The following is a 115343-nucleotide window of genomic DNA, read 5'->3' on the forward strand; positions in this document are numbered from 1 at the left end:
TTCGGTATGATCATCGCATTGATCACGGCGCTGGCGAGAATGTCCAAATCCCGCATTTTAAGAGCGGTTTTCGGCATTTATGTCTCAGCGATCCGCGGAACGCCGCTGCTCGTTCAGCTGTTTATCATTTTTTACTTGTTTCCTGCGTTTCAAATCACGATTGACCCGTTTCCGAGCGCAATCATTGCCTTTTCATTAAATGTCGGCGCTTATGCATCGGAAATCATCAGGGCTTCCATCCTTTCTGTTCCGAAAGGACAGTGGGAAGCGGCTTATTCGATTGGAATGACTCAAAAAACGGCGCTTACCAGGGTCATCCTGCCGCAAGCTGTACGCGTGTCGATTCCGCCATTATCCAATACATTCATCAGCTTGGTTAAAGACACATCGCTTGCGTCACAGATTCTTGTTGCTGAATTATTCCGGAAAGCCCAGGAAATCGGGGCCAGCAACCTTGACCAAATTTTAATCATTTATATGGAAGCCGCATTTATCTATTGGATCATCTGCTTTGTTCTCGCGCTTGTTCAGCAGCAGATTGAACGGCGTTTGGACCGGTATGTGGCCAAGTAAGGAGGGAAATAGACAATGCTTGCGATCAAAGGGCTGAATAAATCCTTCGGCGAAAATGAAATCTTAAAAAAAATCGATCTGAACATCGAAAAAGGAAAAGTGATCGCCATTTTAGGGCCTTCCGGTTCCGGCAAGACGACGCTGCTTCGCTGCCTGAACGCTTTGGAAACTCCAAACCGCGGCATTCTTTCTTTTGACGATTTCACCATCGACTTTTCCAAGAAAAATAAACCGGCTGACCTCCTCCGCCTGCGGAGAAAGTCGGGAATGGTATTCCAGGCCTATCACCTGTTCCCGCACCGCACCGTGCTCGAAAATGTGATGGAAGGGCCTGTAAAAGTGCAAAAGCGCAATAAAGCAGAGGTCAAAAAGGAAGCCGTTCAGCTGCTGCAAAAGGTCGGCCTTGAAGACAAAATGGACCTCTATCCATTCCAGCTTTCCGGGGGACAGCAGCAGCGCGTCGGCATCGCCCGCGCCCTGGCCATCAAGCCTGAACTGATGCTTTTTGACGAGCCTACATCGGCGCTTGACCCCGAGCTGGTCGGTGAAGTGCTGAAAGTCATGAAAGACCTTGCAAATGAGGGCTGGACAATGGTTGTCGTCACCCACGAAATCAAATTCGCGCAGGATGTCGCAGATGAAGTCGTCTTTATCGACGGCGGCGTTATCGTCGAACAGGGTCCGCCTGAACAAATTTTCTCAGCCCCTAAGGAAGAACGAACAAAACAGTTTTTAAACCGAATTTTGAATCCTGTATAGACAAAACAGCCTGATCTCTCCGGATCAGGCTGTTCTGTTTATTCAGCGGCTAATTTAAACTTGGATGCCGCTTGATTCAATTCTTCCGACAAAGCGGAAAGCTGCTGAATGGCCGATGCGATTTCCTGCATGCCGGCGCTTTGCTGCTCCGCTGCTGCAGCGACTTCTTCAGAACCTGCCGCCTGCTCTTCTGTAACGGAGGAAATCTGTTCCATCGCGGACGAAATGGTTTGATACGATTTTTCGACTTTTAACAATGACTGCAGCAATTGATCAGTGCGTTCGGCAAATTGAGAGATCCCTTTAAAAATACCTGAAAAATTCTCGTATGTGCCATTAATTAAAATCTGCCCTTTGTCAACCGCTTCATTTCCTTCCTGAATGCGTTCCATGACGAGCCGGCTGCTCTCCTGCGTGCCCGTCACAAGCTGGGAAACGGATAAAGCGGCATCTGCCGAGCGTTCAGAAAGCTTTCTGACTTCTCCCGCAACAACCGCAAAACCCTGGCCTTCTTCACCGACGCGGGCAGCTTCAATGGAAGCATTGAGCGCGAGCAAATTCGTCTGTTCGGCAATAGAAGAAATCATTCCGATGACTTTTTCAATTTCTTCGGTATGGTTTTGCATCTCTGCTGCCGCTTGTTTGGACTCTTCCATCACGTTTTTAATCGTCTGGGTCTGCCGCAATGTTTCTTCGACAAGCTCCTGGCCTGTCTTGGAATCCTTGCTGACGCCTTCGGCAACGTTCTTCATCTCGTTTACTTCTTCTGTGACATGTGAAAGCTGGTGATCGATTTCGGCAGCCGATGTATGGCAATCTGAAACGGAAGAGACAACTTCGTTGATTCCCTCGCTCATGCTGTTCATCGATTCAGCCACCTGAATTGCACTTTCGCTCGATTCAGCCGATACATTTTTCAGCTGGAGGCTCGTCTTGGATACCTCTTCAGAGGAAGCTGAAATATGTCCGATCAACTGTTGTAAATTTTCGCTCATCCGCTTGAACGATTCGGCAAGCTTTCCTGCTTCATCACGGCTCTTGACAGAAATGTCGGCCGATAGATCGCCGTCGGCAATTTTTTCTGAAGCCTTCATCAGCTGCCTGATCGGCTTCGCGATATAAGAACCGAGAAAATAGGCCATGACCATGCCGAGCAGCAAGACAAATGCTGCGATCGCAACTGTATACCATTTCGCTTTTGCAGCTGTCGCCGGAATCACGGAAGCATCAAGGTCGATCCCCAAAATACCGACCTTTTCGCCGGAGCCGTTCTCAAGCGGCAGAAAAATCGACTGGTGGATGCCGTATTCGTCCTCATACACATCGCTTACCGTCTCTTTGTTTGTCGTCAAAGCTTCTTTCATTTCGGGAGAAAAGCTGTAATCCGTGCCGAAATCATCGGACGTATCCGACAGCACGAGAATCCGCTCCTTCCCGCCCTCATTGGAAAGGATATAGATATTCTCAAGTTTGTTTTTCTTTTTCAAGCTGTCCACAGCCATTTTTGTCTGCTTGTAAAGCGGACTGTCTGCGGAATCGATCTCAAGCGGATTCCCGTCCAGACGTTTGATTTGGTTTTCAGCAAGATGAATATCGGTATAAAGGCGGTTTTGGAACTGCTGTTTCAGCTGCTCTGACAAGTCTTTGCTGATAAAAGTAAACACAGCTGAAAATGATGCGATCGTGATCAAAAGCACTAAGGCGACGCCAATCATAATTTTGACTGAAATGTGTTCTGTTAGCTTTTTCTTCAACGTTTTCATCGTCTATATCCCCTTTAATTTGTCATGAGAGATCCATGCTCCCGGCAGACTTCCTCAATATTTTCTTTTAAATAATCGATAATTCCCGGGACATGTTCAGGCATGGTATACGGAGAAATGACGAAAAATTTGCTGACGCACAGCGGTATCTCAGTTCCTTCACAGGACTTCACAAGCAAGTGTTTTTTCGTATCGCCAAAAAACATCTTGTCCCTTTTTGTTCCGAGCTTTTCAAATAATTTTTCAGTGAGTGCATTGTTTCTTTCCAGCTCTTGAATGGTGCATGCTCCCGAAACTTCGTCTTCAAATCTCGGCGCACCTTCAGGATAAATGCGGAACAGCGTAGACATGCCGCAGTTGTCCGGGTTCACAATATCGGCCTCCGGAATCTGCTGAGACAGCTGTTCCCTAAAATGCAGGTTGACTTCAAGAAATTGGGCGAGCAGCTTTTGATAGCCTTCATAGCCAAATGCCATCAGCGCACTGTACATACTGATCGAACTGGCCATGCGCGAACATTCCAGCGTGTAGCCCGTATGGTAGTCCCCATAGCCGCGGTGGCCGACATACGGCGTCTCATCAGGATCCAGATCGATCCGTTTTAAGTCATTGCGATCCTTCACAAGAAACAGGCTTGTCACATAAGGCGTCTGCCCGAGCTTCTGAAAATCAAAGCAAAGCGAATCGGCTGCATGCAGATGCCTCATTTTTTCCTGAATCGGTTTGATCATGCTGAGGACACCGGGACTAAAGGATAAAGCGTTCTCATTCAGATCGTACTCATTAAAAAAGGCAAAAAATCCTCCCAGGGCGGAATCGGCGTGGATATGCGGAACCGGCAGACCGAAGCTCTTCGCCGTTTCTTCAGCCGCACGGCGGACAGCGCTCACATCATCGATGCCGATCGCATCTGTCGTTCCTGTCGTAGCCACGATATAAACGGGAATGCCCCCGGCTTCGCAGACTTGTCTAAGCTTCGCTCGCAAATCTTCCGTATCCATGGAATGGTCGAGATTTGTTTTGACTTTAATTAAATGATCGCTGCCAAGTCCTGCGGCTTCCATCGACTTATACAAGCTGTAATGAGCCGCTTCAGAACAAAACGCATAGAAATTGCCGGGAACTCCTTCCTTCAGCGCTGAAGGCGCCATTTTGGCAATCGCGATTCTGAGGCCGCTGTATACCGCCCCTTGTCCTCCCCACGTTGTATATCCTCCGCTTGTTTCGGCATCATACCCCGCAAGCTTAGACATCATCGCCGTAACTTTCACTTCCGCCTCCGCTCCGGCTGGACCGTACACATCCCACAGGTTGTTGCCATTGACCATAAACGCCGTAAGCATGCCTAATATCCCCGGGATGCTGGCCATCGGCAGAATGTTCGTGAAAAAGTATTTGGTGTGATACGGATGGCCGTGCAACAGCTTCAACAGCTCTTCGTTAACCTCTTTCATCGGCGAACCTTCATGCGGAATCCGACTCTCTGCAACCAGCTTTTCATAAAAGAAGCCCTCACGGTTCTTCTCGCCGCCAAGGTTGACCTGATCCGGGTTTTTCAGCTCATCCACTCCCTCGATCAGCTGCTCGATCAATGATAGGAATTCGTGTCTTTTTGCTTCATTTCCGTCTTCGCTCGGAAACCATTTCTGTACATCCGGTGTATTGCGTTGCTGCATGATTTTCTCTCCTGCCTTGTCTTTTATATTTCAGAAAAAGATTTCACTTGCCATATCGGTATAATCTTCCTATATTTTTAGGCTTTCGCTCAAAAAGTTCATGAAATTGTTTTATCTTTTACATTTTCTTTTAAATAAAAAAACTTCTTAACAATAGATTAAGAAGTTTTCGAATCATTTGAGCGCTATTTCCGTACAAATAGAATGATAAATTTATATTGGAAAGGATTTCTTTAAAATGAAACACGAAAAAGAGAAAAAGACTTTCAGCATGAGAATGGTGCTCAATGTGTTCGGTCTATTCGCCTTTATCGGCATGACAGTCGGCGCATATACCCAGGCTTATTACTTGGATGAACACCTCGAAATCCGCCGCCTTGTATACATGACGGCAAGAGAGTGGAAAGAATTTTTATTATTTGTGTCCGGGACGGCCGTTATCTATTTCGTTTTGGCAAATGTTCTTTCATTCAAGAAAAAACGCTGAAGAAAAGATTAGTGCTTTCGTCTTCTCCATTCCTTCGTTTCCTCTTTAAAGGCAAGATACAGACAGACGATTAATGCAATGATCAAAGCGATCCAAATGGGCATCGCCAGAAAAGGTGCATAGTTCAATATAAACAACAGCGCCAGACAGGCTAAAAAGGCAAGACAGATCAGCCTAACTAAAAAAATCAACGCCATTCCCCCCTTTTTTCATAAAATCTGCTGTTTTTTCGCTGCAAACTGCTGAACCGCAATGAAAGCAAAGAGCCAGCATACAAGAACAGCCCAAGCGCTCGGTTCGCCCATCGGCTCTGTCAAATAGGGCTGGCCGATGATGCTTCCGTCGACATAAATAAAATGGTGAACCATTAGAGACTGATAAGCAGTCAATGGCAAAAAAGGCAGACTCATCATTTGTTCCGCATACGGGATCGCCAAGCTGATCAGCACACCTGCCAGCCGGCTTTTCGTCAAAAGCGTGACAGTCATTCCCAGAACACTGTAAAATGTCAATCCGATCATTAAAAACAAAATCAATACCGGATAGGAGACATCTGCTTTCACTTCGAGAGAAGCGACTAAGTCTGAATGTGCCGTGGCGAACTTCCAAGCCAGCCAACCGCCTGCCAGCCCAAGCAATAAAGCTGCAGTAACCATAACAAGAACCAGACTTAACAGTGCGCATAGTTTTCCAGAAACCGCTTTTCTCCATCCGATGTGAGCAGCTTTCATTTTCACGGTCCCCTGATGATATTCGCTTCCGATGAGGTGAGATCCGATAATGATAAAAACAATCGGCCCAATATTCGCGAGGATTAATAAAAACAGATTAGGAGTAACACTTGGATGAAGTCCTATGTACATACTACGCGCTATATCATCGTTTTTTTCAATCTCCAATCCGCCGTTTTCCAGTTCTTCCTCTGCCCCATTCTTTATCACTTCATCAACGACGGATTGCTGAATCTTTTCCTGTCTGTGTTCCTCGCCTTCAGCACTTTGATATAAAGTGAGAAGCCCCCAGATAAAGCAACACATTAATAACGCAATACAAATCCTCACAAGGACGCTGTTTTTCAATTGATTAGTCTCAATTTTGAACAGATTCATATGCTAATCCTCGCCTTTCTGGCCGAAATCTACCTGCATAAATATCTGTCATCATTTTTCCCATTGACGCTTTTTCAATCGATAGCTCTTGAAAATTCAGGGTGCTTCTCCTCACCTGATCAATCACGGCACGGGCCTCTTCACTTGATTCGCAAACGATACGGTATATTCCAGAAGAATTATGTTCAGCTTCTGGAAACTGCACAGCTATTTCCCGATGGTCGTCAGTTACAATTCGAACATGTACGGGAAATGCTTGAACAAGTTTTACAATAGAACCGGAGAAGATAAGTTTTCCATTCTGCAAAATCGCTATATTGTCAGCGAGATTTTCCATTGCGTCATAATTTTGGCCCGTAATCAAAATTGCACATCCTCTGTCAGCCATCTGTTTTAAAGCGGTTTGAACCAGCTGCCATGATGGTGGGTCGAGGCCGATTGACGGCTCATCAAGAAACAAATATTTAGGTTTACGCAATAACGCGGCGGCAACAGCTAAACGGTGTCTTTGACCTAGTGACAGAGCTTTTGCTTTATGTTTTAAAAGCCCCTTATCCAAGTTGAGCATTGCGCAAACCTCCTGACTCCACTTTGGGTCAAGGCTGTGTATACCTGATAAAAACTTTAGATTGTCAAAACCACTTTCATGAGGATAAACAGGAGGTTCATCAAACACGCAGCCGATCTTCTCCCGGATTTTCCCGACGCTTAGCCCGTCGAACAGCGTATTTCCTGCCTTCGGACTGATCAAGCCAAGAGCAACCTTTATCAAAGTTGTCTTTCCGGCCCCATTCTCGCCTGCCAAGAACGTGATGGAGGAGGGATCGGCATTGAAACTGACCCCCCTTAGCACATCCTTGGTACGATATTGATGTTGAATGTTTTTAAAGTTTATCCCTATTGTACCCATCGGTATGTCACCTTTCATATATAGCTTTAATTTGTATACCAACTGCCATTTGATTTAAATGAAACCTTTATTCTTGAGCTATAATTAGATCCAACAGGCCCCATGGTGTTGGAACTCCCCAAGTGTATCTTACTTGTAAGTTAGAACGTCCTGTTGCACCTTTTCCTGTATTGTACCAGTCCCAGCTTTTAGAACTTCCTGATTTAAAATTCGGAGGAAGTGTCCACCAATCATTACTTAAAGCTCTGGGACTCTTATATAACTTTCCGCTTCCGTAAGTGAAAGTTGTATCAGAGTAATGTCTGGCAACTACAATATTTAAAAGACTTTGTAGCTCCTATTAACTGACACGGTTTTGATATATTTTTTCGCTTGTGTTGTTACTTCGCCATCTTGTATGTCAATTGGCTGCGTATATGAATACACTGTTTCATCAATGAATTTATTCTCATCCAAAACCCCGTTATCGCTATGTGGTTCTTGAGCATGTATTTTTGTTCCTCCAGCAAAAACAAACAATAAACTCAGAACAGCACAAATATAAAGTTTCTTCATGTTTACTCTCCTTTTTAGAATGATCCTAAATCCAGTAGAGTCCATATACCTTTTAAGCAACTATTCCTATAAAGATCACCCCCTAGTAAATATTATACATTAATTTTATAAATTGGAAATATTTTTATAGTCAATTGTTATTTTAATAAAGTTTGGTATAAATATCACATAAAATAAAACATTTTTTGGATATCAACCAAGTGAAGAATATGATACAATGACAATCGATTGTTTTTTTGAAAAGAGGGGAATCCATTGAAGCGGGAACTTGTTTTGCGCTGGCTTTTTTATTTTGTCGGATTGATTGTTTTGTCTTTCGGGGTTTCTCTTACGATTGAAGGGAAAGTGCTCGGCATCGGTCCTTGGGATGCGTTTCACTACGGGCTGTATATGCTTTTGGGCCTTACGGTCGGCCAATGGGCTATTATTGTCGGGGCTGTCATCGTAGGTTTAACGTCTTTATTTACAAAAGCATGGCCGAAAATCGGCGCTGTGCTTAATATGCTGTTAATCGGTATTTTTATAGATTTCTTTACGTATATTCTTCCAGACCCGGAAACGTATATTTCAAGCACTGTCGTATTCGTGATCGGCGTCATTTTTATCGGTTACGGAGTCGGCATTTATGTGTCGGCCGATCTCGGTGCGGGTCCGCGTGACTCTTTGATGCTTTTGATTTCCGAGAAAACGGGCTGGAACGTTCAGTGGGTCCGAAACGGAATGGAGCTGACGATTTTATTGATCGGCTGGCTGCTCGGCGGGCCGATCGGCATCGGCACTGTCTTAACCGCCATTTTAACAGGCCTGATTTTGCGGTTTTCTTTGCCGCAGTCCAAACAGCTTTTAAAAGCAGCAATGACAGGAAGGCGCATCAGAGCTGCCAAGCCTGTACATATGTCGCTGAAAAAAAACGGATGAGCCTTTCATCCGTTTTTCTCATTCAAATTATTTTTTCTTTACTACCGGTATCCAAATCTCGGTGATATGGTCTTGCGCCATAATATCCCCGTCTTTCGGATAGGATTCAAATTGCGGAGCGCTTGCCAGTTCATAGCCTGTCGCCGGAAACCATTCTGAGAAGATCCTTTCCCATGTGGCTTGAACAGTCGGATTGACGGGACCGACGGCTTCAAATACGGCCCATGTTGCGGTAGGAATCGGTTTTTCGACACAGCCGGCAGGCGTGTCAGCCGTTGTTTTTTCGACCCCGATGACATAATTGAACGTATCGGCTTGATCGTTAAAATCCATGCAGACCCCAAGGAAGCCGAGTTGGCCGATATGCGGCTTTAAAGAATCGGTGAAGCCGTTGTGATTTAATTCGTTCCAAAAAGCCGGAATATCTTTTTTGTTTTGACCATCCCTCACCGTAACCTCCAATACTTTGCCGATCACCTGAAACGATTCTTTTTCAACAACCTTGTAATTCATATCCTCCACTCCTTTTATTTGAATATGAAAGGAAAGACGCGGAAATGCCCTGAGCGTCCGGCCTTTTTCACGGGCCTGTGAAGGGCTGATGCCGTGAAGGCGGCTGAAGGCCTCCTGAAAATGCTTCCGGTGTGTTGTAGCCGTACTTAAAAGCAGCATCAATCACTTTTATTTGTGAAGCAGCCAGCTCCTGCCCGGCGACTGTCAGCCTTCTTTTCCGAATATAATCGGCAAGTGTGACACCCGTCAGCATGTAGAACATCCGCTGATAATGAAATTTCGAACAATATGCGATTTTGGCGATTTCTTCGTGTTTCAGCGGCTGATCCAAGTGCTTTTCTATATAATCGATGCTTTCAGCCAAACGATTCAGAATGTCCATTGCTTCCGCTCCTCTCGTTTACAACGATACTTCATGCCAATCAGACATTCCTGTCATTCCGTGCGTTGTTGTGACAGGAGCCGAACAGCCATTTGACAGCTTCCGGAAAACGCTTCGCAAACCTCTCAAGCCGATGTGAGCCTCCTTCATCAATGACAAATTTCAGTTCTTTTTCGGAGGCGGCGCTTTCGGTTAACAGGCTGAAGGCTTCCTTCGTCCTCGATATCATCTCCTTCTGCAGATTATCCCTGTCTGCCCCTTCCGTGCTTCCGACATCCATATAAATGCGCAGATGCTCATTTTCAAAGCGGTTATTCTTCATAAACTCGGTCATTCCTTCAAACCAGAAAGACCCTGACAAAGATCCGATTTTCCCAAAAGTCTCAGATGCTAAATATGCCGTGTAAACCGAGATCAATCCGCCGAACGACTTTCCGATGATTCCTGTATGTTCACGGCTTGGATTTGTTCGGTAGCGCCGGTCGATATGAGGCTTGAGCCGATTTGCCAAAAAAGCGGCATATTCGTTGCCCTTCCCGCCGTACTTCCGTTTATTCGGCAGCAAATGCGGCTTGGGAAAAGGGGTGTATTCGCTTTCCCTGTCTTTTGGAGCCACTCCGACCAGCAGCAATTCCGGCACTTCCTGATTCAAAAACAGCTTTTCGATTGAGCGCAAACTGCCGCTGTATGCCGGATCAAACAAATCTCCCAGGTCTTGTACGTATAGGACGGGATAACGGTTTTCACCGCTCCCGTATGAAGGAGGAAGGTAGATCAAAAGCTCCCTTCCTGAGTATGTATCTTTGATCAATGTTCCGTCTATCATGTTCATCCTCCATTCTGTACGAGTATCATGCCTATCTTTCCTGCTGCCCGTTTGCTAAAATGAAAGCAGAAAAAATATCATGTGAAGAGGTTGCATTTGATGAAGATTTACGCCGTTTATATGGATCAGCTGCCGGAAGCCGGTCAATTTAACCGAATGATGGCCATGGTATCTGAAGAAAAGCGAAAAAAAGTGGGCAGATACAGATATCCCGAAGATGCCAGCCGGACGCTGATCGGGGAAGTGCTGGCGAGGCATATCATCAGCGAAACGTTTCATTTGCCGAATGATCAGATCCGTTTTACGGAAGGAAAGTACGGCAAACCGGCTGCTGAAGGCCTGAACGACTTTCATTTCAACATTTCCCACTCCGGAAAATGGATCGTGTGCGGAGCTGGCACGCAGCCGATCGGAGTGGATGTCGAAAAAATCAAGCCGATCAATTTCGACATTGCCAAGCGGTTTTTTTCACCTTCTGAGCACCATGATCTCATGGAAAAGGACGACTCAGAGCGCTTGTCGTATTTCTATCATTTGTGGACGATGAAAGAAAGCTTTATCAAACAGGCGGGAAAAGGCCTGTCTCTGCCGCTTGATTCCTTCTCCGTCAAGCTGAACGAACAGGGGCGCGCTTCGGTGGAAACTCCTCCGGGCTATCCGCCTTGTTATATACAGACCTATGAAATTGACCCCGGCTATAAAATGGCGGTGTGTTCCGCCGCGCCTGAATTTCCCGGCCGCATTGTGATGAAAAGCTGTGCTGAACTGACAATGCTTTAAAAAGTCCCGCCCTAAAAATAAGCGGTCTCCACCGCTTGCCGCAATCGCTCGATGCCGCGGCGGATGTCTTCTTCCTTCACATTGGACGTATTGATTTTTAAAAGATTTCTTTTTGGAAAAGCCGGCATATAATGAGCGTTTACCGGTTCGAGCAGGACGTCCCGTTTTTGTAAGCTTTTAATCAGACGGGAAACCGGGATCGTTCGGTCCAATTCGATATGGGTGTGGATAGCCGGATGTGCGGGAGGATGAAATTCAAACACATCTCCTAGAGACGCGGCACATTCTTTTAGCAGATCATGCAGAAGGCATGATCTTTTTTGATAGGAAGAACGAATCTTTTGCTTATGCTTTTCAAACATCCCGCTCTTCAAATAGATCTCCAAAGCGGCCTGAGAAAGCATGGAACTGTCAATGTCGAGCAGCTGTTTGTACCGGTTGAACACATTTGTCAGAGAAGCGGGGAGCACGGCGGCTCCGACCCGCAGACCCGGAAAAATAATCTTTGAGAAACTTTTCAAATAAATCACGTGTGAAGAAACGTCATAATAATGTAACGGATCCGCCTTTTTATGATTCTCCAAATCTCCTAAAAAATCATCCTCGGCGATATAGACGTCATATTTCTCCGCCAGCTTGACGATGGCCATTTTTTCCTGTTCCGTATAGGAGGTCCCGAGCGGATTGTGGAATCTCGGCATCGTATAAAAGAATTTGATGTCTTCGGTTTGAAAGATGCGCTCCAGCTCGTCCATATCGATGCCTTCAGCGGTTCTCTCGATGCCGATCGCGGGGATGCCGTGAACCTCAAGGTATTGAATCAGTAAATGATAGCTCGGCTGTTCGATCAGAATTTTCCGCTTTCCGTTAGGAAAAGGCATTGAAGCGAGCAAAGCGAGGGCTTGCTGGACGCCTGATGTAATAAAAATGTGTTCCTCTTTTGCAAACACCTGGCCGTTGGCAAGCTCTTTTTGTATGGCCTCGATTAATGACGGAAGACCTTTCGGCGTCCCATAGATAAACAGATCGTTTTTGTATGTGTCAATGGCTTTATTGATGCAATGCTGAAAATCGATGTATGGAAAAACATCCGGATCAGGAGCAGATGCTGCGAAATCGATCACAGTCTTTCCGGGGTTTGACCGCTGATTCGTTTTTTTCACGACGTAATAGCCGCTTTTCGGCACTGAATAGATGAGGTGCCGTCTTTCCAGCTCGTTAAACGCCCTGATGACCGTGCTTTTGCTTACATTGAAGCGTACAGACAGCGCGCGGATGGAAGGCAGCCTGTCCCCTTCCTGAAAGGATTTGTCTTCGATCATAACCTCCAATTGATTCATCAATGCGACATATTTGTGCATGTTCGTCTCCTTCGCCAATCTGTAACGGTACAGATTCCGTTTTTTTGTATTGTATCAGATTTCGCTTCCGTATAAGATGACAGAAGCCGGTAAAATATCTGTATTGCATGCATACTCAACGGAGATGATCGACTTTGAACAAAACTGCTTATGCGGCAGCTTTGCTCTATGCTTTTATCATTGGGCTTTCCTTTTTCTTTGTCAAATTAGCTCTCACTGCAGCGAGTCCGGTCGACATTCTGGCCCATCGCTTTACGGTCGCTTTTTTGGCTGCGCTCTTTCCCCTTCTGCTCGGATGGGTGAAGATCGCCATCAGCATAAAAGACGCACTGAAGGTGCTGCCTTTAGCTTTATTTTATCCTGTCATGTTTTTTGCTTTTCAAGTTTTCGGGCTCGTCTACACGTCTTCGTCTGAAGCCGGCATCATTCAAGCGGCGATCCCGATCTTTACGATGATATTCGCCGCTTATTTTTTAAATGAGCGGTTTACGAAGCGGCAATTCTTTTTCACCGTCTTGTCAGCGGCGGGGGTGGCCTGCATCTTTATGATGAAAAGTGCAGGCACCGGAAGTTCCGATTTGAGAGGGGCGGCGCTGATTTTGCTTTCGGCGCTTTCATCGGCGGGCTACAGTGTGCTCGCCAGAAAGATGACACGCACCTTCAGCTCGCTTGAATTAACATATGTGACAACGGGTGCGGGATTTCTTTTTTTCAACGGCATCGCCGGGATCAGTCACATGTCAGACGGCACGCTGAGCGGATTTTTTGCCCCCTTCACTGATCCGGTGTTTGTTCTTTCGGTTTTGTATTTGGGTGTGTTGTCATCGTTTGCGACATCATTTTTATCAAATTATGCTCTGTCAAAAATAGAAGCTGCGAAAATCAGCATGTTTAATCATCTGGCGACACTGGTGACGATTTTAGCGGGGATCATATGGCTGGGAGAATCACTCGAATGGTTTCACTTCGCAGGAACGGGGATGATCATTGCCGGAATGATCGGAGCGACGATGGTTCAGCCGGAAAATCAGCTGAAAAAAAGCTAAAAAAACGGAAAATCGGCTGTTTCAACACACCGATTTTCCGTTTTTCTTTAAATTGCCGGACCAGCCTCCCTGCGGCTGGCCGCGGCAATCGTTTTAATCTTGGCGGCTACTTGTTCCGTTTCTGATAAAAGATACATATGTCCGCCTTTGAAATAGTGGAAATCGATCGTACGCGCCCACTTTTTCCAGCCAAGCGCATCCTTCATGCATTTCTCATCACGATCTCCGTTCAGGATATGAACAGGCGATCTGAGCGGCGTATGATCCGTATGGCAGAACGTCTCAAGCGCTCTGTAGTCCGCTCTGAATGACGGCAGGAAAAAGCTCATGATTTCCCTGTGCTCTGCCAGTTCCTGAGGTATTCCGCCAAGCTGGCTGAGATGGTCGAGAAATGCGTCATCATTTTTGTGAGACACCTTTTGCCGCTGAATATGAGGCGGCTGAATCGCTGAAATCACCGCGGCTGCCGGAAAGATCCCTTCCTGTTCAAGCTTTTGCGCCAACCTGTAAACAACCATGCCGCCCATGCTGTGGCCGAACAGCACGAATTGGGAGGAAAGCCTCGGCTTGAGCGCCGCTATATACAGATCGACGAGTTCTTCCAAATTGTCGACAAGCGCCATTCGATTTGTTCCGTGTCCAGGCGGTTCGATCGCCAGCATATCAAAATCTGCTTTTAAATGTTCATAAAGCGGCCTGAATGATGCCGAGTATCCCCCGGCAAACGGGAAACAGATCAACTGCATGCCGCTTGCCGGCGCTCCAAACTGCTTAATGATCTCGTCCATGCATCATGCACCTCCGATTACAGCGGCACGTTCGCCCAAAATCTGTCTGATCAGATCTGCATTAGTTTTGACAAAGCCGTCCGCAAGCATTTCATCATGTCTTCCAACTCCTTGATATTCATCATAAGAAGACTCCGTTCCTTCTTTCCACGACGAAAGCCATGCCGGGAGCGGTTTCGCCTGCTCTGATTTGATCAAGATAATCTCGGAGCTGACCGTTCCTTGATGAACAAGATTGACAAAGTAAGAATAATAGGCTGTCATCTTTTTAGCGATGCCATCGGCAACCGCCTTGATTTTCATATATTCATTGTCCTTGTTGGCTTCCATCAGGGCAGCTGTATCGGTTTCAATTGACCGCCCTTCTAAATCGCTGACATCATTCTTCATATATGAGTCGATCATCAGCAGCTTTTCGACTTTCCGCCCGTTCTTTTCGAGCGCTTGCGCCACTTCAAAGGCAAGTCCGCAGCCGGCTGAATAGCCGATCAATGTCAGCGGTCCTTCAGGCTGAAGGCCGGAGATAGCTTCGGCATAGCGCACGGCTCGGTTATCGCTTTCTATAAAGTCAAACGCATGAATCTTGTACTCCGGCATTTGTGCGGCCAGTTTGCTGTACATGATGCCATATCCGAGGACGGGCGGGAAGGCGAACAAATGGCGGGTGCTTTCCTGATTGAAGACGGTTTTTTTCACGTCATCCGCATGTCCGCCTTGGTCGATATAAGCCGCGAGACCCTCGATTGTAGGCATTTCAAACAACACATTCACCGGAACATCGATGGCGAGGTCTTTCAGCATCCGGGAGGTGACGGCCATGGCTTTCAATGAATGTCCGCCGATTTCAAAAAAGTTCTCGTCTATTCCGATCTGCTGTCTGCCGAGAACCTCAGACCAAATCACCGCAAGCTTTTCTTCCGTAGCATTCCGAGGTGCACGATGCCCTGTTGAATTCGGCCGGCCATCGGCTTCAGGAAGAAGGCGGCGGTTGACTTTTCCGTTTGCGGTGAGCGGCAGCTCTTCAAGCGTGATATATGCAGCCGGCACCATGTAAGCCGGAAGCTTCCGAGCCAATTGGCGGCGAACCTCCTCGTTCGAAATCTCAGCTCCCTGCACGGGGACGACATAAGCGGTGAGCGCCGCATCCCCGTTCCCGCCTTTCATGGCAGTTACCACCGCTTCCTTTACGCCTTGACAGCGCAGCAGCTCCTCTTCGATTTCACCGAGCTCAATCCGGTGTCCGCGGATTTTCACTTGGTCATCGATCCGCCCGATGAAGTCGATATTGCCGTCCGGCAGCCAGCGGGCCAGATCCCCCGTCCTGTACATCGTTTCACCGCTGTTAAACGGATGCGGCGCGAATTTTTCCGCAGTCAGTTCCGGCCTGTTCAAATAGCCGCGCGATACCCCTGTACCGCTCAGACACAATTCACCCACCGCTCCAATCGGCTGAAGCCGGTTATTTTCCGTCAGAATGTATGCATTCGTTTCGTTTATCGGCTTGCCGATCGGAATGGATACCGCGCTGTCCTCCATGCGGTTGACCGGATAGAACGTCGCGAAGACGGTCGTTTCCGTCGGCCCGTATACATGGATGATTCTGTCCGGCCCCATGGCAGCAAATGCTTTCTTGACATGGCTGACAGATGAGCGCTCTCCGCCGAACAGGACTTTGCGAATCCCTTTCATCCACTCTGTTCCGGCATCGACCAGCAGGTTGAACAGCGCCGTTGTCACAAACATGACCGTGATGTTTTCCTTCTGAATCGTTTCTGTCAGCTTGCCGATATGGAGAATCGTCGCCTGATCAGCCACCACCAGCTTTGCTCCGTTTAACAGCGCGCCGTACACATCAAATGTGAAGCCGTCAAACGCATAGTTTGAAAGGGACAGCAAGGTGTCTTTCTCGGAAAGGCTGATGTAGTTTGTTTCTTTTACAACCCTTGTAATATTGGCATGTGTCGTCAGGTTGCCTTTCGGTTTTCCCGTTGTGCCTGACGTATACATGATATAAGCAAGGTCGTCCGGCTTGGCTGCGATTTCAAGGTTCCGCCCGCTTTCTGCAGACACCGCCGGATCGTCGATCAAGATCGTATTCTTATGAAAAGAAAGCGACGCCGCCTGCCCGGCAAGCTCTTCTTGTGTCAGCATGCAAACAGCCCCGCTGTCTTCCAGCATGTACTGAATCCGCGCTTCAGGATATTCCGGGTCAATCGGCAGATAGGCGCCCCCTGCTTTTAAGACGGCGAGTAGTGCGATGACCATTTCCGGCGAACGGCGGAACAAAAGAGCGACGGGTTCGCCGCGGCCGACGTTCTTTTTGCGCAAAAGATGCGCGACTTTGTTCGCCTGTTCGTTCAATTCCCGATATGTCAGCGTCCGCCCGGCCGCTGATACCGCGGGCTGTTCCGGGAGCGCTTCAGCATATTGCTCAAACCATTGCGGAATCGTCAGCCCGGTTGGCTTCTGTTGGACTTGACCGTTAAATTCATGGAGAAGGCGCTCTTTTTCCTTCGTGGAAACGACACAAATGTCGGCAAGCGGCTGCTCCGGATTTCTAATGATCTCGCGAATGGCTGTCAAAAGCTGTTCTTTTAACTGCAAGATGAAAGATGGTTCAAAGATATTCCGATTGTATGCAAGTTTCAGCAGCATTTCTTCACCCGGTGAGGCGAGCAAATTCAGATCATAATTCGATTTTTCAAAAACGCTGATATCGTCCATTGTGAAGCCGAGATTTTTTTCTTCCTGCTGTTTGTTGGCTTCTTGCAGCGGGTAATTTTCAAAAACGATAATGTGGTCGATTAAGTTCGGCGCTGCTATATGACTTTGAATATCATAGAGCGGCACATATTGATGCGGCTCAGCTTCGAGCGCCTGCTTCTGCAAATCGGCGACCAGTTTCGTAAATGTCGTTTGCGCGCCAAAGGTCACGCGTTTCGGGACGACATTGATAAACAAACCGACCATATGCTCGACACCTTGAATGTCAGCGGGGCGGCCTGACACAACTGTACCGAAGATCAGATCGCGGGATCGCTGATAGCGGCTGAGCAGCACCGACCACACCGCCTGAAGAGCCGTGCTCAACGTGGTATGATGCGCCTTTGCAAGCTGTGTGAACGCTTCTGTATCTTCTTTTGGAAGGGTAAACAGCAGTTCTTCCGGCTGATTGCCGGCTTGCTCCGGTTTTTTCCGTTGTTCGCTGAACGTCGTCTGCCCTTCGAATCCGGCTAAATGATGTTCCCAGTAGGCCAGCGATTTTTGTTTGTCCTGACTTTCGAGCCATTTAATATATTCTTTGTAAGGTTTGACGGGCCCGAGGCTGTATGGCTTATTTTCGCGGAGCGCTTGGTACACTTCGAACAGTTCCTGTACGACAATGCCGAAGCACCATCCGTCAAGAAGAATATGGTGATAGCTCCACACCCATTCGTAACGATCCTGTCCCTTCTTAAAAACCGCGGTTCTCATCGGAATGTCTTTTGAGAGGTTAAACCCTTTTTCTTTATCTTTTCGTTTATAATCTTCAATTCTCTCGTTTTGTTCTGCTTCAGAAAGTCCTGATAGATCAATTTCTTCTGCCTGAAATGACCTTTCCTTTAAAACGACTTGAACCGGACGTTTCATTTTTTCATGAACGAAAACGGTTCGGAATATATCATACCTGCCGATGATGACATTCATGCTTTTTTCCAATACATTTTTTTGAAAAGAGCCTTTCACCTGCATGCTGATTTGTTCAATATAAAATCCTTGTCCCGGATGCAGCAGCGTATGAAACAGCATCCCTTCCTGCATCGGCGACAAATAATATATGTCCTGGACATGTTCTCTTTTAAATTGGCTCAAGATCGTTCCCCCTTTCATAGGCTCGCCCGCTTGGCAAGCGGGCAAGTCCTCAGTGGTTAATTCAAGTTTTCTTCAAGTACATCAAACAGATCGCCCATTTCTTCCATCTCAAGATTGCCGGCAGAAAAGTCACTCGGTGTAAATTCGCGCTCTTCTTTAGCTGTACAATGGTCGATCAATGCCGTTAGGAATGCTTTGAATCTGTCCATGAGCTCCTGTATGGTCTGCCTGTCATATTCCTCTGTATTGAATGAACATGACAAGATGAGTTTTTCCTTGCTGATGATGCCGCTGAAGCTCAGCGCATAGAGTGCTTCAGAGCTTTCAGAGACCTGTCTTCCCATATCATAAGGAGAAGGCCCGAAGAAGTCGGTCTGCACCTCCCTGTCGATCTGCCCCAGGTAGTTAAAGCTGATGTCAGGCTTGATCGAGAAATCGGCACCGACTTTTTTCCGGTCTGTTAAGTAGCGAAGGATGCCGTAGCCGATTCCTTTATCAGGAATGCGCCGAAGGGTTTCTTTGACGTTTTTAATGGTCTCAGGCAATCCTGCCGCTGCTTCGCTTTTTAAAATAACCGGATATTGTGCGGTAAACCACCCCGCCGTTCTCGAAATATTGATCCCTGGAATGATTTCCTCCCTGCCGTGTCCTTCCATATTGATGCAAATATTGGAGTCGTTCGTCCATTCCCTGATTGTCAGGCTGAGGGCGGAAAGCAGGATGTCGTTGATATCCGTTCCATACGGCTCATGCACTTTCGTCAGCAGCAGACGCGTCTCCGCTTCGTTTAATTCAAACTTAACGGCAGAGGTGTTTTCTGCTTTTCTTTCTGCGGCAGCGCGATCTTTCGGCAGCTCACAAATGCGCTCTTGTTCAAGTCTGCGCCAATAATCGGCTGTTTTAAGAAAGCGTTCGGTTTGCGCATAAGCCTCAAGCTTTTCAGCCCAGTCTTTAAACGAATTGGTTTTGTCAGGGAAGACAATGTCATGCTGCTGTGCGGCTTGCGAATAGCCTGATGCAAAGTCTTCCAGCAGAATCCGCCATGACACGCCGTCGATCACCAAATGGTGAATGACGATCAGCAAATGGTCGCCTTCCGCAGTCTGATACTGTTCAGCCTTTACAAGCGGCCCGTTTTCGAGATCAAGGCTTGCCTGGAGACGGTTTGCCTGGGCGGCGATTTCCGTTTCAATGTCGGTGACATATCGAAGATCAACCACTCGAAAGGCGAACGAACCTGCACCCGGCCCGCGGTTATATTGAATGAGACGGCCGGTACTCTTTTGATACACCATGCGCAGGGCATCATGATGCTCTGTCAATGCCGCCAATGTCTGTTCGACAAGCCCCGGGTCAAACCCTGAAGGGGCGTGAAGCATAACCGATTGGTTCCAGTGATGCTCGTTCGTAAATCGGCGCTCAAAGAACCAGCGCTGGATCGGCGTCAGTGTGACTTCTCCTTCGACAGGGTCTTGATCGATCGGCTGATTGTCAGCCGCTTGAACATAAGCACTGAGCTCTCCGATCGTCGGATGCTGAAACAAGTCCTTCATTTCCAGCTTCCACCCGTGCTGCTGAAGCCGGCTTGCCATCTGAATTCCTTTGATCGAGTCCCCGCCGAGCGCGAAGAAATTGTCGCTGATTCCGATTCGGTCTATACCGAGAACCTCCTGCCAAATGTCGGCCAACAGCTGTTCCGTTTCCGTGCGCGGTGCTTTGTATTCGGCAGTCTGCGTTTCGACATCAGGCTGAGGCAGCGCCCTTCGGTCGACTTTTCCGTTCGCCGTAACCGGAAGCTCATCAAGCTGCACCCAGAATGACGGTACCATATAGTCCGGGAGCGTCTGCGCCAGCTTGCGGGCGAGGCTTTCCGGATCAAGCTGTTCGTCCGAAACGACATAGCCGCACAGCGCTTTGTTGCCGTAGGCATCTTCGATGTCGGTGACGACTGCTTCCTGAACTTCAGAAAGCCGCGAAAGCTGGACTTCGATTTCAGAAAGCTCGATCCGGAAGCCGCGGATTTTCACCTGCTGGTCGATCCGGCCGATGTACTCAAGCCGCCCGTCTTTCAGCCATTTGACCGCATCCCCCGTCCGGTACATGCGCTCGCCCGGCACAAACGGGTCTTCCGTAAAACGCTTCGCCGTTTCCTCCGGCTTGTTCAAATAGCCGCGCGCAAGCCCGCGGCCGGCGATACACAGCTCGCCCGCGACGCCGACAGGCTGAACTTCGATGTTTTGTCCAAGCACATACGCCCGGGTATTGGCGATCGGCTTTCCGATCGAAAGCATCCCTTCATCAGGATCGATCGCCGTGCTCGTCGCAACGACCGTGTTTTCCGTCGGCCCGTAGTTGTTGACAAGTGTGTAATTCCGTTTTTCGATCCGTTTCAGCTTGTCTCCGCCCGTGAGCAGCACGCGCAGCGACTTGTTGTCTAACTCCATGAACTGTTCGCAAAGCTGTGTCGGCAGGAACGTGATCGTAATCCCGTTCTCTTCGAAGTATTGATTCAAGCGCGTAATGTCCATCCGGATCGATTCATCGATGATGTGAAGCTCCGCTCCAGCGATCCAGTACGGGAACATCTCCCAGACGGAAGCATCAAAGCCAAAGCCGGCATATTTCGCGCTTTTATCCTGTTCGGTGACCGAGAATGCATCATTATGCCAATAGCACAAGTTCACGAGCGACTGATGTTCGACCATGACGCCTTTCGGCTGGCCTGTCGTGCCCGATGTGTAGATCAAGTATGCCAGGTTGTTTGGCTGTGTACCTGCCTGCGGGTTCACTTCATCATCTTTTGTGATTTCTTCGCTCAGTATCGAATCGAGAAGAAGCGTTTCACCGCTGAATTCTCCAGGTACGGCTAAGTTTGTTTGCGTCAAAAGCAGCTCTGCACCGCTGTCTCTCAGCACGTATCCGATCCGCTCGGCCGGATAGCCGGGATCGATCGGCACATAGGCCGCTCCCGCTTTCAAAATCGCGAGCACGCCGGCGGCCATTTCAAGCGAAGGCCTGACCATGATCCCGATCCGCTGTTCAGAACCAGCCCCTTTTTCGATCAGCAGGCGGGCCAGGCGGTTCGCCCGCGCGTTCAGCTCTTTGTACGTCCACTCCACGCCGTTGTACACGGCTGCCCCACGGTCAGGCGTGCGGAGGACTTGTGCTTCGAACAGCCCATGGACCGTTTTGTCCTGCGGCACGTCAAGCACTGTGTCATTCCATTCGTACACGATCCGCCGTTTTTCCGCTTCATCCAGAAGCGAAAGCTCTGAAATGCGGGCATCCGGGTTTTCGGCAACCGCTTCGAGCAGGTTAAGCAAATATCCGCCCCAGCGTTCAATCGTTTGTTTCTGAAACAAGTCTGTTGCATATTCGAACTGAAGACCGATTTCATGCTCTTTTTCAAAAGCCCCCAGGGTCAGGTCGAACTTGGCAGCGGCATGTGAAATCTCATACGGCTTGATTGTCAGACCGTCTAAATCGAGCGTCTCTTTATCAGGATCTTCCGTTGTCAGCATGACATTGAACAGCGGATTTCGGCTCATATCGCGCGGCAAATCAAGCTTGGCGATCAGCTCTTCAAACGGATAGTCCTGATGGTCGAGGGCTGTGAGGCTGTTGTTTTTCACCTCTTCCAAAAACTCGCTGAATGATGCTTGATCAGGTACATGGTTTTTCAGCGCCAACGAATTGACGAACATCCCCGGCATGTCTTTCAGATCAGCATTCGTTCTGCCCGCTGCCGCTGAGCCGACAACAATATCCTTTTGGCCGGCAAGGCGGCTTAAAAACAGGTTAAAAACGGCGAGCATTACAATATTCAGCGTCGTGTTCGTTTCCGCCGTCAAACGGCGGATTTTAAGGGCGGTGTCTTTTGATACTTTAAAGTGAACCCGGTCCCCGGCAAAGCTTTGGACAGGAGGACGCGGAAAGTCGAGCGGAAGGCTGAGTTCCGGAACGCTTTCCTTAAACTGACGGAGCCAGAAGTCTTCCTGTTTCCGAATGTTTTCTTGCTGGTCAGGTTCTTGCTGCCACACCGCATAATCTTTATAGTGCAGCTTCGGCTCAGGGAGCGAAGCGCCTTTATAAAGGTGTGCGATTTCTTTGACGAAAAGGCTTCTGGAAACGCCGTCCGCAATAATATGATGCGTATCAATCAAAAGCAGATGGCGCGCAGAGCTGATGGAGAGCAGCTCGGCTCTGATCAGCGGAGCCATACTGAGATCAAACGGTCTGATAAAGCGGTTGATTTCCGCTTCTGCGTCCTCTTCATGAATATTAATAACCTTTAAGTCAATGTCCGCTTTTTCATGCACAATTTGAACGGTACGGCCATCGATTTCAACAAATGCGGTCCGCAATGATTCATGGCGGTTCACCAAGTCGGCAAATGCCCGTCTTAAACGATCCGTATCAAGCTCGCCTTCCATCATGAGCACAGACGGCATATTGTAGCCCGTTCCGTTCTTTTCAAAATGATGGAGGGCATACATCCGTTGTTGAGCGGATGAAACCGGATACCAGTCGCGTTTTTCGGCAGGCTGAATCCCGCTTTGTTCTGACTGTCCTTCAGATGCTTCGATACTGCGGGCGAGCAAGCCGGCTGTCGGACAATCGAACAACGTTTTTAACGGTACTTTTTTTCCGAGCCTGGATTGGATTTCCGCTGTCAGCATCATTCCTTTTAATGAATGTCCGCCGAGATCGAAGAAATTGTCGTCAAGTCCGACCGGCCGAACGTCAAGCACCTCTTCCCAAATGCCGCAGAGGGCTTTTTCAAATTCGGTTGACGGCGCTCTATACGAATCGCTTCGCCCGTTTAGACCTTGCGGCTCCGGCAGCGCGCTGCGGTCCACTTTTCCGTTTGCCGAAAGCGGCATTTCATCCACGGTTACGAAGTATGAAGGGATCATGTACGACGGCAGCCGCTCGGAAAGACGCTCTCTCAGTTCGGAAACCGGCAGCTGTCGTTTCGCTTGAATATAAGCGCACAGCTCGTCTAACCCCGAGTCAGTCGTAAAGGAAAGGACGACCGCTCTCTCTATATCATCAAGCCCGATAAAGGCTTCTTCGATTTCTTTCAATTCGATTCTGTAGCCGCGGATTTTCACCTGATCATCCGTCCGCCCCAAAAATTCAATCTCACCATCCGGAAGACGGCGGACGAGATCCCCCGTCCGGTACATGAATGTGCCCGGTGTGTAAGGATTTTCGATAAACTTCGCAGCCGTGAGTTCCCGGTTGTTCACATATCCTCTTGCAAGCCCGCTTCCCGTTATATACAGCTCGCCTGCCGCTCCGGCAGGCACAAGACGGCGGGAAGCGTCCAATACCAGTGCTCCGGCACCCGAAATCGGCCGTCCAATCGTCGGGCGCTGGGCGAATTGCCGGATCATGCCCGGTCCGACCGTTTTAGCGATCGCACCGATCGTCGTTTCCGTGGGACCGTAATGATTGATGAATCTGGTGTCCGGAAAGCGGGAATGGAACCGCTCCACATCTTTCGAATTAATTTTTTCTCCCCCGAGTACGATCAGTCTCAATGACTGAAGCCCCTTTGCCAAAGCGAAGCTTTGCGGCTGAACGACCGTATGGAAAAGCGACGGCGTCAGCTTGATATATGTGATCCCTTGTTCACCGATATAATGAGTAAATGCCTCCGGTTCTGTATACGTTTCTTTCGGGACGATATGCAGCTCTCCCCCGGCGAGCAGCACCGGGAAAAGGCTCGTGTATCCGAGATCGAACGCATAGGAAGACAAAAGCATCGTTTTATCCGAAGCTGACAGGCGCGCCTCACTGATAAACCAGGAAACATAGTTTGCCAGATTGCGGTGTTCGAGCTGAACGCCTTTCGGCCGGCCGGTCGTTCCGGATGTGTAGATGATGTACGCCAGACTCGATCCGTCTATGATTGGTTGCGGCCGTTGATTACTTGCCATCAGCGTGTCTTTTCTGACATCTATCAATCTCCCGGTATACCAATCAGCGAGATCCGCTTGATGGGAAGGTTCTGTTAAGAGCCAGCGGGCTCCGCTGTCTTCCAGCATATATTGCACCCTGCTCGTCGGCATTTCCGGATCAATCGGCAAAAAAGCGCCTCCTGATTTCATCACGCCGAGAATCGCTGCGGCGACCTCTGCAGAACGATCCAGCATAATGCCGACAACATCGTCTTTTCCGATGCCTTCACTGCGCAGCACATTTGCGATCTGATTTGCTTTTTCATCGAGCACGCGGTATGTGAGAATTGTTTCCCCGCAGACAACGGCCGGCCGATCAGGCATTTCGGCCGCCTTTTCTTCAAACCGTACATGAAACGGCCGCTCCTCAAGGCTTTCTGCCCGGCTGTGCCTCCCTTCTTCCAGCAGAAGTGCGCGCTCTTTGACTGAAAGCAGTTCGATGTCCCGAAGCTTAATTCCGGGATTTTCGCAGATTTTTTTAATCACATTTAAGAAGTGGCCGCTCCAGCGCCTGATCGTTTCTTCTTTAAATAAGGATACGGCATAGTCAAAGCTCAAACCGATTTCGCCATCATGCTCCACGGCCTCAAGCGACAGATCGAACTTTGCTGTGCGATGGCGCACCGAGTAAGACGAAATCTGCAAATCTCCGAGTTTCAGCGTCGGGACTTCCATGTTCTGCATGTTGAAAAAGACGCTGAACAGCGGATTTCGGCTTGTATCCCGCGGCAATGGCAGTTTTTCAATCAGTTCTTCAAGCGGATAGTCCTGCTTGGCAAAGCCTTGAAGACTTGTCTCTTTGACTTCCTGCAAAAACTGCTTAAACGTTTTTTCCCCCTCGGGACGATTGCGGAGCGCCAGCGTATTGACAAACATGCCCGGAATGTTGTGCAGATCCGGATGGGTTCTGCCTGCCACAGGCGATCCGATGATCAAATCATCCTGTGACGCATACTTGGAAAGCAAGATATTAAATGCAGCCAACAGGAACATATAAAGTGTCGCATCAGCTTCAGAAAGCAGCTTTTGAATGTCTGCCGTCAGTTTTTGATCGATTCCGAAGACGACACGGTCGCCTTCAAAGCTGCGTTTTGACGGCCGCGGAAAATCGTAGGGCAGATCGAGAACAGGCAGATCGCCTTTGAAAATGTCGAGCCAATACTGTTCCTGTTCCTTCAATTTTTCCTGATGCTCCGGCCCGTTTTGCCACACAGCGAAATCTTTATAGTGGAGCTTAGGAAGAGGCGCCTCTTCTCCGTGGTAGAAGCTGGCCAGGTCGCGAATCAATATGCCGGTGGAGCTTCCGTCCGTAATAATGTGGTGCATATCGATCATCAGCAGGTGGCGCTTTTCTTCAAGCTTTACGAGCTCCGCTCGGACGAGCGGCGCCTTATCCAGCTGAAACGGCCGGATAAATTCTCTGATCGCCGCTTCGGCTTCCGCTTCTTCAGCCACTGATTCCGTCAGGCGAAAAACTGCGTCTTGATGGATGGTTTGAACGATTTCTCCATCGATTAATTCGAACGATGTGCGCAATGTTTCATGGCGGTCGATCAAGGCCCGAAACGCGGCTTCCAGACGCTCCTTATCCAATTCGCCTTCCAAAAGCAGAACCGCCGGCACATTGTAGCTCGTGCTTGCTTCTTCTAGCTGATTGAGGATATACATCCGCCGTTGGGCCGACGACACCGGATAATTCGGACGGGACGGCGCCGGCGCAATCGGAGCGGTTTTCTCTTTCGTTTCCCCTTGAAGAAATTCGGCGAGCCCTCTGATCGTCGGTCTTTCAAACAATACTTTAATCGGCACCTCTTTTTGGAGCTGCTCTTGTATTTTGGCTGTCAGCATCATCGCCTTCAGCGAGTGTCCGCCGATGGAAAAGAAGTTGTCATCGACTCCCGGCTGCTTGATGCCGAGTATCTCTTCCCAGATTGCCGCCAGAATTTCCTCCGTTTCATTTTTCGGTGCTTCGAATCTACCAGTCTCTTCAGCGATAGGAACCGGAAGCTGACGTTTGTCAACCTTTCCGTTGGCTGTCAGCGGCATGCTGTCGAGTTCGATCAAATGAGCCGGAATCATATACTCCGGAAGCGACCGGGACAGCTCTGTCCGCAGCTGTGCGGCCGGCCTCGCGCCAACTGCAGTGTAATAGGCGCAAATCTCGTTTTCTCCGGCATTGTTTTCCCGAATGACAGCGGCAGCTTCTGAAACACCCTCAAGGCGGGCTAAAGCCGCTTCAACCTCGCCTAATTCGATCCGGAAGCCGCGAACCTTCACTTGATGATCGATCCGCCCGAGAAATTCGATATTCCCGTCGGGAAGCCATTTTGCCAAGTCGCCCGTGCGGTACATCCGCTTCCCTTCGGCAAAAGGATCGCCGACAAACTTTTCATCTGTCAGCTCAGGCTGGTTCAAGTAGCCGCGGGCCACCCCGTCTCCGCCGACACACAGCTCGCCGGGCACGCCGATCGGCTGAAGCGCGCCGTATTCATCAACGATATAGGCGGTTGAATTTCCGATCGGCTTTCCAATCGGGATCGTTCTCTCATATGCTTGATCGATGAGAAAACAGGTCGAAAATGTTGTATTTTCAGTAGGCCCGTATCCGTTCCAAAGCGAGAGTTCCGGCGATTCGCGTTTGACTCTGTTGACGATTCCAGGAACAAGGGCATCTCCGCCGATAATCAGATCATTCAAGGTTGCAAACATTCCCGGATCCTGCTGAGCAAGCTGATTGAAAAGAGGCGAAGTCAGCCACATTGTTGTGATGCCGGTTTCCTTCAGGAACATTTTGAACCGCTTTCCATCAAGGAGCGTCTCTTTCGGGACGGGATAAAGGGTTCCTCCATTTAGCAGCGCGCCGAATACTTCAAATGTACTGGCATCAAAGCTGACGGCCCCCGTCTGTGCCATCTTCACGCCGCTCTTCAGCGGGATGTAGCCCGCATTTTTGACAAGACGGACGATATTGCGGTGTTCGACCATAACGCCCTTCGGCTTGCCCGTCGATCCGGATGTATAAATGTAATAGGCAAGATCTCCGGGTTTGTTGACATGTTCAAGGTTGGCAGTATCTTCTTTTTCTGCATCCACCGCATTTGCAGCGAGCACCTCATACCCTTCCAGTGAAATCTGCGTACTGTCTTTTGTAAGGACGATCTTTGCCCCGCTGTCTTCGAGCAAAAAGCAAATCCGCTCTTCAGGATATCCGGGATCGATCGGTACGTACACGCCGCCTGCCTTCAGTACCGCCAGCATACTGACGGCTGCTTCAAGCGACCGCTCCATCATAATGGCCGCGGCATTTCCCTGCATCAAGCCTCTTGCTTTCAGCCTTCTCGCGAGCTGATTGGCTTTCTCATTCAGCCTGCGGTAAGTCAGGCTTCTTCCGTCAGCGGCAACAGCCGTTTTGTCAGGAGACGCTTCAACCTGTTCTTCAAACAGCTCCGGAATCGTCTTTTCTCTTGGATAACCGGTTTTCGTTTGATTAAAAGCGAGCAGCGTTTGTTGCTCCTGTTTTGATAACATATCGGCGCTGCCTGCTTTTGATTCGGGATTTGCAATCGCCTCTTCTGCAAGTCTCGTTAAATGCCCTGCGGCCTGCTCAATGAAAGCCGCGTCAAAAGCTTCGCCGTTGTATTTCAATTTGATCGTCCACTCCGCTCCCGGATAAACGATCAAATTAAAGTCGTAATTCGTTTGTTCAAAAGCTCCGGCAGCCTTGATAGAAAAGCCGAGCCGCTCATGGATCGTTCCGCTTTCCAGCTCTTTATCAAGCGGATAGTTCTCAAACGCGACAAGGTGGCTGATCAAGCGGCCGTCCAATGCCGATTGCTTCTGAATCTCATAGAGCGGGAGATAGTCGTACCGCTCCGCGTCAATTGCATGCTGCTGTGCTTGTTTAAACAGCTCGGCAAACGATGCGTTTTGATCGACCCTTAAACGGACGGGGATCGTGTTGATGAACAGCCCTGCCATATGTTCGATTCCGTCAATTTCCGACGGGCGCCCGGACACAACCGTGCCGAACACCACATCTTCGGATCTGTTATATTTAGCAAGCACTGTTCCCCAAATCGCCTGAAAAAGATTGGGAGCTGTGACATGATAGCGGTTTGCCGCCTTTTGAAGAGCATCCACCATGTCTTTGTCCCAAACAAACGTGAACTCCTCGTTCCGGTACGATCCTGAATCCGGCTGCGTTTTTCCGCCGGGAATGACGCTCGGGCTTTCTAAACCCGAAAGGCGGTGTTCCCAGTAGGATGCCGCTTCATCCTTATCCTGCCGGCCGAGCCATTTAATATAGTCCGCATACGGTTTTCCCTGATCAAGCGGAACCGTCCGGTTTGCTCGAAACGCTTCATAGTTTTGAAAAAGGCGTTTCATCAATATCCCCATGCTCCAGCCGTCCATCACGATATGATGGTTGCTCCAGACGAGATGGTATTTTTTCCGGTCAAGCCGAAAGACCGCCGTTTTAAACAGCATGTCTTTCGCCAAATTAAACCCGGCCGCCTGTACCTCTTGTTTATACCGGTCAATGCGGGTTTTTTGCCTTTCCTCATCCAAGTCCGCAAGATCCTCAAATTCCACTATTGCCTGCCGTTCAGCCAGGACAACCTGGCGCGGTTTTTGCAATTGCTGATAAACAAAAACCGTTCTGAGAATATCGTATGAACGCACGAGCTGATTCACGCTTTTTTCAAAGATCCCCAAATCAAATTCCCCGTCTATGAAAAGCTCCAGCTGTGTGAAGTAAGAGGAAGATTCCGGATCAAGCATTGCGTGGTACAGCATTCCTTCCTGCATCGGTGTCAAAGGATACACCTTTTGAATCTTTTGTTTCCCCATAAGGCACCTCGTTTTTTTGTTAGAAAATTTCCATCAGTTTATCTAATTCTTCAAGCGTTAGTTCGTCATCTCCAAGATCGCTCGGGGTCAGTTCGCCTCCATCCCGCTCTAAGCAATGATCGATCAATTGCAGCAAATAAGTTTTAAAGCTTGCGGCGACAGCGGCGACGGTGCTTTCTTTGTATTCGAGTGAATGATAGGCAATTGACATTGTCAAAATGCCGTTTTCGATATAGCCGACGATGTCTAGCGCATTCGGCTTTTCCGTTTCCGGGCTGAGCGGATCGCCGGACGGCAAAGTTGATCTCGTGAACAGACCCGAATCCGCCATCTCTGTAAACTGGCCCAAATAGTTGAAGCTGATATCACGCTTGATCGGCTGCGCCTCTTTGCCTTCTTCGGTCAAATAACGATAAATGCCATAGCCGATTCCTTTATTCGGGATGTGGCGCAATTCTTCTTTGATCTGTTTAATTTGATAGCCGATATCTTCGGAATGGCGCATTTGAATCAGCGCCGGGAACTGGCTTGTAAACCAGCCGACCGTCCGGGAAATATTCAAGCCTTCTATGATGTCCTCCCGGCCGTGTCCCTCCAAGCTGATGATAAAGTCTTCCTGCCCGGTCCACTCTTTCAGCGCCAAGCCTAACGCCGTAAGTAAAATGTCGTTCATTTCCGTGTTGTATGCTTCATGAACTTTTGTCATCAACTGTTCCGTTTCTTCTTTTGAGAGAGAAAACTCAGCCGTTTTCGTATGGCACATCCGTTTGTCCTCTGCTTCATCATCTTTAGGAAGCGGTGCCGTCTCCGCCTGCTCGACTTCCTGCCAATAGCCGATTTCTTTTGCGAAAGCTTTTGACCCTGCGTATTCTTTCAGGCGAGCCGCATATTCAGCAAAAGAGTGCGTCTTTTCTTGAAGAATGATCGGCTCCCCTTTTTCAGCCTGAGCGTACCCGGCGGCGAAATCCTCAAGGAGGATTCTCCATGAGATTCCGTCCACAACGAGATGATGAATGACGATGAGAAGATGATCGCCTTGATCCGTTTTAAAGATCGCCGCTTTCAAAAGCGGGCCTTCGGTTAAATCGATATTGCTTTGAATCCGGTTTGATGCCTTCAACACGGCAGCTTCAAGCTCAGCGCCCGATTCATTGAAGCGGATGACTTCAGGGCTAACCGCTGTTTCTTCCAGCCCTCTGTTGTACTGAACAATCCCGTCTCCATTTCGCTGATAAACCATGCGAAGTGCATCATGGTGTTCGATCAGCTTGCTTAAAGCCTTGCCTGCCGCTTCCGGGTCGAACCCTGTTAAAGCATGAAGCATGACCGACTGATTCCAGTGATGCTCGTTCGTAAATCGGCGCTCAAAGAACCAGCGCTGGATCGGCGTCAGTGTGACTTCTCCTTCGACAGGGTCTTGATCGATCGGCTGATTGTCAGCCGCTTGAACATAAGCACTGAGCTCTCCGATCGTCGGATGCTGAAACAAGTCCTTCATTTCCAGCTTCCACCCGTGCTGCTGAAGCCGGCTTGCCATCTGAATTCCTTTGATCGAGTCCCCGCCGAGCGCGAAGAAATTGTCGCTGATTCCGATTCGGTCTATACCGAGAACCTCCTGCCAAATGTCCGCCAACAGCTGTTCCGTTTCCGTGCGCGGTGCTTTGTATTCGGCTGTCTGCGCTTCGACATCAGGCTGAGGCAGCGCCCTTCGGTCGACTTTTCCGTTCGCCGTAACCGGAAGCTCATCAAGCTGCACCCAGAATGCCGGTACCATATAGTCCGGGAGCGTCTGCGCCAGCTTGCGGGCGAGGCTTTCCGGATCAAGCTGTTCATTCGCAACGACATAGCCGCACAGCGCTTTGTTGCCGTAGGCGTCTTCGATGTCGGTGACGACTGCTTCCTGCACTTCAGAAAGTCGCGTGAGCTGGACTTCGATTTCAGAAAGCTCGATCCGGAAGCCGCGGATTTTCACCTGCTGGTCGATCCGGCCGATGTACTCAAGCTGCCCGTCTTTCAGCCATTTGACCGCATCCCCCGTCCGGTACATGCGCTCGCCCGGCACAAACGGGTCTTCCGTAAAACGCTTCGCCGTTTCCTCCGGCTTGTTCAAATAGCCGCGCGCAAGCCCGCGGCCGGCGATACACAGCTCGCCCGCGACGCCGACAGGCTGAACTTCGTTGTTTTGTCCAAGCACATACGCCCGGGTATTGGCGATCGGCTTTCCGATCGAAAGCATCCCTTCATCAGGATCGATCGCCGTGCTCGTCGCAACGACCGTGTTTTCCGTCGGCCCGTAGTTGTTGACAAGTGTGTAATTCCGTTTTTCGATCCGTTTCAGCTTGTCTCCGCCCGTGAGCAGCACGCGCAGCGACTTGTTGTCTAACTCCATGAACTGTTCGCAAAGCTGTGTCGGCAGGAACGTGATCGTAATCCCGTTCTCTTCGAAGTATTGATTCAAGCGCGTAATATCCATCCGGATCGATTCATCGATGATGTGAAGCTCCGCTCCAGCGATCCAGTACGGGAACATTTCCCAGACGGAAGCATCAAAACCGAAGCCGGCATATTTCGCGCTTTTATCCTGTTCGGTGACCGAGAATGCATCATTATGCCAATAGCACAAGTTCACGAGCGACTGATGTTCGACCATGACGCCTTTCGGCTGGCCTGTCGTGCCCGATGTGTAGATCAAGTATGCCAGGTTGTTTGGCTGTGTACCTGCCTGCGGGTTCACTTCATCATCTTTTGTGATTTCTTCGCTCAGTATCGAATCGAGAAGAAGCGTTTCACCGCTGAATTCTCCAGGTACGGCTAAGTTTGTTTGCGTCAAAAGCAGCTCTGCACCGCTGTCTCTCAGCACGTATCCGATCCGCTCGGCCGGATAGCCGGGATCGATCGGCACATAGGCCGCTCCCGCTTTCAAAATCGCGAGCACGCCGGCGGCCATTTCAAGCGAAGGCCTGACCATGATCCCGATCCGCTGTTCAGGACCAGCCCCTTTTTCGATCAGCAGGCGGGCCAGGCGGTTCGCCCGCGCGTTCAGCTCTTTGTACGTCCACTCCACGCCGTTGTACACGGCTGCCCCACGGTCAGGCGTGCGGAGGACTTGTGCTTCGAACAGCCCATGGACCGTTTTGTCCTGCGGCACGTCAAGCACTGTGTCATTCCATTCGTACACGATCCGCCGTTTTTCCGCTTCATCCAGAAGCGAAAGCTCTGAAAGGCAGACATCCGGGTTTTTCGCAACCGCTTCAAGCAGGTTGACCCAGTACTCGCTCCAGCGCTCGATCGATTCACGCTTAAAGAGAGCTGTATTGTATTCCATTTCAAAAACGAGAAGTTCGTCTTCTTCCGCCGCTGTCAGCGTCAGATCAAACTTCGCGGTCTGATGGTCAAAATCATACGGCTCAAGTGTGACCCCTTCCATTGACAAGTCTTTCAAATCGGCATTTTTCATTGAAAAGACGGCATCAAATAACGGGTTTCGGCTCATGTCGCGCTGGATGTTCAGCTTTTCGATGAGTTCTTCAAACGGGTAATCTTGATGCTCAAATGCGCCGAGCGTCGTTTCTTTCACTTCCTCAAGGAATGCAGAAAACAGCTTGTCTCCTTCAGGACGCGTTCTTATCGCAAGCGTATTGACAAACATGCCGATGATACGGTTCAAGTCGGCATGCGGCCGCCCGGCAGCCGGAGAGCCGACAATAACCTCGCTCTGTCCGCTCAGTTTTGATAATAACGCGCTGTATGAGGCAGCGAGCACCATGTATAAAGTGCTTTCCGTTTCCTTGGCCAGTTTTCTCAGCTGCTGGACAAGCTCCGGTTTCAGCGCAAAGCTGAGACGGCTTCCTTCAAACGTTTGAATAGAAGGACGCGGGTAGTCTGCCGGAAGCGTCAAAACAGGCAGTTCGCCGTCCAGCTCTTTGAGCCAGTATTCCTCCTGCATTTTGTGCCGTTCTGTCAGCAGATGCTGCTGCCATACAGAATAGTCTTTATACTGAATCCTCAGCGGTTCAAGCGCCTCTCCCGCATAAAGCCTTGTCATCTCATCGATCAGCACGCTGACGGAAGCGCCGTCTGAAATGATATGATGCATATCCACAAGCAAAAGATGTTTTTCTTCCGTGACACGTATGATGCTCATTCTAAATAACGGGGCCTTTGTTAAATCAAACGGCCTGATAAATTCTTTAATCAGCTTTTCCGCTTCTTGTTTATCTGCATCGGTGACATCAATGGTCAATTCCGCTGCTTCCCAAATCCGCTGAACAGGTTCGCCGTCCTTGATTTCAAACGTCGTGCGGAATGCTTCATGGCGCTTGATCAGCATTTGCGCGGCAGACTCGAGGCGCTTCAAATCAAGCTTCCCTTCAAGCTGGAGAACGGCCGGCATGTTATAGCTTTTCTCAGCGCCTTCGATCTGCTGAAGGACGTACAACCGTTTTTGCGCCGAAGATACGGGGTACGTTTCCTGATCCGGCGCCGCTTCAATATAAACGGCTGATTTTTTCTCAGCTTTTGCCGCCGCCTGTGCCAGGCTTTCGATTGTCGGTGCCTGGAACAAGTCTTTCAGTTGCAGGTCAACATTCATCTCTTGCTGGATGCGGGCGATGAGCGTCATTCCGAGTAAAGAGTGTCCGCCGAGTTCAAAGAAATTGTCATGCACACCGATTTTCGGTACATTGAGCACTTCCTGCCAAAGATCGGCAAGCTGCGCTTCTGTGCTGCTCCTTGGCGCCGTATATTCCTTTTGCGCCGCCTGCGCGATATCCGGTTCAGGCAGCGCCCTTCTGTCAACCTTTCCATTGCCTGTGAGCGGAAGCTCATCAAGCTGCATAAACACGGACGGGATCATGTAGCCCGGCAGACCTTCTGCCGCATGTCGGCGAAGCTCTTCACTTGAAAGCTCCTGATCGGCTGTAAAGTATGCACAGATCATTTGATCTCCCGCCCCGCTGTCAACAGCAAGAACAGCGGCTTCCTGAACCATGGCATGTGTGAGGAGATGGTGCTCGATTTCGCCCAGTTCGATTCTCTGTCCGCGAATTTTGACCTGATGATCAATCCGGCCGATAAATTCGAGGCATCCGTCGGCAAGCCATCTCGCCATATCACCCGTCCGGTAAATCTTCTCGCCGGTTTTGAACGGATGCGCCGTAAACTTTTCAGCCGTCAGTTCCGGGCGGTTAAAATAGCCGCGGACAAGGCCGTCTCCGCTGACGCATAATTCTCCCGCAACCCCTGCCGGCTGGACATTGCCGAATGAATCAAGAATCAGAACCTCCGTATTGCTGACAGGCTTTCCGATCGGTATAGCCTGCGCATCGTCCGGCACTTCGTTAACTGGATGATAGGTTGTAAAGATCGTGCTCTCAGACGGGCCGTACATATGAAGCAGCCGCCCTTTGCCAACTGTCTTCAAAGCTTTTCTGACATGATCGACAGATGCACGTTCGCCGCCGAACAGAACCCTGCGAAGTCCCTTCAAACTGTCCGGCCGCATGTCTGTCAGCAGATTGAATAATGCAGTTGTGATCATTAAGACGGTAACCTTTTCTTTTTCGAGTACATGTGCGAGCCGGATCATATCAAGAATCGTGTCTTTTGGGGCTATCACCAGCTTGGCGCCGTTCAGCAATGAACCGAACACATCAAACATAAAGGCGTCAAACACATAATTTGAAATGGAAAGAACGGTATCGGATTCCATCACTTCCAAGTAATTCGCGTTTTTTACCGTACGCAAAATATTCCGGTGAGAGACCATATTGCCCTTCGGCGTCCCTGTCGTTCCAGATGTGTACGTTAGATTTGCCATTGCTTCCGGAGAAATCGGAAGGCGCAAATCAGATGTATCTCCCATATAAAGATGTTCATCCTCCACAAATAGGATGTCGCCGCCAAATTCAGCCGCCACAGCGAGCGGCTTCATCGCCTTTTGCGTTAAAAGAACCGCCGCTCCGCTGTCCTTGAAGAAATGTTGCACACGCTTTTCCGGATGATCGGGATCAATCGGCACATAAGCCCCGCCGGCTTTCAGCACAGCGAGAATGCCGATGACCATTTCAGCTGACCTGGCGGTAAGAATCGCTGCCGTCGTGCCGCCCTGCACACCTCTTTCGCGGAGGCGCCTCGCCAATTGGTTCGCTTTCCGATTGAGCTCATCGTATGACCATACTTTGTCTTCAAATTGCAAGGCAGGATGCCCGCCTCTTTCTGCCGCCTGTTCCTCGAATAGCTGAACGATCGTTTTCTCCCGCGGATAATCGCTTGTCGCGGGGTTGAACGCGACGAGCTGACGATTTATTTCCTCTTCTGTCAAAAGGCTGTACTCGCCAATCTTGCGCAGCGGATCAGCCGTCATGTCCTCCAGAAGGTTCAAGTATGCTTTCAGCATCCTTTCAGCCGTATCTTTTTTAAACAGCTTCGTACTGTAATCCAAATCAAGAATCAATTCTCCCTGCTCTTCTTTTGCCTGCAGCGTCAGGTCGAATTTTGCAATATTGAAATTCGTTTCATAAATCGAGAGGTGCAAATCACCGAGCAGCGGAATGTCTTCCCATGCATTTTGCAAAATGAACATCGTGTCAAAGACGGGATGACGGCTTAAATCGCGAGATGCACCAAACTTTTCCGCAAGCCGCTCAAACGGATAATCCTGATGCTCAAAAGCATCGATTACCGTTTTCTTAACATCATGGAGGAAATCTGCGAACGTTCTGCCCGGGTCCACTTTTGAACGGATCGCCAGCGTATTAACAAACATGCCGATGATTCCTTCCAGATCGGAATGTCTTCGGCCGGCCGCCGGCGTCCCGACGATCACATCTTCCTGCCCGGAGTACTTTGCAAGAAACATGTTGTACGCGGACAACATGACCATGTACAATGTCGCGCCGTTTTGCTCTGCCAGCACGGCTAATTTTTCTTTCATGTCTTTTGGCAGGACTGCGGATACCCTGTCTCCTTCAAAGCTTTGAACAGGCGGCCTCGGCTCATCCGTCATCAGCTGGAGTACGGGAAGCTCGCTGGCAAACACGCTTTGCCAATAGGCCTCTTCTTTTTGAAAACCTTCTTGTGCCTGCGTCCTTTGCCAGAAAGCATAATCTTTGTAATGCAAATGCGGCTCCGGCAGTTCCTCCCCTTTATACAGCACGGCCAGCTCATTCAATATGATCGAAATCGACACGCCGTCAGATACGAGGTGATGCATATCGAACAACAGCAGATGTCTGCTGTCTGCAAGACGGACGAGGCCTGCTCTCATCAGCGGAGCTTTGGCAAGATCAAAGCGGCGGACAAAAGATTTCGCCATTTGTTCGATCGGCTTGTCCTCTGCCTCGACTTTCTCAATCCTAAACTGAACCGTTTGATGAATGATCTGCCTCGGCTCGCCATCGACAACTGTAAACGAAGTGCGCAGCGCCTCATGCCTATCAATCAGTTTTTGAAAAGCAGCTTCAAGACGCTGAAGATCGAGGGTGCCCTCAAGCATCGCCGCGGCCGGCATATTGTAGCCGACTCCGGCATCCTCCAGCTGGCTGACGATATAGATTCGCTGCTGCGCCAATGAGAGAGGATAATCGTCACTTTCCGGCGCCGGTTCAATAACCGTGAATCCGTCTTTCTCCGCTTCAGAAACAAAGTCGCTCAGCGCCGCTACTGTCGGCTTTTCAAATAGGACTTGCAGCGGAACCTCGACACCGAAAGCTTTTTGAATTTTTGCCAACATGACCATCGCTTTGAGAGAATGGCCGCCCAGGTCAAAAAACTGGTCGTTGATTCCGACTTGTTCAGCTCCAAGCACTTCCTGCCATATACCTACCATTTTTTCTTCATATTCATTTCTCGGCGCCTCATACTCTGTAGCCCCGCTGACAGAGACTTCATGACGAAGCAGCGCTTTCCGGTCGACTTTGCCGCTTGCTGTCAGCGGTATTTCATCAAGCTCGACAAAGCATGAAGGGACCATATAGTCGGGCAGATGCTTGGATAAGTGCTCCCTCACCACCTGAAGGTGAAACTTTCCGCCTTGTTTCGGCACGATATAAGCGCAAACCTCAAGGCTGCCGCCGGTTTCATGCCGCGCGAGGACAACTGCCTTTTCGACAGCAGGGGCTTCTTGCAGCACCGACTCTATCTCGCCAAGCTCGATCCGGTAGCCGCGGATTTTCACTTGATCGTCTTTTCGGCCGATAAAATCAACCGTACCGTCAGGAAGCCAACGTGCAGCATCCCCTGTTCGATACATGAGACCTCCGGGGACAAACGGGTCTTCCAAGAACTTGTCTCTGGTCATGTCAGGCAAGTTCAAATAGCCTCGCCCGACTCCGTCTCCTGCAATATACAATTCCCCTTCGACGCCATCAGGTAGGAGTGCACCGTTTTCATCCAAAATATAAAAACGGTTGTTTCCTATCGGTCGGCCGATCGGTACATAGGCCGTATCGTATTGAAGATCCGTGCGGTTTGTCATCGTAAAAGAAGAGGCATCTACACAAGTTTCCGTCGGTCCGTAAACATTCGTAACAGCAGGCACGGATTCAGCTGTTTCTGCAAATAACTGAAGCAGTCTTTCCGTTGCGACCCTTGATAAAGCCTCTCCTCCAACAAGCATATGCCTCAGCTTGACGCCTGAAAGATCATCAGCCGCAGACAAAAGCTGCAAATGAGCCGGCGTACAGTCTGTCACATCGATTTGATGCCGGCGGTAATAAGCCGATAAAGCGCGTCCGTCGGAAACCGTCTTTTTCGGCACGATGTACAACGTTTGGCCGAGCAATAGAGACGTAAAAATCTGCTGAACGGAAGCATCAAAATGAAACGGAGCCAGAAGTGCAAGTTTCAAATCATCCTGATCGTATGTACCAACAGCCTGCTGAAGCCCTCTTACAAGGTGGTGAACCTGCTTGTGTTCAATCATGACGCCTTTTGGACGGCCTGTTGTTCCGGAAGTATAAATGATATATGCAAGGTGCCCGGCGCCTGCCTCTGAAGACGGATGGCCGTTTTCCCACGATTCAGAAAGCGCTTCGCTGAACCTTACAGTTTCGGGCGTTTCAAAAGTCAGCCCGCTGTCTGTGATAACCGCTTTGGCCTTAGAATCCTCCAGCATAAAACGGATTCTTTCTTCCGGAAAACCGGGATCGATCGGTACATAAGCTCCGCCGGCTTTCAAAACGCCCAGCATCGCCGTGATGACCCGCTCTGACCGCTCCATCACTATCGCAGCCGGAGCGTCAGGCCCGATGCCTCTTCTCCGAAGCGCATTTGCCAAACGATTTGATTGTTCATTCAGCTCGCGGTACGAAAGTTTTTGTCCTTCATATACAACCGCGGTTTTTTCAGGACGCTCGGCTGCTATTTGTTCAAATAAACCGTGCAGGGTCATGTTCTTGTCATATGCAATGGTTTGGCTTGATGCACGCTTTAACAGCTGCTCTTTTTCAAAAGCGGGAACAATCTCCAGTTCAGCGATTGTTTTTTGCGGAGACAGCAGGGCATCTTTAAGCAGCGTCATCAGCCGTTCATATAAAATGGCCATTTCTTCACAGGTAAAAAGCTCCTCCCTGTAATCAAAATCAATCGCAAGCGTACCGGTGTCCCATCTCTCTTTCACGTGAATGGAAATATCGTTTACTTCATTGCCGCTGAAAATCGGCTCAGTAAGAAATGACACCGTTTCTTTTTGCTGCCATTGCATAACCTGGTATTCCAGTGAGATGGCGAACAATTTGCTGACATGCGGCTGTCTTTCCCGCAAATCATTAATCAGCAGATTGTACGGATACTTTTGATGCCGAATGATTTTCAGCTGGTCTTTCATTCTTTCCTGCACAAATGCACTAAAGTCTTGGTGTACATCAATGGAGGCTTTCATCGGAATCGTCGACACGAACATTCCGAGCATCTGTTTTTCTTTTGCATTTGTCCGGTTACCCATAAATGTTCCAAGAACGACGTCTTTTTGTCCGGTTACCCGGTGCATATAAATGTGCAGAATGGATAGGAACAGTGAGAGTACACTTATGTTATGTTCATTACAATACGTTTGAATTTTTTTATACAGGGCAGGGGAAATCTCTTTTGAAAAGCGAGCTGCATCCAATTGGATCTGATACGTATCGCTCGCTTTTAACGATACGGGCTCCGGAATCACTTCATATTGTGCGTTCCAATATGCTTTATCCTTCTGGAACCGCTTCGAATTTTCATACTCCAATTCACTCTGAATGTGTTCCGTAAATGATGACTGTACAGGTTCGAGGTCGGTTTCCCCTTTGGCAAGCTTCAAATAAATGTCTGTGATCCGGTTGCCCAGGATCGTCATGGAAATACCATCGGAAATGATATGATGAACTTTTGCAAAAAACCAGCTTTCTTCTTCACTGATGCGAACAACGGCAAATTTAAACAGCGGACTTTCATACAAAGGCAGAGGTCTGCGCGCCTCAGCTTGTCCCCATTTAAGAACGCCGTCTGCTCCTCCGCTTTCTGAAGCGTCAAAATATTCAATCTGGAAAGGTTCGTCTTCCGCTATATACTGCTTCGGCTCATCCTCTCCTTCAAACATCAGCCTGAATCGCATGGTTTCATTCGTACGAACAAACTGGCGAATGGCTTCAGTCAATAACCCGGAATCGATTCCGAATGCAGATTTTAATTTTCCAAAGCCGCTCAAATTTGAAACACTTGTGCCGGGATAGAACTTTTCCGTGTACCAAATTCGCCTTTGAGCATGTGTCAGCGGGTAAAATGTGTTTCCCATTCTTTATTCCTCCTTTATCTCTTGTTATGTATGACGATGCGAACAGCCAATCCGCAATGCAATGTTGCGGTTTTGCGATGAGCGAAAAACGCTGTCACAGATTTGTCGTTTCCAATAAAACATTATATTGGAAATAAAAAGAAAAGAGCCCACCCGAATAAAAACGGGCGAACTCCCTGTTTATTCGGCAACCTGTCAACCGTAGCACCGTCAGCACCTTAGGCCATGGCTTTGCGTCCCTGCGTTTCCGCAGGTTTGCCTTTATCTGCTTTTCTTGATATAAATTCATTTTCTGCTCACAGTTCACTTTAAATGAAAATTTTGTTTTTTTCACCGAAAAATAGGTGAAAAGTTTCATGCGGGATGCCGAATGTTATCCATGAATGTTAATGCGCGATCCCGAAATCGACAAAAAAATATGCGGGAAAACGAAAAAAATCGTTTAAACCCGCAAAATATTCCAAATCTTAGATGAAGAGTATATTAAAATATTAAAAAAACAGCATGAATTTCATAAATAACTCATGAAAGTCCGTTAAAGCTTCAGCGTTTCCTTTTACAATATTCATTCAATTAAAACGTTTCTTTTACCCGGCTTTTTAAACTGACGGGAAAAGACAAACCGGCTTGCAAAAACATTGAAGCAGAACGGTAAATTTGCTGAACTGTCTCATTCTAAACGGTATCTTGAAATACTTCCGATGTTCCATACAAATAAGCAGGCTGAGTTTCGCCAGCTACATGGATTTTGAGAGCCCGATCGTCCGCTCGATGATGATCAGCGCAATCACTGAAACTGTGATAAAAATAACCGAAATCGCATTAACGCTCGGATCAAACGTCTGGTCAATATAGCTGAACGTACGAACCGGTACAGGCGTGACAGCCGGTGAAGAAACAAACAGACTGATTGAGATTTCTCCGAATGACGTTACTGCGGCAAAAACAGCTCCCGCAATGATTCCCGGTTTAATGAGCGGCAAGGTGACATGAAAAAAGGTATGCCAGGGACCTGCACCGAGATTCATGGATGCCAGCTCAAGCTTCGGATCCACGTTTGCCATGCTGACTCCGACCGTCCGAACAACATACGGAAGGCTGATCAGCATATGACCGGCGGCCAGCCCGGCAAACGTGCCGTTCATCCCAATCATTGTCAATAAATAGAGAAAGGACACGCCTAATGCGATTTGGGGAATCATCAACGGCGATAAAATAAAAGCCTGAATCGCCTGTTTTCCAGGAAAGTTGAGCCGCGCCAATGCATAGGCTGCAACAGTTCCAAGGATCACCGCAAGAGGCGTTACAACGAGGAGCAGCATACAGCTGACCCAAATCGATTCCATCCAGCCGGTGCTGCTGAAAACTCCGGCAAACCAGCGCAGCGAGACGCCTGATGGCGGGAACTTCGGATATTCGTCCGGGCTGAAAGCCGACAGTATGATCACAAAGACAGGCAGCGCCAAAAAAAGGTATACCAATAAACCCGCAGTCCAAACACACGCATCAATCCATTTTCCCCCAGACAGACGGCGGAATCGTCTACCCATTTATTCTCGCCTCCCAACGCTTTTGGAAAAAGCCAAGGATTCCGATGACCACGCTGACAACGGCTAATAAAGTAATCGCCATGGCGGCTGCAAGAGGAAGATGAAAGACTTGCATGACCTGCTGATAGATTGACAACGGCAGCAATGGCTGCATCCTTCCCCCGACGAGAAGAGGCGTAATATAGCTTCCTGCAGAAAGCGAAAACACGATCATTGCTCCTGTCAGCAATCCTGGAACCGTCATCGGCAAGGTCACGAAAAAAAATGTCCGCAGCCTCCCCGCTCCAAGGCTCATCGAAGCAAATTTAAGATCGGGTTTCACTTCGCTTAAAGAACCTGCGAGCGGCAGCACAGCAAACGGCAACATAACCTGGACATATGCAATGATGACGGCGTTCATATTCCATAAAAGTGGCAGGGGCTTTTCAATCACCTTCATGCTGATAAGCACCTCATTGACGATCCCGTTTTGCGAAAGCAGCACAATCCAGGAAAACGTCCGAATGACTACACTGGTCAATAAAGGAGATACAAGCAAAATGTAAAACAAAGCCCGCAGCCTGCCGGTTTGCGCCTTAACGAGTAAATATGCCGCCGGATACGCCATCACAAGGCATAGAACAGTGGTCTTCAACGCCGTCCAAAGCGTTATACCGATTGTTTTCAAATAAATGTCTGAAGAAAACACTTCGATATATTGAGAAAAACTATACGTATCGAGCGTATTCATCATAGCGTCCACGTCTCTGAAACTTAAAAACAGCAGCAGAACAAGCGGCAAAACAAGAAAAACGCCGAGAAATAAAAGGACAGGAACAAGCAAAAACCAATAAAATCGTTTTTGTTCAACAGCACCCATCTGCATCCTCCTTTACATCCAGCGGAACAAAATCTTCCGGCTCCAAAGAAAGATACACTTGATCTCCCGCCTTCGGCAATCTTGGAAATTGAGGATCGGGCGCCTGAATGATCCATTCACCTTTGAAAACAGCTGCTTTCAGCCTGAGAGCATGCCCGGCATAACTGACTTCCGTTAACGTTGCAGGCATTTCAATCAGCCTGTTCTTCTGCTTCTCGAAGGAAACTGAGATTCTCTCAGGCCGCACCATAAACAATACAGAGGATTTTTTTAAGAGATTCTGGTTGATTTCAAAAGTCAGCGGAACGCCTTCATACACTTCGAAATCGATCGCTTCGTAGCCGTAACCGCCCGCTGAAGGCTGTACCTCCGACTTACGCGCTTTCAGCAAATTGACCTGTCCGATAAATTCGGCGACAAATTGATTGGCAGGCGTGCGGTACACGTCCAACGGTGTGCCAAGCTGCTGAAGCCTGCCGCGTCCAAGGATTCCAATTCTGTCTGATAAGCTTAAAGCCTCCTCCTGATCGTGCGTCACTAAAATCGTTGTAATGCCGACGCGCTTTTGGATACTGCGCAGCTCCGTCTGCATTTCCTTTCGAAGTTTCGCATCCAGGTTGCTCAGCGGCTCGTCAAGCAAAAGCACAGACGGCTGAACGGCCAATGCCCGGGCAATCGCCACCCGCTGCTGCTGGCCCCCGCTCAGCTGACGGGGCATGCGTTTAGCAAACGCTTCAAGCCTGACAAGAGCGAGGCATTCCATCACCCGTTCTTCAATCTTACGGCGGGGCCATTTTTGAATTTTCAATCCGTATGCCACATTGTCAAATACGCTGAGATGCGGAAATAAAGCATAATCCTGAAAAACCATTCCGATATGTCGGTCGTATGGCGGCAAATTAGTTACATCTCGTCCCCCTATATATACAAAACCTGACGTCGGTTCAAGGAACCCGGCAATAATATTAAGGAGCGTTGACTTTCCGCAGCCGCTCGGACCGAGGAGAGAGAAAAACTCCCCTTCTTTGACTTCAAGCTGTACGTCTTCCAATGCGATGGTGTTTTCGAAATGCCGGCTGACATGCTGAATCTGAATTGTACTCATGTTTGTCACCTATTTTCCGCCAAGTACTTGATTCCAGCGATTTGTCCAATCGCCTAGATCTTTTGCAGCAACTTCATAGTCAACCCATTTTAAATTCCTGTAATAGTCCTCCCCTACTTTGATCTTTCCTTTTAATTTATCGCTGTATTTCACTTTTTTATTGGCCATGCCGTAAAACGTTCTATCGGCAAAATCTCCTTGCACTTCTGGACTGAGCAGATGATTCAACAGCTTGTATGCGTTATCCTGATTAGGACTTCCCTTCACTAAAGCCCAGCTTGCAACTGCTGCGACTGCACCTTCCTCAGGGTACGCAAATCCCAGGTCAAGACCGGCATCCTGCAAAGAAAAAGCGCGTCCGTCCCAAAACGGAACAACCCATGCATCCCCGCGTTCCAGAAGCGTTTGTATCGAGCCCGGATTATCTGGATAGGCCGTTAAGTTGTTCTTTAAATCCGCCAAACTGTTGAACGCTTTATCCACGTCTTTCCCATTTGACTCCAGGCCGCCCTGGGCATTGATTAATCCTACAAAAAACTGAAGTCCCGCCGAATAAGCCGGCGATGATATGGCCACATGACCTTTATAGCTGCTGTTCCAAAGATCCGTCCAGCGCTTAGGCTCCTGTGGTACAAGATCCTTTCGGTAGACAATTCCGAGCTGTCCCATACTGAAACCGGCCGCATACTGCTTTCCATCATCGGTGAAGCGTTTCTGAACTGAATGGTACAGATCGCGGACATTCGGAACCTTTTCCTGATCAATCGGCGCCAGCAATCCCGCCGACTGTGCCCTGTGAATCGTATCCGGCTGCAGGATTAAGAGATCATACGGAGCATTTCTGCCATTCGATGCTTTGAGCTTTGTGAACCACTCAGAGTCTGTCCCTGCGACGACTTTGACCTTCAGCCCTGTTTCTTTTTCAAAAGATTCAAGGCTCGGCTTGATATGTTTTTCCCAATCGCCCCCATAGACTCCGATAACGACTGTATCTGATTGTTTGCTTTCCTGACTTCCGTTTCCGCCGCAGCTCGAAAGGAGGATCACCGATACAAGAGACAGAATAAATAAAGCAGAAATTTTACTTTTCATTGTCATCTCACCATTCCCGTGTTATTTTTGCCAGCCAGTTTTTCCACAGCGGCCGCAACGTCGCCTTTACTGATCGGACCTTTATATTCTTTTAAAAAATAACGGTGGACTAAATGTTTAACATGTGATCGTTGATGAGCCGGAAGCTGTCGCAGAAGCCGGGCCAATGTGCTGCTGGCTTCCTCTGTCCAGCGCCGTTCGTATTCTTCTCTGGCGATTCCGAAATCCCATTGTTTCCGATGTTCGCCTGCCTTCTTTTTTCTGATTTCAGCTGTTTCTTCCAGATCAATAATGAAGGAGCCTGCACCGTTTTCTTTTACAGCCGCGCCGTATTGGCGATAGGCCGCTTCCGGGCTCAGCAAGCCCGCTTCAACTTCTCTCAAAATCGATTCAGCTTCCCGGCTGAAGGGATTTCCCCAGCCTCCGCCGCCAGGTGAATGAATGCTGATAACATCCCCTTTGTTGAGCTTTAGAACGTCGATCTTCGAAATCGTTTTCTCCTGAGGCTGATCCGGATAAAGGCGCACTCGCCCGAGCGCTCCTGCCGTTCCCCCGGCGAGCCCCCACGGATGAAAACGCATCCTCTCCATCCCCCTTGCGGTCACAATGGATTCTGATACCGCCGCTTCAAACTCCAGCCCGATTGCATGGCCGCCCCTGTGAAAACCGGCTCCGGCGGTATTTTTGATCAGCTCATAGCGGCGAACATGGATGTCAATATGCTGTTCAAGGCTTTCAATCGGCGTATTTTTCAAAAATCCGGAGGCATGGTCAATTCCGTCTGCTCCGTCCATGTCATGCTGGCCGCCTCCTCCGCCTCCCATCGGTTCGACCACCGACATCTTCCGGCCGCCCGTTGATTCGTCGGGAACCGACAGTACGACAATCGCTGACTGACCGGCGCCTGCTGCAGGCACAGCTTTCGGAAGCGCCTTGGCCAAAGCGCCCAGTACAGCATTATAAAGTCTCATCGTAATCGAATGACGAATGCCGACCGCCGCTGGATATTCCGGATGAACGAGCGTACCCTTTGGAGCGATAACTTTGATCGGCCTTGTCAGTCCCCCGTTAATCGGAATATACGGGTCTTCACTTATGATATAGTTGATCAGGCCCTGGTATAGAAATGAATGTTTGCTTCCATTAGTGACAAGGTTAAATGCGGTTTTCACCTGAGGATCACAGTCTGAAAAGTCCAATGTGATTTCCCCTCCCGAGACATTTGCCGTAACAGCCAAGCGGATCGGAACGTCAGAAATCATATCGTCATCAAGATAATCTGAAAAACTGTATGTGCCTTCCGGAATCCTGCTCATAACCCGGCCGGCTCTCATCGCTGATTGTTCGAGCAAATCATCCATTCCTTGTTGGACCGCTTCTTTTCCAAACTTTCCGACCATCTCTGTCAATCGATTCTCCGCCGTATTGACCGCGGCCACCATCGCATGAATATCCCCTTCATTTAAATCGGGAACCCTGCTGTTTGCCCGCAAAACATTCAATATATCGCGATTTTCTCTTCCCGCTTTGTAAATCCTTACCGGCGGTATCCTCAGGCCTTCCTGATGGATGTCTGTCGCTGTCGGCGAAATGCTTGCCGGGACAAGACCGCCGACATCGCTGCAATGGACAAAACACCATGCATAACTGATGACCTCGCCCTCCATGAAAATCGGCTTCACCACATGAATATCAGGCAAGTGGGTCGCCAGTCCGTCCGTTGTATAGGGATCGTTTGTGAGGATAATGTCTCCCGGTTCAAATGGGCCGCTTTCTTCGATGACCCGTTTTAATGACAGCCCTAAAAAAATCGTGACGCCGACCGTTTTCGGATAAACGAAAAATTCCCCTTCCGGCGTTGCAAGCGCAGTAGCGAAATCAGCTGATTCTTTTACAAATGTGGTAAAGGACGTCCGTTCAATAACGTGCCCCATTCCCGCGGCTATCGCGTTAAAGTAGCTTCTCATCATTTCAAGCCGAGCAGGATCTGTGCGCATGGTCAGCTCTCCTTCCGTTCAATGATCAAATTTCCGGCATGATCGGTTTTCCCGCTCCAATTTGGCAAAATCAGCGTCGTTGTATCGTCCTGCTCCACAATGGCCGGCCCATTTATTCTCTGTCCGCACTTTAAATCTGAACGACGGTATACGGAGGCTTGATATGTACCGCCTTTCATGATGATCTTTCTTTGGCTGACCGGTTCAGCTTCGGGCAGATTACTTTGACATCCTTTTCCGCCTGGCGGCTTCGGTGTCTTGCCTATGATGCGGACACGCATATTCATCAATTCAATGCTTGCTTTCTCATCGCTGTGTCCATATTGCTTCCCATGTAAGAGATGAAAGGAGTCTGCAATTTCACTCGTACTTTCGCCTTCCAGGCATTCCGGTGAAACAGGGAGCTCAATTTCGTACGCCTGACCTTTATAACGGGCATCAAGCAAGTAAAGAAGAGAGGTTTCCGTCATCATGTCCGCCTGTTGTTTCCGCAGCCATGTTTCCGCTTGCTCTTGCAGCCTCACAAACTCCGCTTTTAACTCAGCCGTTTTTATTTGCTCAAGCAGCACCTGTCTTGAACATACAGCATCGTAGATAAAATCAGCCGTCAGTGCGCCCAAAGCGGATAGAGTTCCCGGATGCGGCGGGATCAGCACATTTTTCGCCTGAATTTCCTCAGCCAAAAAATTAGCAGTAACCGGGCCTGCGCCTCCAAAAGCCATAAGGCTGAATTCACGCGGGTCAAACCCGTGTTGCTCCATGACATTGCTTAGTTCCGTGTACATATTGGCAAGCGCAACCTGAATCATCTTATCCGCGGCCTGCTCCACATCTGTGCCTAAATACTCGGCAACTGGGAGGAACGCTTTTTCGGATCTTTCCCGGTACAGTTTCATATTTCCTGATGCAAACCGGTTTGGATTTAAATAATGACATATGAGAAACGCATCTGTAAGTGCGGCCTGTGTTCCTTTTCCGTAACAGGCCGGCCCCGGATCAGAGCCAACTGACTCCGGTCCTACTTTCAAGAGACCGCCTCTGTCAATCCATGCCACCGATCCTCCGCCGGCACCGATCGAATACATCGCTACAGACGGAATCGTAATCGGAAATCCCGAGATTTGATTTGACTGGGTAAAGGTCGGCTCTCCTTCTTCAACAATCGAAATATCCGCGCTAGTTCCTCCGACATCAAATGTGATGATATTCACCTCGCCTGCGGATTCCGCCGTTCTGATGGCTCCGATGACCCCTGCTGCCGGTCCGGAAAAAAGCGTTTTGACAGGTGCCTCAGCAGCCGATTCAATGTCCATCAATCCTCCGTTAGACTGGGTGATAAACGGCTGCGCCGAAATTCCTTCCAGAGCAAGCCTCTCTTTCAGCGTTCCAAAATAGTGATGGACATTCGGTTTAATATATAGATTCGCGACGGACATAACCGTTCGTTCGTATTCCCTCATTTGCGGCCAGAGCTCCGCAGACGTTGCCACCTCAAGCTCAGGTGCTATTTGTCTGATCCGTTCTGCAGCCTGGCGTTCATGGAGCGGATTCCGATAGCTGTGCAAAAAAGAAACAACGATTCCTTTTAAGCCTTTTTTTAAAACTTGTCCAACCGCCTCATCGATCTCTTCCATATGAAGCGGCAGTTTTTCAGAACCGTCATAAAGCATTCTTTCTTGAATGGGAAACACGTTTTTCCGGGGAATGAGAGGCTCCGGCATTCTCGATCTAAAATCGTAGGGTATCGGAAGCCGGAGGCGCTGGAGCGAAAGAATATCACGGAAACCTTCGGTTACGAATAAAGCAATATCAGCCCCTTTGCGTTGTAATAATGTGTTCAAACCGATTGTCATGCCGTGTACAAAGTGATGAATTTCTGAAGGCTGAACACCCCGGGTTTTCAAGAGAGCCAAGCCGTTGATGATCCCTTGGGCCGGATCTTCGGGAACGGTCGGCGTTTTAACTGCGGTCATGCTTCCATCTGCTGGATTTAACAATGTAAGATCGGTAAAAGTTCCTCCAATATCAATTCCAAGCCGGTAACCTTCTTCATTCAATCCCGATCTCCCCTTTTAAAAATATCCTTTTTTTAAAATATTTTACTATCATACTAATCAAGCATGAGAAAGTAGTCAATTATGTTTAATTACAATATTCCAAGTCTTTATTATTTAATATTTTATTTTAAGATACCATAAAATCACATTTTTAATTGTGTTGTTCACAGTATTTCATATTTTTGGTGTTCCGCTTTTCTTCGGTCCGACGACACAATCCTGCCATAAAGAGGACTAATTAACTACTAAAATAAAGGTCATCTATTACGACCAAAAGCCCAAAGGGCTTGCGAATTTGATCACAAAGATTCATTTTCATGGATATTCAGGATTTATTGCCCAATTCCCTATGACAAAGTGGTACACTCTGTACTAAATAAGTCGCAGGAAGGGCAGATTTCCAATGAAAGTCTACGAAGCGGAAACCCTAATATCAGCTATGAAGCAAAGATCTGATGAATATAAAAACTTGAGAGAACAGCTCGTCAGCTTAAAAAAAGCGTTAAACAGCGTCGCTGAACTTGATGAGTTCCAAGGAAAAGGCGCCGATGCCATTAAAGCATTTTACAGAGACCAATCAGGGGTCGTAGACGGCTGGCTGGATTTAGCCGATATGCAGATTCAGTTTCTGAATGGTGTATCTGCGGCTGCCGAAAATGCCGGGCTTTCAGAGGACACATTCGTTGATGTTCAATTTCTTGAACAGGAGCTTGCAAATGTCCACATTCACTCTCAAAACATGGTCTCCGCACAGCAACAAGAGCTGTCGAATATTTTAGGACAGATTGATGATTTAATATCGTTACAGCCGTTCTCATCTGATGAAATCAAACAGCAGCTCGATGCTGCAAACCAAAACAGAAAAGACACGATTAAAGCTGTCGAGGATCTTGACGGGCTGCTCAAAAGAGAATACTCGGCGTCTGAGCAAATTGAGCAAATGATCCAGACTGACTATTCCGCCTTAATCGACGCAACAGGAAAAGGGAAAAATGCGTCTCCGCTAAACTACAATTCACATATCTATCAAAACAGTGAAGTCTATAAACTGAAACATCGTATGCATCAAGAGGCCAGAAGCTACATCGCAAATAAACAAAAACAGTATGAAACAGGAAAAGCCGAAAAACCAGATGGACATTAGGCTTTCAGATCGTCCAAAACTCCGTTATCACAAACGGGGTTTTCTTTTTCATCTTGTCAAAACGCCCCCGTTTTAACCGATATTGTATATACAGGTGAAGCAAAAGGGGGAAAAGCAGTGAGGAAAAAACGATTTAAGCTGAAACTGGGGACAAAAATCAATCTTCTCGTGTTGGCCGTTATTTTGATCTTTTCGTCAGCACTCGGGATTTTCATTATCAATCAGCTTTCAAAAGAGTTAGAACAGATGGCGACAGAAAAAGCCAAAAGCGATTTGAAATTGAGCTACCGTTATTTGAATGAGTCTCTAGAAGGGGATTGGGAAGTCAAAGAAGACAGACTTTACAAAGGTTCGACCCTTATCAACGGCAATGAAGACCTCGTTGATCAAATCGGCAATGATACGAAAGATACAGTCACCATCTTTCAATATGATACTCGCGTATCTACAAATGTAACGGTAGACGGAAAACGCGCTGTCGGAACGAAAGTGTCTTCGGAGGTAGCAAATGCGGTTTTAAAAGAAGGAAAAAACTTTTATGGAAAAGCTGATGTAGCGGGAAAAACATATCAAACGGCATATATGCCGATCAAGGACAAGAGCGGTGAAGTTATCGGCATCTTTTATACAGGGGCCAACCAGGATATGATTACAAGCACTCTTCAATCGTTCCTGAAAATTTTTGCTATCGTTCTGACTGCGTCCATCATCATCTCCATTTTCCTTGTCCTCGTATTCACCAAAAGCATCAACAGAAGGCTCAGGATGCTGACTCATGCTTTTGAACAGGCGGGCAGCGGCAACTTGACGACCGAGATCCAGGATGATTCGACAGATGAACTCGGCGACTTGTCACATCATTTCAATCAAATGAATGACAGCTTAAACCGTCTGATGCAAAAAATTTCACAGTCGTCGCACAGTGTAGCTGCGGCTTCTGATCAATTGACATCTGGCGCTGAAGAAACAAGCCTTGCTTCTGAAAAAATCACCGAAGCCGTCCAGCATGTAGCAAGCTTGTCCGAAATGCAGACATCGGGGATAGCAGGCAGCAAACAAGCCATTGAACAAGCTTCCGCCGATATTCAAAACATATCCGAAAACGCTGCGGTCCTTTCTGAGAAAAGCCAATACGCCCGCGAAAAAGCAAAACAGGGGGCAAAAGATATCTCCGAAACGATGCAGCAAATTCACACAATGCATCAATCAGTTCATGAAAGCGGAGAAATCATTGAAATGCTTAATACAAGATCACATGAAATCGGCAGCATTTCAAAAGCGATCACGGAGATTGCCGATCAAACCAACCTGCTCGCCTTGAACGCTTCAATAGAAGCTGCAAGAGCAGGAGAACACGGAAAAGGTTTTGCCGTCGTTGCAGAAGAAGTTCGCAGTCTTGCCGAACAGTCGCAGCAATCAGCCAATCAGATCTCCCATCTCATTTCAGGGATTCAATCAGAAATCGCAACCACAACCGATTCAATCATGACAGTGAAAACGGAAGCGGTCAACGGCGTCAAAATGATCGAACAGAACAAAAGGACGTTTGAATCTATTGTTGACTTAATGGAAGAGTCCAGCGTAAGAATTTCCGACTTGTCTTCCGCTGCTCAGCATATATCGCAAAGCATTCAAAACATCACAGCGTCATTTGCAGCAATCTCAAAAGAAGTCCAGGAAACTTCAGATCATTCACAACAAGTCGCAGGTCTGACAGAAGAGCAGTTTGCGGCTATGGAAGAAGTCACCGCCTCTGCAAATGAACTCTCCAAACTGGCTGAAGATTTGCATCAGCTCATCGGGGAAGTCAAAATGAAATAGCAGGGAATAAAGGCTGCCGTTAAAACGGCAGCTTCTTCTTTTTCGCCACACAGGAAGCCAAATCGCCGATAATATCTTCTGCACGCTCATACGGGGGATCAATCTGCAGCATCCTCCGCAGAACAGATTTAAGCCCGGACGATATGCTGAGCTCTTCTTCCCAGCATTTTTCTTCCTCCTTGGACGGAGTAAACCCGGAGTAGAGGAGAAACAATGCGAAATGCCCTAACGCATAAAAGTCACTTTTGACTGAAACAGCACGCATCAGCTTTTTTTCCGGGTGCCGGTCATCAACACGTTCTCTTTCAGTCAGGCGGCATGCCAGTCCGAAATCTATGATGCGGATCGTTCCTCCATTCACAATCAAATTTGGAATCCTCAAATCCCGGTGAATAATTCCTCGCCTGTGAAGAAGGGAAACGCTGTGAAGCACTTCCTTCAATATGCTGATCGTTTGCTGTTCATCAAAGACACGCCCATCATAAAAGAGCAAATCTTCAAACGTTTTTCCTTCGATATACTCCATTACGATATACCGCTCACCGGCCGATTGAAGCACCTCATATATACGGGGCGCGGCAGCCAGATCCAATTCTCGCAAAATTTCAGCCTCACGGTTGAAAGACTGCCGTCCGGCTGATGTCCATGCTTTTGTTTTTCTCTGTTGCTTAATGACGCGGAAACCGGCTCTCCCAAGTTCTTCGGCAAGATATGTGATGCCGTAGCTGCCCATCCCGAGCACACGGTGGATCCGATATCTCCCCTCCAAGACAGTTCCTTTTTTGAGCGGGCGGTCAAACAGCCATCTCATCAATATTTTCACGCGATTTAGCTGCTGCCGAAAAATTTCTTATGCTTTCTTTTGTAATGGTGATGACCGTACCCTTTTCTTTTATAATCGCTGCTGCTGTATTTTTTGTATGATTTCCGTCCGTAATCGCTGCTGCTGTATCGTCGGTTTTTACCGTTTTGCAGTGCCTTCAATAGCTTGCGAAGCAACTCGATCAGCTCCTTTTCTGTCTTGTATTTCATATCATTCGCGCAGGAAGGCTTTATAAAGGGGGCCTGAAAGTTTTTCTTTCATATGAGAAATTTAGATTTTGAACCTCTAAAACTTTCTAAATGACCGGCAAAATTTTTAAAAAAGGCGATATGATAGACGAAAATTCAGCATTTTAAGTGGAAAAACTTATTAATCTCCCCTTTATTTCTCAAATCATTTTTACGATAATAAAGTTGTATTTACTTCCGGTCCGCTGCGACCGAATGATTTAACTTATAAGAAAGCAGGACAACAAGAATGGACAAGATTAAATCTTTGCTGATCACCTTGCTCGCCATCGCCGTCGTGATCATCGGCATTATATCTGGCGACTTTTTTACTTCAGAACATCAGCCTACTGGCCGGCAAAACGGCTCAAACTATGATGAAGTGCTGATTTTTCCTTCGGACCGCTATCCTGAAACAGGCGCGCACATTCGAAAAGCCATCAAAAAAGGGCATTCCGAAATCTGTACGATCGACAGGGACGGAGCCGACGAACGCAGAAAGGATTCATTAAAAGATGTTCCTTCCAAATCAGGCTATGACCGCGACGAGTGGCCGATGGCCATGTGCGAAGAAGGCGGAACAGGTGCTTCCGTCGAGTATATCAGGCCGTCTGATAACCGCGGAGCAGGATCTTGGGTGGGCAATCAGGTAAGCGATTATCCGGATGGGACGAAGGTACTTTTCAAGATTAAATAACACTGGAGGTACGGTCTTTGATCAAAAAGTGGGAAGCACGAGAAATGACGATGTCATACCATCAGTTTACCGTTTATCAAAAAGGCGGAAAGCCGCCCGTTATGGATTGGACAGACGAGGATATTAAAAGAGGCTACACGACGGGAGAGCATGCGGTCTCGTTTGAAGCTCTCGATAACACGGCATCTTTAGTAGAAGTCCGTTTGAATGTCCAAGAACAGGTGCCCTCCTTTAACAGGCGCGTCACCGTTTCCTTCGACGTCCTTCATGACGGGGTCGAAATTGCAAGCGTCCTATCCAAAAAATTGACATGCGACATCCCGCAAGGCGCCTATCAGCTGACATGCTATACGATAATGCCTGATCATAACAGCACTGCGAAGATCACCTATATTCTCGATTTTAAACAGGCTTGAACAACGGATAAAGGCGCCGGTTTCATCCGGCGCCCTCATCCTAAAGCTCTTCCCCGTTCGTCTGAATGACGTTTTGGTACCAGTAAAAGCTGTCTTTTTTAATTCTCTTCAAGTCCTTTACATTCTCTTCATCACGATTAATATAAACAAACCCGTATCTTTTCTGATAGCCGTTTAGCCAGCTCAATAAATCTGTAAATGACCAGCTGCAGTAGCCGATTAAATCGACTCCGTCGTTTAAAGCCTGTCTGCACTGTTCAAGGTGCGCACGCAAGTAGGCAATTCTGTAATCATCATGAATCGCGCCGTCATTTTCAACCTTATCGAATTCCCCCAGCCCGTTTTCTGTTATGAAAAGCGGAAGCCCATAGCGGCTGGAAATCCTGCGAAGCCCGATTCTTAAACCGATCGGATCAATGGCCCAATCCCAATTCGATGTCTCAAGATGAGGGTTCCTCTTTGTTTTGTATAAACCGGGCATGCCTGTTTCCTGGTTGCTGCCCTTTTGGCCGGTCGTATTCATCTTTCCTTCCGATACCCCGTCAAGAGGATTCATTTCATATGTGATGGTTTGATAATAATTCACACCGACAAAATCGGGTTTTCCTTTTGCTAAAAGCTCCATATCCCCATCCTCAATTGTCGGCGCCCAGCCTTTTTCCTTCAGATATTTCAAAGGAATGCCCGGATATGTCCCCCGGCAATACACATCAAGCCACCAATAATTTGTGAATTCCTCGGCATTTTCGAAAGCGAGGATATCATCCGGACGGCTGGAGAGCGGATATGCAGGCGAATAAGCAAAACTAGGTCCGATTTTTCCATCGGGAACATACCGGCGAAAAGAATCGATTGCCTTTGCATTCGCCAGAAATGCAATATGGTTAGCCTCATAGAAGCGTTTTCTATCCTTCACACCCGGAGGATGCATCGCTGTGATAAAGCCGTGATTAAAGTTGTAATTTTGCTCGTTAAGGGACACCCAATATTTGACCCTGTCCCCATACCGCTTATAGAGCGTAACGCAATACGCATTGAAATCCTCTATAATTCTTCTGGATTCAAAGCCGCCGTATTCATCCATTAAAGCCTGGGGAAGATCCCAATGATAAAGCGTTAAAACAGGTTCAATATCATGAGCAAGGAGCTCATTGATCAAGTCATCGTAAAATCTCAAACCCGCTTCATTGGCTTCTCCCCTGCCCTGCGGAAAAATTCTCGGCCAGCTGACTGAAAAACGGTATGCTTTTAACCCCATCTCGGCCATTAAAGCAACATCTTCTTTAAAGCGGTGGTAATGGTCAACCGCAATGTCTCCATTGCTTCCTTTAAACGTTTTTCCGGGAATCTTTGTGAACACATCCCAAACCGAGAGGCCTTTGCCGTCTTCATTCCAGGCTCCTTCGATCTGATAGGCTGCTGATGCTGATCCCCATAAGAAATGGTCTGGAAATGGGCGTAGTCGCTGATGAATCATATGGCTCAACTCCTGTTTCGTATTTTGATCCGGATGCTTCTTATCATATTCTATGAAACGCGTTTCAGATCAAACATCATCTAAAAACAGCTCCGCCAGAAGCTTTTCCCGATGCTGAAGAAAATACTTGGTTAAGGTGTAATGATCCGTATCCTCATAGTTCACTTCAGCGATTTGCTCACCATCAAAACTGAAGATTTCAGCTTCCGGATACCCTAATAAAATGGGGGAATGGGAGGCGATGATAAACTGAGCCTGGCTGGATTTCGTCAAATCATGAATGATTTTCAGGAATGCCAGCTGTCTTGCCGGGGATAAAGCAGCTTCAGGCTCATCGAGAAGATAGATTCCCTTTTCTTTAAAACGATGCTTGAAAAGCGATAAAAAAGATTCGCCGTGCGATTGCTCGTGAAGAGATCTGCCTCCGTAGCTGCGAAAACCTGTGATATCCACTTCATCAATATGAGTGGCAAAATGATAGAAAGATTCAGCGCGAAGGAAAAAGCCGTTTGTTACTTTGGGAAGCCACGACAATCTGATATAGTCTCCTAGAGCCGATCCGGAGCCGTATACTTCATATGTATTATTTCTTCCCCCGCCAGCCGTGTTAAATTCGCATTTATCTGCGATTGCTTCAAGCAGCGTCGATTTGCCCGATCCGTTTTCCCCGACAAAAAATGTTACGTTTTTTTGAAACGTCAGTTCATTTAAATGTTGAATAGCAGGAATTGAAAATGGATATTTTGCATAAGAAGGAACTTCTTCTCGAAGTAAAGTCAGCTTTTTTAAAAACATGCGAACACCCCCTGCTTTGCTTTTACTCAACTGTATCACGTTTTCTTAGAGGAAAACGAAAAAAAGAGGTTTGCGCTTGTGCACAAACCTCTTGACTTAAATCGAAAATACTTCTTTTAAATGAGCGTCCAGGTCAGCTAAATATTGATCCACTTGCGGATTGCTGATGACATCATGGACAGAGAATGTTTTTAAAGGCTTCATGCCGACGAATTCCTGCATTTTGTGCAAATGAAACAGCGCTTCATCAAGGCTTTTACCTTCGAAGAATGTCCCCGTTTTGGAGAAGACTTCCTTCGGCGCGTTCCATGTGGTTGAAAACATATACTTTTTATCGGTAAACAGCCCGCCTCTGCCGTAGTCTTCAGACCCTTGATAAAAAAGCCCGTACTCATAAATTTCATCAATATATTTTTTAAATAAAGCAGGAACGCTGAACCAGTAAACAGGCGTCTGATAAATAACGGCATCAGCCCACTTGAATTTCTCGTGTTCCTCCGGGATTTGATAGCCGTCTGCCACCACTGTTTTTTTCACCTCATATTTTTCGCCCAGCTTGTCCGCCATCGCTGTAAAAATAGTGTGATTGAGCTGTCCCCTTGCATGGGGATAGGCTTCATGTCCGTTGATGATTAAAATATTTTTCATCTTTTCTGATCCTCCTTATGTTTCAATTTGCCAATACCTTTATGATTCCATCTTTCACCTTAAAAAGTAAAGCAGGTTGCACAATCAATTATTTTATTTTTTCCCAATACTAATTATCTTATTGCCTAATCCCTACTTCAGTGCTATGGTTTACTTGACTAAAGGAATAGGAGGATTGTTTAAGTGAACAAATTGCATACGTATAAGCGCATTACATTGTGGATAACAGTGTTAGCGCTTGCTCTTATAACAGCTGCATGCAGCACAGCTCAAAATAAGGCTGAAAACCAAAAAACAGCCTGGGATGAGATAAAGGAAAAAGGGAAGATCGTTGTAGCGACTTCGGGAACCCTTTACCCCACTTCATATCATGACACTGATTCCGGCAAGGACAAGCTGACCGGCTACGAAGTTGAAGTGATTCGGGAAGCGGCTAAACGACTCGACCTGAATGTTGAATTTAAAGAAATGGGCTTTGACGGTATGCTGACGGCGGTGGGGAGCGGACAAGTCGACGCTGCCGCCAACGATATTACAATGACAGACGACCGCAAAGAAAAGTTTTTGTTCTCTATGCCTTATAAATATTCATTCGGAACGGCTATCGTCCGCAAAAAAGACTTATCAGGCATCCACTCGCTTGAGGACTTAAAGGGAAAGAAAGCCGCTGGTGCAGCTACGACAGTTTACATGGATATCGCACGCAAATACGGAGCAGAGGAAGTCATTTACGACAACGCAACAAATGACCAATTTTTAAAGGATGTAGCGAATGGAAGAACCGACGTCATCTTAAACGACTACTACCTTCAAAAGCTCGCGCTCGCCGCAATGCCTGATCTGGATCTGACTATTCATCCCGATCTTAAATACTATCCGCATCAGCAAGGCATGATCATGAAAAAAGGAAACACTGAACTTAAAAAGCAATTCGACAAAACGATTGACGAAATGCTGAAGGACGGCACAATCAAAAAGATTTCGAAAAAGTTTTTCGGCGGTGCCGATGTTTCGAAAAAGCAGGATATCGACTATATCGATGTCGATGTGAATAAATAGAGGGATGTAAATTGGGCTCTATTCAATGGGAGTATATTTTTAATGCAGAATTGGCTGCGAAATCTTTTCCTTATGTGATGCAAGGCATATGGAATACGCTTTTAATTTCTTTTGCGAGCATGTTTGCCGGTTTAATTCTCGGTTTTTTCATCGCGCTTGGGCGTATGTCCGGGATCGCTTTGCTTCGTTGGCCGGCAAGAATCTATATCTCGTTTATGAGAGGCGTTCCGATCCTGGTCATTCTATTTATCCTTTATTTCGGTTTTCCTTATATCGGAATCCAGTTTACGGCTTTGACTGCTGCCTTAATTGGCTTCAGCATCAACAGCGCCGCATACATTGCCGAGATTATCCGCTCTGCCCTGTCGTCTGTTGACAGAGGGCAGTGGGACGCTGCAAAATCGATCGGGTTTTCCTACTGGCAGACGATGCGCCATGTGATTGTCCCTCAATCGGTTAGAATTGCGCTCCCGCCTCTTGCAAACGTAATGCTTGATCTCGTTAAAGCGTCTTCCCTGGCCGCCATGATTACCGTGCCTGAATTGTTTCAACAGGCAAAAATCGTCGGCGGGCGGGAATTCGACTATATGACGATGTATATTTTAGTTGCCTTGATTTACTGGGCCGTTTGCTCGGCGATCGCTTTGCTCCAGGATTTCCTGGAAAAGCGGACAGAGGTCTATATCAAAAAATAGCAAGAAGCTGCCGGGTGCTCCGGCGGCTTACCATACTGTGAAACGGAGGCGGTACTATCCATATCATCGGATCAACTCATTTTCACGCAGAAAACCTTTATACGATCGACAGAAACAAATTAAGCTATCAAACAGACCCGTCAGGCCATTTCCAAGCATCATACGTCTACTGCAACCATACGAATGCAGAAGACCGCATTCATATATCCGTCTTCTTTGAAGGAAATGACCGGCCCTCGCAAACCTTTCCATCCATCGTCCCCGCTCATTCGTCCAAGGAAATCAACATCAGGCTCCAGCATGTTCCCGCAGGCAGACATATCGTTTATATCATCACCCAGACTTTCATGTTCGATCCAAAGGCTGAGCGCGATTGCAAATGGAATCGGGATGCCGACTATGTAGCGCCCTACTATTTTGAATTGATTTCACATGCTCTGCATCCTGACCGGCTCTTGGCACACCCTGCTTATATTGAACCCGTTAACTGTCAAACGAACAGCGGAAGCGCATCACAAACGGGATTGATTTATCTGTCTGACAAAGCAGGAAACCCTGTTGAAAAAACCGGCCGAGAAGACCTGTATATCTCTTTGGTCAACCAGGAAGCGCATCGTTTAAAAGGCTATTTATATTACTTTCAAAACGGAGAATATCAAAAGTTTATGATCAGTCAATCTAAAGCTCAAGCATTCTCCTACGAACTCGCTCCTGAAACCGTCCAGACATATCCGGTAAACTTAAAAGTACTCTGGAGCAATTATTTCAGATTTCTGTCGACATCCATCCCGCCCGACGGGCCATACCGGGACGCTCCTTTTCCGGCGAGGATGATTTACTACTCCAGGCTTTATATGTGATAGTCTCATATAGGGATGATTACTCCGCTCTCCGATCGCTTTCTGCCTGGTTCAAGCCCATCCCGCCATCGAGCCTTCTTAGGCTGCTTGTGCGGCAGCACAGGCAGCTTCTTATTCCATTCGAAAGGACATTCCGCCTTTCACCCGAATATCGCACCAATGAGAGCTTTTTGTAGCATTAAACACCCGCCCCATCCGCATATTCCAAATACAACAGAAATGATAACCGGGAATGATGCTTTCAAACTCAAAACCACGATCAAAAGGAGAACCGCCGTGGCGGGAAACCCCCATAGCACGCCTTTCGCAAATTGGCTTAAATGCTTCAAAGATTCCCCTTGTACACTCAGCCACAATAAACTGAGCAGACTGACAAGCGGCAAAGCCGCAATTATTCCGCCCATTTCAGGCGATTTTCGTGCAATTTCGGTTATAATGGCGATCAATATTGCAGACACCCCGATTTTCACTATTAAAAACATGATTTTGCCTCCCGGCTTAACAAGGAAAATGCCGTTTTAATCATTTCAACTTCTTCCTTATTTAATTGCTCCAGCACCTTTTGCAGTTTTTTCGGATTAAGTCTCGTATGCCGTTTCACTGCTTCTTCACCTTCAGGCGTTAACGTGACATAGACTTTGCGTTCATCACTGCTGTCCCTTTTTTTCCGTACAAGGTCTTTTTGTATAAGTCTTTTCACATGTTCTGATGCCGTATTATGAGAGACATCCAATAATTCTGCTAAATGGCCAATGGTCACAAAGCGGTTTTTTTCGATATGCTGAAGCATCCGAACAGCTTGGTGAGATAAATGATCATCATGTTTTGTGTGCAGATGGTAGTAAATATCCGTCCAGTCCTGATTCATCACTTCTATAATTTGTTCCGTATTCACTTTCATCATCCTCTCTAATTATATCTTATAATACGATATATTCTTAAATCAAGACATAAAAAAACCCCGGCTTCACCGGGTGTTCACTTTTATTCATTTCAGATGCTTTCTCAAAAACGCCAGCTTTTCTGTTTGGAACGGCGGGATGTATTCGTGTCCAAAATAACGGTACACTTTTATTTCTTTATCCGTTTCCAAGTGATTGTAAGCCGCAAAGACGGTAGATGGCGGTGTGATGGTGTCAACCAGTCCGATCGACATGAGAACGGGCGCTTTGACCTCTTGGGCAAGGTTCATGATATCGAAATAAGACAGGGTATGCATGGCCGCCTGTTCAATATCCTGGCTGGTGTTTCTTCTGAAAAAGGAGTTGATTTCGAGATAAGGCTGGTCGATCGCTGTATCGATCGCTCGTTGAAAATTGCTTAAATAAGGGTATTCGGACACGGCTGCTTTTGGAATACCGGACAGCGCCGAAACCGCGACGGCCAGCCCGCCTCCTTGGCTTGCCCCGATCACTCCGATCCGCTTTTCATCGACTTCAGCAAAACCGCTGACCACTTCGACTGCTCGTACGGCATCTAAATAGACCCCTCTGTAGTAATATGTTTTCGGATCGAGGATTCCTTTTGTCATCCAGCCTGGTACATTTCCGTGAAGAGAGATCTCTGTATCTTCACTGCTGTTCTGCCCGCGGACCAGCATACCGAATGCCGCGTAGCCGTGAAGAGCCCAATTGACAATATCGTGGATGTCTCCGTCATAGCTGGCGTTATAGCCGTGGTATTTGACGATCGCAGGATGCGGTCCTTGGCGGTCGGGTACTGCGTACCAGCCTTTGATTCGCGCTCCTCCGATGCTTTTGTATGTAAGCCAGTAGACTTTTACCCCGTCAGCCGGATATTCATGCGGTTCAAGCTCAGGCTCCGCTTTTACATTTGCCAATTCCTCCAATGAACCCTTCCAGAACTCTTTGAAATCGGACGGTGCCGTCCGTTCAGGTTTATACTGATAAAGCTGTTCTAGCGGCATATCATAAGGCTGCTGCATCTTGTCTTTCCCCTCTTCTTTTCATTTTTTGAATATTCTTATCATAACATTACCCTTCAAGGCTGTGTATTAATTCTGTCACTCCTGCGCCTCCCATTATCTGAACCCCGCCGCACAAAACCGCTTTTTCAATTTATGTTATAATGCTAGATTGTAACTAAAAATATGCATTTGCGCGGAGGTTTTTTTGTGGTTTCACAATCCTTTCTGCAGCTGAACTCAATATTTATCAGTATATTAATAGAAGCGATTCCGTTCGTCTTAATCGGGGTTTTTATATCAGGTTTGATTCAAATGTTTGTAACAGAGGAGATGATGGCGAGAATCATTCCAAAAAACCGATTTCTCGCCGTTTTGTCAGGGACATTTGCCGGGGTATTGTTTCCGGCTTGCGAGTGCGGCATCGTTCCGATTGCCCGCAGGCTGCTTTTAAAGGGAGTGCCTCTTCACGCAGCGGTCGCCTTCATGCTAACGGCCCCGATCATCAATCCGATTGTTTTATTCTCGACATTCATCGCTTTCGGGAACAAATGGGATGTTGTGTTCTATCGCGGCGGGTTGGCGATTGCGGTGTCTCTTATTGCCGGGCTGATCATCTCTTATCAATTTAAAGGGAATCAGCTGATCGAAAACGGGACGCACGGCCATCACCACCATGGCCATGCGAGCCAGTCTTTCCTGCAAAAGCTCGGCGGGACGCTCCGCCATGCAGTTGACGAGTTTTTCTCAGTCGGAAAATATTTGATCATCGGCGCATTTGTCGCAGCAGCGATGCAGACGTATATTAAAACATCGACCCTTTTAGCGATCGGGCAAAATAATGTTTCTTCCTCCCTCGTTATGATGGGGCTTTCATTTGTGCTGTCCCTTTGTTCAGAGGTCGACGCTTTTATTGCTTCTTCTTTCAGCAGCACGTTTTCACTCGGCTCCCTCATCGCCTTTCTTGTATTCGGAGCGATGGTGGACATCAAAAATCTGCTGATGATGCTCGGCATCTTCAAAAAGCGCTTTGTGTTTGTCTTAATCGCCTACATCGCCGTTATTGTCTTAGCCGGATCACTGTTGGTAAAGGGGTGAGAACATGTTTCGCACATTCATTTTAATGTTGTTTACATTTTTCTTTTTTCATCTTCATGCATCCGGCAATCTGACAAAATATATTAATATGAAATACGCTTACCTTTCATACATCGCTATTTTTCTTCTGGCCATTTTGACAGCAGTGCAATTCTACATTTATATGAAAGGCTCGGATGAAAAAGGGTGTGACCACGACTGCGGATGCAGCCATGATCACGATCATGAAAAAGATAAGCCTTTTCTGAAAAGAATGTTTATTTATTTCGTGTTCATCTTCCCTTTATGCACCGGACTTTTTCTGCCGGCAGCGACGCTCGATTCCAATATCGTCAAGTCGAAGGGCTTCTCGTTCAAAGCGATCGAACAGCCGGAGCATTATGCCCAAACCCAATACCTGCGCCCTGACACAAGCATCTACTACGGCGAAGAAGGGTACGATGAATTGATGAATAAAGCGCTGAAAAATTATAAAACAAAACAGCATATTACATTAAAAGACGATGATTTTTTGAAGGGCATGGAAACGATATACCAATATCCGGGAGAATTCCTTGACCGAACGATCGAGTTCGACGGCTTTGCTTTTAAAGGGGAAGCGATCAGTGACAAACAGCTGTTTGTCCTCCGCTTCGGAATCATTCATTGCATCGCCGACTCGGGAGTCTACGGCATGCTGGTCGAGTTCCCTGAAAATATGGATATTAAAGACGACCAGTGGCTTCATGTAAAAGGAACGCTGTCTTCCGAATACTATCAGCCTTTCAAATCTACGATCCCCGTGCTGAAAGTGAAGGATTGGTCTACAATAAAAGAACCGAAAGATCCTTATGTTTATCGGACATATTAAAAGCCGGCACTTTATGTGCCAGCTTTTCTTTTCCTGTTTACGATTTGTAGCCTGCTTTCTTCATCAGCATTAAATCGATAAACAATTGACATCTTGTATTAAAATCATTGAGATCGATCGATGTCATTTCTAATATTTGTTTAATGCGGTAATTGAGCGTGTTTTGGTGGATGAACAGCTGTTCTGCGGATGGTTTGACCTTGCAGTTGTTGACGAGATAGATTTCAAGCGTTCTTAAAAATTCGGTGTGGCTTTCTTTATCTTTTTCTTTCAGCAGCTGAAGGTCCGGATTTACATATTGCAGATGATCGTTTTTTGCGGCGATTTGGTCAAGATATTTGAAAAGCCCGAGCTTTTGATATTCATAGGGAATATGTTCCTGGCTTCCCGTGATTTCCGCTGCTTTCGTCACTTGGAGCGCCTCTCTGTAGCTTCTGCCAAGGGACAGCAGGCTGCTGTACTCATTGCCGACCCCGATCAAAATAAGGGGCAGCATTTGTGAGCGCAGATGGGTCAACAGACGGTTGATCAGTTCTGAGGCCGCGGCCAGCGCGGAACGCTTGCGCGACACACTGCCGACAATGATGGCGATATTCGAATGATCCTCCAATACGTGACTGATGTTATCTTTCAGGTTTAAATAAGACCGGATCGTTTCCTTCAGATCTTCGAGCAGTTCATCCTCCCCGTCAACGACTTGAAGCACCATGACCGTAAACACAGCCGGCAGGACAACGCTTGCCTTATCGGCGGCGGCTTTCAGCTCTTTTTCCGTTTGAAACTGATCGTTAATTGCCTTTTTGTAAAGCTCTTCCGCCTGTTCTTCTTTTTCTTGTTTGAGGCGTTTTTTCTTATAAATGATCTTCCCGACATGAAAGGAAGCTTGGTATAAGAAATCGAGCTCTTCATCAGACAGGTTGTCTTCAATCTCCTGCACCCAGATATAGCCCATAATTTCGTCTTTATGCTTGGCGCTGACGACAACCCGCTGGTTTAAGCCGATTTCTTCAATCTGTTTTACCCGAAAGGGAGTCGGAGTCGTTTTCAATTGATCAATAATGCCTTCTTCGACGAATTTTTCAAAGATCGGCAGCGGACATTTTTTGGAGAAAATCGTTTGCTGGTTTGCTGCATCAAAATGGTTAATATAATAGGAGTTATAAGCTAATAAGAAAAAATCTGCGCTTTCCAGTATGACCGGCTTTTTCAGCTCGCCGCTGATAAAGTCAATGATCTCATTAATGTTTGAAAGAGAAACAACTTGTTCTAATAGCTCTTCCATATCCTTTCTCCTACTCGTTTTTAACTTAATCATACTTCTCCTTTACACTCTTGTATAGACTTATATGCGACTTTTAAAAAAATGGGATCAATCCCCTGTTAGAAGGGGGGGAGAAGGCCTATAAAAAGAGAGACGGAGAATGGTTCCCCATCTCCATCATCGTTACAGTGTTTGTTTGTATTGCTCGAACTCATCAAGCACCTGCTGCTCCGGTTTTGACGTCAATAGACTGACGACAAATACAAACAGCAAGCTGGCGGCAAAGCCCGGAATAATTTCATAAAGAACATCGGAAAGCCCGGCTTCCGCCCAAATGATGACGGTAACTGCTCCGGCAACCATTCCGGCAAGCGCCCCCCATTTTGTCATCCTTTTCCAAAACAAACTTAAGATGATCACAGGGCCGAACGACGCGCCGAAACCCGCCCAAGCATAGCTGACAAGACCGAGAATCGTATTGTTTTTCGTCCAGGCGAGACAGAGTCCGACAATGGAAACCGCCAAAACAGAAAGCCGTCCGAAAAAGACGAGTTCTTTGTCAGATGCAGAGCGTTTAAATAGTGTTTTGTATAAATCTTCAGTTAGAGAACTTGATGTAACTAGCAGCTGGGAGGAAATAGTACTCATAACCGCTGCTAAAATCGCCGAGATTAAAAAGCCTGTGATCAGAGGGTGAAACAAGATGTTCCCCAATTGAATGAAGATGGTTTCCGGATCATCCAAGTGAAGCCCGTTCTTTGAGTAATAAGCAATACCGAGCAATCCGGTCAGAAGTGCGCCCGCACTTGAAAAGATCATCCATCCCATGCCGATCCGGCGCGCTTTCTTCGTTTCCTTGACAGAGGATATCGCCATAAAACGCACGATAATGTGAGGCTGTCCAAAGTAGCCGAGGCCCCATGCGAACAAGGAGATGATGCCGAGGACACTCGTTCCTTTAAAAATATTGAGGAGGTTTGGATCGATCGACTGGATTTCGCTGAAGGCTTCTCCAGGTCCTCCCGTCTGAATGACGGTCACAATCGGAACAAGAATTAACGCGACAAACATAATGATGCCCTGGACAAAGTCCGTCCAGCTGACTGCCAAAAACCCGCCGAAAAGCGTGTAAGCCACGACGACTCCCGAAATGAGCCACAGCCCTGTATGGTAATCCAAATTAAACATGCTGTTAAATAAAACGCCGCCGGAAACCATTCCTGATGATACATAAAACGTAAAAAAGGTAATAATGACGACTCCGGAAAATATTCGCAGGATCTTTGATTTGTCATGAAAGCGGTTTTCTAAAAATGCAGGGATGGTGATCGAATTGCCTGCTACCTCGGTGTATGACCTCAAACGCGGCGCCACAAAAATCCAGTTCGCCCATGCGCCGAGTACAAGGCCGATGACAATCCATGAACCGCTCAGGCCTGTTGCAAACATGGCGCCCGGCAGCCCCATCAAAAGCCAGCCGCTCATGTCTGATGCGCCGGCGCTAAGCGCCGTGACAGCAGGCCCGAGCGTCCGTCCGCCAAGCATATAGTCTGAGAGGTTTGCTGTCCGTTTGTAAGCGTAATACCCAATATAAAGCATCCCTACCATGTAAATCACGATGGAAATGATCAATTGTACGTTCTGAATAAGAATCTCCCCCCAAGATGCCGTTTATCTAAATTTTTAGACTAATTTCTCTTTTTTTGAAGGCAGCCTTTCATAGGCTGCCTTCGTCCCCTGTTTAACCCCTTTTCTTACACCTTAAAACGTTTCGCTGATCGTTTTCGCCTGCATGTGAAGCGCAAGATAATCAGGTCCGCCCGCTTTAGAATCGGTTCCCGACATTTTGAAACCGCCAAACGGATGGTAGCCGACGATCGCCCCTGTACAGTTGCGGTTGAAATACAGATTTCCGACATGGAATTCTTGTTTTGCCCTGTTGATATGGTCGCGGTTTTTAGTAATGACCGCGCCTGTCAGGCCGTATTCGGTGTTGTTGGCAACTTCCAGCGCCTCATCAAAGCTGCTGACTTTTGAGAAAGCAACAACAGGTCCGAAAATTTCTTCCTGCATTAACCGAGCTTTCGGATCTAGATCGGCAAAGATCGTCGGATCGATGAAGTAGCCTTTTGAATCATCGCCTTTTCCTCCGCTGACTAAGCGGCCTTCTTCTTTTCCGATTTCGATATAGTCCATGATTTTGTTAAAGGATGCCTGGTCGATGACAGGTCCCATGTAAACGTCCGCGCTGTCAGGCTCTCCGACTTTCTTGGACTCCGTAATTTCGATCACGCGCTTCAATACTTCGTCATATACCTTTTCATGCACGACAGCCCGTGAACCTGCTGAACATTTTTGGCCTGCAAAGCCGAAGGCAGATGTGAAAATTGATTGTGCAGCCAATTCAATATCGCAGTCTTCATCAACGACAACCGTATCTTTTCCGCCCATCTCAGCAATCACTTGTTTTAAGTGTGTCTGACCAGGCTGAACCTTCGCTGCACGCTCAAAAATGCGCGTTCCGACTTCCCTTGAACCGGTAAACGTAATGATGCTTGTTTTCGGATGATCCACCAGGTAATCCCCGACTTCAGCTCCGCTTCCAGGGACGAAGTTGACTACTCCTTTTGGAAGACCGCTTTCTTCAAGCACTTCAACGAACTTGGCAGCAATGACAGGCGCTGCGCTTGCAGGCTTCAGAACAACCGTGTTTCCTGTCACGATCGGCGCAACCGTCGTTCCGGCCATGATCGCGAACAGGAAGTTCCAAGGCGGAATAACAACCGTAACACCAGTCGGTGTGTACACATATTGATTTCGTTCGCCTTCACGGCTGTTAACCGGCTTTCCTTTCGCAAGCTCAATCATTTGCCGCGCATAATATTCCATAAAATCGATCGCTTCTGCCGTATCCGCATCCGCTTCATTCCAAGGTTTTCCTGCTTCTTTAACTAGAAGCGCAGAGAACTCATGCTTTTTGCGGCGCACATTGGCAGCCGCGCGGAACAAAACAGCCGCTCTTTCTTCAGGATCTGTGTATCTCCAAGTTTCAAACGCTTTCGCAGCCGCCTGAATGGCCTTTTCCGCATGATCCTGAGTAGCCTTGGATACCGTCCCTACAACTTCTTCTTTGTTTGCAGGATTGATCGATACGATCTTGTCTTCCGTTTCATACCTTTCTCCATCGATAACAAGAGGATAGGACTGACCCAGCCATTCGTTATTTACCGTTTCCAGAGCTTTTTCGAATGCCTTCCGGTTTTCTTCGATCCCGAAATTTGTAAATGGTTCGTGTTTGTAAGGTGTTGTCATGCTAATCTCCCCTTTTTATCGTTTTATTTCTTCGTCATGCCTTTAAACGCAAAAGCGATGTTGGCAGGCCGCTCGGCAAGCCGTCTCATAAAGTATCCGTACCAGTCGTCTCCGTAAGGAAGATACACGCGCATATTGTAGCCTTCGTTCACCAGTTCCAGCTGAGTTTTGTTGCGCATCCCGTACAGCATTTGAAACTCGAAGCGGTCTTTGCCGATTTGATGCTCTTTCGCAATTTCTTTGGTGTAATCAATCATCTTGTCGTCATGAGTTGCGATGGCTGTGTAATGGCCGCTCAGCAGCTGCTTTTTAATGAGCTTTTTGTAATTCTCATCCACATCTTTTTTGTCAGGAAACGCCACTTGTGGCGATTCTTTATAAGCTCCCTTCACAAGACGGAAAAACGGATTATACGGATTAAGCTCCTCCAAATCCTGTTCGGTCCGGTACAAGTAGGCCTGCAGGACAGTACTGACATACTCGTATTTCTGCCTGAACTCCTTAAAGAGGTCAAGCGTCTTTTGGCAGCGCACTTCATCTTCCATATCGATTGTGACCATCACTTGGTGCTGTTCGGCACATTCCAGAATGCTGGTCATATTATCCCTGACAAGGTCAAGGTCAATATCGAGTCCCAGTGACGTCATCTTTAATGAAACATGTGAATTAAGCTGTTCCTGAGCAATCAGCTGAATGGCCCGAATGCATTCCTGCGTGCGTTCCCTTGCGACTTCCCTGCTGTCTACAAATTCGCCCAAATGATCAACTGTTACAGTCAACCCTTGTTCGTTCAGCCCCTTAATAATCGGAATTGAAGCTTCAAAATCTTTTCCTCCGATAATTTTTCCGGTCGCGACGGAACTCCCCCAATTTCTCGCCAGGCGATTCAGGATGCTGCTTTTAGATAAGAATAGGAAAAAGTCTCTTGTTATCACTTCCATTACTCACACCCCGCCATCTCATGAAATATTTCTTTATATTCTTAATTTTATAAGAGCTAAGGGCCGATTCACAATATTTCGAAAAAACAAAAAAGCTGACGATTTTTGTGGTTTTTCCACAATGTTTTACATGGGATTTTTTAAGAAACTTTCTTCCTAAAACTTGGATGGTATACGACAATAGAATCAGGAAGAAACTTCGGTAAAGAACAGGATGCGTTTTCGGCGAACCCGTTTTTGCGAATGCCCTGTCTGCCGTTCCGCGCCGCTTAATTTGAAAACGCTTTCCGTTATACTCAACCATTTCCCTATGAATGCAAAGAAAAAACCCTTTAAGAATACTTAAAGGGAATATCATGTTATGCCCACACCTCGTCTAGCGTTTCTCTAAACAGCCGGTCAAGCTCCTGCGTCAGATCTTCATGATCCGTTTTATATGCTTTGGCAACCGTCTGAAGCCGCTCCAATTCACTCTTAATAAATGCGTGGAGGATAGGGTTTTGAGGTTCAAGATTGAACTCCTCCCCTTTCTTTTTCCTCTCAAGCAGCTGATGGATTTCCGTTTTCAGCGGTCCGGCTTCCATAAGTTCGTCAAGCAAATCCTGAAATTCAATCGGAGGAACCGTCCGGCGGCTTTCGATCCACTGGCACGCCAGAATCGGGCGGAGTACATAAAAATATTTTTTGATTTTCACTTCTTCCCGCTGCAGGTAGTCTCGGAAATTCCCTGATGCCATATTGAGATAATGGTACATGCAGGAGACTGGAGAAAAGGCGCGGCTTTTAAGCTGCCTCATTTTTTCTGCCAGCGAATAGGCTTCATAATAAACGGTTCCCGAAGAGAGCCATTCGAGGAGCGGAGGATTTGATTTCCGGAACAGTCTTAACGCTTTTGTCAGCTCCCAGCCGCTGATATCGAGATAATCGTCAATCGGCAGTTCAATCACATCGCGCTTTGCATCAATTGACAGATACCAGTCTTTTTGATGGACATAAATAAATCTGACGTCGTAATCACTGTCCTGCGAGGGAAAGCCCCATGCCCTGCTGCCCGATTCAACCGCATAAAGGATTTTAACACCATATGTTGCTTCAATGTTTTTCAGTTCTTCTTGAATTCGCTGTTTCATGATATGTGCACCGCCAGTCTATCGTTTCTATTATTTACATTATAGTGTCCGATCCGGCAATAAGCGACTTTTTTGCGGCCGCAGAGCAAGAAAAATCTTATCCAGGGAAGTGGCGGCGGGGCGAAACGTGCTGCCTATCCCGAGCCTCTATAATGTATCAAATGGACAAACGGTCAAACAAGACTGAAAAATCCGGCATTCATCCCATGCGTATAACGGAAAGAGCCAATGATCAGACAGATCATTGGCTCTTTGCTTATTCCGGTATATTTAAACAAAAACAGCTTAATTAAACGTTTGTTTAAGATGGACCAAGCTTTAGCATCTCCACAATATAGTCGGCCGTTTCTTCGGCAGACCGGTTATCTGTTTCCACTTTTAAGTGGTGGAATGCATAGATGCTCTTTCTCTCATTGAACAGCTGTTTCATTTCTTCGATTGTGCGGTTATGAAGAACCGGCCTGTTTTCAACTAAGAGATCCATCCGCTGCTTCCAATTCTCCCATGTTAAATCAAGAAAGATGACGAAGCAGTGTTCGAGGCACTTCTTTCTGATTTCCTCCTGTTGAAAAGCGCCGCCCCCTAAAGACACGATGTTGCCCATTGTATGTTCGCACATCTGAAAAATATATTCTTTTTCAGTCTGTCTGAAAAACGCTTCCCCTTTTTGCTGAAACATCTCCGGAATGGTCATTTGAAAGTCTTTTTCGATCTCGTGGTCGATATCGATAAAGTCACGGGCTAATTTCTTTGACACAAGCTGACCGATGGTTGTTTTTCCGACCCCCATAAACCCGATCAGCACAATATTATTTGCGACATTCATTTCCAGCTTCTACTCCTCCTTGCATAAAGGAATCAAATATCTTAAGTATATGACAAATCCATCTGTAATGATATAGGGTGCCTGTTAATAAAAAAAGAGGCTGAAGTCAGCCTCTTTTTTGCTTATTTCCACCAGTCGTCAAACATTGAAGCAGGGACTTGGCGTTTGTGCTCGGATACCTTATAGCGTTTTTCGATGGCCTCTGCCACCTCGCTGGAGACGGCTTTTCCTTCAAGGTAGTCGTCAATGTTATCATACGTCAGGCCGAGCTCTGTTTCATCGGATTGCTGAGGTTTTTCATCAAGCAAATCGGCGGTCGGGGACTTCGTATAAAGCCGCTCCGGCGCTCCCAGCTCTTCCAGCAGGCTTCTGCCCTGGCGTTTTGTCAGTCCTGTAAGCGGCAAAAGGTCTGCGCCCCCGTCTCCGTATTTCGTGAAAAATCCGGTAACAGCTTCTGCAGCATGATCTGTTCCGATCACCAGCAGCTGATTTTGACCCCCGATCGCATATTGGGTGATCATCCGGACTCTCGCTTTTACATTGCCTTTGTGAAAATCGGCAAGCGACTCTCCCGTGACTGCCTGATATTGAGCAGCAAACGAGCCTACAGTTGAAGCAATGTCAAAAGCAAAAGACTTGTCCGGCTGGATAAATTTCAGCGCCAGCTGAGCGTCATCTTCATCCTGCTGAACACCGTAAGGCAAGCGGACCGCAATAAATTCCGCCTGAACGCCTTCTTCTCTCAATTCTTCAACAGCCAGCTGGGTAAGCCTGCCCGCCAATGTGGAGTCCTGTCCTCCGCTGATGCCTAAAACAAAGCCTTTGGCACCCGTTTTTTTCAAATAGCTTTTTAAAAAACCGACCCTTTTTTCAATTTCCTGTTTCGGTTCGATAGAAGGCTTTACATTCAGTTCCTGCATGATTTTTTCTTGTAAAGTCATCCGTCATTCCTCCTTTTGACTGAATGAACCGTAATGATTATGTCTTTAACTATAGCATATGTCCCATTTCAAAGTGAATATTGAGGTGCGCAAAGAACCTTCCCCCCTTCGCGAATAAAAACAGTGCCCCCTGGCAAAATAACAAGAAGATTAGAGGGGTTGAAACGATGAAACAACAAGCGAAAAAAGGAGATTTAAAATGGTGGCAGCTGTCCATGATCGGGGTCGGCTGCACAATTGGAACCGGGTTTTTTCTCGGCTCAAGCATCGCGATTAAGAAAAGCGGCTTTTCCGTATTGGCCGCCTTTCTTCTTGCTGCCCTTGGCACTTTTCTTGTCTTTCAGCAGCTGGCGAAATTAACGGCAGATCATCCTGTTGAAGGGTCTTTTTGTTCTTACGCCAGAGAGGCCTTCGGCAATTGGGCGGGGTTTAGCAATGGCTGGGTCTACTGGTCATCGGAAATGCTGATCATCGGGAGCCAGTTGACGGCGATTTCACTGTTCACGCGCCATTGGTTTAACCAGATTCCGCTGTGGGTGTTCGCTTCCATTTATGCGATTCTCGGACTGATCGTCATTTTCACAGGGCGCAGCAGTTTTGAAAAAACGGAAAACATACTGGCCGTGTTGAAAACGGCGGCCATCTTAATGTTTATCATCATCGCTGTCTTGGCATTGTGCGGGCTGCTGCCCGGGAAAACGCCTGAAGTACAGTTCCCTGACCGGGTTCACGAATTGTTTCCTTTCGGCTTTATGGGGTTGTGGACAGGGTTGATTTACACATTTTACGCCTATGGGGGAATCGAAGTCATGGGTCTGATGGCGATTCACTTAAAAGACCCGAAAGATTCATCAAAGTCAGGCAGCCTGATGCTCATAACCCTTGCTGTGATCTACGTCGCATCGATCGGGCTGGCCATGCTCCTTGTACCCCGCGGGGCATTTACCGAACAGAACAGCCCGTTTATTACGTCATTAAAAGACTTTCATCTCGATTTGATCATGGATATTTTCAACGGCATTTTTATTATCGCCGGTTTTTCAACGCTGACCGCTTCCTTGTTTGCTGTCACCACACTGATGGGAACAATGGCGAAAAACGGTGATGCTCCCGCCTGCTTTGCGAAAAAAGAAAAGGCGAAAGTATCGTGGCCGGCACTCGGCTTGACGGTGCTCGTTCTCGCTGCTTCCATCGTCCTGTCGCTGCTCTTGCCGAAGCAGCTTTATGAACACATGACGACGGCCGCCAGCTTAATGCTGCTCTATAACTGGATGTTCATCCTGCTTTCCAGCAAAAAGCTCACAAAGCCGAAAATGAAAGGGAATGTCCAGATTGTCACAGCACTCGTCCTGATTTTATTTGCCGTTTCGGGTACGTTATTTGAAAAAAACAGCAGGCCCGGTTTTTTTGTGAGCCTTCTGTTTCTTGCCGTTATTGCTGCTGTGACGTTGCTGATGAAAAAAAGGTGGGCGCATCAGGAAGAGAAAAACGGGCAGACATAATCAGCCTCCCGCCTTCAGCAGTTCGAGCATCCCCTGATAGCCAAAGTAACATCCGAAAACAATCAGACTGATGCCCGCGAGCCAAGTCGTTGCCTGGATCATCCGCGGGCTTAAAAATGTTCTGAATGTCCCTGCAAGAAAAGACATGGCCAAGTCCCACAGAAAAAGTCCGATTAAAATGCCTGAACTGCAGATCAGCAGCTGGTATGATTCGTACATCTCTACCGTTTTCGCCAAAATGCTTCCGTAAATGCCGAGCCAAAACATGATGCTTAACGGGTTTGAAAGGGAGATCACCAGCCCAGACAAGAAAGATTTGCGGTATGAACCTTTCTCTCCCGAACCTCTCATCAGCGATACTTCCTTCGCCTTGACCAGACTCTCGATCCCCGTATAGGTCAAAACAAAAAAACCAAACAGCCATAAAAACGTTTTTAAGAATGGCGCTGTCAAAAATTGAGCGACTCCAAAGTAGATTAAAGCCATATATAAGACATCCGCCGTCACAGCGCCAAGTCCAAACAGCCAGGCATGAAAGAATCCGCCTTTCATGCCCCTGTCGATCTGCGCCGCATTCACAGGGCCGACAGGTGCGGCCAATGACAAACCCAAAAACACATAACTCAGGAAGATGTTTATCATATCTCGTCCCCCTTCCGCGGATAACTTGTACAATGTATTCAAAAAGAGGACATGATAGAACAAACAGCTTAAAAAGCCTTTTCCCATTGCGGGAAAAGGCTCTTCTTTATATGCCAAGCTTTGAAAGTGCAAACGTCCAAATGCAAATGATGAAAAGCAGGATCAAGCTGTATTTAACGGTTTGGCTGAAAAGCTTTGATTCCTGCCCTGTCTCTTGAACCGCGGCTGTTGCAATCGCAATCGACTGCGGTGAGATCAGCTTGGCCATCACGCCTCCCGCGGTATTGGCGGCAAGCAGCAAAGCTGAACTTGTCCCGATTTGCGCGCCGGTGACTGCTTGCAGGTGGCCGAATAAGGCATTGTTGCTGACGACTGAACCTGTGATAAAGACACCGATCCAGCCCAATACAGGACTGACGAATGGAAAAATATCCCCTGCTTTGGCGAGCGCCAGTCCAATGGTTGAACTCAATCCGGCATAATTGGCCAAGTTTGCAAAACCCATCACAAAGCAAATGGTGAGAACGGGGAGCCACAGTTCCTTGACCGTCTCTTTCAAACTGGAGAGTCCTCCGCGGAAACTGATGTTTCGGCTCAGTACAATCGTGATGATCACGGCGATCAGTATCGCCGTACCCGTCGCTGAAATGAGGTCAAGCTTCATCAAGGCATCAAGCGGTGCCGGTTCCGGGGATATCGGCGGCGTTTTCAGCACTTCCCGGTGAAGAAAAGGCATGTTGAATAAAATCGTCGTTTGCTTCAGCAATCCGCCTTCCTGAAAAAGCCCTTTGAAACCGGGGAGGCTCCACACCGCAATGACGGCGGTCAAGATATAAAACGGTGACCAGGCTTTCATAATGTCTGCTGCATGATATTTTTCAGCGGGTTCATGTTCATTCCCGGCTTCCCTGTATATGTGACGCGGCTGCCACTTTTTCAAAAACAGCGCCAGCGCTCCCATGCTGATTAAAGCGGCCAAAATGTCAGCAAGCTCCGGCCCCAATCCAATCATCGTTAAAGTCTGCACCGCCGTATAGCTTCCACTTAATACGAGAAGAGCCGGCAGCGTTTCCCTTATTCCTTTAAACCCGTCCAATATGAAAACGAGCAGGAACGGGACAAAGAAAGCAATGACCGGCAGCATCAAAGCGAGCGTTCTGGAAAGCTCAACCGGTGTCAAGCCTCCCATCTGCGCTCCTGTGATCACCGGAATTCCGATGGCTCCAAAGGCGCCGGATGCCGCATTTGCAATTAAACATAGGGATGCCGCTTTCAAAGGTTTAAAACCAAGCTCGACAAGAAGAACGGCGCTGATCGCAATCGGCACACCGAAGCCTGCCGCGCCTTCCAAAAAGGCGTTAAAACTGAACCCGATCAGCAATAACTGAAGCCGCTGGTCAGACGAAATCCCGGCAATGCTCGCTCTGATCACTTTAAACTTTCCGGTTTTGACGGAAATTTTGTAAAGCCATACAGCCATCAGGACAATATATCCGATCGGCCAAAGGCCGTTTGCAATTCCAAGTAAAACGGCGGAGACAGCTTTTGCAGCTGGCATGTGAAAAAAGAACACAGCTACAATAAAGCTGACCGCCAGCGTCAAAAATGACGCGATGATTCCTTTCATCTTCAACACGGTCAATGCAAGGAGAAAGAAAAGAATCGGCAGAATGGCGGCAAAAGCGCTTATAAACAGATTCCCAAACGGATCGTATATCTGCTGCCACATTTTCATCATCTCGCAATCTTCATGATGTTCAGTATCTTCATGATGTTCAGTTACGCCTGCAATTCAAAATGCGGTTTTAAAATTGCTTTTAACACACCTGCGCTATGCTTGAATTGTTGTTTTTCCTTTTCATTCAGGTCGAGCTCAACAATTTCCTTAGCTCCGCATCGGCCGACAACCGCCGGAACTCCGATATAAACATCATTTTCTCCAAATTCACCATCAAGATGAGCGCTCACGGTCAAAATCGCTTCTTCATTGCGGTAAATCGCTTTCGTAATACGCGCGAGGCTCATGGCAACTCCGTAGTATGTCGCACCTTTTTTCTCGATAATGTGGTAAGCGGCGTTTTTTACATTGTCAAACAGTTCATCAAGATCTTCCGCTTTGTATTTCTCATTTCTTTTCAGCAAGTCGCTGACGGGAACTCCTCCGATATTCGCATGACTCCAGACAGGCAGCTCCGTATCTCCGTGTTCACCAATAATATAGCCGTGCGCATTGTGGGCAGCGACACCGAAATACTCGCTGAGCAAGTAGCGGAAACGGGCAGTGTCAAGTGTTGTACCGCTTCCGATGACGCGTTCTTTCGGAAGGCCGCTGAATTTCCAAGTCGCATAAGTCAAGATGTCGACCGGGTTTGTAGCGACGAGGAAGATGCCGTCAAAACCGCTGGCCATGACTTCTCCGATGATTCCTTTGAAAATTCTCAAGTTTTTCTCGACGAGATCCAGGCGGGTTTCACCCGGCTTTTGGTTCGCTCCAGCGCATACGCAGACAATATCGGCGTCTTTGCAGTCCTCATATGTGCCGTACCATGTTTTCACAGGATGCGGGGCAAATGCTTTACCGTGGTTTAAATCCATGACATCGCCCATTGCTTTGTCTTTATTTAAATCAATGATCACAAGTTCGTCTGTGATACCTTGGTTAATTAACGTAAATGCATAACTGCTTCCAACAAAACCCGCACCGATCAATACTGTACGGTTGACTTTTTGGTTTCTCATGACTCATCATTCCTTTGCCGTTTGTTTTAAACTGAGTTGTTTGTGAAATTCTTCACATTCATATTGTGCAATACTTCACATACTTTTTCAAGTGATATACATTTTAATTTATGTCTATTTTGTGTCTCCACATATTTCTTCCTTAAATTTGTACATTTTCTGGTAAAAATATGCCTTATGGCTAAAGAAAAATTGATAAACGTGTTGCAAAAGACGGCTTTATCTGCGAGTGCATCAGGCCCATACCAATATAACTTTCCCATTTTCAGCAGTCATAACACCTCTAATCTTCAGCAGAATTCAATCATCGCCGGCTATGGTGCTATCCAAATTAACATTTTAAATATTCAATCTTTTAGTTTGTTAGTAAAGCTTACAAAAATACTGCCAACCCTAATCAATTTTGTCATGATAAATTCTAGAATCTATCGGATGGGGAGTGTTGCAATTGAAATTGGCGGATTTGAGGAAGAGCGGACACGCGCCTTCCTTGTTGTCATCTTTTTTATATTTCGATGTCAGCTTTATGATTTGGGTGTTGCTGGGGGCGCTTGGTGTTTATATTACGGCTGATTTTGATTTATCGCCTTCTCAGGTCGGATTGATCGTCGCCATACCTACTTTGGCCGGATCGTTTTTCCGGATTGTACTCGGCATTTTAACCGACCGTTTCGGACCGAAAAAGACGGCCATTGGCGGAATGCTGGTGACGATGATTCCGCTGATATGGGGGTGGCAGTTCGGTTCATCGGTCGCCGAGCTGTTTATCATCGGAATTCTACTCGGTGTGGCAGGCGCAAGCTTTTCCGCATCCCTTCCTATGGCGAGCCGCTGGTATCCGCCGCACTTGCAAGGTCTTGCCATGGGAATCGCCGGGGCGGGAAACAGCGGAACACTGCTTGCTACGCTATTCGGCCCTCGCCTTGCGGAGCAAGTGGGCTGGAACGGTGTCATGGGACTGGCACTGATTCCTTTAACCCTCGTGTTATTCAGCTATTTCCTTATGGCTAAAGAACCTCCGAATCAGCCGGCGCCTAAACCGCTTAAAGACTATTTTGCCGTTTTCAAAGAAAGGGACACTTGGTATTTTTGCCTTCTCTACAGCGTGACATTCGGGGGTTTTGTCGGCTTGTCCAACTTTCTAAGCTACTTTTTTGCATCCCAGTATGCCGTTCCGGCGGTAAGAGCCGGCGAATTTGTCACGCTTGTCGTTGCATCCGGAAGCTGCCTCCGCCCTGTCGGCGGGTTGATTGCCGATAAAATCGGCGGCGTGCGTCTGCTGCAGTTTCTCTTTATCGGAGTGGCTCTGTGCATGTTCTCGGTCAGCATGCTCCCGCCTCTTGGCGTTGTTACGGCCGCATTATTTGTCGGCATGGGCTGCCTCGGAATGGGGAACGGCGCGATATTCCAGCTTGTACCGCAGCGATTTCAACAAGAGATCGGGATGGTGACGGGGATCGTCGGTGCTGCGGGAGGAATCGGCGGATTCTTCCTCCCGAATATCCTCGGAACGCTGAAGCAAATCACAGGTACGTATTCAAGCGGATTCCTCACCTTCACCGTTATCGCATTTTTGGCACTCGGACTGCTTTTGTTTGCTCAGGCCGGATGGAAAAAACAGTGGAAAGCCGAGGAGAAATCAATCCGGATTTAAGGGGAGCCGCCCGATTCTGTTCGGGCGGTTTTCTATTCGGCAAAGCTTGTTTGATCTTTTTGTTATCCAGTCCGGACATGACGATTGGACGTTCATGTGAAGAGTCACCCTGATCTTCCTGAATGATTAGATGCAGATTCAAGCGCTTTCTCCGCGAATTCCAGAATCCCGCTGTCGAGTGGATAAAGCCCGTTTGGCTCTTCAGATTTACGAACCTCCCAAAATCGATCAACTAAATCCTTATGTCCCTTAAATGAATGATCAGACAGGCACATGATATCCTCCGCAATTTGCTTTCCCCATTCAGACTCAGGCGGTACCTCTTTTTTTAAACACAGCTTAATCCGCTTGATAATGGAGAGCCATTGCTTTGTGATGAAATCGTCATTCTCCGCCTTCGGAAGCCTTTCTGCTAAAATCTCAGCTTCCTCTTCAGAGAACGATTCCTTCCATGGTTTATGCCGGGGCTGTCTGACGAGCTTGAGAAGGGCTTCCCAGCTTAAGCTTCCTTCGATTTGATACATGTTCAGCAAAGTGTTTGTATGCTGCAGGCTCTTCGTCAGCTGTTCGATCTCCGAGTGCAGGCGCCTTTTATGCATTTCAATGATACTGATGGTATCCAATTGATCCCTTAACGTTTTGATATGTTCCAATGAAAATTGAGCAGATTTCAAGATCATAATTTTTTCGAGCTCTAACATATCTTCCTTCGAATATTGCCTGCGCCCATTTGGCAGTGTTGTGCTCGGTTTTAATAAACCGATTTGATCGTAATAGCGGAGCGTCCTTACGGATATCCCCATCATCTTCGCCACCCGCCCGGTTGTCAGTTCTTCTTTCACCATATCTCCCTCCTAACATAGCGCTTGAAGATTACGTTACGTCACTATTTAAAATAATTTTATCTCAAAAATAGGAGGGTTTTGTAATGGAATGGAAAAATCCTTGGAACAAAAAGCAGCGGGTTTGCTTGTTTTTGATCGCCTTTGCAGCTGTTCCGATTTTCATTGAATATTTATTAAAGAATGCTTTGGATCTGCTTTTAGGCGAAGGCATGCCTTCAGCTATATTGATGAGTATTGCAATGGCGGCCGTTTTTATTCTAAGCCTGTACTATATCGCCTTAAAGCCGGACCGCCTGTCCTGGCGGGAAATCGGAATCTCCCGGTTCGCCCCTGCATACTTGATTCATATAGCGGGATGGACGGTTTTTTTTATCGTGATGACGTTTGCCGTTATGGAAATCCTGACTTGGTTCGGGGTAAGCTACGAAAATACAAAAACAAAAACGATCACTGCCGATCCTTCATGGTTGAACATTGCAATGTCTTTCGCTTCTGCCTGCATCGTTTCTCCCATCTACGAAGAATTGTTTTACCGCGGCTTTCTTTACCGCTGGTTCCGCGCTGAATTCGGGGTTGTATGGGCACTTGTTGCAAGCAGCGCTCTCTTTATGATCGCTCACATCCCCACATATAACACCCTGGCCGTTAACTTTGGAACAGGGCTTGTGTTTGCCTGGACATACGAAAAAACACGCTCGATTATACCTGCGATGATCATCCATAGTTTATTTAACGCGATTTTGCTGTTTCTCACAATCTTACTCACATAATGCAGCATGCGGAAGTTTTTCAAAATAGATTCGTCAAATTCGAATACCAGATATTAATCCATATCATGTTGTCCGTATAAAGCAGGATGCCGATGACGATCATCAGCGCGCCTCCCACTTTCATGAGCATATTCGAATATTTCATAAGCGGCCTGATGTTTCCGATAAAAAACGCCATGAGCAAAAAAGGAATGGCAAAGCCTAAAGAATATGCGGTAATCATCATGAATGCGCTCCCAAAATCAGGGTTCTGAAAATTTGCATATGCGATCGTTCCGAATATAGGACCGATGCACGGCGTCCAGCCCGCCGCAAAAATCATTCCGACCAGCATTGAATTCAGCAAGCCTATTTTTCCCTTTCTAAACGAAAAGCGCCGCTCCTTCATCATGAAAGCCGGCCGGAAAACACCGAGTAAGAACAGGCCCATGACGACGACAAATATCCCGCCCAGCATGCGGATCAAGTTATGGTATTGCAAAAACAGCAGGCCAAACGAGCTGGCGGAGAAACCCAATATGTAAAAGATCACAGAAAAACCGGCCAAAAAAGCCGCCGCGTGAATCATCACCAACTGTTTGATACGCTTTGCATTTCGGTTTTTCAATTCGCTGACCGAAATCCCGGTAATGTACGAAATAAATGATGGATACAAAGGCAGGCAGCAAGGAGAAATAAACGACAGGAAACCGCCGCCGAATGCCAGCCATAAAGCGGTCATATACTTCCATCCCCTTCATGTTTATATATTTTTTACCATGCGATTCTCTTACTCTAGCATAACATAAAAAACCGCCTATCATGGCGGTGATTTTTTGTATATTTGAAGCCGCCGCCAGCTGATTTGGGGGGCGGCTTCTTTATTTTTTTAACCGTTTATAGCGGCTTTTTTCATATTGTCCTGAAGTTCCAATATGCGTTTTGCCCCTTCTTCGCGCAGACGTTTGTTCTCATCTTCAATCTGCTTCGTCTCCTGCATGCCTTTGACAATCGTATTCCAAGATTGTTCGATCGTTTCAATATCGATGCTCGGTCTTCCGGACATTCTTGCAATTTCGACGGACTGGCTTGAAATATTTTCAGCGTTCCGCTTCAGCATTTCGTTTGTGCGGCGGTCGAGTTCGCTCATTGAATCGGCGACAAGCTTTTGGCGCTTGGCGGTAACAGCCTGGATGATGCCATTTTTAAAAATCGGAATCGTAATGATGAATGCCGAGTTGATTTTCCCGATCAGCTTTGTGTTTCCGCGCTGGAGCAGGCGGATTTGCGGCGCGGTTTGAATCGCGACCATCCGGGCCATATCGAGATCATACACCCGTTCTTCCAGCGCTTGAATGCCGTTTCGAAGCGTATCAAGCTCCATCTGCGCCATCTGGTTCCCGCTTGCCGCTTTCGCTTCATATTCAGGGATGAGCTGCTGCAATTCTTCTATTTTCATCTGGCCGGCTACAACGTATTTCTCCAGCTCCACATAGTAATGGAGATTGCTTTCATACATTTCATCAAGCGTCACGGTTGATTTTGTCATTTCATCTTTATATTTCGAAATTTCAATGTTGATTTTTTCGATTTCTCCGCCGAGCGTTTGATATTTTTTAAATATTTTCTCGATCATGCTGTTGCCGCGCTTAAACAATTTGGAGAGCAGACCTTTCTGTTCTTCAAAGTCATTCTTGTCAAAGCGGTCCATGATTTTTCCGAGCTGCGTCAACATCGCACCTGAATCTGTCACACTGTTCGTTCTCATCATGGAAAGAATGCGGTCGGAGAACTTGGATATTTCAAGTGCGGGCTCCTTTCCGAATTCTAAAAGCTCCACTTGGTTTTTCACGTCAATTTGCCGAGCGAGAGCTTGCACATCAGGCTCCTGCCGGAGTTTGGCACGGATGTCCTCGGCTTTTTCAACCGTGATCTCTTCCTCTTTGCTGATATTGACGATGCTTGTTTCATTTGGATTTGCCATCAGAATGGCCCCCTCCTTAAAAAATTTTATTGATGAACTTCCGGACGATTGACGGCTCTTTAAACTCCTGGTTGAAGGACATTTCATCAAGCCAATGGGTATCAAAATGCTGTCCGTCGATATGGTGGTCAATACACTTATGGCCCGGCGGATTATAGATGATGATGTCAATGCCGATTTCATTTAACAAAAGCAAGGCGGCCGCGTCCGACCGGGTGAGTGTTCCCGTCTGTTCAGTGTGATACAAGATCAGCTTCGGTACTGTCTGTGAATAGTCAAATGTCTGAATCATGTTCAAAAGCGCTGCCGGAAGCTGTACCGCCTGAGTAAACAAATACAGCTGCACATCAGCTGTCTTTTCATTGTTCAAGGCCACCATCTTTGGACTTTTGCACATCCTGGAAATCGCTTCGGCAATGCCGCGCTGAACTCCCTCAGGCAAATGTTTGTAGCGCCATATATTGCTCTCCATTAAACGGCCTGGATCGATCATCCCCGTTTGATCAAGCGCATGGCTGTAATGGAATTGATAATTCGACGTCTCTTCCTTTGTAAACGGGTAGCGCCGGATCGTATGCGACTCCTTATACTCCGTCAGTGTCTGCAGACGGTCCCAGTACTCTTTTTCATTGCTGGAGACGCCCATGACCATCGCGAATAAGTTCGGAATGTTGACCGTTGCTTGAGACGCCTGAAAATTGGGTCTGATAAAGGCGCGTTCCTTCGCAATTAAAAACAGTTCATCATACGTGGTCTTCAAAGTCACAGAGACTGGAGTATGCTCCCTGAACTGCCAAGGTTTGTACATCAGCGAATCCTCATTGTGCAGAACAGTATCCAGCTCCTTGGCGGAACGGTACGCCACCGTTGATTTGCGCTGGGGCTTTTCAGTCGGGAACGGCTCTAATGGAGACGTTCCCGGGTATGTGAAGACAAAAGAAAGTTTTTGTTCGGGATCAAGCTGGCGAAATTCGTCTTTTCCCTCCGGATGAAACAGCAGCACATCACATCCGACAAGCATCAAATAGTATAAAAAATACCGGTGGCTTTTTGTCGTGTCCCCGTACCAAACCACTTTCGGCATCGCACTTTCGCAGTCGGCCCCTTTCAGCCACTTCTCCAAATGGTTGCCCATCCATTTGACAAGGTCGAGGAGGACACGGCGAAAATCCGGATCGTTCAATCCTTTTTCATGAAAGGACTGAAACATCTGCAGCACTTCGATAAGCGCCTTTCTTAAATGCCGGTGCATAGCGGCGTCAGGGTGCTTAGGAATCAGCTGCTCCCCGTCGAGAAAAGCGGCAAACCGATTGACGGAAAGCCCTTTTTCTTTCTGATTGACCATATGGATGCGCTGTATGGCCTGAAACCTTTCCGGAGAAATGGTTTTATCAAGTGTCTCGCTTAACACATGCACATCACCGGATGCATACAGCTCATGGAGATATATGTAGTAATCCGTTTCATCGGGCGGCGTTCCGAGAATCCGTCCCGCCAAACGGCTTATCGTCAGATGTCCGTTTTTTTCATACGGGGTTCTCTCCGGCAGCGGCTTCTTGATGATCTGCTTCCATTCATCATCATTGACCAGGGCGTTTTGAATATTAATCTCTTGATTCATAGCGCTCAGCCGTCTCCCCTTTCTTCTGAGTCAGTATCACTCTTCCGTCCAAATACGGCACACATGCCCGCTCTTGTCACGGCATAGGTTGTCCCGAACTTTCTGATTGTTCCTGCAGGAAAGTCATGCGCTCTCTTTCGAAGCGTAGACGAATCAATCCCCCACTCTTCACAAGCCTGCTGAGAACTTAGAATCTCGCTACTCGTGAGATCGACTATTTTCATCATGGCTGTTCATCCTAAAATTTCATTTGTTTTCTCTTGAATTCACAATGTCTGCTTTAGAGATCATGGTGGTAGTGCGGCTCTTTTACAGTAGAGGAACTGATCTTTTAAGCGTTTTGCCCCTTTCCAATCACCCGTCCCAGACTACCTCCCGAATGATCCAAGATTTGAAAGCGGTTTGGACGCTCTAAGTATGTCCGTATAGCTGCGGTTTCCATGATATACCCCGTAGATTTCAGCCTTTAATAATATTTTTTTGGCCCAACTAAGGTACGGCTTGATTTCGATCATTTTATTTGAGAAAGAACTTTTTACAACGCCGCGGGTGCCGTCGGCACTTTCGACGATGCTCAGGGCATCCAGATAATCCTCCATTGATATGACGTGCAGGCTTTGGACCGCTTTTATTTGTGACGGATGAATCACGCTCTTGCCGTGAATGCCGTTGGCCAGGTCAAGAAGCGTTTCATTGATCAATCCGTCCATATACCGATTGATCACAAGCGAAGGTTCCCCCGCCTCAGCCCAATTCGGCGCGAAAGGCGGGACCGTTCGCGAAGCATCTTCAAAGTACTCCCAGACAGGCCCCGAAATCACGAATTGCAAGCCAAAATAATTGACGATATCTTTGATGAAATCAGAGATGACCAAAATGTCATAAATCGGCGTTTCCGGTTTTCTTCTTAACCCGTACAGACCGCACAAATCAGTCGCGCCGATCCTGATATTCAGAATGATATCCTGATAAAAGCCCAGCGTTGATTTTAATTCCTGCAGCGCCTTTGCCCTCGTTTCCATTGCCAGCAGATCGGGTGTCTCAAAGATCGGCATTCCGTACAGCACAATGCCGGATTCTTGCGATAGTTTCGTTAAAGTATCAAGGTAGTGCTCTGCATTCAACATCGAAAACTTCGGAAATACGAATCCGGTAAACAAGTGAAGCGCGCGGCCGAGCTTGTTGCCCAATTCGAGCATTTGCTCCGGTTCCCGCACCCGGATAAACATTAGCGGCAACACATCGCTGCTGATGTTTTGCAGTTTTTGCGCCTGGTAAATCATATCGGCCTGACTGACAAGATTGTTTTCAGCCTGAAGAACCTCACAATCGCCGATCGAATCTTCAAGGCAAAAAACGACCGAGCACAGTTCAGGATACTTGTTATTGATCATGACATCTGCTATATCTTTTCGGTTCCCCGGAACATAAAGCGCAGCTCCAAGCGCATACTCCAGAATGTGCTTCGGAGAGTCTTTTGTAACCGAGCCCGGCAGTTTGAAAAAGACATCTTCTTTTTGAGAGGCGGATAAAAAATCAAAGTATTGCATATGGGTCACCTTCTTTGAATAGGAATCATACACCCCTTTGATGTAAAAAAGGGCGGAGCAGATATACTCCCCCCTTTATGTTTTGCAGTTTGTTATTCTTCCTTTGAAGCCGCCGTTTGCTCTTTCACAGCTTTTTGCTTGTTCAAATAGTGAATGATGAATGTTGCGGCAAAAGCGATTATCAGAATGATAAAGAAGACGCTGTGCGGCATTTCAATATGCCATACACTCGCAGCCATTTTCAGTGCGATGATCCCGATCAAAACAAAGGCCGTTGTTTCAAGTTCAGGCACTTTGTCAATCAGCGTCAGGAAGAATTTCGCAACAGTTCTCATCATTAAGATGCCGAGCATGCCGCCGATCAGAAGCACCCATACCTTTTCGGATACGGCAAATGCCGCCAGGATGCTGTCGACTGAAAATGCGAGATCCATGAGCTCTACCGAAATGACAGTCGCCCAGAAGACCCCGAAAACGCGTACCATCCAGCTGTCTTTTTTGATGGCGTTTGCTTCATCATCGCCCTCGCCGATGAAGAAGTGCTTGATGACGAGCCATGCCAGATATGCGGCTCCAAGCAGTTTGATCCACCAGAATTTAATCAGGATCATACCAAGTCCAATGAATAGAAATCTAAAGAAGTAGGCCCCGATTAAACCGTATGTCAACGCTTTTTTGCGTTGTTTTTCCGGAAGGTGCTTCACCATGACGGCGAGAACGAGAGCATTATCCGCAGATAAAAGCCCCTCCAGCACGACCAGCGAGCCGATCAGCCCCCAGGAAACGGGGTCCGTTAATACTTCCACCCACATTTCCCAATCGAAAAATGAGGCGTAAATTGACATAATATGATGAAATAAATCCACTTTCGTTACCTCCTAATGATGAAAAAGCAAGACTGAATCACGCAAACGTGATTCAGCCGGCAAAACTAGACTTGCAGGCCGTAGTTGCGGCAAAGCGATGCCAATCCGCCGGAAAATCCGCTGCCGATGGCATTGAATTTCCAATCGGCTCCGTGACGGTACAATTCGCAAACAACAACCGCTGTCTCAATCGAAAAATCCTCTCCCAAGTCAAAGCGAAGCAGCTCTTCATTTGTTGATTCATCAACGAGCCGGACAAACGCATTTGAGACTTGTCCAAAGTTTTGGCTGCGGCTTTCCGCCTCGTGAATCGTCACCGTGATGCCGATCTTTTCAACATGGGCGGGTATTTTTGAGAAATCGACGATGATTTGCTCGTCATCGCCTTCACCTTCTCCTGTCCGATTGTCACCCGTATGAATCACGGCGCCGCTCGGATGCTCGAGATTGTTGTAAAAGACGAAGTCGCGTTCATTGATGCATCGATCGTTCTGATCGACAAGAAAGGCCGACGCATCCAAATCGAAATCGGCGCCTCCGGTATATTTGTTAGTATCCCAGCCTAAACCGATCAGCGCTTTCGTCAAACCGGGGTTCGTTTTCGTTAAATCGATCCTTTGTCCTTTAGATAATTGAATCGCCATCGATAGGACCTCCTTTAAGAAATGTCAGGTGCCGGACAAACGGACGCCGCGCGGCGCCCGCTGTCCGGATCGTCAAAATCAGCCGACCTGCAGGCCGAAATCGGTGGCGATCCTCGCCAGCCCGCCTTGATAGCCTGAGCCGATCGCTGAGAATTTCCATTCTCCTCCGTGGCGGTACAGCTCTCCCGTGATCAGCGCTGTTTCAATCGAGAAATCTTCACCCAGATCATAGCGGATTAACTCTTCGTTCGAGTCTTCATTGATCACGCGAACGTAAGCATTTGACACCTGTCCGAAATTTTGGCGGCGCGCTTCCGCTTCATGAATCGTAATCACAAAAGAAATCTTTTGAATGTCGGCAGGCACTGCATTCAAATTGATTTTTACCTGCTCATCATCTCCTTCGCCTTCCCCTGTCCGATTGTCGCCTGTATGTATGACAGCTCCGCCTGCGCCCTCGGTCTGATTATAGAAAATAAAGTCCTTTTCAGAAGCGCATTTGCCGTCTGCATTGAGCAGGAACACGCTCGCATCAAGGTCAAAATCAGCGCCGCCGTCATATTGATTGACGTCCCAGCCAAGGCCGACGACGACTTTCGACAATCCGGGATTTGTTTTTGTTAAATCGACCTTTTGTCCTTTTGCTAATGAAATTGCCATGTTGATCTCCCCATTTCTTTTATGAATGTCAGGCGTAGCGTTTGACGATTTCCGTAATGCTCGTATCGTTTGTGCCTTCTCCGACAGCGGTGAATTTCCACTCGGCGCCGTCACGGTAAATCTCGCCAGCAATCAGGCTTGTCCGTCCAGAATAATCGTCCCGCAGATTGTACTTGACCATCTCCCTGCGATCATTCATATTGACGATGCGTATGAAGGCATTTTCGATCATTCCGAAATGCTGGCTTCGTTTCACACAATCGTATATATTCACGACAAAGACAAGCTTATGAATATGCGAAGGAACTTTTTGCAAATCTACGATGATTTGTTCATCATCTCCGCTGCCTTCCCCTGTCAGATTATCTCCGGTATGTTCGATGCTGCCGCATCTGCTCTTCAAGTTTCCGAAATAAATGACGTTCTTGTTCTCTGTGACTCTTCCGTTTTCCAGCATCAGCACAGATGCGTCACAGTCAATATTCGGGGCTCCTCCTCCAAACAGCTTTCCAAAAAAACCGCCGCTTCCGGACGCTACCGGGTCCCAGCCGAGACCGACCAAAATCTTCGAAAGCCCCGCTTTACCTTTTGTTAAATCAATCCGCTGACCTTTCTCTAAAGAAATAGCCAAACTGTTCACTCCTCCGTTGAATCATGACTTTCAAGATTACAGTGCTGGATGAGAATAAGAGTTTGAAAGATCCAATTATCACGCCAGCGTGATTCATATCTTCACAACTACAAGACCAATGAATCATTATTTAACCTGCTTAACTATATATACGGAAAGATTCAGAAGAAAGTTTCGCGGTTTTTCGATATTTTCTTATCATTTTTTCATCCTGGTCAAAATATAGACGACAATAGTAGCGATTGCACGAAGTCATCGTGTTTGATATGCTGTATCTAAAAGATATATATCAATTAGATATAGAAAGGCGGTATGTATGACAAAAAGAAATCACACGACTTATGCGCTGCTTGGATTGATTACGGCCGGCTACCGAACGGGTTACGAAATGAAACGAATGATCGACCAAAGTTTAAATCATTTTTGGAAAATCAGCTACGGCCAAATTTATCCCGCACTGCGCCAATTAACAGAAGCAGGCTGGGTCGCTGCATCTCCGGCGCTCTCGGACAAAAAGCCGGACAGAAAAGAGTACCTGATTACCGATGAAGGTCAAAAAGCGCTGCAGAGCTGGCTTGAAGAACCGATCAATGGCATCGCCTCAGAAAAAAACGAATTTTTGCTGAAGCTGTTTTTCAGCAAGGAAGAAGAGCGGGAGAAAACCGCTTTGAAAGTCAAGGAGTACCAACAAAAGCTAGAAGAACGGCTTGAGGCATATCAAGCAATCGAGCAGTCAATTCTTTCATGCAGCACCCATTCAAAGGACAGAGAGTACTGGCTTTTCACTTTGGATTATGGAAAACGCACCACTTCGGCCGGAATTGAATGGTGTGAAGCCACAATCAACCGGCTGAATGGAAAGGAAGGGACCAATGGGTAAAACGATCATCAACAAGCCTTTTACGGCCGCCCCTGAAGATGAAGTCGTTGTATTTGTGATCGGGATGAGAATAAACAAGTGGCATGCTGTTCATAAATGGTGGCCGGTTTTTACCGCCATGCCCCCTATGATAAAAGAGCTTCATCAAAACAAAGACCTCGGCTTTTTGGCAATGGAATCATGCATCAATTTCAGGACGATTTTTCTCATTCAATATTGGCGTTCTTTCGAAGATTTGACAGCATATGCAAAGGGTGATAAACATATGGCGGCTTGGCGCCGTTTTTATCAGAAAACTGCCGCATCAGGAGCTGTCGGCATCTATCATGAAACGTATACAGTTCCAAAAGGGCGCTATGAGGCTTTTTACCATAACATGCCGATGTTCGGCTTGGCAAAAGCGTACGGACATCAACCTGTCACCCATAGAACCAAGACGGCTGAACAGCGAATGCGGGGATCTGAAATAAGCTAAAAGAGGCTATCGCAATCGATAGCCCCTTTCAACTTAAAAAGCTCCTGCCCCGTCGCTCCCGCCCGCTCCGGGACCGCCTGCATCATATGCCCCGGCGTGCTCCTGCGAAGACGGCAGCTGCCAGCTGTAAAACGGATAATGCAAACAGCCGGCTGCGGCCATACCCAGTACAGGGGAAGCGTAATCAAGCCTGTTTGCTGATTGATTGAGCCACACGGCAGAATCATCCTCAACCTCAAGCACAATTGCATAGATCATCGTCTTTTCGTTTTGAGACAGGCTTCTCCCTGAGAACAAATCTTCTTTTCTCAGATGGTTTCTCCAGGAAAGAATCGATCTTCGGCAGATGGAGGCATACCTGTTTTCTTTCACGGCCGGAATGAAAGCAATTAATAAAATGGACAGCCCGACACATATGCCGTAATACAAAATGGTGTGAACGCTGTCAGTAAAAACAGACGCCAAAAACAATCCGGCCAAAAACAGAGTCGTATACAGCTTTGATTTCGCAAGAACAATGCCTGCCGACAGCGCAAAGCCAAATATGACGCAAGCCGCCATGAATCCGGCTGGATGCACCACATCTGCATACAAGATAAAGAGCAGGAGCCCGGTATGGACAGAAAGCAGTGAAAGCGACAGCATTCTCAGCCAGCGATTTTCTTGAAACAGCTCCTTAAATTCAGGCGCTTGTCTGACGCTTTCCGTCCATTTTTGAACCACGTTTTGAAGAATGATCCTCTTTCGTTCATATTTGCCCAACTGCTCCTTATGCTTGCATTCCTCCTCAGTCGGCCCGCTAAGGGAATCCAGCCTGAACATATAGGTATCGCTGCCCGTTTGCTCAAAAAGCTTTTCGATTAAGAGCTGATCAGGCTTTGGCAAATCCGCCTTGCTTCCGGAAAATTCGAATTGGTATGTGTCATCAGGCGCCTTAGGATCGTGGAGAAACCTCTCTTCCGCCTGCACCTTCCGCATAGTGACCAACCCCCGCTGATAAAGCGAAAGCAAGCCGGCAAGGAGATCACGGTCTGTGAAACGGCCTTTTTTGTAAAGAAAAGCGACAAGCACAGGATCAAAGGACTCGAGTTCTTCAAACGAAAGCATGACACGGCGTCTCTTCCTCAAAAACGAAAGCATGACAGCCATGATGACCATGAACCCGACAATCCCCGAAAATATCCAAATCATCCTGTCAGCGCCGGCAATCCGTTCATCCCGATCTGCGTAGCGTTTCGCCTCGTCTCTCTCCTCCTTCAGCAGCTCATCTTTCGTCTGATAAGAAGGGTGCCGAACCGCCTCCTTCAAGGCGCTTTGCGGAAAATATATTCTCAGTTCGGAGCCCGTGCCTGCGCGATAGAGTTCTGTCTCGTAGGTGACTGATGAATCGTTCACCTTCGTAATCTTTCCGTTTCCTTTTTCACGCAAAAACGCATGAATATCCCGCGCCTTTACCGAATCAGGCAGGTGCACTTCAATCTTTACGCGGCCGAAATCCGTATTTGCCTTTTGGTAAAATGAATGGATCAAAATCGACGTGTCTTCAAACTTTTGAGCGGCATCTTCGATCACATAGCGAAACATTACATTTTTCGTTTCATCCTTTGATGCCGAATAAGCAAAATAAGTCCCGTCTTCTTTCTTTGTCTTTAACGGGATGGCTTGATCGCCCTTTCTCTGGTGATCCGGAAGGAGATAGGCTTTAAAATTCTTCAAACGGCTCGCGGTTTCTTCGCTGAACGATCTTGTCGCCCCTTCAAAAGAACCTTTAAAATCGTATGTGTAAACTTCCTCTACGCTTAAATCACCGTTTTCTTTTACTGTTGCGCGTATATCAGCCCGCTCGATCGAGAAGGATTTGCCTGCTTCAGAAAAACCTGTGACAAGAAAAAAGGCAATAAACATAAAAAAGAAAAAGGAGTGCTTCATCGTTTAGTAAATCCTTTCGTTTTTTGTATCTGCCTTATATACGGAAAAGCAAGGAAATTGTTTCAGCGGTTCACAGAAATGACAGAGATGACAATTTTATTCTAAAAAAACACATCTACGGTCTGCCGCACAAACCATAGAAGAAAATGTGCATCATTTCCTCTGTAAACTGCCTGTTTTGTTCAAAGGCTTCACCCAGAGTTTTTGAATGTTCAATGATCATATTCATAAAGATGAGAAAGCTTTCCGCGGTGATTTTAGGAGAGATTTCACCTGTCCGATGACCTTCTTCAATCATTTGGAGCATAAGGGGAATGATTTTTTCATCGTATTGCCTCTTTACATAATCCATTATTTCACTGTCTTCGATCATCACCTCTTTGATGACCGTTAAAGCGAATTTTTGATTATTGGCTTCCCTTTTCTGCAATATCATCAATTCAATCTTTTCTTTAACCGAAATATCTTTGTTCATATATTCTTCAAATTCGCTGATAGAATGATCGATATAGTCTTTGAAAACCTCTTTCAGGAGCGCTTCTTTGCTTCCAAAGTAATTATAAATCGTCACCTGCGAAACATTTGCCTCTTTTGCAATATCGGTTATCCGGATGCGCTTTGGCTCCCATGTTTTGAGCATTTCCAAAGCCGTTTTTTTGATCTTCTCTTTAATCAGCAATGCCCTTTTTTCAAATCCGTTCATATAACCATCCTTACTTATCTTTCTTAATGAAATTATAACATATAAATATTTCACTAATTTTCGTTGACAAAAAAGTTCATAAGAACGTAAAATAAATTATGTAATTTTCAATCATTATTATTTCATAATTTTCATTTCTGGAGGTGTCACATGCTGACAGTTGAACGGCTTACGAAAAAGTTTTCCAACGGTAAAGGTATATTTGATGTTTCATTTCATGTTCGAAAAGGTGAAGTTTTCGGGTTTTTAGGGCCGAACGGAGCCGGAAAATCGACAACCATTCGACATATCATGGGGTTTATGAAGCCTGATCAAGGCGATATCAAAGTGAACGGAATGAACGTCTTGAATCATCAAGGCGACATTCAGCGGCATATCGGCTATCTTCCCGGAGAGATTGCGTTTATCGAAGGCATGACGGGAAAACAATTTCTCGATTTCATGGCAGACATGCACGGCTTAAAAGATACAGCTAAGCGCAATGAACTCATCGAACGGCTCCAGTTCGATGTTCATACTCCGATCAGAAAAATGTCGAAAGGAATGAAGCAAAAGGTCGGGATTGTCGCCGCTTTTATGCACAACCCCGAAGTCATCATTCTTGATGAACCGACATCAGGCCTCGATCCCCTGATGCAAAAAGTGTTTATTGAAATCGTGCTCGAAGAAAAAGCGAAAGGAACGACGTTTTTAATGTCTTCCCACAGCTTTCAGGAAATCGAAAGAACCTGTGACAGAGCCGCCATTATAAAAGACGGCATCATCATTGCCGTCAAGGATATTCATGAACTGCAGTCGATGCAGCGAAAAGTATTCGAAGTTACATTTGAAAACAAGGGCGACATTCCCGCCTTCATGAATTCGGGTCTGCAAATCGAGTCCCGGACGGAAAATCGTGTCAAAGTAGCCGTTTTAGGGAACCATGATCAATTTATTAAAGAAACAGCCAAATACCATATTCGGCATATTGATGCTTCTTCACAAAGCTTGGAAGAAATTTTCATGAACTACTATGACAGAAAGGAGACAGTGAAATGAACTTCTCCCTGTACAAACAAATGATGAGAACAAACATGAAAGGAATCATGAGCTACGGAGTAGGCTCCGCTTTCTATATCCTTTTGATACTGGGCATTTATCCAAGCATCGCGGGCAATGCGGAGGATATTGAGAAAATGATCAAATCGATGCCGGAAGGCTTTCTCAATGCTTTTGGGTTTGAAAACGGACTGGGGAATCTCGAAGATTTTATGTCTGGAGAGTATTACGGATTAATCTTTATCGTGATTTTGTCGATCTTCTCTGTCATGCTGTCGACAAAGCTTTTGGCAAAGCTCGTGGATCAAGGATCAATGGCATATATTCTGTCTGCGCCGACAACGCGCGGCAAAGTGGCTTTCACCCAAGCAGCCGTTTTAACGACAGGCCTATTGATCATTATGGCCGTGACGACAGCGGCCGGACTGGCTGGTTACCATTTGATGCTGGACGGTGATTACGATTTTAATGTGTCAAGGTTTCTCGTTCTGAACTTGGTCGGCTTTCTGCTCTTCTTTGCAGTCGGCGGCATTTCGTTCCTCTTTTCGGCCATTTCAAATGACGAAAAAAGGGCCCTCGGACTTTCCGGAAGCATCACGTTTTTATTCTTCAGCTTCGACTTGCTCGGGAAATTAAGCGAAAAGACGGAATGGCTGAGGAGCCTGTCGGTTTTCTCTTTATTCAGACCGGGCGATATTGTGAACGGGAGCGCCGACATCGCTCAAGTGTCTTTTGTTCTCGCCGCAGTCGGTTTTGCCGCCTTCGCACTCAGCATTCTCATCTTTAAAAAGCGCGACTTGCCGCTGTTATAAAAACGCCGCTCCCGATCAGGAACGGCGTTTGTTTCTGTATGATATTTTATTCAACGACCCGTCTGACAACTCCGTTGAATTTTTGCTTCCAGTAAGAATTGCTCATAGAATCGACGGATACCCCGCGTGAGCTGTTATCGTTCAAGAATGTGCCATTGCCTAGATAAATACCAACGTGGCCGTTCGTTTTGTATGTGTCAAAGAAGACCAAGTCTCCGCGCTTCATTTCAGACGCGCTCACAGCTCGTCCTTTGCCGACAAGCGTGCTTGTTGTCGCACCGAATCCAAGCTCTACGCCTGCTGATGCATAAGCCCAGCGCACGAATGATGAGCAGTCGAAACGACGGTTGTCGATATCAGCTTGTGTGCGTCCGCCTCCCCAATGGTACGGAGATCTGCCGACGATGCTTGAACCTGTGCTGATGGCAACTTCAATCGCATTTCCATTGCTGCTTACAACAGAACCGGAAGAGTAGTGTCTTGACGGGCTGCTGCTTTTCTTGCTGCTTGAAGAACCGCTGTTGGACGATCCGTCAGATTTGCTGACTGAACCTGAACTTGAGTTTGATGAAGATCCTGAATCAGACTTTTCAGCCGTCGCAGATTCTTCTTTCGCTTTTGCTACTGCAGCCGCTTCAGCTCTTTCTTCTTTAAGTTTTTGTTCAAGAGCGGCTTCCTCTTTTGTCAGAGAGCCTGCTTCTTTTTTCAGATCGTTCAGCTCTGATTCTGCTGCCGCCTGCTTCGTTTGCAGCTGCTTAGAAAGGTTCGCCTGTTCTTTCAGCTGTTTATCAAGATCCGATTTAAGCGTTTTTAAATCGGCTAATGTTTTTTGGATTTCATCCAGTTTTGTATTTAAGTCAGACATTGCTTTTTCAAGCTTGTTTTTATCTTTCTCCTGCTCATCAAGCAGGTCTTTATCCGCATCAACAATTGTTGAAACAGCAGTTGCACGAGTGATAAAATCTCCGAAGCTTTGTGCGCCCAGAAGGACATTCAGATAGTTTTGGGATCCGCCGTTTTCCTGCAGGCTGCGCACGCGATTTTTAATCACCTTTGAACGCTCTTCAATCCGCTTTTCGGTTTCTTTGATTTCTTTTTTCAGAGCTTCCACTTCTTTTTTCGTTTTTTTGTTTTCTTTTTGCTTATCTTCGATTTTGTTGCTTGTTTCAAGTGCTTTTTTATCAAGCTCTTGGATTTTGGCTTCAAGCTTTTTCTGCTCTTCTTGCAGCTTGGCGATTTCTTTTCGCTTGCTCTCGATGCCTGAGTTCACTTCAGAGCGCTTTTGCTGAATTTCTTGTTTTTGCTGAGATGTTTCTGCCGATGCTGTGTTGTTCATAAAGGGCGTAAATAGACTAGCTGTTCCGAGAATCGACGCTAAACCAAAAGTATAAACCTTTTTCTTCACTTTCTACTCCTCTTTCCTTTATGTATTCTTGTTTTTTCATTATGTAAATTCGATTGAACATTATTAAAAAATGAATCTTATGACCTATGATTAATATATCCGTTACTGATGTACAGACGTTATTATACCATCTATTTTCGACAATAGGCGCCAATTTATATTACATTTATATTTCGTTTTTGTTTCAGCAGTGTCATGTTTTGACTAATCATGTATTGACTCTCGTATTCTCTTCGATTTGACCCTCTCTGCTGTTTTTCATATGCTTGACTTACTGAACAGGAAACCGAAAGGAAGGCCGGTGACAAATGATGCAGCTCAGCATTCTTGATCAGGTTCCAATATCAAAAGGCTCAGATGCGTATTCAGCTTTGAAGCATTCTGCAGAGCTGGCGGAGCTAGCGGATCAATGGGGGTACAAAAGGTATTGGTTTGCCGAGCATCACAGCACACGCGGACTTGCCAGCACCGCTCCCGAAATCATGATCGCACACATTGCAGCAAAGACTGCGAACATCCGCGTCGGTTCGGGCGGCGTTCTGCTGCCTCAATACAGTCCCTTTAAAGTGGCTGAAAGCTTTCGGCAGCTTGAAGCCCTTTATCCCGGGAGGATTGACCTAGGGATCGGCCGCTCTCCGGGAGGCACAACCAAAACGAGGCTGGCGCTGACAGACGGGGTTCATAAAAGTCTGCACGAATTCCCGAGACAGCTTCAAGACTTGTTGGATTTTCTGACTGATTCCGTTCCTTCCGGACATGATTATTTCGGAATCAAAGCGTCCCCTTTGACGGATTCGCCGCCGGAAGTGTGGCTTTTAGGGCTGGGAGAAAACAGCGCGAAATTGGCCGGTGACATGGGAGCGGGATACGTATTCGGGCATTTCATCAATTCCGCAAGAGGGAGGAACGCCTTTCAATCATACCGTGAAAGCTTTAGGCCTTCTCCTTTCTTTAAACACCCCCAATCTTTGGCAGCCATTTTCGTCGTATGTGCGGAATCCGATGAAAAAGCTGAGGAGCTCTGCTTGAGCCAGGATTTATGGCTTCTCAGGGTTGAAAAAGGCCTGGACAGTCTTGTCCCAAGCATTGAGGAGGCGAAATCGGCCGCTTACACCGCTGCCGATAAAAGGAAGCTTGCCCAAAACCGCAGCCGCATGGTGATCGGGTCTCCTCAAACAGTCAAAAGAAAACTGCTCGAGCTCTCTGAACGATATCAAACAGATGAGTTTATGATTTTGACTAACGTCTACCGGTTTGAAGATAAGAAGCAGTCTTACGAAAGACTGGCAGAGTTATTTTGATCAAAAAACATCCCTTTTCAAAATCCGTTGAAAAGGGATGTTTTTGTTAAAACGTATTATAGACATTCTCACACTCTTCTGCTGTCGGCTCATAAAAACAATGCGATTTAAAGCGGCCGACATGCGGCTGATCATACCACTGTGCGGGACACGCCCCCGCCGGTCTGAAATACCACAAACTGAACTTTGCCGGCCAAAGCCGCTCTCCGTTAATCGCCCTGCGCGCCAAGCGCTTTTCACTTTCCCGTGCCCTTTGATAGAAATAACCGTGCGTCACGGCTTCAAAGGCATGCGGCTGATGGATCATCTGCGGAATGGTGCGAAGTCCCACAAAGTCGGAACAGTTTGCCCTGATGCGGTTGATTCCGACATTTCCGACCATAAGCATTCCTTGCACGCCTTCGCCTTCAGCCTCCGCTCTCAAAAGTCTGGCCAAAAGAGCGATATCTTTAGAAGAAGCCTGAACCACTGCCATTTTAGTCACCCCCATGATGTCGTCACCTTTATCATATTCTGTTTCATTTAGGTGATGACGATTTCGGGATTTATCTTTGACACTCCCCATAAAAGAAAGCTATTCTTCTATTATCAGAATTGAGAAAAAACAAATGAGAACGGAGGGATCACGAAATGTCAGCAGTGAAGAGCCCTGAATGGGTATACAAACGATTAATGGAAAAACCGGATCAAACGGTTATTGTCGATGTAAGGTTTGATTTGACAAAACCGGAAGAAGGCCGGAAAGCGTACACGAAAGGCCATCTGCCTGGAGCCGTTTACATGGATTTAAAAGAGGATCTGTCGCGCAAGGTGGAAGAGCACGGCGGCAGACACCCGCTTCAAGCCCCTGACCTTCTGGCCGCAAAGCTTGGGAAAATCGGCATTGACCGGCAAACAGTTGTCGTTGTCTATGATGACAGCGGCGGCATGTTTGCGGCACGCTTTTGGTGGCAGCTTCACTACCTCGGGCATGACAGCGTCTATATTATGGATGGGGGTCTGTCCAATTGGATCAAATCGGGCTATGAGATGACCGCCGAGGTTCTCCGTCCTATCCAGCGCGAATTTAAGCCGGCGCTCAGAGAAAACGAACTGCTTGATGCCGGAGAAGTGCTGAAGCGAATCGGCAGAAAAGGCTCCATCCTGATCGATGCGCGTGCCCCTTCCAGATACACCGGGGAAACCGAGCCTCTCGATCACCGGGCCGGCCATATTCCCGGTGCCAAAAACTTTTTTTGGAAAGACAATCTGACCGAAAGCGGATTATGGAAAAGCAAAGAACAGCTCAGACAGCACTATGCTGTTTTGGAGCCGGGCAGTGAAATCGTCGTCTATTGCGGATCGGGCGTATCAGCCTGCCCGAATGTGCTCGGCCTAAAAGAAGCCGGATTTGAAAATGTGAAGCTGTATGCCGGCAGCTGGAGCGATTGGATCAGCTACCCCGACCATCCGATCTCCACTGGAACCGAGGACGACGTCTGATCTTACAAGAGGCGGCGGCCGGGGGCTTTTGCGCCTCAGCCAGCCGCCGTTCATTACATGTTTTTGCTCATAAACGCCTTTCCGTCATGGGCATCGATAAAGTATGGGTATACCGGCCGGTAGACAAGCCTGTAGAAGTCATCCTTTTCCCGACTGTAATCCCTTTCCCATTGCAGCTTCACATCAAATGACGATGCAAAAACGGTTTTCGCTTCTTCCTCTGAAATGGATGGCGAAGGACTCAGATCGGCCAGCGCTTCCGGCTCGATTTCCGGACCGTGATAACCGACGACCCTGCCGGTTGTCCGATTAACACTGATATTGGCAGAGCCAAGCCTTAACGGCACCCCTTTGTATTGAAGATCAAATTGAAAAAAAGCGTTTGGCCTGTCCCCGTCATTTTCCGCCGGATGCATTCGAAAAAGCTGATCAGCGTCCGGATAAAGCTTGTACAAAAATTGCAGCGCCCGTTTCAAGCAGTCTTCCCCGCTCAAGGCAAGAGAGCCTTCCGATTTGATGAAAGAAGCTATTCCTTTGAGCTTCCCCGTTTTTTTGTCTTTCATAATTTTCAACGTATTTTGGTTCCATGTTTCAAAGTAGCCGGCTATACTCCGGTCTCTCGGCTGAGGGTCGTTTCCCAGGCGCCATACCGTTCCAGTTGACTCTCCCATATCGGTTTCACGGATTTTCCGCATCAAACGAGTAAAGCCAATCATATCATCGATATCAGCATGACGGTCATCCTCAGGCAGCAAAGGGAGCGGCAATGTTTCCTCCTCATCCTCGTCATCCGCCGCAGGCTTCATATGGCGTTTTTCCGTGATATCGGCGGGATAGCTGAAAAATGGCAAGTCAGCTTCGTAAATGAGATGCGGGCGATCATCTCCCCCTTCATAAAGTTCACTGCGGATTTTTTCGACCGCCAATTCGAATTGAATATGTTTAAGATAATCGGCTGTCACCGATTGTTTATCAGCGATCTGCTTTGGAATGGAGAAAGAGCTCGTTCCGCCGTTATAGCGAAACTCCATCACCTCTCCGTTCTTGGCGACCCGGACATAAAAGCCCGTTTGCGGAAGCGGCAGCTCAAGGACAGTCTGGACATACGTAAAACGGACGAATTGTTCTGTTTCCCTCTTTTCATGGAAAACGAATTCATGTGACGCATTCGGGTAATGCTGTTCTGTAAACTGAAGGGCGATTTGCAGCAGCCTTTCCTCCGGAAGAGATTCCTCGACCACCGGTTCATACTCTTTTGTCAAACTGATTAAGCGGCCGTGATGATCTAACTCCACCGAAATGTCCCGCTCCGGCTCTTCAACGTCCTGCCAGGCGAAAAAAGCCCGGCTCTCTTTTTCGTACTTTTCTCCGTAATCTTCGATCATGAGCTGATAATGTGAGGGAACCTTACTGATGGATTGCGCTTTTTGTTTTAACTGTTCACGAACCAAATCCTGTCTACCTCTCTTTCATTTTCTTCTCCTTATGTATACGAAATATACCATTAATCGTTTCATGAAAATTGAGATAATTGGATTTAACTGGTGAACTTACATGGCGATTTTAACCTGACACTAAAGTATCTCATTCCTGTTGGTACGCCTTCCATCTCAAAAATACCTTTGCGGATCAGCTCTAAAATACGGTACTCGATATATTCATCTCCGATGTTTTCCTCCAGATGGCCAATGACCTCGCCGACCAGGCGGGGACAGTTGATAAAGGTTTTGGCTGAACGGTTTTTTTGAAGCTGTGCCAGCTTGCCGATTATGAACGAATCATAAAAATCCTCCTTCACGCTTTTGATTCTACCGTCATCCCATACTCGTAACACGCTTGTCTGCTGAGACAGCGCTGTCCATTCCTCTGCAAGGCGCCGTCTTTCAGCGGCTATCAAAGCCGCCTGATCCCCTTGTTCATAAATGAATCTCAGTTTTTCATCATGCAATTCACCAGAACTTCGGGTATGGGGAAAGTACTTCGACGTATTCAGATGGAAAACAGCAAGGTTCATTTGCCGAAGGATATAGTGTACAAACCTCAGGCCCGTTTGTTCATGTGCATGATCACCCGTCCACATAAAGACGGAGGCTTGCTCATGAATACGGCTTAATGCAGAAACCGCATCTTCAAAACGGCTGTATATCTCTCCAAGCTCGTGAAATCGGTCATTCAGATGCGTTTTCAGCCATTGATAACGATTGACCCTGCCTTCTTTGACTTCCAGCTTTTGAAGCGGCCCGATGGAAAATAATTCAGGAAGAACGATCAGACTCTTTTCCTGGATTCCTCCCAACTGTTTGAGCATCATGTTTATACTGCCGCCAGCAGACTCGCCGAAGGCAATGTGAACGACATTGTTTTGCATGATAATCTCCTTTTTATTTAAAGTTGTGATAGCATTAAAGCTATTAAACTCATCTTTTTAACTATTATATACAAAAACAGGATATAAAAGGTGACACAATGAAAAAGCCCCCATTCCGCCATTCGAAAAAGGGCAGAACGGGAGCTGAAAAAAACAGGCTTTTCTATTCCAGCTGTGATGGATACAGCGTCATGCCGCCGTCAACGAACAAAGTCGCGCCCGTTACATAGGCGGCTTCTTTCGACACAAGCCATGCCGCTGCGGAAGCCACTTGTTCAGGCTCGCCAAATTCGTTCATCGGTATCTTTTTCAGCTGTGCCGACTTGCGGCTTCCCTCCAAGTCTTCATTGCTTTCGGTCGCAATCGTTCCCGGCGCGATCGCGTTGACGCGGATTCCTTTGTCCGCGTAGTCAAGGGCAAGCGTTTCTGTTAACAGCTTCATTCCGCCTTTTGAAGCGGAGTAATGAACATTTTTCGGTCTCGGGATTTGCTGATGAACGCTCGATATATTGAGTATGCTTCCTTTCTTGTGGCGGTCCGCCATATATCTTAAGGCTTCCCGTGCGCCGAGAAACGCACCGGTTAAATTAACGTCGATCACTTTCTGCCATTCATCAAGCTCAAGTTCGTGCGGGAAGGCGCCTGCGCCGTTAAATCCTGAATTATTGACCATGACATCAAGTGAACCAAAGTGTTCAACTGCTGAATTAATCAGCTTTTTCACGTCCTCTTCAGAAGACACGTCAGCTTCTACCGCAAGCGCGTTTCCACCCGCTGCTTGAATATTGTCGACGGCTTCCCGTGCGCCTCCGGGATCGCTGTGATAATTGACAACCACATTCATCTTTTCTTTTCCAAACCTTTCTGCAACCGCCTTGCCTATACCTTTTGAAGAACCGGTCACAATTGCTGTTTTTCCTTTTAAATCACTATACAACCTAAACCCCCCTCAATTTCTTTTCTTCATGTACATTACCCGGTATCAATATGATCAAACAAAATGTTAACACACGCCTTTAGTATGATCTTTTTTAAACATATGGAAAATTCAGAATTATTTTGTTAATATCTAACTTGTACTTACAACAAAATAAGGAAGTGATACGATTTGGTTAGTAAAAAGAGTGTTAAACGAGGTTTGATCACAGGTCTCATTGGTATTTCTATTTATTCTTTAGGTATCCACCCGGCCCAAGCCGCACCATCGCCTCATACTCCTGTTTCAAGCGATCCTTCATACAAAGCGGAAACATCGGTTACTTATGACCCAAACATTAAGAGCGATCAATACGGCTTGTATTCAAAAGCATTTACAGGCACCGGCAAAGTGAATGAAACAAAAGAAAAAGCGGAAAAAAAGTCACCCGCCAAAGCTCCTTACAGCATTAAATCGGTGATTGGTTCTGATGATCGGACAAGGGTGACCAACACAACAGCATATCCGTACAGAGCGATCGTTCATATTTCAAGCAGCATCGGTTCGTGCACCGGATGGATGATCGGTCCGAAAACCGTCGCAACAGCCGGGCACTGTATCTATGACACATCAAGCGGTTCATTTGCGGGTACAGCCACTGTCTCGCCGGGACGGAACGGGACAAGCTATCCTTACGGCTCTGTTAAATCAACGCGCTACTTTATTCCGTCAGGATGGAGAAGCGGGAACACCAACTACGATTACGGTGCAATTGAACTAAGCGAACCGATCGGCAATACTGTCGGATACTTCGGATACTCGTACACCACTTCATCACTTGTCGGGACAACTGTTACCATCAGCGGCTATCCAGGCGATAAAACAACAGGCACACAATGGCAGCATTCAGGACCGATTGCCATCTCCGAAACGTATAAATTGCAGTATGCAATGGACACGTACGGAGGACAAAGCGGTTCACCGGTATTCGAACAAAGCAGTTCAAGAACGAACTGCAGCGGTCCATGCTCGCTTGCCGTACACACAAATGGAGTATACGGCGGCTCTTCGTACAACAGAGGCACCCGGATTACAAAAGAGGTGTTCGACAATTTGACCAACTGGAAAAACAGCGCCCAATAACACACGAAGACAGCCCGCTTCCTTTTGGAACGGGCTGTCACATCTAACTGCTGCATACTTAATTTCCTTTAAGCCTGTACTTTTTGCCATCTATTGATATCGTGAAATTTGAAGGACCGCTGATCGGCAAATAATAGACAAGCTGAAACTCCGCTGTCTCGCCCGGTTTAATGGTCTTCCAGCTTGATAGAGTCACTCTGATACGGTGATAATCTCCTGTCAGTCCCCCAATGTTCGGTCCCCTATGCCCTTTAGAAATCACTTCAACCTGATCGCCGCTCCAGCTTCCAAACCGAGGGGAAGTGGATGTCGGCACATCAAATTCGATAACAGAACCTCCCGTAATCGTGTCATCGCTGTTATTGATCAGCTTCATTACCGGGTGGATCGGGTAATTTTGATCTCCTAACGGAAAGTTCGTCAACTCTATGTCTACATCCAGTGATTCATCAGGCAAAGGCGATGTGCTGAGCCGATTATCATATGGTGTTGTATCTGAGAATTTGTGATATAGCGTTCTCGTTAAGGTATTGCCGATATCGTATTCTCCTTTATTGCCGTTTCGTTCGGGATACCAGTCATAATCACCGCTCAAATCCCAAAACATGACACCCCCGATTCCTTTATCAACGACATAATCAGCCTTCGTTTTGATCGATTCCTCATCTTCTGTCGATAGAAACACTTTCTTTTCTGGATTCCAAAGCCAAGGCGCTGCCAGCCCTGCGTCATAATGCCTTTTATAAGCGCCTGTCAAATCAGCCTTGCTCAATCCATACCTTTCCAAATAAGAACCGGCAATGCCCTTTTCAAGGTTTTTGGCGTGCCACATCGGGTTTGTCCCTGCTCCAATTTCATTCCCCTGTTCATCTTTATCGTGCCAAATATTATCGATTCCGGTTGCTCCGTCACCGCATTGCCTGAGTCCCTGAGGACAATCTGTACTTTTGGCTCTTCCCCACAGCCCGTTTACTCCGCCGTTCACATTCTTCCAGCCTCTCGTATAATAAGGAACACCGATATTGATTCGCCCCGATTCTACTGCCCCTCTAAAATAATGGTAAGCCCAGTCCGTATTTAAATATCCGATCCCTTCGTATTCCGGCGTAGTATAAATGTTGGCCTGCTTGAGTTCGGCATCTTCGCCGTTATCGAATAAAGAAGCGTTCGGTCCGACAAACTCATTCCAGGCTCCATGAAGATCGTAGGACATGATATTGACATAATCGACATATCGAAGCGGCTTAAACGTTTCCATCCCCCTTAGTAGATATGCCGATGATGGCGCTGCAATGGTCAGCATGTAGTACTTTCTATCTTCAGCGGACGCTTGATCAAGCTTTTCTCTTAATATTTTCATCAATGCCTCAAAGCTTTTATTTAACCCCTTGCGCCGTGGATTGGCGGTGTTCCAATCTGCCGGATTCCCTGCATCCTGCATCGATGTAGGGTACTCATAGTCAATATCGATTCCATCGATCTCATATTTTCTGAGAAACGCAACGACCGATTCTGCAAAGGTGTGAATACCCTTGTGGTTTACAGATCCGTCTTCATTCGTTGTCATCGAGTAAAAGCCGCCGCTTGGAATTCGCTTCCCGTCCTTGTCAACATAACCGCCGGTTTCGGCCCAACCGCCGACAGCCGCCAACACTTTTACATCCGGGTATTTCTCTTTATATTGATGAATAACGTTAAAATGCCCCTTATACGGCAAGGTTTGATCCATTTTTACATCGGGATGCTCCGGCCAGGTCATCCCGATAGACGGGTTGTTCTCATCTGTCTCATCTCCGACTGAAATCCGATGATCTTCCCCGATGTGGGCAAACGCATAATTAATGTGACTCAAGTACTTCCAGGGGATATCGTTTACTAAATAACGATCTTGATTGCCTTTTCCTGTACGCCAGCTCGTAAAGTACCCGATGATTCTCCGATCTAACTGATTGGCTAGCTTTTCACGGCCTTCCTGGTCGTATACATCGCAATACGGCACATGTTCAACGCCTGAGTCCCAAAGCCCTTCCGGACGGCAGTCCGGTTTTTCGTTTGAAGTCTCTGCGGAAATGTGCCCGTTCGGGATAAAAAGCGCGAGGAGCAGCATACAGGATAAAAAAGATGAAGCGGCTATCTTCATGTTTATTCAGACTCCTTTGTCCATAAAGAGAGACGTGAGAAGCTTTTTCCCAAATCTCTCTTTACCGTTTTCTATCCATTGGACTTTCTCTTATTCGCAGCCTCCGATCAGCCGCCATACGCCCCATTCACCGGATTGATCCGGCCGGTCGCCTTTCGTCCACCATTTCGCTTCATACACTTTTCCGTTAAATGCAACCCGCTCTCCGCCTGTGTATGCGTTCGTCTCTTTCCATTCGTCATATGAACATGCTTGGTCAGAATTTGTCGTGACCTCTACCGTTGGTCCGGTATGGAGCTCTCCATTCGAATCCTTTGCTGAAACTGTAAATGAGTAGGCCGTACCCGGCTTCAAGCCGCCGATCTCCGCTGATGTTTCTTTTACAGATATCGACCGGTTTTCAAATTTCACGACATATTCCACAATGTTTGCTCCGCTGCTTGGCGCATCCCACGCCAGGCTGACACTTGTAGCAGTTTTTCCGGTTACACGCACATTCGCAGGTGCCGATGAAGGCGGCTCAGGATTGCCTCCATCCGGTGCAAAATCTAAATCGGCTGCCAATTTATTGAGAAGCGTCCGATTGGAATCGCCGCTGAAATCCCAGAACATCGCTCCGCTTAATCCGTTTGCTTTAATAAAATCCGTTTTGTGGCCGAATGATTGTTCATCATCATAAGTAATGAAATTGCCATTTTCCGGATTATACAAAAACGGCACTTTCGCTTGATCGTTCCAATACCTTTTATAGCCGTTTTGATTCACATAGTTCTTTTCAAGATCTGAATAATCGAATACTCCCTTTTCCCATGTCCCTTCTTTAGCCGGTCCGCACTTCTGATATTCTCCGTGTCCGTCGGATTCACAACCGCTCCAGCCTCTTCCGTAGAACGGTGTTCCAAGCACTAATTTGTCGGCCTTGACACCGGCTTCCTTATAGCGTTTCACAGTGTTTTCAATGTTGTAGGTCTCAGCGTTTGGGACGCCTGCTTCTTTCGCTTTTGAATCATAGAACAGCGGTGCATTATGGGCGCTTATGTTTTGCCATCCCCCATTAAAGTCATAGGTCATAATGTTAATCCAATCCACAGTTTGAGCAATTTTATCGAGCTCAGTGTTGCTTACATAATCGGGACTTGCGCCGGATGCGATCGTCAGCAAGTATTCCTTGCCGTCTTTTGCTTCTGCAGCGTCGAGTTTTTTGCGCACCTCTTGCAAGAGCAGCGTGTAATTTCTTTTATCTTCCGGACGTGTGCTGTTCCCCGGCAATCCTCCGCTGACCGGATATTCCCAGTCAAGATCGACCCCGTCAAACCCGTATTTCCTTAAAAACTCAACGGCCGAAGCGGCGAAATTCTCCCTTGCCGCAGGATCTGCCGCGACATCTGAAAAGCGGTTAGACCAAGTCCACCCGCCGACCGATATGAACGTTTTCAAATGAGGGTGGCTCTTTTTCAGCTTCAACAATTGTTTAAAGTTGCCGCGGATCGGTTCATCCCAGACATCCCCAGGATTTGACTTTTGTGCATCAATCCAAGGATCGCCCATCACGATTGTTCCATTTGGCGCGTCGATCACTCCGTTTTCATCCTGACATGACCACGTTTGAGGATTGGGGCCTGTCGGATCAGGGTTCCCATGCCTTCCCTCCCAGCAAATATCAGCAAAAGCATAATTAATGTGGCTGACTTTCGAAACGTCCATATCCCAAACTTGAAAATCCCTTCCATAAGCACCCCATGATGGATAGTAGCCGATGATTTTATAGTTTTTTCCGGAATCGGCTTTTGCAACTTCCCCATTCACAAATGACAGGCTCAGCAACATAACAAAAATGAAAGAAAAAACGAAAAACTTTTTGCTTTTGTTGATCAACACGATTTTCATCTCCTTTTCATGCAATTTTTTTGGCAAGCCATGAAACTAGAACTCTCTTTTTCCTCACCGCCTTTTTTGCTGGTTTTATATTTTTCCTTGTCATCTAATAGCTGCAGATACGCTGAAGCTAACAAGGGAAAACGCTTACAAAAGTGAGATTGACATCGTGATTTCAGAAAGAGCTGGTTGTACAGAGAGTGAAACAAGTATAGATGTCTATACATTTGTGTATAAAAGAAGACTTTTTAGTGGTGAAGGGCTCACAAAATTTGTAATGACAAATCTATATTAATCAGAATTTTCTGAACTGTCAACATAAAGAAATTGATGAAACCCGCCGCTTTCTATCCCATTTCAAGTCTTATTTGCAGGCGAAAAGCCACGGAATAGAAGCGGCGCCTCTTTCATAGACAGGCGTAAGACGTAAGGCGAATATCCGGACATTGTTGCAAAGCCGCTTTGAGAGAAGGTTCCGTCAGTAGTGAAAGTTCATATGCCCGAGGATAATGGAAGGACGATTTCTCAAGCAGACATTTATCGACGTAAGCCGGATGGCACATCACTTCAATCACTGCTGCGTCTTGATAGTCATTAAAGAAGCTCGATAGATCCTTCAATCGGTCGACTTTCAGCTCAAAAACATCGTTCGATCTTACACCCTTCCATAGTGAAGGCTGGTCATGATTGACCTTTCTGCAAGGCAGGTCATACTCTTTTGCAAGCTCTACATACACCTCAGGGAGATTTCCGTATGTATGAATATGATGATGGCTGTCGATATGTGTCGGATTTAAACCGCAGGACAAGGCCTTCTCTATTTGCGCTTTCCACTCTCGATATACTTCCTCAAGGTCAATGTCGAAGAAACCCTGGTAGTTCAAAAGCTTGCGAAAATTCCCTTCCTCATCTGTTATCGTACACAGTCCGCCAAGAATCGGACGCCCGGCCGTCAATGTCAAGTGGACGCCGACTCCGAGTTCACGATTTTGCCGTGCGAGTTCAACGGCATGCTCCGCTTCTTGCATATTGACCATAAGCGTAGTCGATGTGAGCACTCCGTGCTGGAAAGCTTCAATGATTCCAAGGTTGACTCCCCTTGAAAATCCAAAATCATCCGCATTTATGATTAGAGATTTCACCCTTTCATTTCCCCCTTTGTCCATAATCACGTTCAATGAAGAACTCAACACGGTCACCGCGAAAATAGGCCATAGAATACTCGACGACTTCTTCAGACGCCAAAAATGTTTGCGTCGATATCTGGAAGCAAGGTGTGCCTTGTGTAATATTTAAATGTTGTGCGATCTCCTCATCAGAAATCACAATTTTGATTTGTTCTTCTGTTCTTTTAATGTTGTTTCCTTGCCTGCTGATGCACTGGTAAAGTGAGATATTCGCCATTTCTTCCGTTACTTCGGGGACAAGATCCGCTCTGATATAGGCGGTTTCAAACTGGATTTCTTCATCGTCTGCATAACGGATTCTTTTTACTTGATAGACCATTTGTTCAGCATCGATTCCGAGGCGGGTTTGGATTTTTTCAGACGGCTTTATTTTTTGCAAATCAACAACTTTGATTTTCGGTTTAAAGCCTTGAGCATTCAATTGTTCTGCATAGCGGAGGCTGCTGGAGCTTAAGATCTGCTTTACTTTTCCTTTGGCGACAAATGTCCCTTTTCCCTGCTTTCGGTAAATAGCCCCTTCCATAAGCAAATGATTCAATGCGGTCCGCAGCGTCGTCCGGCTGACATCATACATTTTGCAAAACTCGGACTCCGTCGGCAACAGGCTGCCCGGCGGATAATAACCGCTTTCAATCTTATCTACAATATCTTGTTTAATTTGACTGTGGAGCTGTGGTTGTTTCGCCATACATTTTCTCCTTTGGGGTGAGTTCGTAATTATAGAATAACACAAAAAGTTTCCCAAAAAAACAATTTGTTATAACAAATATGTATGGACAAATTTGTTATAACATGTTAAGTTTCAATTGTGTTAAGCGCTTTCATAAAAAGAGAGTTAAGGAGGGGGATTATGGCGCTGAAAGTAGTTGTTATAGGCGGAGGATCCAGCTACACACCAGAAATCATTGAAGGCATCATCAAACGGCATCATCAATTTCCGGTGAATGAGATTGTACTTGTTGATATCGAGGAGGGCAAAGAAAAACTTCGCATCGTCTCAGAGCTTGCGAAGCGAATGATCAGACATGCGGGGGTACCCATCGAACTGAGCCATACAATAGATCGGGCAAAAGCATTGAAAGGCGCCGATTTCGTCACGGTTCAAATCAGAGTCGGCGGACTGAAGGCGAGAGCTTTAGACGAAAAAATTCCGCTCAGCCACGGTCTGATCGGCCAGGAAACAAACGGGGCGGGCGGCATGTTTAAAGCTTTGCGCACCATTCCCTTTATGCTGGATATCGCCCGCGATATCAAAGAGATTTGTCCAGAAGCATGGCTGATTAACTTTACCAATCCGGCCGGCATCGTGACGGAAGCTTTGCTGAAGCACGGACCTCATCAAAAGGTCGTCGGGGTATGCAATATTCCTTACAACATGAAAAATAGCATCGCAGAAATATTCGCCGTGGATGTGAGCCGCGTCATGATTGAATTCGCGGGCCTCAACCATTTTGTTTTTGGAAAAAGAGTATGGATCGACGGGATCGACCGGACGGAAGAGACGATTGAGCATCTGTTGAATAATCATTTCGGCTACTCGCCTTCCAATATTGCGGCGCTGCCGTGGAATCGCCAATTTTTGCGGTCGTTACGCATGCTTCCGAGCCCGTATCATCAGTACTATTATCAACATGAAGATGCGCTCGCGAAAGATATCGAAGCGTACAATAACAAAGGGACGCGCGCAGAAACCGTCATGGAAGTGGAGCGGCAGCTGTTTGAGAAATACAAAGACGCCGAGATCCATGAGAAACCTAAAGAACTGGAAGGCCGCGGCGGGGCTTACTATAGTGAATCAGCCTGCTCATTAATGAACTCGCTTTATCATCATTCAATGGATGTTCAGACCGTGAACACACTGAATAAAGGAAGCATACCAGACCTTCCCGATGATGCGGTGATCGAAGTCAACAGTGTCATTACAAAAAGCGGACCGATTCCTCTGACCGTCGGAAAACTGCCCGATGCCATCAGCGGGCCGATCATCCTGATGAAAAAATTTGAACAATTAGTGATTGAAGCTGCGGTCACCGGCGATTACAATACGGCATACTCAGCGATGATTACCAATCCATTGGTATCTTCTGATCACAAAGCTCAAAAGGTACTGGATGAAATGCTCGAGGCTCATAAACGTTATCTCCCGCAATTTTTTGAGGAGGTCCGTGCTCATGAAACAAAATAAAATGATGGCATTCATCGAATCAAACATCATGCCGATCGCCGGAAGGATCGGTTCCCAAAGGCACCTGATTGCAATACGCGACGGATTCATCGCCATTATGCCTCTTATCATCATCGGTTCCCTCGCCATCCTGGTCAATAATTTTCCAATACCGGCGTTTCAAAATTTTATGACCGGTCTTTTCGGCGAGGGATGGACGGCTGTCGGCGGAGCGATATGGAATGGCTCTTTTGCTCTGTTGAGCCTTTTAGCCGTTGCGGCAGTCAGCTTCAAGCTGGCCGAGTCATATCACACAGATGGTCTGTCTGCCGCATTAATCGGGATTGGCGCATTCGCTGTGCTTACGCCGACCACTGAAGACTTTGGCTTCTCAATGACTTGGCTGGGAGCCCAAGGCCTGTTCGTCGGCTTAATCGTGGCTTTGCTGTCAACAGAAGTCTTCCGGCTGTTTTCCCAAAATGAGAAATTGAAAATCAAAATGCCTGAAGGGGTGCCTGACGGCGTCACAAAATCCTTGAATGCTCTATTGCCGGCTGCCGTCATCTTATCCACTGCCGGGCTATGTAATGCTCTGATCGTTCACTTTTCGGGGCAAAGCATCCATGAGCTTGTTTTCAGCACGATTCAAGAGCCTCTTCAAGGCCTTTCCAACACGGTTGGGTCAGCCTTGATTTTTACTTTCTTGAATCATTTACTCTGGTTCTTTGGATTGCATGGAACAAACATCCTGGGCCCGATCATGGAATCCGTCTACCTCCCGCTCATTCAGGAAAATCAACACTTATTCTCGCAAGGAATGAGCGCTTTTGATGTGCCGTATATTGTGACAAAGCCTTTCTTCGATTCTTACGTATTTATGGGGGGATCTGGAACAACATTGGCCCTGCTTGCCGGCATTTTAATTGCCGTAAAATCGAAGCACTACAAAACGATAGGAAAGGTATCTCTTGCACCCGGCCTTTTTAATATCAATGAACCCGTTCTGTTCGGCCTTCCTATTGTATTAAATCCGATCATGTTCATTCCGTTTATCTTGATTCCATTAATTTTGACGATTACGTCATATATCGCTTTGGTTTCCGGTCTCGTCCCGAAAACTGTGGCGATCCTTCCGTGGACGACGCCGCCGATTGTCAGCGGATATCTCGTCACCGGGGGATCAGTCCGGGGGGTATTTTTGCAAATCTTCAACCTGGTGCTGGCCACCCTGCTCTACCTCCCGTTTATAAAAGCGGCAGAACGTTCCGCCTTGCACCAGACAGAAAACGAATAAATAAGGAGTGAATGTTATGGCAGATACACTTCAATTGGAACAGGTCTCATTTGAAATCATCCTTCACGCCGGAAATGCGCGTTCTTCTGCAATGGAAGCGTTACAGCTTGTGAAACATCACGAATGGGAAACCGGGTATCAAAAGATACAAGAAGCAGAGTCGGAGCTGAGCCAAGCGCATCAGGCACAAACCCGCCTCCTGCAAAAAGAAGCACAAGGGGAAGGCCTTTCACCCAATCTATTATTAATCCATGCGCAGGACCATTTAATGACAGCCATGACTGTAAAAGATTTGGCGAAAGAAATGATTCATTTATATCAAGAGCTTGGGAAAGGAAGAGGAGAATGAAGATCGCACTTGTATGTTCAGCCGGAATGTCTACGAGTATATTGGTGAAAAAAATGAGGGAAGAAGCGAAAAGCCGTTCATTGAAGGCCGAAATTAATGCGTATGCGGAGGCAGATTTGCCCAGCCATCTGGAGGAAATTGATGTGATACTGATTGGTCCGCAGGTCCGGTATTTAAAAGGGCAAATGACAGAGCGTGCCGAGCCGTATCATACGCCCGTGGCCGTCATTGACCAAATGGCCTATGGAATGATGGACGGAGCAAAAGTGCTGAATCAAGCAATCAGTCTTGCAACCTGATCCTCCTGCAAAGAACCGCGTTTTCTTTGAAAACGGGTTCTTTTTTATATTTGAAGTTTAAAAGAATGATTTTTTGAAAGCGTTTGTTTTTGTATAATAATTGGTAAAGGATGTGATCATACATGATTTCCTCACAAGTGAGATCCCAGCTGATTGAGATTGTCAGCTCTGCCAATTATGACGATTCGAACGCCGGACGGCTCGTCTATTCCTATGATGCGACACCCCAGTTTCAATCAATGCCTGACGCGGTCATTGCCCCGCGCAGCAAAGAAGAAGTATCGCAAATCGTGAAAATCTGCAACACGCACCGCATTCCGATTGTGCCGAGAGGTTCAGGTACTAACCTTTGTGCCGGCACATGCCCGACTGATGGGGGAATTGTCCTCCTGTTTAAGCACATGAATCAAATTTTAGAAATCGATGAAGAAAATTTAACGATAACCGTTCAGCCTGGCGTGATCACGCTTGATTTAATTCACGCCGCTGAAGAAAAGGGATTATTTTATCCGCCCGATCCGAGCTCAATGAAGATCTCGACAATCGGCGGAAATATCAACGAAAACTCAGGCGGCCTCCGCGGCTTGAAATACGGAGTGACCCGCGATTATGTCATGGCGCTGGAAATCGTTCTTGCAAACGGGGACATCATCCGCACCGGCGGCAAGCTGGCCAAAGATGTTGCCGGCTATGATTTGACGCGCCTGTTCGTCGGTTCTGAAGGAACGCTCGGCATCATCACTGAAGCAACATTAAAACTCATCCCGGCACCCGAAACAAAAAAAACCGTCCTCGCTCTCTATCAAGATATCGACTCTGCAGCCCAAACTGTTTCAAATATTATCGCACACAAAATCATTCCGACGACACTCGAATTTCTTGATCAACCCACGATTCAGGTGATCGAAGACTTTGCGAAAATCGGCCTTCCCGTCCATGCCAAAGCGGTTCTCCTGATCGAACAGGACGGCATCGAAGAAGCAGTTCGCCGTGACATTGCCGTGATTGAAGAGATATGCAAAAAAGGAAATGCTGTGTCCGTTCAAACTGCGCAAACAGAATCTGAAGCAGAAAACCTTCGGGAGGCCCGCCGCACCGCACTTTCGGCTTTAGCTCGTTTAAAGCCGACGACCATTCTGGAGGATGCCACGGTACCGCGCTCTGAAATTGCCGAAATGGTAAAGGCGATTAATACGATCGCCGAAAAGCACCAAATATCGATTTGTACATTCGGGCACGCAGGCGACGGCAACCTTCATCCGACATGTACGACAGATGTCAGAAACAGTGAAGAAATGAAACGGGTCGAACAGGCTTTTGAAGACATCTTTAAAAAAGCGGTTGAACTGGGAGGAACAATCACCGGAGAACACGGGGTCGGCGAAATGAAAGCCCCCTATTTGGAACTGAAGCTGGGCAAAGCGGGAATCGCCGCCATGAAGGCGGTAAAACAGGCATTGGATCCAAACAACATCATGAATCCCGGGAAGATATTTGCGAAAGACTTCCGCAAGCGGGTGGTGGTGACAAGATGACGACAGCTAACGAAAGAAAGGTCATTGAACAGCAATTTAAACAAAGAATGGATGAAGAAGAGCTGCTGAATTGCATGCGCTGCGGCTTCTGTCTGCCGTCATGCCCCACCTATATCGAATCCGGTTTTCAAGAAAGCCATTCGCCGCGCGGACGCATCGCACTCATGAAAGCGGTCGTCGACGGGACGATCGAACCTGATGAGGATGTGGAACGGTCACTGGAGCTTTGCCTCGGCTGCCGCGCGTGTGAACCTGTATGTCCGTCAGGCGTAAACTACGGACGCTTGCTTGAAGAAGCGAGGGATATTATTCAGCAGAACAAAAAGCACGCCTTTCCGGTTAAAGTGCTTCGCCGCGCGGTGTTCAAAGGGCTTTTCCCCCATTCAAACAGAATCAGGGCGCTTGCCGGAATGCTCGGCGTTTATCAGCGTTCCGGCATGCAAAACGTGATTCGCAAATCGGGCTTGCTGCGGCTTTTGCCGGACCATCTCGCGAAAATGGAGGCGGTTTTGCCGAAAGTTCCCAATATGAAGCAGCTGAAAAAACGGCCGCACCTGCTCCCTGCGATCGGGGAGAGAAAAAAAAGGGCCGCCTTTTTCTCAGGCTGCCTCATGGATACGTTGTTTTTAGATACGAATATGGCAACCATCAAGCTGCTGCGGCTGGCTGGCTGTGAGATCACGATTCCCGAACAGCAGACCTGCTGCGGCGCCCTCCACGGACACAGCGGCGAAAAGTCTGAGGCCATCCTGCTCGCAAAGCGAAATATTCAGGCATTCGAGGATTCAAACGCGGACTTTATTGTGACAAATGCAGGCGGATGCGGAGCATTTTTAAAGGAATATGATCATCTCCTGAAAGATGACTCTGAATGGCGGGTACGGGCAGCATCTTTCACACGGAAACTGAAAGACTTTTCTTCCGTCCTATTGGAACTGAACTTTGATCAGCAATCCCTTGAATTGCCGCAGCAAATCGTCACCTACCAAGATTCGTGCCATTTGCGAAATGTCATGAAAACCTCTGCTGAGCCGAGACGCCTTATTCGCAGCATCAAGGGCATTGAATTCAAAGAAATGCAAAATGCTGAAAGCTGCTGTGGATCAGCCGGCATTTATAACATTGTCGAATCCGAAATGTCGATGAAAATTCTCGATACTAAAATGGAAGCAGCAGCAGCGACCCGGGCTGCTACAATCGTTACAGCTAATCCCGGATGTCTGCTGCAAATGAAGCTCGGCATTGAACGAGCAGGGCTTACAGACCAAGTGAGAGCCGTTCATCTGGCGGATTTATTGCTGGAAGCCGTCAAGGAGTGAATAGGCCGGCTCACACGTGTATATTTCTTGGGAAATAAATCGAAATATGTCCTTTGCTGCTATTTCCGGACAGCAGGAAATTCTCCATTCGGCTGGATGAAGCGCAAACCTGTTACATGTCCGGAATCGCCGGCTTCGAATCGGACGCTGAAACCCGGCAGATTTTTGATTTGAAATGTCAACTCACGGTAAGGCTCAAGTTCGTAATCAGGCTGACCGGGCAATGAAACCCAGAGCGTCCGGTTGTTTCTGAGAGACACAACGACATTTGTTCCGTCTTCCAATGCATATTCCCCTGTTAAAGAAGCAAGAAATTCAGGATCGTACAATTGCTGATCCGGCTTCCTGACAAATTCGATTTCTCCAGCGCCTTCCGCCATTTCAAACGGTACGGAAAGGCGGCTGATATGTCCGTGTATATCAGTGCCAAAGGATGCGAGCATCGCCATCTCCGTGAGCGGCATTTTCATCTCGAATATATTGTAATGATAATGCTTCAAAGGCATAACAAACGAATTGAAGAGCGCCTGTAACATACCGTCTTTCAGCTCTATTTTGATTTCTCCGTAGCCGGGGTGCTCGTATACACCTGTGTAGTCCTTCAGGGCATGAGAAGGATTCGTTCCTTCAATTTTGGTAAGATCCGCAGTTCGATCCACCCCTAAAGCGGCTTTCATTATTTTTTCCGCCTCGCCTTTCAGCCGGCCGTTCCAGTCGATCTCTTCCAATCCAAGCAAGCGGTCAAAAATATTGTACGCCAGAACATTTGGAAGAAAGCTGCCGTTCATATTTGTTAAAATGACAATCCCGATTTTTTCATAAGGCATGAAAGCGACAAGCGATGAAAAACCGTCAATATTTCCGCCATGATGAATCATATGGCGACCCCGGTACGGTTCAACAAACCAGCCGAGCCCATAGCTGCAGACCGGAAGTTCCTTCGCTTTAATAATAGAGTCGCAGGAAATGCAAGGCGTATGCAGTTCATGAAGGCTTCCCTCTGATAAAATCCCGCTGAATTTGTCGCTGCCAAGCTGAAGCAGCACCCAATTTGCCATATCCACAGCATTGGAATTAATCGATCCAGCCGGCCCGATCACATCGATATTGCGAAAAGGAATTTTTTCAACCGTTCCGTTTTTCTCTTGATATGG

The 115343-nt window shown here is 47.2% G+C and carries 91 protein-coding genes and 1 riboswitch (2 of these 92 cut by a window edge); of the genes, 31 read left to right on the forward strand and 60 right to left on the reverse strand.

Going from position 1 to position 115343, the window contains the following annotated elements; all coding sequences use genetic code 11:
• Together H2R00_RS12915 and H2R00_RS12920 are read left to right on the forward strand one after the other, a co-directional pair.
• Positions 1-573 carry the 3' portion of an amino acid ABC transporter permease gene (locus tag H2R00_RS12915; protein ID WP_043926244.1) on the forward strand. It extends 132 nt beyond the left edge of the window, so the window shows 573 of its 705 coding nt (coding positions 133-705); its start codon lies beyond the left edge, outside the window; the stop codon is at positions 571-573.
• Between the two features lie 15 nt (positions 574-588).
• A complete protein-coding gene (locus H2R00_RS12920) occupies positions 589-1332 on the forward strand; it encodes an amino acid ABC transporter ATP-binding protein (RefSeq protein ID WP_154998512.1) in 744 nt (247 codons plus the stop codon).
• Between the two features lie 38 nt (positions 1333-1370).
• On the opposite strand, the gene H2R00_RS12925 is transcribed toward H2R00_RS12920, so the two are convergent.
• Both H2R00_RS12925 and H2R00_RS12930 read right to left on the reverse strand, forming a co-directional pair.
• Positions 1371-3095, reverse strand: coding sequence for a methyl-accepting chemotaxis protein (locus H2R00_RS12925; RefSeq protein ID WP_182069329.1), 1725 nt, complete (start codon positions 3093-3095; stop codon positions 1371-1373).
• Positions 3096-3109: 14 nt separating this feature from the next.
• On the reverse strand, positions 3110-4771 hold the full coding sequence (locus H2R00_RS12930) for a pyridoxal phosphate-dependent decarboxylase family protein (RefSeq protein WP_182069331.1): 1662 nt from the start codon (positions 4769-4771) through the stop codon (positions 3110-3112).
• A 238-nt stretch (positions 4772-5009) separates the two neighbouring features.
• Between H2R00_RS12930 and H2R00_RS12935 the strand changes: the two genes are divergently transcribed.
• Entirely contained in the window at positions 5010-5258 is a 249-nt protein-coding gene (locus H2R00_RS12935; protein ID WP_234112616.1) for a hypothetical protein, read from the forward strand.
• Positions 5259-5266: 8 nt separating this feature from the next.
• On the opposite strand, the gene H2R00_RS12940 is transcribed toward H2R00_RS12935, so the two are convergent.
• The 4 genes from H2R00_RS12940 to H2R00_RS21280 all read right to left on the reverse strand — a co-directional run bounded on the left by H2R00_RS12940 (position 5267) and on the right by H2R00_RS21280 (position 7832).
• Positions 5267-5455 carry a hypothetical protein gene (locus H2R00_RS12940; protein WP_234112615.1) on the reverse strand — a complete coding sequence of 63 codons (189 nt, stop codon included), beginning with the start codon at positions 5453-5455 and terminating at the stop codon, positions 5267-5269.
• 12 nt (positions 5456-5467) lie between these two features.
• The gene (locus tag H2R00_RS12945; protein ID WP_182069333.1) at positions 5468-6367 is read right to left on the reverse strand and encodes an ABC transporter permease subunit; all 900 of its coding nucleotides are present in this window, start codon (positions 6365-6367) and stop codon (positions 5468-5470) included.
• Positions 6348-7277, reverse strand: a complete 930-nt coding sequence (locus H2R00_RS12950) for an ABC transporter ATP-binding protein (protein ID WP_182069335.1) — start codon at positions 7275-7277, stop codon at positions 6348-6350. Before H2R00_RS12950 ends, H2R00_RS12945 begins: the two co-directional genes overlap by 20 nt.
• Before the next feature lie 318 nt (positions 7278-7595).
• A complete protein-coding gene (locus H2R00_RS21280; protein WP_244958235.1) occupies positions 7596-7832 on the reverse strand; it encodes a hypothetical protein in 237 nt (78 codons plus the stop codon).
• Between the two features lie 255 nt (positions 7833-8087).
• Here H2R00_RS21280 and H2R00_RS12960 point away from each other — a divergent pair, with 255 nt between their 5' ends.
• The gene (locus H2R00_RS12960) at positions 8088-8750 is read left to right on the forward strand and encodes a YczE/YyaS/YitT family protein (protein WP_075753853.1); all 663 of its coding nucleotides are present in this window, start codon (positions 8088-8090) and stop codon (positions 8748-8750) included.
• Positions 8751-8777: 27 nt separating this feature from the next.
• On the opposite strand, the gene H2R00_RS21425 is transcribed toward H2R00_RS12960, so the two are convergent.
• The 3 genes from H2R00_RS21425 to H2R00_RS12970 form a co-directional block, all read right to left on the reverse strand.
• Positions 8778-9263 (reverse strand): GyrI-like domain-containing protein, encoded by a 486-nt coding sequence (locus tag H2R00_RS21425; RefSeq protein WP_326168270.1) that lies wholly within the window; start codon positions 9261-9263, stop codon positions 8778-8780.
• A gap of 67 nt (positions 9264-9330) precedes the next feature.
• Complete coding sequence (locus tag H2R00_RS21430; protein ID WP_326924060.1) at positions 9331-9645, reverse strand: helix-turn-helix domain-containing protein; 315 nt, start codon at positions 9643-9645, stop codon at positions 9331-9333.
• Positions 9646-9685: 40 nt separating this feature from the next.
• The gene (locus tag H2R00_RS12970) at positions 9686-10471 is read right to left on the reverse strand and encodes an alpha/beta hydrolase (RefSeq protein ID WP_182069337.1); all 786 of its coding nucleotides are present in this window, start codon (positions 10469-10471) and stop codon (positions 9686-9688) included.
• A gap of 99 nt (positions 10472-10570) precedes the next feature.
• Between H2R00_RS12970 and H2R00_RS12975 the strand changes: the two genes are divergently transcribed.
• Entirely contained in the window at positions 10571-11251 is a 681-nt protein-coding gene (locus tag H2R00_RS12975) for a 4'-phosphopantetheinyl transferase family protein (RefSeq protein ID WP_182071079.1), read from the forward strand.
• Between the two features lie 11 nt (positions 11252-11262).
• Here the strand turns inward: H2R00_RS12975 and H2R00_RS12980 are convergent, their stop codons facing one another.
• Positions 11263-12612 carry an aminotransferase-like domain-containing protein gene (locus H2R00_RS12980; protein ID WP_182069339.1) on the reverse strand — a complete coding sequence of 450 codons (1350 nt, stop codon included), beginning with the start codon at positions 12610-12612 and terminating at the stop codon, positions 11263-11265.
• 134 nt (positions 12613-12746) lie between these two features.
• Here H2R00_RS12980 and H2R00_RS12985 point away from each other — a divergent pair, with 134 nt between their 5' ends.
• Positions 12747-13658 (forward strand): DMT family transporter, encoded by a 912-nt coding sequence (locus tag H2R00_RS12985; RefSeq protein ID WP_182069341.1) that lies wholly within the window; start codon positions 12747-12749, stop codon positions 13656-13658.
• Positions 13659-13705: 47 nt separating this feature from the next.
• Here H2R00_RS12985 and licTE read toward each other — a convergent pair whose 3' ends face one another.
• From licTE to H2R00_RS13035, 10 genes are all read right to left on the reverse strand, one after another.
• Entirely contained in the window at positions 13706-14446 is a 741-nt protein-coding gene (licTE, locus tag H2R00_RS12990; RefSeq protein ID WP_182069343.1) for a lichenysin biosynthesis thioesterase LicTE, read from the reverse strand.
• A gap of 3 nt (positions 14447-14449) precedes the next feature.
• Positions 14450-18298: a lichenysin non-ribosomal peptide synthetase LicC gene (licC, locus tag H2R00_RS12995; protein ID WP_182069345.1), complete on the reverse strand. Its 3849-nt coding sequence runs from the start codon at positions 18296-18298 to the stop codon at positions 14450-14452.
• A 56-nt stretch (positions 18299-18354) separates the two neighbouring features.
• Positions 18355-29115: a lichenysin non-ribosomal peptide synthetase LicB gene (licB, locus tag H2R00_RS13000; protein WP_182069347.1), complete on the reverse strand. Its 10761-nt coding sequence runs from the start codon at positions 29113-29115 to the stop codon at positions 18355-18357.
• A gap of 19 nt (positions 29116-29134) precedes the next feature.
• Positions 29135-39883 carry a lichenysin non-ribosomal peptide synthetase LicA gene (gene licA, locus H2R00_RS13005; RefSeq protein WP_182069349.1) on the reverse strand — a complete coding sequence of 3583 codons (10749 nt, stop codon included), beginning with the start codon at positions 39881-39883 and terminating at the stop codon, positions 29135-29137.
• A 183-nt stretch (positions 39884-40066) separates the two neighbouring features.
• Positions 40067-40153, reverse strand: a riboswitch (cyclic di-GMP riboswitch).
• 467 nt (positions 40154-40620) lie between these two features.
• Positions 40621-41433 (reverse strand): ABC transporter permease, encoded by an 813-nt coding sequence (locus H2R00_RS13010; RefSeq protein WP_182069351.1) that lies wholly within the window; start codon positions 41431-41433, stop codon positions 40621-40623.
• Positions 41426-42292 (reverse strand): ABC transporter permease, encoded by an 867-nt coding sequence (locus H2R00_RS13015; RefSeq protein WP_154995477.1) that lies wholly within the window; start codon positions 42290-42292, stop codon positions 41426-41428. Before H2R00_RS13015 ends, H2R00_RS13010 begins: the two co-directional genes overlap by 8 nt.
• Entirely contained in the window at positions 42279-43397 is a 1119-nt protein-coding gene (locus tag H2R00_RS13020) for an ABC transporter ATP-binding protein (RefSeq protein ID WP_182069353.1), read from the reverse strand. The genes H2R00_RS13015 and H2R00_RS13020 overlap by 14 nt, the downstream gene beginning before the upstream one ends.
• A 9-nt stretch (positions 43398-43406) precedes the next feature.
• Positions 43407-44489, reverse strand: a complete 1083-nt coding sequence (locus H2R00_RS13025; RefSeq protein ID WP_182069355.1) for an ABC transporter substrate-binding protein — start codon at positions 44487-44489, stop codon at positions 43407-43409.
• A gap of 2 nt (positions 44490-44491) precedes the next feature.
• Positions 44492-46486, reverse strand: a complete 1995-nt coding sequence (locus H2R00_RS13030) for a hydantoinase B/oxoprolinase family protein (protein ID WP_182069357.1) — start codon at positions 46484-46486, stop codon at positions 44492-44494.
• Positions 46487-46488: 2 nt separating this feature from the next.
• Positions 46489-48543: a hydantoinase/oxoprolinase family protein gene (locus H2R00_RS13035; RefSeq protein WP_182069359.1), complete on the reverse strand. Its 2055-nt coding sequence runs from the start codon at positions 48541-48543 to the stop codon at positions 46489-46491.
• 403 nt (positions 48544-48946) lie between these two features.
• Here H2R00_RS13035 and H2R00_RS13040 point away from each other — a divergent pair, with 403 nt between their 5' ends.
• Positions 48947-49687, forward strand: coding sequence for a ribonuclease YeeF family protein (locus H2R00_RS13040; RefSeq protein WP_182069361.1), 741 nt, complete (start codon positions 48947-48949; stop codon positions 49685-49687).
• 117 nt (positions 49688-49804) lie between these two features.
• Positions 49805-51508, forward strand: coding sequence for a methyl-accepting chemotaxis protein (locus H2R00_RS13045; RefSeq protein WP_182069363.1), 1704 nt, complete (start codon positions 49805-49807; stop codon positions 51506-51508).
• 19 nt (positions 51509-51527) lie between these two features.
• On the opposite strand, the gene H2R00_RS13050 is transcribed toward H2R00_RS13045, so the two are convergent.
• Together H2R00_RS13050 and H2R00_RS13055 are read right to left on the reverse strand one after the other, a co-directional pair.
• The gene (locus H2R00_RS13050) at positions 51528-52331 is read right to left on the reverse strand and encodes a serine/threonine protein kinase (protein WP_182069365.1); all 804 of its coding nucleotides are present in this window, start codon (positions 52329-52331) and stop codon (positions 51528-51530) included.
• A gap of 5 nt (positions 52332-52336) precedes the next feature.
• Complete coding sequence (locus H2R00_RS13055; protein ID WP_128814219.1) at positions 52337-52540, reverse strand: hypothetical protein; 204 nt, start codon at positions 52538-52540, stop codon at positions 52337-52339.
• 268 nt (positions 52541-52808) lie between these two features.
• On the opposite strand from H2R00_RS13055, the gene H2R00_RS13060 reads away from it, so the two are divergent.
• Positions 52809-53255 (forward strand): NucA/NucB deoxyribonuclease domain-containing protein, encoded by a 447-nt coding sequence (locus tag H2R00_RS13060; RefSeq protein WP_182069366.1) that lies wholly within the window; start codon positions 52809-52811, stop codon positions 53253-53255.
• A gap of 17 nt (positions 53256-53272) precedes the next feature.
• Positions 53273-53671, forward strand: a complete 399-nt coding sequence (locus H2R00_RS13065) for a competence protein ComJ (protein ID WP_154995495.1) — start codon at positions 53273-53275, stop codon at positions 53669-53671.
• Positions 53672-53711: 40 nt separating this feature from the next.
• On the opposite strand, the gene H2R00_RS13070 is transcribed toward H2R00_RS13065, so the two are convergent.
• The 3 genes from H2R00_RS13070 to H2R00_RS13080 all read right to left on the reverse strand — a co-directional run bounded on the left by H2R00_RS13070 (position 53712) and on the right by H2R00_RS13080 (position 56591).
• Positions 53712-55148, reverse strand: a complete 1437-nt coding sequence (locus tag H2R00_RS13070; protein WP_154995497.1) for a glycoside hydrolase family 1 protein — start codon at positions 55146-55148, stop codon at positions 53712-53714.
• A gap of 69 nt (positions 55149-55217) precedes the next feature.
• Positions 55218-55943: an AAA family ATPase gene (locus H2R00_RS13075; RefSeq protein WP_182069367.1), complete on the reverse strand. Its 726-nt coding sequence runs from the start codon at positions 55941-55943 to the stop codon at positions 55218-55220.
• A 96-nt stretch (positions 55944-56039) separates the two neighbouring features.
• Positions 56040-56591: an NAD(P)H-dependent oxidoreductase gene (locus tag H2R00_RS13080; RefSeq protein ID WP_182069368.1), complete on the reverse strand. Its 552-nt coding sequence runs from the start codon at positions 56589-56591 to the stop codon at positions 56040-56042.
• 183 nt (positions 56592-56774) lie between these two features.
• On the opposite strand from H2R00_RS13080, the gene H2R00_RS13085 reads away from it, so the two are divergent.
• The 3 genes from H2R00_RS13085 (at position 56775) to H2R00_RS13095 (ending at position 59205) form a co-directional block, all read left to right on the forward strand.
• A complete protein-coding gene (locus tag H2R00_RS13085) occupies positions 56775-57650 on the forward strand; it encodes a transporter substrate-binding domain-containing protein (protein ID WP_182069369.1) in 876 nt (291 codons plus the stop codon).
• Positions 57651-57661: 11 nt separating this feature from the next.
• A complete protein-coding gene (locus H2R00_RS13090; protein ID WP_182069370.1) occupies positions 57662-58345 on the forward strand; it encodes an amino acid ABC transporter permease in 684 nt (227 codons plus the stop codon).
• A 347-nt stretch (positions 58346-58692) separates the two neighbouring features.
• Complete coding sequence (locus H2R00_RS13095) at positions 58693-59205, forward strand: hypothetical protein (protein WP_154996972.1); 513 nt, start codon at positions 58693-58695, stop codon at positions 59203-59205.
• A 140-nt stretch (positions 59206-59345) separates the two neighbouring features.
• Here the strand turns inward: H2R00_RS13095 and H2R00_RS13100 are convergent, their stop codons facing one another.
• The 3 genes from H2R00_RS13100 to H2R00_RS13110 all read right to left on the reverse strand — a co-directional run bounded on the left by H2R00_RS13100 (position 59346) and on the right by H2R00_RS13110 (position 61150).
• On the reverse strand, positions 59346-59687 hold the full coding sequence (locus H2R00_RS13100) for a DUF3147 family protein (protein ID WP_182069372.1): 342 nt from the start codon (positions 59685-59687) through the stop codon (positions 59346-59348).
• On the reverse strand, positions 59678-60106 hold the full coding sequence (locus tag H2R00_RS13105) for a MarR family winged helix-turn-helix transcriptional regulator (protein ID WP_154996983.1): 429 nt from the start codon (positions 60104-60106) through the stop codon (positions 59678-59680). Before H2R00_RS13105 ends, H2R00_RS13100 begins: the two co-directional genes overlap by 10 nt.
• An 87-nt stretch (positions 60107-60193) precedes the next feature.
• Positions 60194-61150 carry an acetylxylan esterase gene (locus H2R00_RS13110; RefSeq protein ID WP_182069374.1) on the reverse strand — a complete coding sequence of 319 codons (957 nt, stop codon included), beginning with the start codon at positions 61148-61150 and terminating at the stop codon, positions 60194-60196.
• Positions 61151-61315: 165 nt separating this feature from the next.
• Between H2R00_RS13110 and H2R00_RS13115 the strand changes: the two genes are divergently transcribed.
• Both H2R00_RS13115 and H2R00_RS13120 read left to right on the forward strand, forming a co-directional pair.
• A complete protein-coding gene (locus H2R00_RS13115) occupies positions 61316-62227 on the forward strand; it encodes a permease (protein ID WP_182069376.1) in 912 nt (303 codons plus the stop codon).
• 4 nt (positions 62228-62231) lie between these two features.
• Positions 62232-63077: a TIGR03943 family putative permease subunit gene (locus H2R00_RS13120; protein ID WP_182069378.1), complete on the forward strand. Its 846-nt coding sequence runs from the start codon at positions 62232-62234 to the stop codon at positions 63075-63077.
• 37 nt (positions 63078-63114) lie between these two features.
• Here H2R00_RS13120 and H2R00_RS13125 read toward each other — a convergent pair whose 3' ends face one another.
• From H2R00_RS13125 to nadE, 7 genes are all read right to left on the reverse strand, one after another.
• Complete coding sequence (locus H2R00_RS13125; RefSeq protein WP_182069380.1) at positions 63115-64359, reverse strand: PucR family transcriptional regulator; 1245 nt, start codon at positions 64357-64359, stop codon at positions 63115-63117.
• A gap of 162 nt (positions 64360-64521) precedes the next feature.
• The gene (putP, locus tag H2R00_RS13130) at positions 64522-65937 is read right to left on the reverse strand and encodes a sodium/proline symporter PutP (RefSeq protein WP_234113134.1); all 1416 of its coding nucleotides are present in this window, start codon (positions 65935-65937) and stop codon (positions 64522-64524) included.
• Positions 65938-66099: 162 nt separating this feature from the next.
• A complete protein-coding gene (gene pruA / locus H2R00_RS13135) occupies positions 66100-67650 on the reverse strand; it encodes an L-glutamate gamma-semialdehyde dehydrogenase (RefSeq protein ID WP_075753795.1) in 1551 nt (516 codons plus the stop codon).
• A 23-nt stretch (positions 67651-67673) separates the two neighbouring features.
• Positions 67674-68585, reverse strand: coding sequence for a proline dehydrogenase family protein (locus H2R00_RS13140; protein WP_182071080.1), 912 nt, complete (start codon positions 68583-68585; stop codon positions 67674-67676).
• Positions 68586-68950: 365 nt separating this feature from the next.
• Complete coding sequence (locus tag H2R00_RS13145) at positions 68951-69721, reverse strand: nucleotidyltransferase domain-containing protein (RefSeq protein WP_182069381.1); 771 nt, start codon at positions 69719-69721, stop codon at positions 68951-68953.
• A gap of 301 nt (positions 69722-70022) precedes the next feature.
• Positions 70023-70547: a shikimate kinase gene (locus H2R00_RS13150; protein ID WP_182069382.1), complete on the reverse strand. Its 525-nt coding sequence runs from the start codon at positions 70545-70547 to the stop codon at positions 70023-70025.
• A gap of 122 nt (positions 70548-70669) precedes the next feature.
• The gene (gene nadE / locus H2R00_RS13155; RefSeq protein ID WP_182069383.1) at positions 70670-71488 is read right to left on the reverse strand and encodes an NAD(+) synthase; all 819 of its coding nucleotides are present in this window, start codon (positions 71486-71488) and stop codon (positions 70670-70672) included.
• A 167-nt stretch (positions 71489-71655) separates the two neighbouring features.
• Between nadE and H2R00_RS13160 the strand changes: the two genes are divergently transcribed.
• On the forward strand, positions 71656-72990 hold the full coding sequence (locus tag H2R00_RS13160; protein WP_154996949.1) for an amino acid permease: 1335 nt from the start codon (positions 71656-71658) through the stop codon (positions 72988-72990).
• Here H2R00_RS13160 and H2R00_RS13165 read toward each other — a convergent pair whose 3' ends face one another.
• From H2R00_RS13165 to H2R00_RS13175, 3 genes are all read right to left on the reverse strand, one after another.
• Positions 72991-73629 (reverse strand): LysE family translocator, encoded by a 639-nt coding sequence (locus H2R00_RS13165; RefSeq protein WP_244958334.1) that lies wholly within the window; start codon positions 73627-73629, stop codon positions 72991-72993.
• 109 nt (positions 73630-73738) lie between these two features.
• Complete coding sequence (locus H2R00_RS13170; RefSeq protein ID WP_154996981.1) at positions 73739-75361, reverse strand: L-lactate permease; 1623 nt, start codon at positions 75359-75361, stop codon at positions 73739-73741.
• Between the two features lie 50 nt (positions 75362-75411).
• Positions 75412-76371 (reverse strand): L-lactate dehydrogenase, encoded by a 960-nt coding sequence (locus H2R00_RS13175; protein ID WP_154996945.1) that lies wholly within the window; start codon positions 76369-76371, stop codon positions 75412-75414.
• Positions 76372-76819: 448 nt separating this feature from the next.
• Between H2R00_RS13175 and H2R00_RS13180 the strand changes: the two genes are divergently transcribed.
• Positions 76820-78025, forward strand: coding sequence for a nitrate/nitrite transporter (locus H2R00_RS13180; RefSeq protein ID WP_154996943.1), 1206 nt, complete (start codon positions 76820-76822; stop codon positions 78023-78025).
• A gap of 104 nt (positions 78026-78129) precedes the next feature.
• Here the strand turns inward: H2R00_RS13180 and H2R00_RS13185 are convergent, their stop codons facing one another.
• Positions 78130-78870: a MerR family transcriptional regulator gene (locus H2R00_RS13185; protein ID WP_182069384.1), complete on the reverse strand. Its 741-nt coding sequence runs from the start codon at positions 78868-78870 to the stop codon at positions 78130-78132.
• Positions 78871-78953: 83 nt separating this feature from the next.
• Between H2R00_RS13185 and H2R00_RS13190 the strand changes: the two genes are divergently transcribed.
• A complete protein-coding gene (locus H2R00_RS13190) occupies positions 78954-79640 on the forward strand; it encodes a CPBP family intramembrane glutamic endopeptidase (protein ID WP_182069385.1) in 687 nt (228 codons plus the stop codon).
• A gap of 19 nt (positions 79641-79659) precedes the next feature.
• Here H2R00_RS13190 and H2R00_RS13195 read toward each other — a convergent pair whose 3' ends face one another.
• The 9 genes from H2R00_RS13195 to H2R00_RS13235 all read right to left on the reverse strand — a co-directional run bounded on the left by H2R00_RS13195 (position 79660) and on the right by H2R00_RS13235 (position 87575).
• Entirely contained in the window at positions 79660-80361 is a 702-nt protein-coding gene (locus H2R00_RS13195; RefSeq protein WP_154998101.1) for a cytochrome c biogenesis CcdA family protein, read from the reverse strand.
• A gap of 147 nt (positions 80362-80508) precedes the next feature.
• Entirely contained in the window at positions 80509-81603 is a 1095-nt protein-coding gene (locus H2R00_RS13200; protein WP_154998098.1) for a toxic anion resistance protein, read from the reverse strand.
• A gap of 16 nt (positions 81604-81619) precedes the next feature.
• Positions 81620-83224, reverse strand: a complete 1605-nt coding sequence (locus H2R00_RS13205; RefSeq protein ID WP_182069386.1) for a YceG family protein — start codon at positions 83222-83224, stop codon at positions 81620-81622.
• 5 nt (positions 83225-83229) lie between these two features.
• Positions 83230-83451, reverse strand: a complete 222-nt coding sequence (locus tag H2R00_RS13210; protein WP_003178729.1) for a helix-turn-helix domain-containing protein — start codon at positions 83449-83451, stop codon at positions 83230-83232.
• 141 nt (positions 83452-83592) lie between these two features.
• The gene (locus tag H2R00_RS13215; protein WP_154998094.1) at positions 83593-84774 is read right to left on the reverse strand and encodes an HpcH/HpaI aldolase/citrate lyase family protein; all 1182 of its coding nucleotides are present in this window, start codon (positions 84772-84774) and stop codon (positions 83593-83595) included.
• Positions 84775-84866: 92 nt separating this feature from the next.
• On the reverse strand, positions 84867-85640 hold the full coding sequence (locus H2R00_RS13220) for a TerC family protein (RefSeq protein WP_043925470.1): 774 nt from the start codon (positions 85638-85640) through the stop codon (positions 84867-84869).
• Between the two features lie 65 nt (positions 85641-85705).
• Positions 85706-86284, reverse strand: a complete 579-nt coding sequence (locus H2R00_RS13225; RefSeq protein WP_043925471.1) for a TerD family protein — start codon at positions 86282-86284, stop codon at positions 85706-85708.
• Between the two features lie 78 nt (positions 86285-86362).
• Positions 86363-86944, reverse strand: a complete 582-nt coding sequence (locus H2R00_RS13230; RefSeq protein WP_043925472.1) for a TerD family protein — start codon at positions 86942-86944, stop codon at positions 86363-86365.
• 28 nt (positions 86945-86972) lie between these two features.
• A complete protein-coding gene (locus H2R00_RS13235) occupies positions 86973-87575 on the reverse strand; it encodes a TerD family protein (protein WP_154998092.1) in 603 nt (200 codons plus the stop codon).
• 316 nt (positions 87576-87891) lie between these two features.
• Between H2R00_RS13235 and H2R00_RS13240 the strand changes: the two genes are divergently transcribed.
• Together H2R00_RS13240 and H2R00_RS13245 are read left to right on the forward strand one after the other, a co-directional pair.
• Positions 87892-88455, forward strand: coding sequence for a PadR family transcriptional regulator (locus H2R00_RS13240; RefSeq protein WP_154998090.1), 564 nt, complete (start codon positions 87892-87894; stop codon positions 88453-88455).
• The gene (locus H2R00_RS13245) at positions 88448-88930 is read left to right on the forward strand and encodes a DUF4188 domain-containing protein (RefSeq protein WP_154998088.1); all 483 of its coding nucleotides are present in this window, start codon (positions 88448-88450) and stop codon (positions 88928-88930) included. Before H2R00_RS13240 ends, H2R00_RS13245 begins: the two co-directional genes overlap by 8 nt.
• Positions 88931-88963: 33 nt before the next feature.
• On the opposite strand, the gene H2R00_RS13250 is transcribed toward H2R00_RS13245, so the two are convergent.
• Together H2R00_RS13250 and H2R00_RS13255 are read right to left on the reverse strand one after the other, a co-directional pair.
• Entirely contained in the window at positions 88964-90859 is a 1896-nt protein-coding gene (locus tag H2R00_RS13250) for a DUF2207 domain-containing protein (protein ID WP_154998086.1), read from the reverse strand.
• A 115-nt stretch (positions 90860-90974) separates the two neighbouring features.
• The gene (locus H2R00_RS13255) at positions 90975-91562 is read right to left on the reverse strand and encodes a TetR/AcrR family transcriptional regulator (RefSeq protein ID WP_154998084.1); all 588 of its coding nucleotides are present in this window, start codon (positions 91560-91562) and stop codon (positions 90975-90977) included.
• Between the two features lie 150 nt (positions 91563-91712).
• Here H2R00_RS13255 and H2R00_RS13260 point away from each other — a divergent pair, with 150 nt between their 5' ends.
• Positions 91713-92600 (forward strand): ABC transporter ATP-binding protein, encoded by an 888-nt coding sequence (locus H2R00_RS13260; protein WP_182069387.1) that lies wholly within the window; start codon positions 91713-91715, stop codon positions 92598-92600.
• Entirely contained in the window at positions 92597-93412 is an 816-nt protein-coding gene (locus H2R00_RS13265) for an ABC transporter permease subunit (protein WP_182069389.1), read from the forward strand. The genes H2R00_RS13260 and H2R00_RS13265 overlap by 4 nt, the downstream gene beginning before the upstream one ends.
• A 46-nt stretch (positions 93413-93458) precedes the next feature.
• On the opposite strand, the gene H2R00_RS13270 is transcribed toward H2R00_RS13265, so the two are convergent.
• Positions 93459-94817 carry a C40 family peptidase gene (locus H2R00_RS13270; RefSeq protein WP_182069391.1) on the reverse strand — a complete coding sequence of 453 codons (1359 nt, stop codon included), beginning with the start codon at positions 94815-94817 and terminating at the stop codon, positions 93459-93461.
• A 308-nt stretch (positions 94818-95125) separates the two neighbouring features.
• On the opposite strand from H2R00_RS13270, the gene H2R00_RS13275 reads away from it, so the two are divergent.
• Complete coding sequence (locus H2R00_RS13275; protein ID WP_244958236.1) at positions 95126-96118, forward strand: LLM class flavin-dependent oxidoreductase; 993 nt, start codon at positions 95126-95128, stop codon at positions 96116-96118.
• 46 nt (positions 96119-96164) lie between these two features.
• Here the strand turns inward: H2R00_RS13275 and H2R00_RS13280 are convergent, their stop codons facing one another.
• On the reverse strand, positions 96165-96593 hold the full coding sequence (locus tag H2R00_RS13280; RefSeq protein ID WP_154998105.1) for a cell wall hydrolase: 429 nt from the start codon (positions 96591-96593) through the stop codon (positions 96165-96167).
• Between the two features lie 155 nt (positions 96594-96748).
• On the opposite strand from H2R00_RS13280, the gene H2R00_RS13285 reads away from it, so the two are divergent.
• A complete protein-coding gene (locus H2R00_RS13285; RefSeq protein ID WP_182069393.1) occupies positions 96749-97600 on the forward strand; it encodes a sulfurtransferase in 852 nt (283 codons plus the stop codon).
• A 53-nt stretch (positions 97601-97653) separates the two neighbouring features.
• Here the strand turns inward: H2R00_RS13285 and H2R00_RS13290 are convergent, their stop codons facing one another.
• From H2R00_RS13290 to H2R00_RS13300, 3 genes are all read right to left on the reverse strand, one after another.
• Positions 97654-99051 (reverse strand): YcdB/YcdC domain-containing protein, encoded by a 1398-nt coding sequence (locus H2R00_RS13290; RefSeq protein ID WP_154998074.1) that lies wholly within the window; start codon positions 99049-99051, stop codon positions 97654-97656.
• An 86-nt stretch (positions 99052-99137) separates the two neighbouring features.
• Positions 99138-99968 carry a DUF1835 domain-containing protein gene (locus tag H2R00_RS13295; RefSeq protein WP_182069395.1) on the reverse strand — a complete coding sequence of 277 codons (831 nt, stop codon included), beginning with the start codon at positions 99966-99968 and terminating at the stop codon, positions 99138-99140.
• A gap of 163 nt (positions 99969-100131) precedes the next feature.
• The gene (locus H2R00_RS13300; RefSeq protein ID WP_182069397.1) at positions 100132-100905 is read right to left on the reverse strand and encodes a glucose 1-dehydrogenase; all 774 of its coding nucleotides are present in this window, start codon (positions 100903-100905) and stop codon (positions 100132-100134) included.
• Positions 100906-101076: 171 nt separating this feature from the next.
• On the opposite strand from H2R00_RS13300, the gene H2R00_RS13305 reads away from it, so the two are divergent.
• Complete coding sequence (locus H2R00_RS13305) at positions 101077-102027, forward strand: trypsin-like serine peptidase (protein WP_154998068.1); 951 nt, start codon at positions 101077-101079, stop codon at positions 102025-102027.
• Positions 102028-102085: 58 nt separating this feature from the next.
• On the opposite strand, the gene H2R00_RS13310 is transcribed toward H2R00_RS13305, so the two are convergent.
• The 4 genes from H2R00_RS13310 to H2R00_RS13325 form a co-directional block, all read right to left on the reverse strand.
• Entirely contained in the window at positions 102086-104167 is a 2082-nt protein-coding gene (locus tag H2R00_RS13310) for a glycosyl hydrolase family 18 protein (protein WP_182069399.1), read from the reverse strand.
• Positions 104168-104257: 90 nt separating this feature from the next.
• Positions 104258-106054: a glycosyl hydrolase family 18 protein gene (locus H2R00_RS13315; protein ID WP_412055651.1), complete on the reverse strand. Its 1797-nt coding sequence runs from the start codon at positions 106052-106054 to the stop codon at positions 104258-104260.
• A 395-nt stretch (positions 106055-106449) separates the two neighbouring features.
• A complete protein-coding gene (chbG, locus tag H2R00_RS13320; RefSeq protein ID WP_182069401.1) occupies positions 106450-107184 on the reverse strand; it encodes a chitin disaccharide deacetylase in 735 nt (244 codons plus the stop codon).
• A gap of 4 nt (positions 107185-107188) precedes the next feature.
• Positions 107189-107917 carry a GntR family transcriptional regulator gene (locus tag H2R00_RS13325; protein ID WP_154998060.1) on the reverse strand — a complete coding sequence of 243 codons (729 nt, stop codon included), beginning with the start codon at positions 107915-107917 and terminating at the stop codon, positions 107189-107191.
• A 162-nt stretch (positions 107918-108079) separates the two neighbouring features.
• Between H2R00_RS13325 and H2R00_RS13330 the strand changes: the two genes are divergently transcribed.
• The 6 genes from H2R00_RS13330 (at position 108080) to H2R00_RS13355 (ending at position 114189) form a co-directional block, all read left to right on the forward strand.
• Positions 108080-109414, forward strand: coding sequence for a 6-phospho-beta-glucosidase (locus H2R00_RS13330; RefSeq protein ID WP_154998058.1), 1335 nt, complete (start codon positions 108080-108082; stop codon positions 109412-109414).
• The gene (gene celB, locus H2R00_RS13335; RefSeq protein WP_182069403.1) at positions 109401-110687 is read left to right on the forward strand and encodes a PTS cellobiose transporter subunit IIC; all 1287 of its coding nucleotides are present in this window, start codon (positions 109401-109403) and stop codon (positions 110685-110687) included. Before H2R00_RS13330 ends, celB begins: the two co-directional genes overlap by 14 nt.
• A gap of 16 nt (positions 110688-110703) precedes the next feature.
• Entirely contained in the window at positions 110704-111036 is a 333-nt protein-coding gene (locus H2R00_RS13340) for a PTS sugar transporter subunit IIA (protein ID WP_154998054.1), read from the forward strand.
• Positions 111033-111335, forward strand: coding sequence for a PTS sugar transporter subunit IIB (locus H2R00_RS13345; protein WP_154998052.1), 303 nt, complete (start codon positions 111033-111035; stop codon positions 111333-111335). The genes H2R00_RS13340 and H2R00_RS13345 overlap by 4 nt, the downstream gene beginning before the upstream one ends.
• 122 nt (positions 111336-111457) lie before the next feature.
• A complete protein-coding gene (gene glcD, locus H2R00_RS13350) occupies positions 111458-112870 on the forward strand; it encodes a glycolate oxidase subunit GlcD (protein WP_182069405.1) in 1413 nt (470 codons plus the stop codon).
• A complete protein-coding gene (locus tag H2R00_RS13355) occupies positions 112867-114189 on the forward strand; it encodes a (Fe-S)-binding protein (protein ID WP_182069407.1) in 1323 nt (440 codons plus the stop codon). The genes glcD and H2R00_RS13355 overlap by 4 nt, the downstream gene beginning before the upstream one ends.
• Positions 114190-114248: 59 nt before the next feature.
• Here H2R00_RS13355 and H2R00_RS13360 read toward each other — a convergent pair whose 3' ends face one another.
• Positions 114249-115343: the 3' portion of a serine hydrolase gene (locus H2R00_RS13360; protein ID WP_182069409.1), read on the reverse strand. Its footprint extends 621 nt past the window's final position; 1095 of the gene's 1716 nt are visible here — the last part of the coding sequence; the start codon falls outside the window, past its right edge; it ends in the stop codon at positions 114249-114251.

The sequence above is a fragment of the Bacillus haynesii genome, assembly GCF_014042035.1.
Lineage (GTDB): Bacteria > Bacillota > Bacilli > Bacillales > Bacillaceae > Bacillus > Bacillus haynesii.

What these genes read in the sequence shown, in the direction of transcription:
- nadE (WP_182069383.1), bottom strand. Translation starts at nt 71,488, where the DNA reads ATGACTTTACAAGAAAAAATCATGCAGGAACTGAATGTAAAGCCTTCT.
- H2R00_RS13185 (WP_182069384.1), bottom strand. Translation starts at nt 78,870, where the DNA reads ATGGTGAAAGAAGAACTGACAACCGGGCGGGTGGCGAAGATGATGGGG.
- H2R00_RS13355 (WP_182069407.1), top strand. Translation starts at nt 112,867, where the DNA reads ATGACGACAGCTAACGAAAGAAAGGTCATTGAACAGCAATTTAAACAA.
- glcD (WP_182069405.1), top strand. Translation starts at nt 111,458, where the DNA reads ATGATTTCCTCACAAGTGAGATCCCAGCTGATTGAGATTGTCAGCTCT.
- celB (WP_182069403.1), top strand. Translation starts at nt 109,401, where the DNA reads ATGAAACAAAATAAAATGATGGCATTCATCGAATCAAACATCATGCCG.
- H2R00_RS13015 (WP_154995477.1), bottom strand. Translation starts at nt 42,292, where the DNA reads ATGGGTGCTGTTGAACAAAAACGATTTTATTGGTTTTTGCTTGTTCCT.
- H2R00_RS13125 (WP_182069380.1), bottom strand. Translation starts at nt 64,359, where the DNA reads ATGGAAGAGCTATTAGAACAAGTTGTTTCTCTTTCAAACATTAATGAG.
- H2R00_RS13030 (WP_182069357.1), bottom strand. Translation starts at nt 46,486, where the DNA reads ATGCGCACAGATCCTGCTCGGCTTGAAATGATGAGAAGCTACTTTAAC.
- H2R00_RS13225 (WP_043925471.1), bottom strand. Translation starts at nt 86,284, where the DNA reads ATGGCGATTCAATTATCTAAAGGACAAAGGATCGATTTAACGAAAACG.
- H2R00_RS13070 (WP_154995497.1), bottom strand. Translation starts at nt 55,148, where the DNA reads ATGATTCATCAGCGACTACGCCCATTTCCAGACCATTTCTTATGGGGA.
- H2R00_RS12920 (WP_154998512.1), top strand. Translation starts at nt 589, where the DNA reads ATGCTTGCGATCAAAGGGCTGAATAAATCCTTCGGCGAAAATGAAATC.
- H2R00_RS13115 (WP_182069376.1), top strand. Translation starts at nt 61,316, where the DNA reads ATGCATTTGCGCGGAGGTTTTTTTGTGGTTTCACAATCCTTTCTGCAG.
- H2R00_RS13315 (WP_412055651.1), bottom strand. Translation starts at nt 106,054, where the DNA reads ATGAAAATCGTGTTGATCAACAAAAGCAAAAAGTTTTTCGTTTTTTCT.
- H2R00_RS13105 (WP_154996983.1), bottom strand. Translation starts at nt 60,106, where the DNA reads ATGAAAGTGAATACGGAACAAATTATAGAAGTGATGAATCAGGACTGG.
- licA (WP_182069349.1), bottom strand. Translation starts at nt 39,883, where the DNA reads ATGGGAAACACATTTTACCCGCTGACACATGCTCAAAGGCGAATTTGG.
- H2R00_RS13060 (WP_182069366.1), top strand. Translation starts at nt 52,809, where the DNA reads ATGGACAAGATTAAATCTTTGCTGATCACCTTGCTCGCCATCGCCGTC.
- H2R00_RS13055 (WP_128814219.1), bottom strand. Translation starts at nt 52,540, where the DNA reads ATGAAATACAAGACAGAAAAGGAGCTGATCGAGTTGCTTCGCAAGCTA.
- H2R00_RS13175 (WP_154996945.1), bottom strand. Translation starts at nt 76,371, where the DNA reads ATGAGAAACCAAAAAGTCAACCGTACAGTATTGATCGGTGCGGGTTTT.
- H2R00_RS13075 (WP_182069367.1), bottom strand. Translation starts at nt 55,943, where the DNA reads ATGTTTTTAAAAAAGCTGACTTTACTTCGAGAAGAAGTTCCTTCTTAT.
- H2R00_RS13020 (WP_182069353.1), bottom strand. Translation starts at nt 43,397, where the DNA reads ATGAGTACAATTCAGATTCAGCATGTCAGCCGGCATTTCGAAAACACC.
- H2R00_RS13150 (WP_182069382.1), bottom strand. Translation starts at nt 70,547, where the DNA reads ATGAATGTCGCAAATAATATTGTGCTGATCGGGTTTATGGGGGTCGGA.
- H2R00_RS12925 (WP_182069329.1), bottom strand. Translation starts at nt 3,095, where the DNA reads ATGAAAACGTTGAAGAAAAAGCTAACAGAACACATTTCAGTCAAAATT.
- H2R00_RS21280 (WP_244958235.1), bottom strand. Translation starts at nt 7,832, where the DNA reads ATGAAGAAACTTTATATTTGTGCTGTTCTGAGTTTATTGTTTGTTTTT.
- H2R00_RS13280 (WP_154998105.1), bottom strand. Translation starts at nt 96,593, where the DNA reads ATGGCAGTGGTTCAGGCTTCTTCTAAAGATATCGCTCTTTTGGCCAGA.
- H2R00_RS13010 (WP_182069351.1), bottom strand. Translation starts at nt 41,433, where the DNA reads ATGGGTAGACGATTCCGCCGTCTGTCTGGGGGAAAATGGATTGATGCG.
- H2R00_RS12945 (WP_182069333.1), bottom strand. Translation starts at nt 6,367, where the DNA reads ATGAATCTGTTCAAAATTGAGACTAATCAATTGAAAAACAGCGTCCTT.
- pruA (WP_075753795.1), bottom strand. Translation starts at nt 67,650, where the DNA reads ATGACAACACCTTACAAACACGAACCATTTACAAATTTCGGGATCGAA.
- H2R00_RS13295 (WP_182069395.1), bottom strand. Translation starts at nt 99,968, where the DNA reads ATGCAAAACAATGTCGTTCACATTGCCTTCGGCGAGTCTGCTGGCGGC.
- H2R00_RS13255 (WP_154998084.1), bottom strand. Translation starts at nt 91,562, where the DNA reads ATGAACGGATTTGAAAAAAGGGCATTGCTGATTAAAGAGAAGATCAAA.
- H2R00_RS13205 (WP_182069386.1), bottom strand. Translation starts at nt 83,224, where the DNA reads ATGAATCAAGAGATTAATATTCAAAACGCCCTGGTCAATGATGATGAA.
- H2R00_RS13260 (WP_182069387.1), top strand. Translation starts at nt 91,713, where the DNA reads ATGCTGACAGTTGAACGGCTTACGAAAAAGTTTTCCAACGGTAAAGGT.
- H2R00_RS13100 (WP_182069372.1), bottom strand. Translation starts at nt 59,687, where the DNA reads ATGTTTTTAATAGTGAAAATCGGGGTGTCTGCAATATTGATCGCCATT.
- H2R00_RS21430 (WP_326924060.1), bottom strand. Translation starts at nt 9,645, where the DNA reads ATGGACATTCTGAATCGTTTGGCTGAAAGCATCGATTATATAGAAAAG.
- H2R00_RS13145 (WP_182069381.1), bottom strand. Translation starts at nt 69,721, where the DNA reads ATGAAACAGCGAATTCAAGAAGAACTGAAAAACATTGAAGCAACATAT.
- H2R00_RS13160 (WP_154996949.1), top strand. Translation starts at nt 71,656, where the DNA reads ATGAAACAACAAGCGAAAAAAGGAGATTTAAAATGGTGGCAGCTGTCC.
- H2R00_RS13095 (WP_154996972.1), top strand. Translation starts at nt 58,693, where the DNA reads ATGTTCGATCCAAAGGCTGAGCGCGATTGCAAATGGAATCGGGATGCC.
- H2R00_RS13345 (WP_154998052.1), top strand. Translation starts at nt 111,033, where the DNA reads ATGAAGATCGCACTTGTATGTTCAGCCGGAATGTCTACGAGTATATTG.
- licTE (WP_182069343.1), bottom strand. Translation starts at nt 14,446, where the DNA reads ATGGACGAGATCATTAAGCAGTTTGGAGCGCCGGCAAGCGGCATGCAG.
- H2R00_RS21425 (WP_326168270.1), bottom strand. Translation starts at nt 9,263, where the DNA reads ATGAATTACAAGGTTGTTGAAAAAGAATCGTTTCAGGTGATCGGCAAA.
- H2R00_RS13265 (WP_182069389.1), top strand. Translation starts at nt 92,597, where the DNA reads ATGAACTTCTCCCTGTACAAACAAATGATGAGAACAAACATGAAAGGA.
- H2R00_RS13170 (WP_154996981.1), bottom strand. Translation starts at nt 75,361, where the DNA reads ATGTGGCAGCAGATATACGATCCGTTTGGGAATCTGTTTATAAGCGCT.
- H2R00_RS13340 (WP_154998054.1), top strand. Translation starts at nt 110,704, where the DNA reads ATGGCAGATACACTTCAATTGGAACAGGTCTCATTTGAAATCATCCTT.
- H2R00_RS12980 (WP_182069339.1), bottom strand. Translation starts at nt 12,612, where the DNA reads ATGCACAAATATGTCGCATTGATGAATCAATTGGAGGTTATGATCGAA.
- H2R00_RS13110 (WP_182069374.1), bottom strand. Translation starts at nt 61,150, where the DNA reads ATGCAGCAGCCTTATGATATGCCGCTAGAACAGCTTTATCAGTATAAA.
- H2R00_RS13080 (WP_182069368.1), bottom strand. Translation starts at nt 56,591, where the DNA reads ATGAAAAATATTTTAATCATCAACGGACATGAAGCCTATCCCCATGCA.
- H2R00_RS13210 (WP_003178729.1), bottom strand. Translation starts at nt 83,451, where the DNA reads ATGATGAAAATAGTCGATCTCACGAGTAGCGAGATTCTAAGTTCTCAG.
- H2R00_RS13215 (WP_154998094.1), bottom strand. Translation starts at nt 84,774, where the DNA reads ATGCAATACTTTGATTTTTTATCCGCCTCTCAAAAAGAAGATGTCTTT.
- H2R00_RS12970 (WP_182069337.1), bottom strand. Translation starts at nt 10,471, where the DNA reads ATGATAGACGGAACATTGATCAAAGATACATACTCAGGAAGGGAGCTT.
- H2R00_RS12975 (WP_182071079.1), top strand. Translation starts at nt 10,571, where the DNA reads ATGAAGATTTACGCCGTTTATATGGATCAGCTGCCGGAAGCCGGTCAA.
- H2R00_RS12940 (WP_234112615.1), bottom strand. Translation starts at nt 5,455, where the DNA reads ATGGCGTTGATTTTTTTAGTTAGGCTGATCTGTCTTGCCTTTTTAGCC.
- H2R00_RS12935 (WP_234112616.1), top strand. Translation starts at nt 5,010, where the DNA reads ATGAAACACGAAAAAGAGAAAAAGACTTTCAGCATGAGAATGGTGCTC.
- H2R00_RS12930 (WP_182069331.1), bottom strand. Translation starts at nt 4,771, where the DNA reads ATGCAGCAACGCAATACACCGGATGTACAGAAATGGTTTCCGAGCGAA.
- H2R00_RS13240 (WP_154998090.1), top strand. Translation starts at nt 87,892, where the DNA reads ATGACAAAAAGAAATCACACGACTTATGCGCTGCTTGGATTGATTACG.
- H2R00_RS13190 (WP_182069385.1), top strand. Translation starts at nt 78,954, where the DNA reads ATGGAATGGAAAAATCCTTGGAACAAAAAGCAGCGGGTTTGCTTGTTT.
- H2R00_RS13325 (WP_154998060.1), bottom strand. Translation starts at nt 107,917, where the DNA reads ATGGCGAAACAACCACAGCTCCACAGTCAAATTAAACAAGATATTGTA.
- H2R00_RS12950 (WP_182069335.1), bottom strand. Translation starts at nt 7,277, where the DNA reads ATGGGTACAATAGGGATAAACTTTAAAAACATTCAACATCAATATCGT.
- H2R00_RS13200 (WP_154998098.1), bottom strand. Translation starts at nt 81,603, where the DNA reads ATGGCAAATCCAAATGAAACAAGCATCGTCAATATCAGCAAAGAGGAA.
- H2R00_RS13040 (WP_182069361.1), top strand. Translation starts at nt 48,947, where the DNA reads ATGAAAGTCTACGAAGCGGAAACCCTAATATCAGCTATGAAGCAAAGA.
- H2R00_RS13025 (WP_182069355.1), bottom strand. Translation starts at nt 44,489, where the DNA reads ATGAAAAGTAAAATTTCTGCTTTATTTATTCTGTCTCTTGTATCGGTG.
- H2R00_RS13245 (WP_154998088.1), top strand. Translation starts at nt 88,448, where the DNA reads ATGGGTAAAACGATCATCAACAAGCCTTTTACGGCCGCCCCTGAAGAT.
- H2R00_RS13195 (WP_154998101.1), bottom strand. Translation starts at nt 80,361, where the DNA reads ATGACCGCTTTATGGCTGGCATTCGGCGGCGGTTTCCTGTCGTTTATT.
- H2R00_RS13310 (WP_182069399.1), bottom strand. Translation starts at nt 104,167, where the DNA reads ATGAAGATAGCCGCTTCATCTTTTTTATCCTGTATGCTGCTCCTCGCG.
- H2R00_RS13250 (WP_154998086.1), bottom strand. Translation starts at nt 90,859, where the DNA reads ATGAAGCACTCCTTTTTCTTTTTTATGTTTATTGCCTTTTTTCTTGTC.
- licB (WP_182069347.1), bottom strand. Translation starts at nt 29,115, where the DNA reads ATGGGGAAACAAAAGATTCAAAAGGTGTATCCTTTGACACCGATGCAG.
- H2R00_RS13120 (WP_182069378.1), top strand. Translation starts at nt 62,232, where the DNA reads ATGTTTCGCACATTCATTTTAATGTTGTTTACATTTTTCTTTTTTCAT.
- H2R00_RS13230 (WP_043925472.1), bottom strand. Translation starts at nt 86,944, where the DNA reads ATGGCAATTTCATTAGCAAAAGGACAAAAGGTCGATTTAACAAAAACA.
- H2R00_RS13275 (WP_244958236.1), top strand. Translation starts at nt 95,126, where the DNA reads ATGATGCAGCTCAGCATTCTTGATCAGGTTCCAATATCAAAAGGCTCA.
- putP (WP_234113134.1), bottom strand. Translation starts at nt 65,937, where the DNA reads ATGCTTTATATTGGGTATTACGCTTACAAACGGACAGCAAACCTCTCA.
- H2R00_RS13330 (WP_154998058.1), top strand. Translation starts at nt 108,080, where the DNA reads ATGGCGCTGAAAGTAGTTGTTATAGGCGGAGGATCCAGCTACACACCA.
- H2R00_RS13285 (WP_182069393.1), top strand. Translation starts at nt 96,749, where the DNA reads ATGTCAGCAGTGAAGAGCCCTGAATGGGTATACAAACGATTAATGGAA.